General features: G+C 69.1%; 80 protein-coding genes and 1 pseudogene (1 of these 81 cut by a window edge). 46 read left to right on the plus strand and 35 right to left on the minus strand.

Features of this window, described 5'->3' with window-relative positions; genetic code table 11:
- The 3 genes in view from ACWEVR_RS14460 to truB are tightly spaced (at most 47 nt apart) and all read left to right on the plus strand, a layout consistent with a single transcriptional unit that may run on beyond the window.
- Positions 1-322, plus strand: the end of a protein-coding gene (locus tag ACWEVR_RS14460; RefSeq protein ID WP_157104763.1) for a metallophosphoesterase family protein. Its footprint begins 635 nt before the window's first position; 322 of the gene's 957 nt are visible here — the last part of the coding sequence; the start codon falls outside the window, past its left edge; it ends in the stop codon at positions 320-322.
- A 47-nt stretch (positions 323-369) separates the two neighbouring features.
- A complete protein-coding gene (gene npt / locus ACWEVR_RS14465) occupies positions 370-1041 on the plus strand; it encodes a 4'-phosphopantetheinyl transferase Npt (RefSeq protein WP_452467318.1) in 672 nt (223 codons plus the stop codon).
- Entirely contained in the window at positions 1041-1967 is a 927-nt protein-coding gene (gene truB / locus ACWEVR_RS14470; protein WP_067636421.1) for a tRNA pseudouridine(55) synthase TruB, read from the plus strand. Before npt ends, truB begins: the two co-directional genes overlap by 1 nt.
- A 25-nt stretch (positions 1968-1992) precedes the next feature.
- On the opposite strand, the gene ACWEVR_RS14475 is transcribed toward truB, so the two are convergent.
- Positions 1993-2301 carry a nitroreductase/quinone reductase family protein gene (locus tag ACWEVR_RS14475; protein ID WP_452467319.1) on the minus strand — a complete coding sequence of 103 codons (309 nt, stop codon included), beginning with the start codon at positions 2299-2301 and terminating at the stop codon, positions 1993-1995.
- Between the two features lie 141 nt (positions 2302-2442).
- On the opposite strand from ACWEVR_RS14475, the gene ACWEVR_RS14480 reads away from it, so the two are divergent.
- Together ACWEVR_RS14480 and ACWEVR_RS14485 are read left to right on the plus strand one after the other, a co-directional pair.
- The gene (locus ACWEVR_RS14480) at positions 2443-2778 is read left to right on the plus strand and encodes a TetR-like C-terminal domain-containing protein (protein WP_452467388.1); all 336 of its coding nucleotides are present in this window, start codon (positions 2443-2445) and stop codon (positions 2776-2778) included.
- Positions 2779-2947: 169 nt separating this feature from the next.
- Positions 2948-3742 (plus strand): hypothetical protein, encoded by a 795-nt coding sequence (locus ACWEVR_RS14485; protein WP_452467320.1) that lies wholly within the window; start codon positions 2948-2950, stop codon positions 3740-3742.
- On the opposite strand, the gene ACWEVR_RS14490 is transcribed toward ACWEVR_RS14485, so the two are convergent.
- Positions 3743-4471, minus strand: coding sequence for a metal-dependent transcriptional regulator (locus ACWEVR_RS14490; RefSeq protein WP_067636417.1), 729 nt, complete (start codon positions 4469-4471; stop codon positions 3743-3745).
- An 89-nt stretch (positions 4472-4560) separates the two neighbouring features.
- Here ACWEVR_RS14490 and ACWEVR_RS14495 point away from each other — a divergent pair, with 89 nt between their 5' ends.
- The 5 genes from ACWEVR_RS14495 to ACWEVR_RS14515 all read left to right on the plus strand — a co-directional run bounded on the left by ACWEVR_RS14495 (position 4561) and on the right by ACWEVR_RS14515 (position 33633).
- Positions 4561-5529: a bifunctional riboflavin kinase/FAD synthetase gene (locus ACWEVR_RS14495; RefSeq protein ID WP_452467321.1), complete on the plus strand. Its 969-nt coding sequence runs from the start codon at positions 4561-4563 to the stop codon at positions 5527-5529.
- A 160-nt stretch (positions 5530-5689) separates the two neighbouring features.
- Positions 5690-5959 (plus strand): 30S ribosomal protein S15, encoded by a 270-nt coding sequence (gene rpsO / locus ACWEVR_RS14500; protein ID WP_067492627.1) that lies wholly within the window; start codon positions 5690-5692, stop codon positions 5957-5959.
- A gap of 408 nt (positions 5960-6367) precedes the next feature.
- The gene (locus tag ACWEVR_RS14505; RefSeq protein WP_452467322.1) at positions 6368-8641 is read left to right on the plus strand and encodes a polyribonucleotide nucleotidyltransferase; all 2274 of its coding nucleotides are present in this window, start codon (positions 6368-6370) and stop codon (positions 8639-8641) included.
- Positions 8642-9223: 582 nt separating this feature from the next.
- The gene (locus ACWEVR_RS14510; protein ID WP_452467323.1) at positions 9224-32164 is read left to right on the plus strand and encodes a non-ribosomal peptide synthase/polyketide synthase; all 22941 of its coding nucleotides are present in this window, start codon (positions 9224-9226) and stop codon (positions 32162-32164) included.
- A 122-nt stretch (positions 32165-32286) separates the two neighbouring features.
- Positions 32287-33633, plus strand: a complete 1347-nt coding sequence (locus tag ACWEVR_RS14515; RefSeq protein ID WP_452467324.1) for a M16 family metallopeptidase — start codon at positions 32287-32289, stop codon at positions 33631-33633.
- Between the two features lie 86 nt (positions 33634-33719).
- Here the strand turns inward: ACWEVR_RS14515 and ACWEVR_RS14520 are convergent, their stop codons facing one another.
- The 16 genes from ACWEVR_RS14520 to ACWEVR_RS14595 all read right to left on the minus strand — a co-directional run bounded on the left by ACWEVR_RS14520 (position 33720) and on the right by ACWEVR_RS14595 (position 50444).
- Positions 33720-34904: a sensor histidine kinase gene (locus tag ACWEVR_RS14520; protein WP_452467325.1), complete on the minus strand. Its 1185-nt coding sequence runs from the start codon at positions 34902-34904 to the stop codon at positions 33720-33722.
- Positions 34905-34939: 35 nt separating this feature from the next.
- Positions 34940-35779 carry an ABC transporter permease gene (locus ACWEVR_RS14525; RefSeq protein WP_452467326.1) on the minus strand — a complete coding sequence of 280 codons (840 nt, stop codon included), beginning with the start codon at positions 35777-35779 and terminating at the stop codon, positions 34940-34942.
- Positions 35776-36669, minus strand: coding sequence for an ABC transporter ATP-binding protein (locus ACWEVR_RS14530; RefSeq protein ID WP_452467327.1), 894 nt, complete (start codon positions 36667-36669; stop codon positions 35776-35778). The genes ACWEVR_RS14525 and ACWEVR_RS14530 overlap by 4 nt, the downstream gene beginning before the upstream one ends.
- Before the next feature lie 79 nt (positions 36670-36748).
- Positions 36749-37948, minus strand: coding sequence for an FAD-dependent monooxygenase (locus tag ACWEVR_RS14535; protein ID WP_452467328.1), 1200 nt, complete (start codon positions 37946-37948; stop codon positions 36749-36751).
- Positions 37945-39336 (minus strand): acetyl-CoA carboxylase biotin carboxylase subunit, encoded by a 1392-nt coding sequence (gene accC / locus ACWEVR_RS14540; RefSeq protein ID WP_452467329.1) that lies wholly within the window; start codon positions 39334-39336, stop codon positions 37945-37947. Before accC ends, ACWEVR_RS14535 begins: the two co-directional genes overlap by 4 nt.
- The gene (locus ACWEVR_RS14545) at positions 39333-39803 is read right to left on the minus strand and encodes an acetyl-CoA carboxylase biotin carboxyl carrier protein (protein WP_452467330.1); all 471 of its coding nucleotides are present in this window, start codon (positions 39801-39803) and stop codon (positions 39333-39335) included. The genes accC and ACWEVR_RS14545 overlap by 4 nt, the downstream gene beginning before the upstream one ends.
- A 20-nt stretch (positions 39804-39823) precedes the next feature.
- On the minus strand, positions 39824-41494 hold the full coding sequence (locus tag ACWEVR_RS14550; RefSeq protein ID WP_452467331.1) for an acetyl-CoA carboxylase carboxyltransferase subunit alpha: 1671 nt from the start codon (positions 41492-41494) through the stop codon (positions 39824-39826).
- Positions 41491-42267 (minus strand): alpha/beta fold hydrolase, encoded by a 777-nt coding sequence (locus ACWEVR_RS14555; protein WP_452467332.1) that lies wholly within the window; start codon positions 42265-42267, stop codon positions 41491-41493. Before ACWEVR_RS14555 ends, ACWEVR_RS14550 begins: the two co-directional genes overlap by 4 nt.
- Positions 42268-42282: 15 nt before the next feature.
- The gene (locus ACWEVR_RS14560; protein ID WP_452467333.1) at positions 42283-43374 is read right to left on the minus strand and encodes a 3-oxoacyl-ACP synthase III family protein; all 1092 of its coding nucleotides are present in this window, start codon (positions 43372-43374) and stop codon (positions 42283-42285) included.
- A 29-nt stretch (positions 43375-43403) separates the two neighbouring features.
- Positions 43404-45731 carry a beta-ketoacyl synthase N-terminal-like domain-containing protein gene (locus ACWEVR_RS14565; RefSeq protein WP_452467334.1) on the minus strand — a complete coding sequence of 776 codons (2328 nt, stop codon included), beginning with the start codon at positions 45729-45731 and terminating at the stop codon, positions 43404-43406.
- A 31-nt stretch (positions 45732-45762) separates the two neighbouring features.
- Entirely contained in the window at positions 45763-47031 is a 1269-nt protein-coding gene (locus ACWEVR_RS14570; RefSeq protein ID WP_452467335.1) for a beta-ketoacyl-[acyl-carrier-protein] synthase family protein, read from the minus strand.
- Entirely contained in the window at positions 47028-47501 is a 474-nt protein-coding gene (locus ACWEVR_RS14575; RefSeq protein ID WP_084456488.1) for a 3-hydroxyacyl-ACP dehydratase FabZ family protein, read from the minus strand. Before ACWEVR_RS14575 ends, ACWEVR_RS14570 begins: the two co-directional genes overlap by 4 nt.
- Positions 47498-48751, minus strand: a complete 1254-nt coding sequence (locus ACWEVR_RS14580; protein WP_452467336.1) for a beta-ketoacyl-[acyl-carrier-protein] synthase family protein — start codon at positions 48749-48751, stop codon at positions 47498-47500. Before ACWEVR_RS14580 ends, ACWEVR_RS14575 begins: the two co-directional genes overlap by 4 nt.
- Entirely contained in the window at positions 48748-49194 is a 447-nt protein-coding gene (locus ACWEVR_RS14585; protein ID WP_452467337.1) for a hypothetical protein, read from the minus strand. Before ACWEVR_RS14585 ends, ACWEVR_RS14580 begins: the two co-directional genes overlap by 4 nt.
- A gap of 3 nt (positions 49195-49197) precedes the next feature.
- The gene (locus ACWEVR_RS14590; protein ID WP_157104761.1) at positions 49198-49596 is read right to left on the minus strand and encodes an acyl carrier protein; all 399 of its coding nucleotides are present in this window, start codon (positions 49594-49596) and stop codon (positions 49198-49200) included.
- 53 nt (positions 49597-49649) lie between these two features.
- Positions 49650-50444, minus strand: coding sequence for an SDR family NAD(P)-dependent oxidoreductase (locus ACWEVR_RS14595; protein ID WP_067492668.1), 795 nt, complete (start codon positions 50442-50444; stop codon positions 49650-49652).
- 492 nt (positions 50445-50936) lie between these two features.
- Here ACWEVR_RS14595 and fabD point away from each other — a divergent pair, with 492 nt between their 5' ends.
- Entirely contained in the window at positions 50937-51911 is a 975-nt protein-coding gene (gene fabD, locus ACWEVR_RS14600; RefSeq protein ID WP_452467338.1) for an ACP S-malonyltransferase, read from the plus strand.
- Here fabD and ACWEVR_RS14605 read toward each other — a convergent pair.
- From ACWEVR_RS14605 to ACWEVR_RS14620, 4 genes are all read right to left on the minus strand, one after another.
- Positions 51830-52453: a PadR family transcriptional regulator gene (locus ACWEVR_RS14605; protein WP_452467339.1), complete on the minus strand. Its 624-nt coding sequence runs from the start codon at positions 52451-52453 to the stop codon at positions 51830-51832. The genes fabD and ACWEVR_RS14605 overlap by 82 nt on opposite strands.
- Before the next feature lie 170 nt (positions 52454-52623).
- The gene (locus ACWEVR_RS14610; protein ID WP_452467340.1) at positions 52624-53616 is read right to left on the minus strand and encodes a TIGR03560 family F420-dependent LLM class oxidoreductase; all 993 of its coding nucleotides are present in this window, start codon (positions 53614-53616) and stop codon (positions 52624-52626) included.
- Position 53617: 1 nt separating this feature from the next.
- Entirely contained in the window at positions 53618-54424 is an 807-nt protein-coding gene (locus ACWEVR_RS14615) for a hypothetical protein (RefSeq protein ID WP_452467341.1), read from the minus strand.
- Entirely contained in the window at positions 54421-55329 is a 909-nt protein-coding gene (locus tag ACWEVR_RS14620; protein WP_452467342.1) for an ATP-binding cassette domain-containing protein, read from the minus strand. Before ACWEVR_RS14620 ends, ACWEVR_RS14615 begins: the two co-directional genes overlap by 4 nt.
- Positions 55330-55433: 104 nt before the next feature.
- Here ACWEVR_RS14620 and ACWEVR_RS14625 point away from each other — a divergent pair, with 104 nt between their 5' ends.
- Positions 55434-56204 (plus strand): response regulator, encoded by a 771-nt coding sequence (locus tag ACWEVR_RS14625; RefSeq protein WP_245655222.1) that lies wholly within the window; start codon positions 55434-55436, stop codon positions 56202-56204.
- A gap of 165 nt (positions 56205-56369) precedes the next feature.
- Positions 56370-57875: a tetratricopeptide repeat protein gene (locus ACWEVR_RS14630; protein WP_452467343.1), complete on the plus strand. Its 1506-nt coding sequence runs from the start codon at positions 56370-56372 to the stop codon at positions 57873-57875.
- A gap of 89 nt (positions 57876-57964) precedes the next feature.
- Here the strand turns inward: ACWEVR_RS14630 and ACWEVR_RS14635 are convergent, their stop codons facing one another.
- Entirely contained in the window at positions 57965-58297 is a 333-nt protein-coding gene (locus ACWEVR_RS14635) for an ArsR/SmtB family transcription factor (protein ID WP_067492681.1), read from the minus strand.
- Between the two features lie 92 nt (positions 58298-58389).
- On the opposite strand from ACWEVR_RS14635, the gene ACWEVR_RS14640 reads away from it, so the two are divergent.
- Complete coding sequence (locus ACWEVR_RS14640; protein WP_452467344.1) at positions 58390-59589, plus strand: MFS transporter; 1200 nt, start codon at positions 58390-58392, stop codon at positions 59587-59589.
- Between the two features lie 49 nt (positions 59590-59638).
- On the opposite strand, the gene ACWEVR_RS14645 is transcribed toward ACWEVR_RS14640, so the two are convergent.
- Positions 59639-60034 carry a VOC family protein gene (locus tag ACWEVR_RS14645; RefSeq protein ID WP_452467389.1) on the minus strand — a complete coding sequence of 132 codons (396 nt, stop codon included), beginning with the start codon at positions 60032-60034 and terminating at the stop codon, positions 59639-59641.
- Between the two features lie 135 nt (positions 60035-60169).
- On the opposite strand from ACWEVR_RS14645, the gene ACWEVR_RS14650 reads away from it, so the two are divergent.
- The 8 genes from ACWEVR_RS14650 (at position 60170) to ACWEVR_RS14685 (ending at position 67290) form a co-directional block, all read left to right on the plus strand.
- Complete coding sequence (locus tag ACWEVR_RS14650; RefSeq protein ID WP_452467345.1) at positions 60170-61276, plus strand: zinc-binding dehydrogenase; 1107 nt, start codon at positions 60170-60172, stop codon at positions 61274-61276.
- Positions 61277-61346: 70 nt separating this feature from the next.
- Complete coding sequence (dapB, locus tag ACWEVR_RS14655) at positions 61347-62093, plus strand: 4-hydroxy-tetrahydrodipicolinate reductase (protein ID WP_452467346.1); 747 nt, start codon at positions 61347-61349, stop codon at positions 62091-62093.
- Positions 62090-62590 (plus strand): hypothetical protein, encoded by a 501-nt coding sequence (locus ACWEVR_RS14660; RefSeq protein WP_452467347.1) that lies wholly within the window; start codon positions 62090-62092, stop codon positions 62588-62590. The genes dapB and ACWEVR_RS14660 overlap by 4 nt, the downstream gene beginning before the upstream one ends.
- 3 nt (positions 62591-62593) lie before the next feature.
- Positions 62594-63046 carry a flavodoxin family protein gene (locus ACWEVR_RS14665; protein ID WP_452467348.1) on the plus strand — a complete coding sequence of 151 codons (453 nt, stop codon included), beginning with the start codon at positions 62594-62596 and terminating at the stop codon, positions 63044-63046.
- An 86-nt stretch (positions 63047-63132) separates the two neighbouring features.
- Complete coding sequence (locus ACWEVR_RS14670; RefSeq protein WP_067492691.1) at positions 63133-63825, plus strand: response regulator transcription factor; 693 nt, start codon at positions 63133-63135, stop codon at positions 63823-63825.
- A complete protein-coding gene (locus ACWEVR_RS14675; RefSeq protein WP_452467349.1) occupies positions 63822-65036 on the plus strand; it encodes a sensor histidine kinase in 1215 nt (404 codons plus the stop codon). Before ACWEVR_RS14670 ends, ACWEVR_RS14675 begins: the two co-directional genes overlap by 4 nt.
- Positions 65029-66054, plus strand: a complete 1026-nt coding sequence (locus tag ACWEVR_RS14680) for a hypothetical protein (RefSeq protein WP_452467350.1) — start codon at positions 65029-65031, stop codon at positions 66052-66054. Before ACWEVR_RS14675 ends, ACWEVR_RS14680 begins: the two co-directional genes overlap by 8 nt.
- A gap of 36 nt (positions 66055-66090) precedes the next feature.
- Positions 66091-67290, plus strand: a complete 1200-nt coding sequence (locus ACWEVR_RS14685) for a DNA glycosylase AlkZ-like family protein (protein ID WP_439261827.1) — start codon at positions 66091-66093, stop codon at positions 67288-67290.
- A gap of 11 nt (positions 67291-67301) precedes the next feature.
- Here the strand turns inward: ACWEVR_RS14685 and ACWEVR_RS14690 are convergent, their stop codons facing one another.
- Positions 67302-67739 carry a hypothetical protein gene (locus tag ACWEVR_RS14690; RefSeq protein WP_067492704.1) on the minus strand — a complete coding sequence of 146 codons (438 nt, stop codon included), beginning with the start codon at positions 67737-67739 and terminating at the stop codon, positions 67302-67304.
- 114 nt (positions 67740-67853) lie between these two features.
- On the opposite strand from ACWEVR_RS14690, the gene dapA reads away from it, so the two are divergent.
- A complete protein-coding gene (gene dapA / locus ACWEVR_RS14695; RefSeq protein ID WP_067492706.1) occupies positions 67854-68762 on the plus strand; it encodes a 4-hydroxy-tetrahydrodipicolinate synthase in 909 nt (302 codons plus the stop codon).
- The gene (locus ACWEVR_RS14700; protein WP_452467351.1) at positions 68759-70831 is read left to right on the plus strand and encodes a ribonuclease J; all 2073 of its coding nucleotides are present in this window, start codon (positions 68759-68761) and stop codon (positions 70829-70831) included. Before dapA ends, ACWEVR_RS14700 begins: the two co-directional genes overlap by 4 nt.
- Positions 70832-70888: 57 nt before the next feature.
- Here ACWEVR_RS14700 and ACWEVR_RS14705 read toward each other — a convergent pair whose 3' ends face one another.
- Positions 70889-71437 (minus strand): hypothetical protein, encoded by a 549-nt coding sequence (locus tag ACWEVR_RS14705; RefSeq protein WP_067636350.1) that lies wholly within the window; start codon positions 71435-71437, stop codon positions 70889-70891.
- A gap of 34 nt (positions 71438-71471) precedes the next feature.
- A complete protein-coding gene (locus ACWEVR_RS14710; protein WP_067492712.1) occupies positions 71472-71855 on the minus strand; it encodes a DUF4189 domain-containing protein in 384 nt (127 codons plus the stop codon).
- Between the two features lie 293 nt (positions 71856-72148).
- On the opposite strand from ACWEVR_RS14710, the gene ACWEVR_RS14715 reads away from it, so the two are divergent.
- Together ACWEVR_RS14715 and ACWEVR_RS14720 are read left to right on the plus strand one after the other, a co-directional pair.
- The gene (locus tag ACWEVR_RS14715) at positions 72149-74686 is read left to right on the plus strand and encodes a DNA translocase FtsK (protein ID WP_452467352.1); all 2538 of its coding nucleotides are present in this window, start codon (positions 72149-72151) and stop codon (positions 74684-74686) included.
- Positions 74687-75101: 415 nt separating this feature from the next.
- The gene (locus ACWEVR_RS14720) at positions 75102-76079 is read left to right on the plus strand and encodes a TerC family protein (protein ID WP_452467353.1); all 978 of its coding nucleotides are present in this window, start codon (positions 75102-75104) and stop codon (positions 76077-76079) included.
- A 54-nt stretch (positions 76080-76133) separates the two neighbouring features.
- Here ACWEVR_RS14720 and ACWEVR_RS14725 read toward each other — a convergent pair whose 3' ends face one another.
- Both ACWEVR_RS14725 and ACWEVR_RS14730 read right to left on the minus strand, forming a co-directional pair.
- Positions 76134-76418 (minus strand): YciI family protein, encoded by a 285-nt coding sequence (locus tag ACWEVR_RS14725; protein WP_452467354.1) that lies wholly within the window; start codon positions 76416-76418, stop codon positions 76134-76136.
- A 27-nt stretch (positions 76419-76445) separates the two neighbouring features.
- Positions 76446-77012 carry an amino-acid N-acetyltransferase gene (locus tag ACWEVR_RS14730; RefSeq protein ID WP_084456481.1) on the minus strand — a complete coding sequence of 189 codons (567 nt, stop codon included), beginning with the start codon at positions 77010-77012 and terminating at the stop codon, positions 76446-76448.
- 257 nt (positions 77013-77269) lie between these two features.
- On the opposite strand from ACWEVR_RS14730, the gene pgsA reads away from it, so the two are divergent.
- The 5 genes from pgsA to pspM all read left to right on the plus strand — a co-directional run bounded on the left by pgsA (position 77270) and on the right by pspM (position 80946).
- Positions 77270-77908 carry a CDP-diacylglycerol--glycerol-3-phosphate 3-phosphatidyltransferase gene (gene pgsA / locus ACWEVR_RS14735; protein ID WP_452467355.1) on the plus strand — a complete coding sequence of 213 codons (639 nt, stop codon included), beginning with the start codon at positions 77270-77272 and terminating at the stop codon, positions 77906-77908.
- The gene (locus ACWEVR_RS14740) at positions 77905-78414 is read left to right on the plus strand and encodes a CinA family protein (protein WP_452467356.1); all 510 of its coding nucleotides are present in this window, start codon (positions 77905-77907) and stop codon (positions 78412-78414) included. Before pgsA ends, ACWEVR_RS14740 begins: the two co-directional genes overlap by 4 nt.
- A 92-nt stretch (positions 78415-78506) precedes the next feature.
- Positions 78507-78932, plus strand: coding sequence for a helix-turn-helix domain-containing protein (locus ACWEVR_RS14745; protein ID WP_067492978.1), 426 nt, complete (start codon positions 78507-78509; stop codon positions 78930-78932).
- A 183-nt stretch (positions 78933-79115) separates the two neighbouring features.
- On the plus strand, positions 79116-79937 hold the full coding sequence (locus ACWEVR_RS14750; RefSeq protein WP_067980773.1) for a PspA/IM30 family protein: 822 nt from the start codon (positions 79116-79118) through the stop codon (positions 79935-79937).
- Between the two features lie 142 nt (positions 79938-80079).
- Positions 80080-80946: a phage shock envelope stress response protein PspM gene (pspM, locus tag ACWEVR_RS14755; protein ID WP_452467357.1), complete on the plus strand. Its 867-nt coding sequence runs from the start codon at positions 80080-80082 to the stop codon at positions 80944-80946.
- Between the two features lie 87 nt (positions 80947-81033).
- Here pspM and ACWEVR_RS14760 read toward each other — a convergent pair whose 3' ends face one another.
- Together ACWEVR_RS14760 and ACWEVR_RS14765 are read right to left on the minus strand one after the other, a co-directional pair.
- A complete protein-coding gene (locus ACWEVR_RS14760) occupies positions 81034-82524 on the minus strand; it encodes a carboxylesterase/lipase family protein (RefSeq protein ID WP_452467358.1) in 1491 nt (496 codons plus the stop codon).
- A gap of 56 nt (positions 82525-82580) precedes the next feature.
- On the minus strand, positions 82581-83276 hold the full coding sequence (locus ACWEVR_RS14765; RefSeq protein ID WP_452467359.1) for a maleylpyruvate isomerase family mycothiol-dependent enzyme: 696 nt from the start codon (positions 83274-83276) through the stop codon (positions 82581-82583).
- A 154-nt stretch (positions 83277-83430) separates the two neighbouring features.
- Between ACWEVR_RS14765 and ACWEVR_RS14770 the strand changes: the two genes are divergently transcribed.
- The 5 genes from ACWEVR_RS14770 to ACWEVR_RS14790 all read left to right on the plus strand — a co-directional run bounded on the left by ACWEVR_RS14770 (position 83431) and on the right by ACWEVR_RS14790 (position 87154).
- The gene (locus tag ACWEVR_RS14770; protein WP_166655713.1) at positions 83431-83607 is read left to right on the plus strand and encodes a hypothetical protein; all 177 of its coding nucleotides are present in this window, start codon (positions 83431-83433) and stop codon (positions 83605-83607) included.
- A 16-nt stretch (positions 83608-83623) separates the two neighbouring features.
- Positions 83624-84334, plus strand: a complete 711-nt coding sequence (locus ACWEVR_RS14775; RefSeq protein WP_452467360.1) for a PIG-L deacetylase family protein — start codon at positions 83624-83626, stop codon at positions 84332-84334.
- Positions 84335-84465: 131 nt separating this feature from the next.
- Positions 84466-85620 (plus strand): glycosyltransferase, encoded by a 1155-nt coding sequence (locus tag ACWEVR_RS14780; protein WP_452467361.1) that lies wholly within the window; start codon positions 84466-84468, stop codon positions 85618-85620.
- A gap of 108 nt (positions 85621-85728) precedes the next feature.
- Complete coding sequence (locus tag ACWEVR_RS14785) at positions 85729-85920, plus strand: DUF3046 domain-containing protein (protein WP_067492988.1); 192 nt, start codon at positions 85729-85731, stop codon at positions 85918-85920.
- A 7-nt stretch (positions 85921-85927) separates the two neighbouring features.
- Complete coding sequence (locus ACWEVR_RS14790; RefSeq protein WP_452467362.1) at positions 85928-87154, plus strand: tetratricopeptide repeat protein; 1227 nt, start codon at positions 85928-85930, stop codon at positions 87152-87154.
- A 4-nt stretch (positions 87155-87158) separates the two neighbouring features.
- Here the strand turns inward: ACWEVR_RS14790 and ACWEVR_RS14795 are convergent, their stop codons facing one another.
- On the minus strand, positions 87159-87674 hold the full coding sequence (locus ACWEVR_RS14795) for a CGNR zinc finger domain-containing protein (RefSeq protein ID WP_067492733.1): 516 nt from the start codon (positions 87672-87674) through the stop codon (positions 87159-87161).
- A gap of 126 nt (positions 87675-87800) precedes the next feature.
- Between ACWEVR_RS14795 and ACWEVR_RS14800 the strand changes: the two genes are divergently transcribed.
- The 10 genes from ACWEVR_RS14800 to ACWEVR_RS14845 all read left to right on the plus strand — a co-directional run bounded on the left by ACWEVR_RS14800 (position 87801) and on the right by ACWEVR_RS14845 (position 96883).
- Complete coding sequence (locus ACWEVR_RS14800; RefSeq protein ID WP_452467363.1) at positions 87801-88262, plus strand: VOC family protein; 462 nt, start codon at positions 87801-87803, stop codon at positions 88260-88262.
- A 9-nt stretch (positions 88263-88271) separates the two neighbouring features.
- Positions 88272-89150 carry a pyridoxamine 5'-phosphate oxidase family protein gene (locus tag ACWEVR_RS14805; RefSeq protein WP_452467364.1) on the plus strand — a complete coding sequence of 293 codons (879 nt, stop codon included), beginning with the start codon at positions 88272-88274 and terminating at the stop codon, positions 89148-89150.
- A gap of 11 nt (positions 89151-89161) precedes the next feature.
- Positions 89162-89611: a nuclear transport factor 2 family protein gene (locus ACWEVR_RS14810; protein ID WP_452467365.1), complete on the plus strand. Its 450-nt coding sequence runs from the start codon at positions 89162-89164 to the stop codon at positions 89609-89611.
- A 140-nt stretch (positions 89612-89751) separates the two neighbouring features.
- On the plus strand, positions 89752-90789 hold the full coding sequence (gene recA / locus ACWEVR_RS14815; protein WP_452467366.1) for a recombinase RecA: 1038 nt from the start codon (positions 89752-89754) through the stop codon (positions 90787-90789).
- Positions 90790-90793: 4 nt separating this feature from the next.
- Positions 90794-92089, plus strand: a complete 1296-nt coding sequence (locus ACWEVR_RS14820; protein ID WP_452467367.1) for a regulatory protein RecX — start codon at positions 90794-90796, stop codon at positions 92087-92089.
- Between the two features lie 216 nt (positions 92090-92305).
- Positions 92306-92956: an ABC transporter permease gene (locus tag ACWEVR_RS14825; RefSeq protein ID WP_067636695.1), complete on the plus strand. Its 651-nt coding sequence runs from the start codon at positions 92306-92308 to the stop codon at positions 92954-92956.
- Positions 92949-94118: an ABC transporter ATP-binding protein gene (locus tag ACWEVR_RS14830; protein WP_452467368.1), complete on the plus strand. Its 1170-nt coding sequence runs from the start codon at positions 92949-92951 to the stop codon at positions 94116-94118. Before ACWEVR_RS14825 ends, ACWEVR_RS14830 begins: the two co-directional genes overlap by 8 nt.
- Positions 94119-94149: 31 nt before the next feature.
- Complete coding sequence (locus ACWEVR_RS14835) at positions 94150-94953, plus strand: ABC transporter permease (protein WP_452467369.1); 804 nt, start codon at positions 94150-94152, stop codon at positions 94951-94953.
- Positions 94950-95927 carry a glycine betaine ABC transporter substrate-binding protein gene (locus ACWEVR_RS14840; RefSeq protein WP_452467370.1) on the plus strand — a complete coding sequence of 326 codons (978 nt, stop codon included), beginning with the start codon at positions 94950-94952 and terminating at the stop codon, positions 95925-95927. The genes ACWEVR_RS14835 and ACWEVR_RS14840 overlap by 4 nt, the downstream gene beginning before the upstream one ends.
- Positions 95928-96022: 95 nt before the next feature.
- Complete coding sequence (locus ACWEVR_RS14845) at positions 96023-96883, plus strand: 3-hydroxyacyl-CoA dehydrogenase (protein ID WP_452467371.1); 861 nt, start codon at positions 96023-96025, stop codon at positions 96881-96883.
- A gap of 50 nt (positions 96884-96933) precedes the next feature.
- On the opposite strand, the gene ACWEVR_RS14850 is transcribed toward ACWEVR_RS14845, so the two are convergent.
- From ACWEVR_RS14850 to ACWEVR_RS14860, 3 genes and pseudogenes are all read right to left on the minus strand, one after another.
- The gene (locus tag ACWEVR_RS14850; protein WP_452467372.1) at positions 96934-97830 is read right to left on the minus strand and encodes an amino acid ABC transporter permease; all 897 of its coding nucleotides are present in this window, start codon (positions 97828-97830) and stop codon (positions 96934-96936) included.
- Positions 97827-98498, minus strand: coding sequence for an amino acid ABC transporter permease (locus ACWEVR_RS14855; protein WP_181696950.1), 672 nt, complete (start codon positions 98496-98498; stop codon positions 97827-97829). The genes ACWEVR_RS14850 and ACWEVR_RS14855 overlap by 4 nt, the downstream gene beginning before the upstream one ends.
- An 85-nt stretch (positions 98499-98583) precedes the next feature.
- Positions 98584-98964: pseudogene (locus ACWEVR_RS14860) on the minus strand (glutamate-binding protein); the annotation flags it as partial.

Here is a 98964-nt window from a genome sequence, read left to right on the forward strand (position 1 = left end):
CGAGTTCTCCCTGTGGTGCGGCACCGACCTCACCGCCGACTGGCACACCAGCTACAACGTGGTCTGCTCGGTGTACGGCCACCTCCACATCCCGCGCACCACCCATTACGACGGTGTCCGCTTCGAAGAGGTGTCGCTCGGCTACCCGCGCGAATGGAAGCGCCGCGGTATGCCCGACCCCCTGCTGCGCCAGATCCTGCCCGAACCGGTCTACGCCGAAGGCGACCTCAACGCCTGGGGCGGCCACTTCACCGTCACCCCGGAAATGGAAGCGGCGGCGGAGGAGATGCGCGCGAAGGCGGATCGGCGCCGAGGCATCTGAACCAGGCCGGGCGGTCCTCCAGCACGCACCGATTAGGCTGTTCTCCGATGATTGAGAAACTGTTGCCGTCGGGGGTTGCTACCTCGGAACTGCTGGCGTACCCGGAGGACCTGAAGGCGCATCCCGCCGAAGAGCACCTCATCGCGAAGTCGGTGGAGAAGCGCCGTCGAGATTTCATCGGTGCCCGGCACTGCGCACGAGTGGCGCTCGAGGAACTCGGTGAGCCGCCGGTCGCGATCGGCAAGGGTGAACGCGGTATGCCGCTGTTCCCGCGCGGTGTCGTCGGCAGCCTCACCCATTGCGACGGGTACCGTGCCGCCGCCCTCGCGCACGCGCTGCGGTTCCGTTCGGTCGGTATCGACGCCGAGCCGCACGGTCCGCTGCCCGAGGGCGTGCTCGATTCGGTGAGCCTGCCCGCCGAACGTGAGTGGCTCGCGGGCACACCCGATGACGGGCTGCACCTGGACCGGTTGCTGTTCTGCGCCAAGGAGGCGACCTACAAGGCGTGGTTCCCGCTGACCCTGCGCTGGCTCGGTTTCGAGGACGCCCACATCACCTTCGAGATCGATTCCCGGACAGCCGATTCCGCCACCGGGACGTTCCACACCAAGCTGCTCGTCCCCGGTCTCACCACCGACGGCGGAATCCCGCTGACCACGTTCGACGGACGTTGGATGATCGCCGACGGGCTGATCCTGACCGCGATCGCGCACGGCTGATGGCGGCGCGTACTCCGGCCGTCGACCCGCTCGGCGGGTTGGTGATCGTGGACAAGGACGGCGGCTGGACCAGCCACGACGTGGTGGCGCGCAGCCGGAAACTGTTGCGCACCAAGAAGGTCGGCCATGCGGGCACCCTCGACCCGATGGCGACCGGGGTGCTGGTGCTCGGCGTCGAGCGGGCGACGAAACTGCTCGGCCAGCTGATCCTCACCTCCAAGGCGTACACCGCGACGATCCGCCTCGGCCAGTCGACGATCACCGACGACGCCGAAGGCGAGGTGGTCGCGACGACACCCGCACTGCACGTCACCGACGCCGACATCGCCGCGGGGGTCGCCGCGCTCACCGGCGACATCCAGCAGGTGCCGGCGACCGTCAGCGCCATCAAGATCGACGGCGAACGCGCCTACGCCCGCGCCCGTGCGGGCGAGGACGTACAACTGGCCGCCCGCCCGGTGACCGTCTCCCGCTTCGACGTCCTCGCCCGTCGCGAATCCGGCGACTTCGTCGACCTCGACGTGGAGGTCGACTGCTCCTCGGGCACCTACATCCGCGCCCTCGCCCGCGACCTCGGCGCCGCCCTCGGCGTCGGCGGCCACCTCACCGCGTTGCGCCGCACCAGGGTCGGCCCCTTCACCCTCGAACACGCCCGCACCCTGGACGAACTGGCCGCCGCGGCCGAAGCGGAGCAACCATTGCTCAGCCTCGATATCGACACCGCCGTCCGCACCGCCTTCCCGCACCGCGACATCGACGAAGCCCAGGCGAACGACCTGCGCAACGGCCGCTGGCTCGACCCCGTCGGCATCAAGGGCGTCTACGCGGCTATCGACCCCACCGGCCGGGCCATCGCCCTCCTCGAGGAGAGCGGCAAACGCGCCGCCTCGGTCATGGTCGTCCGCCCCCAGGGGATCGGCGACTGACTTCGGCGCTGTCGTCGCAGATGGGTCAGCGATCGGGCTCGCCGGTGGAGTCCAGGTCGATCCGGATGGTGAGCAGGTTCGTACCGAGCAGGCGAACCATCGCACTGTTGATCCGGGGCAATTGCCGCAGCCGGGCGCGCGCGTCGTCGTCGGGGAGCGGTCGAGCTGTCCCCGTGTACCAGCGGGATCGTAGTTGGAGGCGTACACGGGGGTCGGCATCGATATTGCGGACGTAGGCCGAGTCGCGTCCGTGATCACTGACCATCCAGAACGTCGAGCCGGCGATTCTGGATGCCGTGCCTGCTCTGCTTGCCGCCGCCGACGGCACCGACATCACCATGACCGAGATCGCCGCCGCGGCAGGTGTCGGCAAGCAGACGATCTACCGTTGGTGGCCCTCTCGCGGGGTGCTGCTGCTCGACGCACTGAGCGCGTGGGCGGGCGCCGAAGTCCGCGAACCGTCCGGTGAAACCTGCTGGAGAACCTCGACACGTTTCTGCGAGCGACCTTCCTCGCCGCGTCGACGCCACCCGCTCACCATCTGCTGTGCGCGATTCTTGCCGACGCACGACGTGATCCGGAGACGTCCCGGCTGCTCGCGGGCTTCGCCGAGACCCGCCGCGCCGCCTTGCGCCGTATCTTCGACCGTGCCCGCGATCGCGGCGAACTCGCCGACGGTACCGATACGGAACTTCTGATCGATCAGGCATTCGGAGTGCTCTGGTACCGCTTGGGTGTGCGCCGCGCGCCGCTGACGGCTGAACTGGCAGCCCAGCTCGCTGCCACCTTGGCCGAATGCGCCGCTGATTAATTCTGCGGGATCGCACGGTCGTTCGGAGCTCCGACTGCGTCATAGTCTTGCGCCGCAGGGCCTCGGTGACTGATTTCGGCTGTGTCATGGCCTCTGGACGACGGCTAACAGGTCGACGACCTCGCTCGATAGCCTCGGTATATAGCCGACGGCGTCGTAGAGGTGGACCATGGGTGCGGTACGGAAAGCCTGGATCGGCATTGTCGCCGGGGCGATGGTCCTGCTTGCCGGATGTGCGTCCGACGAGCCTCGGGTGGTGAATTCTTCGCGCGTGCCGTCCACTCTGGCCCAACCGCCGGTGGCGACGCCGCCCGATGCGGCGATCACCGTGGGTCCGATCGAGGCGACGACGGGGTTGTCCGCCACGCGTACCACCGCTGCTCGGCCGAGTCCGCCGCCGACACCGGCGACGGGAACCATCGTGCTGCGCACCGAAACAGTGTCGGGTGTCGCGGTTCCTGATGTGCCGGTGCACCTTTCGCGTCAGGAACCGTGTAACCCGGCGGGCCACGACATCCCGGTAGGCGAGACCACCGAGACCCAGCGGCTCGACGCCGTGACCGACGGCGACGGCCGGGCCGTCTTCACCGTGCCCGTCGGCTGCTACTACTTCGGCCTGACCGCCCCCGCCGGGACGAATCCCGTTCCGGAGGGCATGCATTCGGCCTTCCTCACCACCGCCGGCTCAACCGTCGACGGCCTGCTGCGCTTCCAGGACACCGCGGGCCCCTGCCACCCCGACGGCATCTCCGCCGACCTCGGCATGCTCGACAACGCCGCCGTCATCGACTGCGACGGAACCTGGGCCGTCATCCGCTTCGCCACCCCCGGCGACAACCAGCGCATCATCCGCCGCGTCGACGGCACCTGGACAACCTACGTCCTGTTCCCCCACGAAACCTGCTGGGCCACCGCCGAATCCGACGGCGTCCCGGCCCGGCTCCACCCCTACTTCACCTGCTGATCAGGCGGTCAACCAGATGGCTTCGGCCGCAAGGGTTCCTAGTTCGGTGGGGGAGTCGGCGGTGGCGATGCGGACGGCGATGGTGCCGGCGAAGTCGCGGCGTTCGGCTACCTCGATGGGGGTGTCGAGCGCGATGCCGACGGAGTCGAAGTAGCGCAACATCTCGGGGTCGGAGTCGGAGATGCGGGCGACGCGGCCGGATTCGCCCGCGGCGAAGTCGCTGAGGCGGCGGGCCGGGGGTGTGGGGACGGCGCCGTCGACCGAGGGGATGGGGTCGCCGTGCGGATCACGGTCGGGGTGGCCGAGTTTCGCGTCGATGCGCGACACCAGCAGTTCCGACACCGCGTGCTCGAGGACCTCGGCCTCGTCGTGCACCTCGTCCCAGCCGTAGCCGAGCTCGTTCACCAGGAAGGTCTCGATGAGGCGGTGACGGCGCACCATGGCCACGGCGGCGCGACGGCCGTGGTCGGTCAACGTGATCGCGCCGTAGCGGGCGTGCTCGACCAGGCCCTGGTCGGCGAGCTTGCGCACCGCCTCCGACACGGTGGAGGCCGACACGCCGATGCGCTCGGCGAGCAGCTTGGTGGACACCTTCTCCTGCGACCACTCCTGCGCGGTCCAGATGACCTTCAGATAGTCCTGTGCCACCGCCGACAGCTCGGGCGCGATCGTAGCGGTGACCTCGAGTCCGGCCTCTCGTTTACCTGGCACGTTGTCAATGTTAGGCATCCCTGGCCCGAATCACACATCGGCGAACCGGCCACGATCGCATCACACCGGAATTCTGTTCGCGCACCGCTTTGCGTAGGCTTCGCTCTGTGCAGAGATGGCGAAGTCTCGACGACGTGCCCGCGGACTGGGGACGTTGCGTCCTCACGATCGGCGTGTTCGACGGGGTACATCGTGGACACGCGCAGCTCATCAGCCGTGCGGTGGCCGCGGCGAAAAAGCGTGGCGTGCCCGCGGTCCTGATGACGTTCGACCCGCACCCGATGGAAGTGGTGCGCCCCGGTTCGCATCCGGCCCAGCTCACCACCCTCACCCGGCGGGCGGAACTGGCCGAGGAACTCGGCATCGACGTGTTCTGCGTGATGCCGTTCACCCAGGAATTCATGAAGCTCACCCCCTCCGGTTACGTGCACGACCTGCTCGTGGAGCGGTTGCACGTCACCGAGGTCGTGGTCGGCGACAACTTCACTTTCGGCAAGAAGGCCGCGGGCACCGTCGACACCATGCGTGAGCTCGGTGCGCGTTTCGGTTTCGAGGTCGACGGGGTGACCCTGCTCGGTGAGCACGCCGTCACCTTCTCCTCCACCTACATCCGCGCCTGCGTCGACGCGGGCGACATGGCCGCGGCCGCCGAGGCGCTCGGCCGCCCGCACCGCGTGGAGGGCGTGGTCGTGCACGGCGACGGTCGTGGACGTGGACTCGGTTTCCCGACCGCCAACGTCGCCCCGCCGATGCACGCCGCGATTCCCGCCGACGGCGTGTACGCGGGCTGGTTCACCGTGCTCGGTGCCGGTCCGACGATCGGCACGGTCGAGGCGGGCGAGCGGGCGATGGCGGCGATCTCGGTGGGCACCAACCCCACCTTCTCCGGGCGCTCGCGCACGGTCGAGGCCTATGTCCTCGACGGTGAGGCCGATCTGTACGGCCAGCACGTGGCGGTCGACTTCGTCGAACAGTTGCGCGGGATGCGCAAGTTCGAGTCCATCGACGAGCTGGTCGAGGCCATGGGCCGCGACGTCGAGGCTGCCCGCAAGGTGCTCACCGCCGCCGAGGTCTGACCGCGACCAGGCCGCTTCCGCTGGTCAGGTAAAGGCCGGATTTAACATGGCCCGGTCGGTCACGTAAAGTGGCTCCTCGGGTTTGCTGCGGTCCGCGGTGGCGCCCATCCCGGGTGACCGGACATTCGAGCGCGGAACTGAAAAATAGGAGTCGAGCCACATGGCGCTGACCACTGAGCAGAAGTCGGCCATCCTGGCCGAGTACGGCCTGCACGAGAAGGACACCGGTTCGCCGGAGGCGCAGATCGCGCTGCTGTCGAAGCGGATCTCGGACCTGACCGAGCACCTCAAGCAGCACAAGCACGATCACCACACCCGCCACGGCCTGCTGGCCCTGATCGGTCGTCGTCGTCGCCTGTCGAAGTACCTGCAGGCCAAGGACATCAACCGCTACCGTTCGCTCATCGAGCGTCTCGGCCTGCGCCGCTGATCTGCTACGACACGCCTCCACGCTGAGGCGGTCGGCGAGTAGCCAACAGGAAGAAGTACACTTCTTTCTGTTGGCTATTCGTGTATTCGGAGACCATGGGGTTTCCGGGTGCACTACAACATGTGACAGCCGTATGCATCCGTCCACGTGGCGTCGGTCTTCGGTAGTGGCCTTTCGGCAGGCGATGTTCTACCGCCGTCGGGCTTCGATCGATGATCGCCTCCGCGTCGCCCCCTTTGTGGAGTGTTTCAGCCAAGGGGATACGGCCGGGTGCTGCGCGTGACAGCCAGGAGGGTTGTCGCGTGTCCGTGTCCGGTACGGCTGACGAAAAGCTGGCTCGCGCCCATCAGGCGAGTACGCCTGGCATCGGCCGCGCGAACCGGCGAGACGAGAGGTCGAGAGAGAAATATGACGCAGACAACTGAACGTGCATCGACTGCGGTCGAGGTAGAGCCCGGTGTTTTCGAATCGGTCGCGCTGATCGACAACGGTAGCTTCGGCACCCGCACCATCCGCTTCGAGACCGGCCGTCTGGCCAAGCAGGCCGCCGGCTCCGTCGTCGCCTACCTGGACGACGAGACCATGCTGCTGTCGGCGACCACCGCCGGTAAGCACCCCAAGGACCAGTTCGACTTCTTCCCGCTGACGGTGGACGTCGAAGAGCGCATGTACGCCGCGGGCCGCATCCCCGGCTCGTTCTTCCGTCGCGAGGGCCGTCCCTCCACCGACGCGATCCTGACCTGCCGCCTGATCGACCGCCCGCTGCGCCCGACCTTCATCGACGGTCTGCGCAACGAGATCCAGGTCGTGGTCACCGTGCTGAGCCTGGACCCGCAGGATCTCTACGACGTGCTGGCCATCAACGGCGCCTCGGCGTCCACCCAGCTGTCGGGCATCCCGTTCTCGGGTCCGATCGGTGGCGTGCGCGTGGCCCTGATCAGCGGCCAGTGGGTGGCGTTCCCGACCGTCGAGCAGCTCGAGGGCGCCGTGTTCGACATGGTCGTCGCGGGCCGTGTCACCGACACCGGTGATGTCGCCATCATGATGGTCGAGGCCGAGGCCACCGACAAGGTGATCGACCTGATCGCCGACGGTGCCCAGGCGCCGACCGAGGCCGTGGTCGCCGAGGGTCTGGAAGCCGCCAAGCCGTTCATCGCGCGCCTGGTCCGCGCCCAGGCCGACCTGGCCGCGCTGGCCGCCAAGCCCACCCAGGAGTTCCCGCTCTTCCCGCCGTACGGCCCCGACGTGTTCGAGGCGGTCGAGGGCACCTCCAAGGTCGAGCTGAACCAGGCGCTGAGCATCGCCGACAAGCAGGCTCGCGAAGCCAAGATCGATGAGATCAAGGTCGAGGTGCTGTCGCGTCTCGGTGAGGACTTCGCCGGTCGCGAGAAGGAGCTGGGTGCCGCGTTCCGCTCGGTCACCAAGAAGCTGGTCCGCCAGCGCATCCTGACCGACGGCTTCCGCATCGACGGTCGCGGCCTGGCCGACATCCGTGAGCTGTCCGCCGAGGTCGACGTGATCCCGCGCGCCCACGGTTCGGCGCTGTTCGAGCGTGGCGAGACCCAGATCATGGGCGTCACCACCCTCGACATGGTGAAGATGGCTCAGCAGGTCGACTCGCTCGGCCCGGAGACCTCCAAGCGCTACATGCACCACTACAACTTCCCGCCGTTCTCCACCGGCGAGACTGGTCGCGTCGGTTCGCCGAAGCGTCGCGAGATCGGTCACGGCGCCCTGGCCGAGCGCGCGCTGATGCCGGTGCTGCCCTCGCAGGAGGAGTTCCCCTACGCCATCCGTCAGGTCTCGGAGGCACTGGGCTCCAACGGCTCCACCTCGATGGGTTCGGTGTGTGCCTCGACCCTGTCGCTGCTCAACGCCGGTGTGCCGCTGAAGGCGCCGGTCGCGGGTATCGCCATGGGCCTGGTGTCGGACACCATCACCAACGACCAGGGTGTCGACGAGGTCCGCTACGTGGCCCTCACCGACATCCTCGGCGCCGAGGATGCCTTCGGCGACATGGACTTCAAGGTCGCCGGTACCCGTGACTTCGTCACCGCCCTGCAGCTCGACACCAAGCTCGACGGCATCCCCTCGCAGGTGCTGGCCGGTGCGCTGAACCAGGCGCACGACGCCCGCACCACCATCCTGGACGTGATGGCCGAGGCCATCGCCACCCCGGACGAGATGAGCCCGTACGCCCCGCGCGTCACCGCGATCAAGATCCCGGTCGACAAGATCGGTGAGGTCATCGGCCCCAAGGGCAAGATGATCAACCAGATCACCGAGGAAACCGGCGCCAACATCTCCATCGAGGATGACGGCACCGTGTTCGTCGGTGCGACCGACGGGCCGTCGGCCCAGGCCGCGATCGACATGATCAACGCCATCGCCAACCCGCAGCTGCCCAAGGTGGGCGAGCGCTTCCTGGGCACGGTCGTCAAGACCACCGCCTTCGGCGCGTTCGTCTCGCTGCTGCCGGGCCGCGACGGTCTGGTGCACATCTCCAAGCTGGGCAACGGCAAGCGCGTGGCCAAGGTCGAGGACGTGGTCAACGTCGGCGACAAGCTGCGCGTGGAGATCGCCGATATCGACAACCGCGGCAAGATCTCGCTGGTCCCGGTCGAGGACGAGGCCGCCGCGCCCGCCGAGTCGGCCGACACCGAGGACGCCGCCGCCGAGTAACTCTCAGGCACCGCGTAAGCCCCCCGCCGAGCACGATGGCGGGGGGCTTCGTCGTGTTCGAGGTGTAGTGGCGTGAATCACTCGGATGCAACGGTGATGCAACGTTGGCTCACCTAGTGTGTCCTGACACAGTACGACTCTGTGGCGGCAGCAGTGACGTAGCCCGTGGGTGCACCGGGCGGTCGGCTGTCGGTTCGGCGTGTGCGGCCGGGTTGCCCGGCGCCGCCGCATTCCGGTGAATTACTCCCGAGTACGAGATTTTGACGGAATCTGGTCCGGTTTATTATCGAAACGAATACGCTTCAGTCGTCTACGGGCGCGTGTGTCGGGTGTCGGGGTTGACGATGGAGGTCGGGAGATAACCGAGTCATTGCTGGTTGTGTGGCGACGAGCCGGAATGTCGCGATCGTGTCATAGCCGATCGCACTGAATTCCGGTGTGAGCGGGCGGATTTCGGGCAGGGTGCCCGGGGTTGGCCGTCCGCGCGCCGATCCCCGACCCGGTGCGAGCCGGGGGAGTTCCGAGATTTTTTCGCGGCTGCGTGGCGTTACCCGCGGCCGGTAGATGGAAGGCAGTGTTGCGATGACCAACCCCACTCCGGCGTGCGCGCAGATCGATCAGCTGGCGGCGCTGGTGGCGACGGTCGCGGCGATGGAACCGGCACGGACCGCCGTCGGATTCGACGGCACCTCGGTGTCCTACGCGGAGCTGGATGCCCAGCTCACACTGATGGCGGAGCTCACCGGCGGGGCGCTCGATCCCGAGACGCTCGTCCAGGTCGTGCTCGCCGAACTGTTCCCGGGGGTTGTCGACGCGGCCGAGGGCACCTTCGGGCGGTTGCTGAACACGCTGGCCGCCGATGCGATGACCGTGCTCGGGATCGAGACTTCCGTCGCCGGGGCGACGCTGGTCGACCGGTTCGCCGAGCAGCTGGCGCGCACTCCGGATCGGGTGGCGGTGCAGTTCGGTGACCGGACGCTGACCTATGCCGAATTCGATGCCAGGGTCCGGGTGCTGGCAGGTCGGTTGGCCGGGCTCGGCGTCGGCCCGGAGTCGCTGGTCGGGTTGGCGATGCGGCGCAGTGTCGAGTTGATCGTCGCCGTGCACGCGATCGTGCGGGCGGGTGGGGCGTACGTGCCGCTGGACCCGGATCATCCGGTGGACCGGTTGCACTACGTGCTCCAGGTGGCACGGCCCGTGGTGGTGGTGACGCGGGTGTGCGACGAACCGGACCTGGGTGGGGCGACGGTGTTGCGCACCGACGACATCGACTGGTCCGCGATACCGGCCGAGCTCGCGGTGCATGCGCAGGCCGGAAACACGGCGTATGTCATCTTCACCTCCGGGTCGACCGGTCGGCCCAAGGGTGTCGCGGTGACCCACGGTGCGATCGTGGCGAACCTGGACTGGCGTCAGCGCAGTTATGCGATGACCGAAGACGACGTGGTGTTGCAGAAGACCCCGTACACCTTCGACGTATCGGTGTGGGAGCTGTTCTGGCCCTTGCAGATCGGTGCCCGGCTGGTGGTCGCCGAGCCGGGCAGGCACGGTGACCCCGCCTACCTGGCCGACCTGATCGCCCGGCACCGCGTGACGGTGACCCACTTCGTGCCGTCCATGCTGGCCGCCTTCGTCGGTGAGCTCGCCGAGGCCGCGACGGTCGCGGATCTGTCGTCGTTGCGGATGGTGTTCGCCTCCGGTGAGGCATTGCCCGCCGCGACCGCCGCGCGGCTGCGCAAACTGTCGGCGACGGCCCTGCACAACCTGTACGGGCCCACCGAGGCGGCGGTCGATGTCACCGCGCACGAGGTGACCGAGGCCGACGAGGTGTCGGTGCCGATCGGTGGACCGGCCGACGACACCGGGTTGCTCGTGCTCGACGAGAACCTCGACCAGGTGCCCGCCGGGGTGGTGGGCGAGCTGTATCTGTCCGGTGTGCAGCTGGCCCGTGGCTACGTGGCCCGGCCCGGCCTGACTGCCGACCGGTTCGTCGCCAATCCCTACGGCGAGCCCGGTGAACGCATGTATCGCACGGGTGATCTCGTGCGGCAGCTGCCCGGCGGTGCCGAGCTGGAATACCTGGGGCGCACGGACTTCCAGGTGAAGTTGCGTGGGTTGCGGATCGAACTCGGTGAGATCGAGGCCGTGCTCGCGGCGCACCCGCGCGTCGGCAATGCCGCGGTGGTGCTGCACCGGCACGCGGCCGGTGAGGCACTGGTCGGGTATGTGGTGAGTGTCGACGGGGAGCCGCTCGACGAGGCCGAGCTGGTGGCGCACACGAAGGCGTCGATGCCGGAGTACATGGTGCCCTCGCTGCTGGTGCAGTTGCCCGCGATGCCGATCAATGCGAGCGGCAAGCTGGACCGGAAAGCATTGCCGGCGCCCGATTTCCGTGTGGCCGCGGCCGAGTTCCGCGCGCCTGTGACCGCCACCGAGCGGGCGGTGGCGGCGATGTTCGCCGAACTGCTCGATGTGGAGACCGTCGGCCTGGACGACGACTTCTTCCGGCTCGGTGGCAATTCGCTGATCGCGACCCGTGCTATTGCCCGCTTGCACGCGAACTTCGGTGTGCGCGTGGATGTTCGAGACTTCTTCGACAGTCCCACTGTCGCGGTTCTCGCGTCGTTGATCGATGCGGGCTCTGTCGACGAGAGGCCGGCCCTCGTCGCGGGCCCTCGCCCCTCCGTTCTGCCCCTGTCGCCCGCGCAACAACGCATGTGGTTCCTGAACCGCTTCGACCCCACCACCGGCGCCTACAACATCCCGATCGCGGTCCGCCTCTCCGGTGCGCTCGACCATGCGGCCTTGCGTGCGGCCGTCCACGACCTGATCGCCCGCCACGAAGTGCTGCGGACCGTCTACCCCGAGGTGGACGGGGCCGGGACGCAGGTAGTGCTCGACCCCGCCGAGGCTTACAAGCTGCTCGTCGCCGGGGCCAGGGGCGGTGCTGTCGGTGCCGCTGGTGTCGGTGGCGAAGGCGTTGGTGCGGCGCTGTTGGAACCGATTGTTGTTGCGACGGACGAGCTGAGGCAGGTGATCGCCGGGGAGATCCTGCGCGGTTTCGATGTGACGGTGGCGCCGCCGGTGCGGATGCGGTTGTTCGAGGTCGACGGGGATCACGTGCTGGTGCTCGTGGTGCACCACATCGCCGCCGACGGGTGGTCGGCGGGACCGCTCGTGCGAGACACGATGGCCGCCTATCACGCGCGGACCGGCGGGGCGGCGCCCGCGTGGGAACCGCTGGCGGTGCAGTACGCCGATTACACGCTGTGGCAGCGGGCCGTGCTCGGTGAAGAGGACGATCCCGCTTCGCAGGCGGGGCGGGAGATCGCGTTCTGGCGGGCGGCGCTGGCCGGTCTGCCGGACGAGTCGGGGTTGCCGACGGATCGGCCGCGCCCGGCGACCGCCTCGATGCGTGGGCAGCGCGTCGAGTTCAGCCTGGACGCCGAGTTGGTCACGGCACTGAATTCTGTTGCCGCCGAGCGCGGTGCGACGCTGTTCATGGTGCTGCACGCCGCGCTGTCGGTGCTCATCGCCCGCCTGTCGGGCAATGCGGATGTGGCGATCGGCAGCCCGGTCGCCGGGCGCGGTGCCGCCGAACTCGACGACGTGATCGGCATGTTCGTCAACACCGCGGTGCTGCGCACCCAGGTGCGCGCCGGGGAACTGTTCGCCGACCTGCTCGGCCGCGTCCGGGCCGACGACCTGGCCGCCTTCGAGCACACCACCCTGCCCTTCGAGCGGCTCGTCGAAGTGCTGGCACCCGCTCGTTCGGCCGGTCGGCACCCCCTGTTCCAGGTGGCGTTGTCACTGCAGAACCTGCCCGTGACCACCTTCGAATTGCCCGGCCTGCGGGCAAGCGCGGTCGACCTGCCCTACGACATCGAGAAGTTCGACCTGTCGGTGACATTGCGCACCGCCGCAGCCGATGGTCTGTCCGGCGAATTCTCTTACGCCACAGATCTGTTCGACGCGTCGACGGTCACCGCGATGGTGCGCCGTTTCACCGGTCTGCTCGCTGCGATCGCCGCCGCACCGCATACCTCGGTAGCCGATCTGCCGCTGCTGATCGATACCGAACTCACCGAACTCACCATCCGCAGCGGCGGTGTCGCCGAGCCCGCACCCCTGTTGCCCGAAGTGCTGGCCCGCGCCGCCGCCGACCCGGCCGCCGTCGCCATCCGCGACGGCGACCGCACTGTCACCTACGGCGAACTCGACGCCGCCTCCACCCGCATCGCCACCCGGCTGACCGGCAACGGTGTCGGGCCGGGTGATGTTGTCGCCGTGAGCATTCCGCGCTCCGCCGCGTCGGTGACCGCCGTGTGGGCCGTCATCAAGTCGGGCGCCGGCTTCCTCCCGGTCGACCCGAACTACCCGGCCGATCGCATCACCCACATGCTCGCCGACTCCGGCGCCGCCGCGGGCATCACCACCGACGAGCTCCGCGCCGACCTGCCCGCCGCCGTGGACTGGCTGGTTGTCGACGTAGACGCCGTGCACACGGACTCGCACACCGTTCCCGATGTCGCCGCGCCGGCCATCGACGGGTTCGGAGCGTCGGGTGATGCTCGCAGGCCGCATCCGCTCGACCCTGCCTATGTCATCTACACCTCCGGCACCACCGGTCTGCCCAAGGGGGTGGTGATTCCGCACGCCGCGGTGGCCGCGTATCTGCCCGTGCAGGCGCAGCGGTACCGGGCTGCGGCGGACGCGCGGGTCCTGCATGTGGCGTCGCCGTCGTTCGACATCTCGGTGGCCGAGTTGCTGCTCACCGTCAGCTCGGGGGCGACCATGGTCGTCGCGCCGAACGGGGTGTTCGGTGGGGCGGAGCTGGGTGAACTGTTGCGGGTCGAGCGGGTGACCCATGTAGTCATCACGCCGTCGGCGCTCGGGACGGTCGATCCGGTGGGGCTCGACGATCTGCGGGTCGTCGTGGTCGGAGGTGAGGCGTGTCCGGCGGAGCTGGTGGCACGGTGGACGGCGGCGATTCCGGGGCTGGTGTTCCGCAACGGGTACGGGCCGACCGAAACCACGATTGTCACCAACATCAGCGAACCACTCGGCGCCACCACGCCGATCACCCTCGGCGGGCCCGTGGAGGGGACCACCGAACTGGTCCTCGACGAGCGGTTGCACCCGGTGCCTGCCGGTGTCGTCGGTGAGCTCTACATCGCGGGCGCGCAGTTGGCGCGCGGCTACCATCGTCGGCCCGCGTTGACGGCCAGCCGGTTCGTCACCAACCCGTATGGCGCGCCGGGGGAGCGGATGTACCGCACCGGTGACACCGTCCGCTGGGTGCGTCGCGGTGATTCCTACGACCTGGAGTACCTGGGGCGCAACGACTTCCAGGTGAAGGTGCGTGGCTTCCGGATCGAACTCGGTGAGATCGACGCGGTCCTCGCCAAGCACCCGACGGTGCGTTTCGCTGTCACGATCGGGCACCGCACCGAGGCTGGTGTGACCCTGCTGGTGTCCTATGTGGTGCCGGTCCCCGAGGCCGCCGTCGACACCTCGGAGTTGCTCGCGCATTCCGCCGCGCACCTGCCCGCGCACATGGTGCCCGCCACCGTCATGACTCTGGACGAGGTGCCGCTGACTCCGGTCGGCAAGCTGGATCGTTCGGCGCTGCCCGCTCCCGTGTTCGAGGCCGCTGTCTACCGCGCGCCCGTCACCCGTGCCGAACAGGTGGTCGCGGACGCGTTCGCCGAGGTCCTCGGTCTGGAACAGGTCGGTCGCGACGACGACTTCTTCGAGCTCGGCGGCAACTCGCTGCTCGCCACCCGCGTGATGGCCCGCATCGGCACCGATCTCGATATCCGCATCCCGGTGCGGCAACTGTTCGACACCGCCTCGGTCCGCACCCTGGCCGACGCCGCCGACCGGCTGCGCGGCACCGGCGCAGGCCCGGCCCTCGTCGCGGGCGTGCGCCCCGATCCGCTGCCGCTGTCCCCGGCCCAGCAGCGCATGTGGTTCCTGAACCGCTTCGACCCCGGTTCCTCCGCCGACAACATCCCGATGGCCGTGCGTCTCACCGGCGACCTCGACGTGCCCGCCCTCCGCGCAGCCCTCGTCGACGTCCTCGACCGCCACGAGGTCCTGCGCACCCGCTACCCCGAACGCGACGGCCACGCGATCGCCGAAATCCTCCCCACCCCCGGCCTTCTGCCCGACATCCACCCCGAGGTCCTCCCCACCGACGACCTCCCCGACGCGATCCGCGCCTTCGCCACGACCGGCTTCGACCTCACCACCGACGCACCCCTCCGCATCGCCCTGTTCCGCGTGCGCGACACCGGGGAAGCACCGACCACCGGGCACGGTCCGATCGATACGTCAGCGCACTCCGGCGAGGAACCGCTGCTTGTCGATCCCGTGAGTACCGTTGCGGCACTGCGAGGTACGGGTGTATCGACGGGCGTGCCTACGATGCTCGACGGGGACGGGCCCACCGACGACGGCGTGAGGTCCGGTGCGGCGCAGGGCGGTACGGTGGAGTTCACCGCGCAGGTGCTGACTGCGCAAGAGCAGTTCGGCGGAGACGCATCGGCCGGTGTCGGTCAGATCTCCGGAGAAGCACGGGAAGCTGCTGTGTCGGTTGACGGTGCAGCGGAGTATGTGCTGGCTATCGTGCTGCACCACATTGCGGCGGACGGGTTTTCGTTCGGCCCGCTGATCCGCGATGTGCTCGCCGCGTACGGGTCGCGGGCTGTGGGGGAGTCCCCCGCGTGGGAACCGCTGAGCGTGCAATACGCCGATTACGCGGTGTGGCAGCATGCGGTGCTCGGCGCCGCCGCCGACCCCGGATCGGTGGCTGCCCAGCAGCTTTCGTACTGGCGTAAGACGCTGGACGGGCTGCCGGAGCAGTTGGAATTGCCTGCCGACCGGCCGCGGCCTGCGGTCGCCTCGCGTAGAGGAGCGGTGCATGCGGTCGAGTTCGAGGCCGAAACGCACCGTGCGCTGGTCGAATTCGCACGGGCGCACGGGGTGACGGTGTTCATGGCCGTGCACGCGGTATTCGCCGTGTTGTTGGCGCGCTTGTCGGCCACCACCGATATCGCCATCGGTACACCGGTGTCGGGACGTGGGCACCGCGCACTCGATGACCTGGTCGGCATGTTCGTCAACACCTTGGTGCTGCGCACCGAGGTGACGGCCGCGACGCCGTTCGCCGAGCTGGTCGCGCGGGTCCGTGACACCGATCTGGCGGCGTTCGGGCACGCCGATGTGCCGTTCGAACGGCTCGTCGAAGCGCTCGACCCGGTGCGTTCCACGGCCCGCAACCCCCTGTTCCAGGTGATGCTGTCGCTGAACGAGGACACCGCGCGCGAACTCGTCCTGCCCGGCCTGACGGTGGGTGGCGTCGACCTGCCGACCACCGTCGCCAAGTTCGACCTGGAACTCACCCTTACCGAACACCGCGACGAGAACGGCGCTCCCGCAGGACTTTCCGGTGCGTTCATCTATGCCACCGACCTGTTCGACGCGGCAACCGTCGCCGGATTCGCTACCCGCCTGCACCGCGCCCTCGCCGGCGCCTTGAGCCACCCCACGCGCCCTGTCGGCGACATCGACCTCCTCGATGCCACGGAACGCGCGCAACTGCTCGCCACCGGCAACGGCCCCTCCGCCCCTACTTCCGCCCTGGTAGCGCAGCCGGCCGATCCGGTCGAGGCCGACCCCGCTGCTCCGGTCGCTGCCGTCCGGGCAACGCAGTTCGACGACGACAGCGCGGCAGACCGTGCCACCCCCGCAGCCTCCACTTCCGCTGTCACCCTGGCATCGCTGTTCGCCGACCAGGTCGCGGCCCGGCCCGGCGCGACAGCTGTCGTTCTCGATGCCGAGCCCCAGGTGGGCGGCCCGGTGCGGCTGACGTATGCCGAGTTCGGCGCGAGGGTTGCTCGGCTGGCCCGGCACTTGATCGGGCTCGGTGCGGGGCCGGGTTCGCTGGTGGCCGTGGCGATGCGGCGTGGTGTCGAGCAGTTGGTCGCGGTACACGCCGTGCTGGCGGCCGGGGCGGCGTATGTGCCGGTGGATCCGGATCATCCGGCCGAGCGAACCCAGTATGTGCTCGACCGGACGGCGCCGGTGTGTGTGCTTACGGTCGCCGGAAGTGGTGTGCGGGTGGCTGAATCGGTGGTCGAGGTGGACAACCTCGACCTGTCGGTGCTGTCCGGTGATCCGATCGCCGACGAAGAGCGCTGTGCCCCACTGCGTCCCGAGAACCTCGCCTATGTTCTGTTCACCTCCGGCTCGACCGGTCAGCCGAAGGGGGTGGCGGTTCCGCACCGTGCGGTGGTGAACCAGCTGCGGTGGTTGCAGAGTTCCTATCCGCTCGGTGTCGACGATGTGGTGCTGCAGAAGACGCCCTTCACCTTCGACGCCTCGGTGTGGGAACTGTTGTGGCCCTTGCAAGTCGGTGCCCGACTGGTACTTGCCTCGCCCGACGGTCATCGCGATCCGGCATACTTGGCCGCCGCAACGGCCCGGCACCAGGTGAGCGTGGTGCAGTACGTGCCGTCGGTGCTGACAGCTGTGATGGCGGAAACGGCCGGATCGGCAGGCGAACGGGCAGCCCGCTCGCGCTCGACGGTTTCCGGACCGGCCGATCGGGGCAGCCAGGTCACCGATGGGCAGCAGTCGCTGCGTCTGGTGTTCGCCGGTGGTGAGGCGCTCACCATCGAACTGGCGCGCACCGTCCGCGAACGCACCGGCGCCACGGTGGTGAACCTGTACGGGCCGACCGAAACCGCAATCCAGGTGACCACCCACCGGTTCGCCGACGATCAGGGTGCGACCGTGCCCATCGGTTCGCCTGTCGCCGAAACCTCGGTGTACGTGCTCGATTCGCGCCTGCACCCGGTCCCGGCCGGTGTGCCCGGCGAACTGTACGTGGCAGGCGCCCAGCTCGCCGACGGCTACCACAGCCGCGCCGACCTCACCGCCGAGCGTTTCGTCGCGAACCCGTTCGGCACCGGCGAGCGCCTCTACCGCACCGGTGACCTCGTCACCTGGCGCACCACCGCCACCGGCCCCGCCCTGCACTACCTGGGCCGCACCGATTTCCAGGTGAAACTACGTGGCCTGCGCATCGAACCCGCCGAGATCGAAGCCGCCCTCACCACGGTCCCCGGCGTTCGCCGCGCGGTGGTCGTCGTCCGCTCGGACGCCGGCAAGCCGGACCAGCTCGTCGCCTACATCGTCCGCGACAATCTCGAAGCCGAAGCCGTCGCGGATGCCCAATCAGCCTCGACCGAGGCCGGTGTCGGTGTCGGTGGCACAGTCTTGGGCGCACCCAACCGTGACGCCTGCACTCCGGCGGATCTCGACGCCGCAGTCACCGCCACCCTGCCCGCTTACATGGTGCCCGGCGCCTACGTGTTCCTCGACGAACTGCCGCTCACCGCCTCCGGCAAGCTGGACCGCCGCGCACTGCCCGCCCCACAGGTGCGGCGCACCGATTACCGGGAGCCGGCGACCACGACCGAACGCGTCGTCGCCGCCACCTTCGCCGGCGTGCTCGAACTGGACCGGGTCGGCGCCGACGACGACTTCTTCGCGCTCGGCGGCAACTCCCTGCTGGCCACCCAGGTGGCGGCACGCCTCGGAGCCGCGCTCGACGCGCGTGTCGCGGTCCGTGAACTGTTCGAGGCGAGCACCGTCAGTGGCTTGGCGCAGCGTCTGGACACTCTGCGCGGCACCGGGACCAGGCGCGGACCGGTGGGTGGTACACGCCCGCAACGGATTCCGTTGTCGCCCGCGCAGCAGCGGATGTGGTTCCTGCACCGCTTCGACCCGCGGTCCGCCGCTTATCACATCCCCGTGGCCATCCGCCTCAGCGGCGAACTCGACGTCGCCGCCCTGCGCGGCGCCCTCGGCGACCTGGTCGCCCGGCACGAGACCCTGCGCACCACCTACCCCGAATTCGACGGGCAGGCAACGCAACTCGTCGGCGAACCGTTCGTTCCCGAGCTCACGGTCACCGATGTCGCCACCACCGACGTGTCCGGCGCCGTCGCGCAGGTGCTGTCGGGCGGTTTCGACATCACCACCGAGGTGCCGGTGCGCGTCGCACTCCTGCGGGTGACGCCGGCCGAGCACGTGCTGGTGCTCGTCGTGCACCACATCGCCGCCGACGGCTGGTCGATGGGCCCGCTCACCCGTGACCTGGTGGCCGCCTACGCCGCCCGCGCCACCGGCAGCGCACCGCAACTGCCGCCGCTCACCGTGCACTACGCCGATTACGCGCTGTGGCAGACCGAGGGGCTCGGCAGCGTCGACGACCCGGACGCACCGCTGGCCCGCCAGCTCGGCTACTGGCGGAACCGCCTGGCCGCGCTGCCCGATGTCCTCACCCTGCCGACGGACCGTCGCAGGCCGCTGATCGCCTCCAATCGCGGGGCCACCTTCGTCACCGCCTTCGACGCGCACCTGCACCGCGGAATCGAGGAATTGGCTCGGGCGCGCCGGGCGACCACGTTCATGGTGCTGCACGCGGGCCTCGCGGTGCTGCTGGCCAGGCTGTCGGCGGGGTCCGACATCGTGGTCGGTACCCCGGTGGCCGGGCGTGGTCATCGCGAACTCGACGACATCGTCGGCATGTTCGTCAACACGCTCGTCCTGCGGGCCGAGGTACGCGGCGAAATCGGATTCGCCGACCTGCTCGACCAGGTCCGCGCCGGTGACCTCGATGCCTTCGACAACGCCGACGTCCCGTTCGAAACCCTCGTCGACGCGGTGAACCCCGCACGCTCACAGGGCTATTCGCCGCTGTATCAGGTGTCGCTCGCCCTGCAGAATCAGCGGCGCGCCGCGTTCGAACTGCCCGGGCTCACCCTCTCGGGACTCGAACTGCCGGACGCGCCGATCGAAGTCGACCTGGACTTCACCTTCGTCGACCGGTTCGGCGCCGACGGCGAGCCCGACGGCCTCGATCTCGAACTACGCTACGCGACAGATCTTTTCGACCCCGACACCATCGCTGCGATGGCCACCATGCTCGAGCTCGTGCTCCGCGCGGCCGTGCGGGCTCCGGCGACACCTGTTGGAGATCTGGAACTACTCGCCGAACCCGCCCGCGCCGAGCTGGTGGCGGGACCGCACGGCGAGGTGGTTCCGCTCGACGAGGAGCTGACCGAGCTGGGCATCGGCGCGCCGCTGGCCGCGCATCTGCTCGATGCGGCGGCCGCGCGTGATCCGCGCGCGATCGCGGCGGTTTTCGAGGGCACCGAGATCACCTACGGTGTGCTCGCGGCCAGGGCCAATCGGCTGGCGCGCAGGCTGATCGGGTGCGGTGTCGGGCCGGAAACCCCGGTCGCCGTCGCTGTTCCGCGCGGGGTCGAGCTGCTGGTCGTGCTGCACGGTGTGCTCGCCGCCGGTGGCGTGTACGTGCCGATCGACCCGGCCCAGCCCGCCGACCGCATCGGGCATGTACTTGCCACGGCGGCACCACGATTGGTCGTCGCGGCCGAGGCGAGCGACCTCGATCACGTGGACGCGGGCATCCGGTCCGCCACCGCCTCGGTGCATTTCGCGGCCGCCTCGCGGTCCGGGTTCCCGGTGCTCACCGTCGCCCAGCTCGAGGACCCCGCGCAGGTCCCGGTGCCGGGGACCCCGGTCACCGATGCCGAACGCCTCGCACCGCTGATGCCGGACCATCCGGCGTATGCCCTCTTCACCTCCGGTTCCACCGGGCTGCCCAAGGGCGTGCTCATCACCCACTGGGCGGTGGTGAACGAATTGTGCTGGCTGCGTGGCGAATACACCTTGACCGCCGAGGATCGCCTGCTGCAGCGCGCCCCGCTGACCTTCGACGTGTCGCTGTGGGAACTGCTGGCCCCGGCCTTGCTCGGCGCCACGCTGGTGCTGCTGCGCCCCGGCGGTCACCTCGACCTCGCCTATCAGGCGCGAGTACTGCGCGAACAGCGCGTCACCGTGGTCGAGCTGGTGCCGTCGGTGCTGTCGGCGATGCTCGCCGAAGGGCTGGGCGACGCCCTGCGCGGCCTGCGGATGCTGCATGTGGGTGGTGAGGAACTACCCGCCCCGCTCGCGGCGACGGTGCTGGCCACGCTCCCCGTCGAGCTGCACAACACGTACGGGCCGACCGAGGTGGCGATCACCAGCACCTTCCAGCAGATCACGGCACCGGTCGAACAGACCGACATGCCCATCGGCAGGCCCACCTGGAATGTGCGCGCCTACGTCCTCGACGAGCGGCTGCACCCGGTGCCGACCGGTGTGACGGGTGAGCTGTACCTGGCGGGCGCCCAGCTGGCCCGTGGCTACCTGGGGCGGCCGGATCTGACCGCCGACCGTTTCGTCGCCGACCCGTTCGGCGCGAACGGCACCCGCATGTACCGCACCGGCGACCTGGTCCGCCGTGACCGCAACGGCGCCCTGATCTATCTGGGTCGCAACGACTTCCAGGTGAAGATCCGTGGGCTGCGGATCGAACTGGGCGAGATCGAGGCGGCTCTCGGCGACGCGCCCGGTGTCACGCATGCGACGGTTCTGCCCGCCACCGACGACGTGGGCCGCCAGTGCCTGGTCGGTTATGTGGCCGGTGCGGTCGACGCCGCGAATGTGCGCGATCATGTGGCGAGCCGGGTGCCCGCCTATATGGTTCCCACGCATTTCGTCGTGCTGGACACGGTGCCGCTGAACTCGGCGGGCAAGCTCGACCGTGCCGCGCTGCCCGCTGCCGATCTGTCGGTCACCACCTCCTACGTGGCGCCGCGCTCCGGCGCCCAGACCACGCTCGCCGAGGTGATCGCCGACCTGCTCGGCGTGGCCCGCATCGGTGCCGACGACGACTTCTTCGCCGTCGGCGGCAACTCGCTGCTGGCCATGCGGCTGGTCGCCCGCGCCAACGCGGCGCTCGGCAGCGCCCTCGACGTGCGCGACGTGTTCGAAGCACCGACCGTAGCCCGGCTGGCCGAACGCGCCACTGCCGGTGAACAGCTGCCGCGGCTGGTCGCGGTGCACCCACGTCCCGAGCGAATCCCGTTGTCGCTGGCCCAGACTCGCCTCTGGCTGCTGAACCGCATCGACCCCGACTCGGCCGTCTACACCCTGCCCATCGCCCTGCGCCTCACCGGTGACCTCGACATCGCCGCCCTGTGGGCCGCCCTCGCCGACGTCCTCGCCCGCCACGAGGCCCTGCGCACCGTCTTCCCCGAAGACGCGGACGGCCCCACCCAGATGGTCCTTCCGGTCGACCAGGCCCTGCCCGACGCGGTACTCGAAGAGGTCACCGAGTCGGCCCTGACCGCCGCGGTCCGCGCCGTCGTCGGCGCAGGCTTCGACCTCACCACCCAGCCGCCCCTGCGCGCGGCCCTCCTGCGCCCGATCGCGGCGCCGCCGCTCTCGACAGACGGTTCCGCGCGGGACCGTGAGCATGTCTTCGTGCTGGCCGTGCATCACATCGCCGCTGACGGTGTGTCCATCACGCCGTTGGCGCGGGATCTCATCGCCGCCTATGCCGCGCGGACGGCGGGGGTCGCGCCGCGGTGGGAGCCGTTGCCGGTGCAGTACCCGGACTTCACGCTGTGGCAGCGTGAAGTCCTCGGTGAAGCCGACGATCCGCAGTCGCGCCTGGCACGGCAGCTGGCGCACTGGCGTGACGAACTGGCCGGGCTGGCACCGGCTCTGGAGTTGGCGACGGATCGGCCGCGTCCCGCTGTGCGCGCCGGGGAGGGCGCCGCCGTCGGGTTCGATGTGCCAACCGAGGTCGTCGCCGGGATCGAGGCGCTGGCCCGCAGGCACGGGGTGTCCACGTTCATGGTGGTGCACGCGGCGTTCGCGGTGCTGCTGGCCAGGCACGGGGCGGGCGGTGATATCGCGATCGGCACTCCGGTCGCGGGACGAGCCGATGCGGCGCTCGACGACCTCGTCGGCATGTTCGTCAACACCCTGGTCCTGCGCACCCCGGTGGACGCGGGAGCGGCGTTCGCCGACCTGCTCGCCACCGTGCGTGCGGCCGATCTGCGCGCCTTCGCGCACGCGGATCTGCCGTTCGAACGGCTCGTCGACGAACTGAACCCGGTGCGCTCCACCTCGTACGCGCCGATCGTGCAGGTGATGCTCGCGTTCGAGCACCGCGACGACACCACCGTCGAACTGCCGGGCCTGCGGATCGACGAATTCGCGCTGCCCGCGGCGACCACGCAGTTCGACCTGTCGCTCGCCGTCAACGAAATCGCCGACGCGAGTGGCGAACCAGGGATGCGCGGATGGTTGCGATACGCCACCGATCTGTTCGACGCCGAGACCGTCACCGCCTTCGGCGCGCGGTTCGTCCGGGTGCTGCGCGCCGTGGTCGCGGACGACACGGTGATCGTCGGTGAGATCGACCTGCTCGACGACACCGACCAGGCCCAGCTCGCGGCCTGGAACTCCACCCACGCACCCCTGGACACCGACGCCACGCTCGTGTCGATGTTCGCCGAACAGGCCGTTCGCACCCCGGACATCATCGCCCTCGAGTTCGAGGGAAAGCGAATCACATACGGCGAGTTCGCTGTTCGTGTGGCTCGTCTTGCGCGTTGGCTGATCGCGGAAGGGGTGGGCCCCGGCGCCATCGTGGGTGTCGGGCTGCGGCGCGGAATCGATCTGCTCGTCGCGCTCTACGCGGTGCAGGCGGCGGGCGCGGCGTACCTGCCGCTGGACCCCGACCACCCGGCCGACCGGATCGCCGATGTGCTCGCCACCGCGGCACCGGTCTGCGTCCTCGCCGCATTCGGCTTCCCCGAAACCGGCACGCGCACCATCGATCCCGGTGAACTCGACCTCGGCGGTTTCGACGCCCACCCGGTGACCGATGCCGAGCGTCTCCGGCCGTTGCGCGGTGCCGACCTGGCGTACGTGCTGTTCACGTCCGGATCGACCGGGAAGCCGAAGGGTGTGGCGGTGAGCCACACCGCCATCGTCAACCGTCTGGTCTGGATGCAGGACACCTACGGGCTCACTCCGGCCGACACCGTGTTGCAGAAGACGCCGATCACCTTCGATGTGTCGGTGTGGGAACTGTTCTGGCCCTTGCAGATCGGCGCTACCCTAGTGATCGCCCGCCCCGACGGGCACCGTGACCCCGCCTACCTGGCCGAGGTCATCACCCGCACCGGAGTGGGTGTGGCGCACTTCGTTCCGTCGATGCTCGCCGCGTTCCTCGCCGAACCCCGCTCCGCCGACTGTGCGTCGCTGCGTCAGGTCTTCGCCTCCGGTGAGGCACTGCCCGCCGCCGATGCGCAGCGCCTGCGCGCGCTGATTCCCGGTGTGGCCGTGCACAACCTGTACGGCCCGACCGAGGCCGCCGTCGATGTCACCTTCCACGAGGTCACCGACGCCGACACCGTGACCGTGCCGATCGGGGCGCCTGTCGCCAACACCGCCCTGCACGTCCTCGACGCCCGCCTGCGCCCCGTGCCCGTCGGCACACCCGGCGAGCTCTACCTCGCGGGTGTGCAGCTGGCCCGTGGCTACCTCGGCCGCCCGGACCTGTCGGCCGACCGTTTCGTCGCCAACCCCTACGGCGCGCCCGGCGAACGCATGTACCGCACCGGCGACCTCGTCGTACGCACCCGCACCGGCGAACTGGAATACCTGGGCCGCACCGACTTCCAGGTGAAACTGCGCGGCCTGCGCATCGAACTCGGCGAGATCGAGTCCGTGCTCGGGGCCATCGACACTGTCGACCGCGCCGTGGTGACCGTCCGCGACGACGGCACCGGCCCCTACCTCACCGCCTACCTCGTCCCCACGCGCGGACAGTCGGAGCTCGACCGCGACCTCGCGCAGGTGAAAGCCCGGTTGCACGAGGCGCTTCCGGCCTACATGGTGCCGACCGCGTTCGTCGTTCTCGACTCGCTGCCCGTGAACGCCTCGGGCAAACTCGACCGCCGGGCGCTGCCCGCACCGGAGCTGAGCGCACGCGAATTCCGCGCACCCGTCACGGTTACCGAGACGCTCGTCGCCGGGATCATCGGTGACGTGCTCGGGGTCGAGCGCGTCGGTGCCGACGACGACTTCTTCGATCTCGGTGGCAACTCACTGATCGCCACCCGGGTCGCGGCGCGGCTCGGGGCAGCGCTGGACCGGCGGGTGCCGGTGGCCCGCATCTTCGAGGCGCCGGTCGTGGCGGCGCTGGCCACCGCGCTCGATACCGAGGTGGGCCCGGCCCGGCTCGCGCTGACGGCGGGGGAGCGGCCCGCCGTGGTTCCGCTCTCGCCTGCCCAGCAGCGCATGTGGTTCCTCAACCGGTTCGATCCGGATTCGGTGGGGTACAACGTGCCCATCGCCGTCCGTTTGCGCGGTGTGCTCGACACCGACGCACTGGCGGCCGCCGTCGACGACCTGGTCGACCGGCACGAAGTGCTGCGCACCTATTACCCGGAGACTGCCGACGGTCCGGTGCAGAAGATCCTGTCGGCTACGGAAGCCGGTGTCGCACTGGAGATCCGCGACACCACCGCGGACCAGGTGCGCGGTGCGGTGACGAAGCTGGCCGCGACCACCTTCGACGTGACCGCCGGGGTCCCGTGGCGGGTCGTGCTGTACCGCCTCGACGCCGACGACGCCGTGCTGGCACTGGTCGTGCACCACATCAGCGCCGACGGGTCGTCGGTGCCGCCGCTGGTGCGCGACCTGATGACCGCCTACCTCGCCCGCCGCGACGGCACCGCCCCCGCGTGGGCGCCGCTGCCGGTGCAATACGCGGACTACGCGCTGTGGCAGCGGGCGGTGCTCGGCGACGAGACCGACCCTGCCTCGGTGGCCGCCCGCCAGCTCGACTTCTGGCGCACCGAACTCGCCGGTGTGCCCGACGAACTCGCGCTGCCCCTCGACCGGCCGCGCCCGGCCGTGCGAACCCTGGCCGGCGGCACCGTGCCGGTCACCCTCGACGCCGCCACCCACGCCGGGCTCACCGAGCTGGCTCGCGAGTGCGGTGCCACGCTGTTCATGGTGGTGCACACCGCCTTCGCCGCCCTGCTCGGACGGCTGTCGAACAGCACCGACGTGACCGTCGGTACCCCGGTCGCCGGACGCGGCGAGGCCGCGCTCGAAGATCTCGTCGGAATGTTCGTGAACACACTGGTATTCCGCACCCGGCTACGGGCGGGAGAATCGTTCCGCCAGTTGCTGATCCGGCAGCGTGCCACCGACCTCGCGGTGTTCGCCAATGCCGATGTGCCGTTCGAACGGCTCGTGGAGGTGCTCGACCCGGCGCGTTCCACCGCCCGGCACCCGCTGTTCCAGGTGGGCTTCTCCTTCCAGAACTTCGAACGCGCCGAACTCGAACTGCCCGGCATCACCGTGTCGGGCCTGGACACCGACGGGGAGCTGTCGCAGTTCGATCTGCACCTGATCGTCAGCGACGACTACACGAACGACGGTGTCGCAGCCGGTGTTTCGGGCGTACTCACCTATGCCACCGACGTGTTCGACCCCGAAACCGCCGCCGCCGTCGTCCCCCGCCTGGAACGGCTGCTCACCGCCGTCGCTGCCGCACCGCAGACTCCCGTGGACGCCATCGACGTGCTCGATGCCGAGGAGCGCACCCGCATCCTCGACCATTGGAACGACACCGACCACGAGATCGACCGCACGGTAACCCTTCTCACGCCGTACCGTCACCAGGTGGCCACGCGCCCCGACGCGACGGCCCTGATCTTCGAGGGCGAACACATCACCTACGGCGAGCTCGACGCCCGGGTCAACCGCTTGGCCCGACACCTCGTCACCGACGGCGTCGGCCCCGACACCCTGGTCGCCCTGGCCATGCGCCGCTCGATCGACTTGGTCGTCGCCATGTACGCGGTCCTCACCGCAGGCGCCGCCTACGTCCCGATCGACCCCGACCACCCCACCGACCGCATCACCCAGATCCTCACCACCGCCCGCCCCCACATGGTCCTCACGACCAGCCGCGACCGCTTCGAAATCGGCGCCGTGTCCGGTGCCGACCGCTCGGACGTAGTGCCGGGTCCCTCCAATCCCTCAGGGGAAGCGAAGGGTGGTTTCTCAATCGACGGCCACGCCGCATCGTCGGCAGGTGCGGCGGTTCCCGTCGTTCGCATCGACCGGCTCAGCCTGGATCATTACCCGGCACACACGGTCGGCGACACGGAACTACTTGCACCGCTAAGAGATTCGAACCTGGCCTATGTCCTGTTCACCTCCGGCTCGACCGGGCGGCCCAAGGGTGTGGCGATGAGTCGTGCCGGGGTGCGCAATCAGGTGGCGTGGATGATCGAGCAGTACCGGCTCGGGGCAGGGGATGTGTACCTGCAGAAGTCGGCCGCGACCTTCGATCTGTCGGTGTGGGGGTACTTCGTGCCGCTCGCGGCGGGGGCAACACTTGTGCTGGCCGCGCCCGACGGGCAGCGTGACCCGCTGTATCTCGCGGAACTGGTCGCGCGGCAGCGCATCACCGTGGCGGACTTCGTGCCGTCGATGCTGAGTATGTTCGCCGCGCACGCGGAGGCCGGGCAGCTCAGCAGCTTGCGCCTGGTGCTCGCCATCGGTGAGGCGCTCAACCCGGATACGGTCGCCACCTTCCAGGCGAAATCCGTTGCGGCACTGCACAACCTGTACGGACCGACCGAAGCGGCCGTTTCGGTGACCGCCTGGCCCGCCGACGACGCGACCGGGCCGACCGTGCCGATCGGGGTGCCCGAATGGAACACCCGCGTCTACGTGCTCGACGACCGGCTGCGCCCCGTCGCACCGGGTGTGGCGGGCGAGCTCTACCTTGCGGGCGACCAGCTGGCCCGCGGCTACCTCGGCCGCCCGGACCTGACCGCCGACCGGTTCGTCGCCGACCCGTTCACCGCGCCCGGCGAACGCATGTACCGCACGGGCGACCTCGTGCGCTGGACCCGCGACGGTGTGCTCGTCTACCTCGACAGGCGCGACTTCCAGGTGAAATTCCGCGGTCAGCGCATCGAACTCGGTGACATCGAAGCGGCGCTGCGGGCCGTGCCCGGCGTGCGGCAGGCCGCGGCTGTCGTGTCGCCGAGCCCGACGGGCGACCGCCTCGTCGGTTACGCGGTGCCGCAGCCGGGCGCCGAGCTGGACCCGGCGATCCTGCGCACAGCCGTCGGGGGTGCCCTGCCGTCGTACATGGTTCCGTCGGTCGTCGTGGTGCTGGATGCTTTCCCGCTCAACACCTCCGGCAAGCTCGACCGGGCCGCACTGCCGACACCGGAGTTCGTGGCCCGCCCCTTCCGTGCCCCGGTCACCCCGGCGCAGCGGGCCGTGGCCCAGGTATTCGCCGAAGTGCTCGGCCGCGAGCAGGTCGGTCTCGACGACGACTTCTTCGACCTCGGCGGCAACTCGCTCATCGCCACCCGCGTCGCCGCGCGCCTCGGCGCGGCACTCTCCACCCGGGTGCCGGTGCGCACCCTGTTCGAGGCGACCACCGTCGCCGCACTGGCCGAGCTGCTCGCAGGCCACGCGGGCAGCGGCGCGGGCGCCGCATTGGTCGCGGGCCCACGCCCGCAACGGATTCCGCTGTCGGCAGCACAGCAGCGCATGTGGCTGCTCAACCGCCTCGACCCGGAATCGGCCGCCTACAACATCCCGATCGCGGTGCGGCTCACCGGCGATGTCGACGCCGACGCCCTGGCCGCCGCCGTCACCGATGTGCTCGAGCGGCACGAAGTGCTGCGCACCGCCTACCCGGCTGTCGACGGCATCGGCCACCAGGCGGTGTGGGAGTTCGTACCCGCCCCGGTGGTCGAAACCGTCGATCCCATCGCGGTGCCCTCGATCGTGGCCGCCGAGATCGGCAGGGGATTCGACGTCACCGTCGCTCCGCCCGTGCGGGTGCGCGTATTGCGTTGCGCCGCCGACGAAGTGGTGCTGGTCGTGGTGATCCACCACATCAGCGCCGACGGCTTCTCCGCCGGACCGCTGCTGCGCGACACCACCGCCGCCTACCTGGCACGTCGCACGGGCACCGCACCGGACTGGGCGCCGCTGGCGATCCAATACGCCGACTACACCCTGTGGCAGCACTCCGTGCTCGGCGACGAGCACGACCCCGAATCCCCGGCCGCCCGTCAGGTGCGGTTCTGGCGCACCGAACTCGACGGGCTCGCACCGCTGCTCGAACTGCCCACCGACCGGCCCCGCCCCGCCGTCGCTCCCCAGCGTGGCGCGAGCGTGGAAGCGATCGTGCCGCAAGACGTCTGGCAGCGTGTCGCAACAGTGGCGCGGCGGGCGGACGCGAGTGAGTTCATGGTCGCGCACGCGGCACTGGCCGTACTGCTGGCCCGGCTCAGCGGGTCGGCCGACATCGCCATCGGCACCCCCGTCGCCGGACGCGGTGCCGCCGCGCTCGACGACCTGGTCGGCATGTTCGTCAACACCCTCGTCCTGCGCACCGGTGTCGACCCGGCCGCCTCCTTCACCGCGCTGCTGAAGGACGCCAGGCGGGTCGACCTCGACGCGTTCGACAATGCCGATGTGCCCTTCGAACGCCTGGTCGACGTACTCGACCCGGTTCGTTCGGCCGGACACAGCCCCCTGTTCCAGGTGATGCTCGCCTTCCAGAACCTGGGCGCCACACCCACCGAGGTAGTGCTGCCGGATCTCACCGTCACCACCCTCGTCGCCGACGCCGCGGTCGCCAAGTTCGACCTCGACCTCGTCCTGTCGGGCACCGACGACGGCCGCTGCTCGGTGCGGCTCACCTACGCCACCGACCTGTTCGACGCCACCACCGCACACCGGATGGCCGAGGCGTACGTGCGGATCCTCGACGCTGTCACCGCCGACCCGGACATCGCCGTCGGTGATGTCGACCTGCTCACCGACGCCGACCACCGAATGCTCGAAAGCTGGTGCGACACCGACTATCCGCTCGCACCGGAGACAGTGCTCGACGGCTTCTACCGGCAGGTCGCCGCGACCCCCGCGGCCATCGCGTTCGTCGACGACACGACCACCCTCACCTATGGCGAATTCGCGGACCGGGTGAACCGGCTCGCCCGGTACCTCCTCACGCTCGGCGTCGGCCCCGACACCGCCGTGGCGGTGGCGGCCCGCCGTTCGACGGAACTGCTGGTCGGGCTGTACGCGGTGATCGTCGCCGGTGGCACCTATGTGCCGATCGATCCCGACCATCCGGCCGAACGCATCGCCCGCGTCCTCGACATCGCCCGTCCCGCCTGCCTTCTCACCACCTCGCGCGACCGGGCCGACCTGCCGACCTCGGTGGGCCGGGGAATCGACGTGGTCGTGCTCGACGAGATCGACACGGCAGAACTCTCCGGGCTACCCGTCGACGACGCCGAACGCACCCACCCGCTGCGCCCCGAACACACCGCGTACGTGATCTTCACCTCCGGATCCACCGGTCTGCCCAAGGGCGTCGGGGTGCCGCACCGCGCGGTTGTCAACCAACTCGACTGGATGGCACAGGAATTCGGATTCACCGCCGATGACACGGTGCTGCACAAGACGCCGACCACCTTCGACGCCTCGATCTGGGAACTGTTCCTGGGTCCCCGCGTCGGCGCCCGCACCGTCATCGCCCGCCCCGGCGGCCACGGCGACCCGGCCTACCTGGCCGCCCTCATCGCCGAACACCGCATCGACACAGCGCAATTCGCGCCGACACTGTTGGCCGCCTACCTCGCGCACATCGACGGCGGGGTAGAGGTGGGCTCGCTGCGGCGCATCTTCGCCGGTGGTGAAGCGCTGCCCGCGGCGCTCGCCCGGCAGGTGCGGGCGGTGACCGGGGCCGAGGTCGTGAACCTCTACGGACCCACCGAGACCGCCGTGCAGGTGAGCACCCACGTCGTCACCGACGACGACTCCGTCACGGTGCCGATCGGCACACCGGTGTGGAACACCGGGCTGTACGTGCTCGACGCCCGACTGCGTCCCGTGCCGCCCGGTGTGGTCGGCGAGCTGTACGTCGGCGGCGCCCAACTCGCCCACGGCTACGTGGGCGCAGGCGCGCTGACGGCCGAACGGTTCGTCCCCGATCCGTTCGCAGCGGCGGGCTCCCGCATGTACCGCACCGGTGACCTCGTCCGCTTGCGCGGCGAAAGGGCCGCATTGGAATACGTGGGCCGCTCCGATCTGCAGGTGAAGCTCAACGGTCAGCGCATCGAACTCGGCGAGGTCGAAGCCGTGTTTGCACGGCAGCCGGGTGTCGCGCAGGCCGCGGCCGCCGTGGTGCCGGGTACGGGCGCCGACCGGCTCGTCGGGTACGTCGTTCCCGCACGGGGAAGAAGTTCCGTCGGCACGTCCGAGGATGTCACTCCTGGAACGGTTGTCGCGCAGAGCGTCTCGGTGCTCGACACAGCCGCCCTCCGATCGGCGCTGGCCGACGAACTGCCCGGTTACCTCGTGCCGTCGGTGATCGTCGAACTCGACGAGTTCCCGGTGAACACCTCGGGCAAGCTCGATCGCGGCGCCCTCCCGGTCCCGAGCCTGCGCCAGGCCACCTATCGGGCACCCGTGACCGAGACCGAACAGCGGGTCGCCGCCGAATTCGCCAGGGTCCTCGACCTGGACCGAATCGGCATGGACGACAACTTCTTCGACCTCGGCGGCAACTCCCTCACCGCGGTCCAGCTGGCCTCGCGACTGAGCGAAACCCTCGGCACCCCGGTGCCGGTGGCCTGGTTCTTCACCGACCCGACCCCGGCCGTCGTCGTCGAACGCCTGCGTGGCGACGACGCGCAGGGCGACGCCTTCGCCGTCCTGCTGCCGCTGCGCACCGGCGGCACCGGGGCACCGCTGTTCTGCATCCACCCAGTCGGCGGCCTGTCCTGGTCGTTCGCCGGCCTGACCCGCCACCTCGACCCGCAACGCCCCGTCTACGGTCTGCAATCACCCGCGCTGACCGCCGACGAACCGCTGCCCGACAGCATCGACGCCTGGGCGCGGCGCTACATCGACGCCATCCGGTCGGTGCAGCCCGAAGGGCCGTACCACCTGCTCGGCTGGTCGCTCGGCGGCTTGCTCGCGCACGCGGTCGCCACCGGTTTGCGGGCCGAGGGTGAACAGGTCGCGCGACTGGCCATGATGGACAGCTGGCTCGGCGACGGACCCGAGCAGACCCCGGCCCCGACGGTCGGCGACCTGCTCGGCGGCCTGGCGGGCGAGGACCTCGACTTCGGCATCGACGGACTCACCGCCACTGCCGCGAACCTCGGCGGACCGCTCGCCGGACTCGACCGCGCCCGCATCGCCCGCATCATCGACGCCGCACAGGCCTCGATGAGCATGGTCGACGACTACCGTCCCCGCCGCTTCGACGGTGACCTCGTCTACTTCGCGGCCACCGTCGACGACCCGACCGGCACACACGGAGCCGCCACCTGGGCGCCGGTCGTCGACGGCGCCGTGATCTGTCACCGCATCGAGGCCACCCACTGGGCGATGGCGAACGAGCACGCGCTCGCCCGCATCGCGCAGGTCCTCGACGCGCCCGGCCGTGGTGAACCGGCGCCGCGGCCACGGGCGACGACGAGGGTCGATGCACGCGCGGGGGCGGGCGGCGCATAGAATCGCTGAGCCGGCCGTCGTGCCTGCAGCCTGCTCCCGCGGCAGGCATCCGCGCACGTCGCCAGCCCCCGTTTTCGAGAGGTCGAGAAAAGCATGCCAGTACAGCCGTCCGGTGGGATCGGGTGACCGAGCGACAGTTGAGTGAATCCGGAACCGGCACCGCCCAGGACGTGACCACCGATGGTGGAGTGCGGCGCACCGTGCTGCCCGGCGGGCTGCGCGTGGTCACCGAACACGTGCCCGGCGTGCGCTCGGCCTCGGTCGGCGTGTGGGTCGGTGTCGGCTCGCGCGACGAAGGTCCGACCGTGGCCGGTGCGGCGCACTTCCTCGAACACCTGCTGTTCAAGGCGACGCCCACCCGCACCGCGCTCGACATCGCCCAGACCATGGACGCCGTCGGCGGCGAACTCAACGCCTTCACCGCCAAGGAGCAGACCTGCTACTACGCCCACGTCATCGACGAGGACCTGCCGCTGGCGGTCGAACTCGTCTCCGATGTGGTGCTCAACGGGCTGTGCCGGGCCGTCGACGTCGATGTGGAACGTCAGGTGGTGCTCGAGGAGATCGCCATGCGCGACGACGATCCCGAGGACCTCGTCGCCGACTGCTTCCTCACCGCCCTGTTCGGTGACCACCCCATCGGGCGTCCGGTGATCGGCACGGTCGAATCCATCGAAGGCATGCAGGCTGCCCAGTTGCGCGGCTTCCACCAGCGCCGTTACCGGCCCGAACGCATGGTCGTCGCGGTGGCGGGCAATGTCGAACACGAGCGGGTCGTCGAACTGGTCCGCCACGCCTTCGGCCCGCACCTCGACCCCGCCGCCGAACCGGCACCCCGTCGTGAGGGCAAGTTCCGCGCCCAGGGCGCACCGGGACTCGTGCGCATCAACCGTGACAGCGAACAGACCCACCTCACCTTCGGTGTGCGCGCGTTCGGCAGGCACGAGGGGCAGCAGCGCTGGCCGCTGTCGGTGCTCAACACCGTGATCGGCGGCGGACTGAGTTCGCGCCTGTTCCAGCGCATCCGGGAGGAACGCGGCCTGGCGTACTCGGTGTACTCGAGCGTCGACACCTTCGCCGACACCGGCGCGTTCTCCGTGTCACTCGGCTGCCAACCCGAAAACCTCGCCCAGGTAGCCACTTTGGCGCGTTCGGTGCTCGACGAAGTCGCCGCCGAGGGCATCACCGACGCCGAATGCGCCCGCGCCAAGGGCTCGTTGCGCGGTGGCCTGGTGCTCGGACTGGAGGACTCCGCATCACGGATGAACCGCATCGGGCGCAGCGAACTCAGCTACGGCAACCACCGCAGTGTCTCGGCGACCCTGGCCCGCATCGACGCCGTGACCACCGACGAGGTCAACGCGATCGCCCGCACCCTGCTCGCCCGACCCTACGGTGCCGCCGTCGCCGGCCCCTATCAGCGGACTCGTGAGCTACCCGCTTCGGTCCGCAGACTCGTCGAGAACTGAGCGATCCGCCGGCTGCCCGCGAACGCGCCGGGCACATCGCGTCTCCTGCCTGCGCCGTTTCGGTTGAGGTGGCGGTCGTCGGCGGGTCAATCGCGCGCGGTGTCGATACGCCCGTTGTGCAAGGGAAGTGACGCGGCGACAACGTACTTCGCGTCGTTCGCGCCTGCGCTGAAGGTTCCGCCGAGCATCGTCGCGCGTTCGCGCATGCCGAGCAGTCCGTGGCCCGCACCGGCGGCAGGCACCGTCGCACACGGATTGGCGACACGGATGTCGATCGCCTTCCCGGTCACCACAACGGTGACCTCGACCGGTGCGCCCGGTGCGTGGCGGATCGCATTGCTCAGTGCTTCCTGCACGATCCGATAGGACGAAAGGCCGACGGCGTCAGGCACTTTCGTCGTATCCCCGGTCAGTGTCGTCGTGATGTGCGTACCGCCCCCGCGCACCGTCGCCACCAGTTCGGTGAGGTCTCCCAGGGTGGGCTGCGGCAGGAGCGTGGCGTCACCGCTGCGCAGCACTCCGAGGATGTGGCGCATCTCGGACAAAGCGACCGTCGCGCTGTTGCGGATGGTGTCGAGCCGGGCGCTGGTGGCGGGCGCGAGATTCCGGTCGCTGTGCTGGGCGGCCTCGGCCTGGATCGCGATCACCGTCATGTGGTGGGCGACCACATCGTGCAGCTCACGGGCGATGCGGGCACGTTCCTCCCACAGCGAGGTGAGCTGGCGTTGCCGCTCGGTGCTGTCGCGTTCGCGGCGCAGGCTGTTGCTGGTGACGCCGACCGTGCGCACCGCGATCACGGTCGACAGCACCAGTCCCGACACCGCGCTCGCCCCGAGAATCCCGACCAGCCATTCGGCGGGCCGCAACCACAGTGCCAGCCCGATCCCGGTCGCCACCGTCGCCGCCCAGGCCACCGCCGCGGCGCGGGCGCCCGCGCGCACCGCCCCTACACCCAGAACGATGAAATAGCTGGTCAGCATCGGATCGACCCACAACTCCGCCTGCGGTCCGGTGAGCACGGACGCGGCGGCCAGCGCCGCGAGGCCCAGCGCCCACCCCGCCGCCGGAGCCCGCATGGCCAGCGAGACAGCGGTTCCGATGCCGAGCGCGAGCGCGACCACCTGGACCACCGCCAGTTCGGTATCGGCCACCATGGTGGCCAGCACGGCGAGGAACCCCACCACGCCCGCCGCGACGCTCAACGACACCTGTTGCCACCGGCTCAGTCGCGGAGGCCAGGACTCCAGCACGCGGGCGGCGATTGTCTCCATGCGCTCATCCTTGTCGATCGCGGGTGCGAACACCGTCAGACCAGGTCGCGGCGCCGGACGACGACAACCGCACAGGCGAGGAAGACCACCGGGTACACCACCAGTGCGGCAACGGCTTGTGGCCAGTCGAGGAGGTCGAGCACCCCAGGCGTCGCTTCGCCCTGCAGTGTCCGTAGATCACCGGCGAGCGAACCCGCCACCGATCCGGGCAGGTAGTCCGTCACCGCACCGGCACTGCCGAGCATGTCACCGAAGAAGCGAAGCACGTTCTCCAACACCAGTACCCACACCAGGCCGAGCCCGACCGCGAGGGACGGCCCGCGCGCCAGCAGACCGATCAGCGCGCCGAGCAACGTCCACATGGTCAGAATCGCGATGCCACTGCCGATTCCGGCCAGCATCCGGCCTACCGAGGGGAGCACGAGCGGCTGGGATTCGGCCGAGGCGATGACGCACGCGACACCCAGATCGAGCACGAACGCCCCGAGGACGGCCACGACCGCCACCGCGAGCAGCGCGAACACCGTGCCCAGCAGGGCCGTGACGCGCCCCGGTCCCTGGGTGAACACCGTCTTCCAGGTGCCCCAGCCGTACCCGCTGCCGGTGGCGAGCGCACCGAGGATCAACATCAGCGCGCCACCGAAAAGCACGGTGCCGCCGACGAATTCCTCCGGTACGGCCGTGGGCATCATCTGCGCGAGCACGTACTCGCGTGGCTGCCCCTCGGTGGCATCGGCGGCACTGCCCGAGCTGTAGCCGATGTAGTTGAGCAGGTACATGAAGGTGAGGTTCAACGTGAGCCAGACCGCGAGCAGGCTCCACAACACGGGCCAGCGGCGCAGCCGAAGCACTTCCGCGCGAATGCTGTCGATCATGCGACGTTCTCCACATCCGGTGCGGTCATCTCGAAGTACGCTTCTTCCAGGGAGCGTTCCGTCGAACGCAACTCGTGTAGTTCGGCGCCCGCGTCGAGCACCGCGCGGGCGATGAGCGGTGCCGCGTCGGGGCCCGCTTCGACCCGGATGCCGGTCTGGGTCCGGGTGGCATCGCCGACGGCGACCCGGATCGCGTCGACGGCGGTCTGCACCGGTTGGGCCCGTACGAAAAGGGTGCTGCGTCCGCGCATTTCGGCGACGGTCGATTCGGCGATCAGCTTCCCGCCGTTGATCACCCCGACCCGGTCACAGATTTCCTGCACCTCGGCCAGCAGATGACTCGACAGCAGAATCGTGTGCCCGTCGGCGGCGAGATCGGTGATGAGAGTGCGCATCTCGGCCATGCCGCCGGGGTCGAAACCGTTGGTGGGTTCGTCGAGAATCAGCAGTTCGGGGTTGCCGAGCAGGGCGCAGCCGACGCCGAGGCGTTGCTTCATGCCCTGGGAGTAGGTGCGGAATCGGTCGTCGCCCCGGTAGGCGAGGCCGACCCGTGCCAGTGCCTCGTCGACAGCCGAATCCGGGATGCGCCGATAGCGTGCCATGACGCGCAGATTGTCGCGTCCGGACAGATACGGATAGAAGCCGGGACTTTCGATCAGGACCCCGATGTGCGCCAGCGCCTCCGGATCGCCGGGTGCTTTTCCGAGTACCCGTGCGGTTCCGCTGGACGGTTCTATGAGGCCGACCAGCATTCGCAGTGTCGTAGTTTTGCCCGCGCCGTTCGGACCGAGGAAACCATAGATTTCCCCGGCCCGAACGGTGAGGCCGACCTTGTCGACAGCGACTTTGTCGTCGTATCTCTTGGTCAAATTCTCCGTGACCACAATCATGATCCAACCCTAGATTTCAGCTGGTCCGGGCACATCCCGCCGCAGAGTGATCACCGGTGGTAGCTCTCAGGAGTGACGGTCATTCCACCAGGTGGCCGAGCCGTGGCACGGCGACCTCGAATTCGGCGTGCATTTTCGACACCTGCGTTTTTCCGACCACCGTCTTCATCATCAGATCGCGCACCTTGGTCGCCGCGAAACCGTCCCAGGACGAAATCGTGCCGATTTTCCAGGATGCCTTCTGCAACGCCTCCGCTTCGGGCCTGCGTGCCTTTTCGTAGGACGACAGCGCCCGCGCCACCGCCGCGCCGTCACCGACATCGATGGAGCCGAGATGATTCGCCAGGGTGATCGCGTCGACGATGCCTTCGCTGGCGCCGCGGCCGAGATTGGGGGTCACCGCATGCGCCGCGTCGCCGAGGAAGACGATGCGGCCCGAACTCCACGCGGGCATCGGGCCCAGCGCGCGCACATTGTGGTGCAGCATGACCTCCGGTGGCGTGGCCGCGATCAGGTCGCGCACCGCGGCGGGGAAGACCTCGAATCGGCGCAGCAGGTCGTCCTTGACCGTGTCGGCCGGTGTGTCGAGTTCCAGGGTCGGCCTGGCCAGGCCCGCCACCCAGAAGACATTGTTGTTGCCGCAGTCCTTGATGGCGATGCGGTTGCCCCGCCCGAAGAGCAGCGTGAACATATTGCGCCCGAACGGCGGTACGTGATCGGCCACCGCGTGCACCAAACGGTAACTGGCGGTGCGCAGTTCGACTTCGGGGAAGATCTGCTGCCGGGTCGCCGAGTTGATGCCGTCGGCGGCGATGAGCAGATCGGCCCGCTCCCGATGACCGTTGTCGAATGTCACGGTGACACCCGAATCGTCCTGCGTGATGTCGATCGCCTTGTGATCGAAGTTGATCGCGCCGAGATCCGGTGAGCCGGCGAGCGTGTCGATCACCTCCGCGCGCCGGATCATCACCGGCATCGGTGCGTCGTAGCGCTGCGCCATCGCGGCCAGTGGCGCGTGATAGAGCGGGGTGCCGTCCTGGTTGAAGAACTGCTGGCGGTGCACATCGGCCCCGCGCGCCCGGATCTGTTCGGCCAGACCGAGTTCGGCGAAGGCCTTCATGCCCTTCACCCAGATCTGCAACGACGCGCCCACGGTGCCGAACGCGGGCGCCTGCTCGAACAGGGGCGCGTCGATCCCCACCCGGCGTAACGCGATGCTGGTGCTGAGACCACCGATCCCGCCGCCGAGAATGATCACACGACCGTTCGCTGTACTCATGGGTGCTCCGTCCGGGTGCGCTGGGTGGTGGCGACGAGATCGAGATCGAAATCGCCGGAACGGAATTCGGGTCGCGACAGGATGTCGGTGTGGAAGCTCGCGCTGGTGGTGAGGCCGTGGCCCTCCAGTACGAGTTCGTCGAGAGCGCGGATCATGCGGTCGATCGCGGCGGGTCGGTCCGCGGCCCAGACGATGACCTTCGCCAGTAACGCGTCGTAGTACGGCGACACCGTCACCCCCGGTTCGAGGTGGCTGTCGACCCGCACCCAGGGCCCGGCGGGCGGGCGATAGCGGGTGACCTGCCCGGTCGTCGGTGCGAAATCGCGCGCCGGATCCTCGGCGTTGATCCGGCATTCGATCGCGTGCCCACGCACGATTACGTCGGATTGCCCGAAGCTCAGGGGCTGCCCCTGGGCGATCCGCAATTGCTCGGCCACCAGGTCGATTCCGCACACCATTTCGGTGACCGGATGCTCCACCTGCAGGCGCGCGTTCATTTCCATGAACCAGAAGCCACCGTCGCGGTCGAGCAGGAACTCCATCGTCCCGGCCCCTTCGTACCCGACCGAGCGGGCGCCCGCGACGGCCGCGGCACCGATAGCCGCGCGGATGGCGTCGTCGAGCGCGGGCGACGGCGATTCCTCGAGCAGCTTCTGATGACGGCGCTGCACCGAGCAGTCCCGTTCGCCGAGATGCACGATATTGCCGTGGCGGTCGCCGAGGACCTGCACCTCGATATGGCGGGCGCCCTCGAGGTAGCGCTCGATGTAGAGGCTGCCGTCACCGAAGGCGAGGGCGGCCTCGGTCTGGGTGCGGCGGTAGGCGTCCTCGATCTCGGCGCGCTCGCGGACCACCCGCATACCGCGGCCACCACCACCGGCTGCCGCCTTGAGGATCACCGGATAACCGATCTCCTCGGCGACCCGCTCGGCCTCCTCGGCGCCGGTCAGCACCGACGTCGTCCCCGGCAGCATGGGCAGTCCCGCCGCGCTCATCAGCGCCCGGGTCACCGCCTTGTCGGCCAGCGCGGTCATCGTCTCCGGCGACGGCCCGACGAAGATCAGGCCCTCTTCGGCGCACACCGACGCGAAATCGGCGTTCTCCGAGAGGAATCCGTAGCCGGGGTGGACGGCGTCGGCACCGGTGCGCAGGGCCGCGCCGATGACATTCGGGATGTTGAGGTAGCTGCGACCCGGCTCCGGCGGCCCGATGCAGACCGCGTCGTCGGCCAGTTGCATGGCGATCGAATCGGTGTCGGCGGTCGAATACACCACCACGCTGCGCAATCCGAGTTCCCGGCAGGCCCGAACCACGCGCAGCGCGATCTCACCCCGGTTGGCGACCAGAACGGTCTTGATCGGCCGTTCGGGATCGGTCACCGGGCTCATGACGCGATCTCCATCGGGGCGGACTCGTCGGGCTCGAGCAGGATCAGCTGCTGGCCGTACTCGACGACATCACCGTCGTCGGGCAGGATCCGTACCACCCGTCCCGGACCGGGCGCGGTGATGCGGTTCATCAGCTTCATCGCCTCGACGATCGCGACCACCTGACCCTCCGCCACGAAGTCGCCGGGGGAGACGAACGGGTCGGCTCCGGGCTCGGGGCTGCGGAAGAAGTGCCCGACCAGGGGCGACTCGATCGCGACGGCGCTGGATTCCGGCGCCGGGCTCACCGCTTCGACGGTGACGACCGGGACGGGCGCCGCGCTCACGCTCGCCGGACCGTCCGGCCATTCCATCTCCAGGTCGAATTCGCCCGCCCGCACGCGCAGCCGGCGCGGCCGGGGGTTCAGGTCGGCGACCAGGCCCCGTACCTCATCGATCATGTGGCTCAACGATTTGTCTGTGGTCATCGGTGTGTCTCCCAGGTGTGTCACGAGCCGAACTTCCGGAACTTGCGGTACCTGGCCTCGATCAGGTCGGGGCCGGGCACGGTGGACAGCGCGGTGAGCGCGTTCGACAGGGCCGCGCGCAGATCGCCCGCCATCCGCACGATGTCGGGTCCGCCCTCGGCGTCCTCGGGGATGACCCCGTCGACCACGCCGAGCGACAGCAGGTCCGCCGCGGTGAGTTTCAGCGCTTCGGCGGCCGTGTTCGCCGCCGCGCGGTCGCCCCAGAGGATCGCGGCGCACCCCTCCGGGCTGATGACGGAGTAGTAGGAGTTCTCGAACATCAGCACGGTGTCGGCGACGCCGAGCGCAAGCGCGCCACCGCTGCCGCCCTCGCCGGTCACCACGGTGACGATCGGCACCGGGAGCCTGCTCGATTCCATGATGGCGCGCGCGATGGCGCCCGCCTGCCCGCGTTCCTCCGCACCAACGCCGGGATAGGCGCCCGGCGTATCGATCAGGGTGACGATCGGCATCCCGAATTTCGCCGCGTGACGCATCAGCCGCAGTGCCTTGCGGTATCCCTCGGGTTCGGGCATGCCGAAGTTCCTGGCTATGGATTCCCTGGTGTCGCTGCCCTTTTCGTGGCCGATCAGCATGACCGCGCGGCCACCGAGGGTGGCGAGCCCGCCGACGAGGGCCGAGCTGTCGGCGAACATGCGATCACCGCGCAATTCGACGAAGGTGTCGAAGGCGACCGCCGCGAAACTCAGCGTGGTCGGGCGGGCCTGATCACGGGCGACCTTCACCACTGTCGCCGCCGGGCGCGGGGACACCTGCGCGGGGTCGGTGACGGTGACCGGTGGGAGCAGCGGGCCCAGCGGTGTGTCGGGTGCGTGTGCGGTGAGGACTTTCGCCAGATACGCGCGCAGCTGTGCGCGCGGGACCACCGCGTCGATCAGCCCGTGTGCCAGGAGGAATTCGGCGGTCTGGAAGCCGGGCGGCAGATCCTCGCCGATGGTCTGGCTGATCACGCCCGGCCCGGCGAACCCGATCAGCGCGCCGGGCTCGGCGACGAGCACATCGCCGAGCATGGCGAACGAGGCGGTGACACCACCGAAGGTGGGGTCGGTGAGCAGGCACACCACGAGCAGCCCGGCCTCGTGCAGACGGCCGATCGCCTGGCTCGTCTTGGCCATCTGCATCAGCGACAGGCTGCCCTCCTGCATCCGCGCGCCACCCGAGGCGCAGCACAGCAGTAGCGGAAGCCGTTGGGCGAGTGCGAGTTCGGCGGCACGCGTGATGACCTCGCCGACGGTCGAACCCATCGAGCCGCCCATGAAGCCGAATTCCATCGCCGCGACGACCAGACGCCTGCCGTCGAGGGTGCCGATACCGAACACGGCGGCGTCGTATTCGCCGGTCTTGGCGCGGGCCTGCGCGAGCCGTTGCCGGTAGGACTTGTGGTCCCGGAAATCGAGCACGTCGCGCGTTTCGATGTCGTCGTAACTGCCCGGGGTCCAGGAGTTCTCGTCGAGCAGCAGGGCCAGCCGCCGGTGCGCGCCGATGCGCAGGTGGTGGCCGCAGCGGGTGCAGACCCGCAGGTTGCGTTCCAGCTGGGGTTTGTACTGGTATTCGGCGCAGGACGGGCATTTGGTCCAGGTGGTGTCCTGGTCGGTGCCCTGCCTGCCGATGGTGTCGATCACTTCGGTCATCGGAACTCTCCGTTCGGCTCTGACTTGTCGATCTGTTCGGCCAGGAACGCCCGCAGCGCGTCGGCGACGGCGCCGGGCGCTTCCGCGTGCACGGCATGGCCGGTACCGGGGACGAACACGTGCGAGCCGTCGGCAAGCAGCCCGAGCGCGCGCCGCACGTGTTCGTCGGTCATGAGCGCGCCGGTGCGCTCGTCGCCCTGGACGAGCAACACCGGACACCGCAGTCGCGACATCAGCTCGTCGGGGTCTTGTTCGCGCTGGTTGCGCCCCTCCACCCAGCGTTGGTTCAGCTCCGGATCGGCCATGCGCAGCGACACCGCGATCGAACGCATCGCCTGATTGGGGACCGCGTAACCGAGCATCGCCGCGCGTTGGGAATCGTTGAGCCGGTACAGCGCCGAGTCGACGATCACCACCGCCCGCACCAGATCGGGGCGGGCGGCGGCAACCATGGCGGCGATCCAGCCGCCCATCGAATGCCCGAACAGCACCACCGGCGCGCCGATGCGCTCGGTGACGAACTGTTCGACATCGGCGGCGAAGTCGGCCAGCGCGTAATGGCCTGCCACCCAGTCGGATCGGCCGTGCCCGCGCAGATCCGGTGCGTAGACGTCCCAACCGGGGCCGAGCGAGCGGACGAGCGGCCGGAAGGTCTGCCACCGCGCGCCCAACCCGTGCAGCATGCACAGCGACGGCCTGATCTCACCACTGACGTGGGCGTATTCGAGCGTCGCCGCACTCGTGCGAAACCGGCCCGTCTCGATCGGGCCCACGGCAGGGCGCATCCCTCAGCCCGCCCAGACCAGGGTCATCCCGGCGTACTTCCACTTGCTCGTCTCGATGGCAAGCAGCAAGACGTTGTCGCCCGTCCGCAACCGGCCCGCGCGCGCTGCCTCGTCCAGGGCGAGGGGGACAGCGGCCGAACCGGTGGCGCCGACCCGTTCGATGTTCTCGTAGATCTTGTCGCGCAGGACCAGCCACTCGTCGGTGAGCAGACCGGCCGCCTCCAGCTCACTGGTCATGTAGCCGGCGTTGCCCTCGGGGACGACCCACAGGGCGATGTCCTCGGCCTTCACTCCGCTGATCTCGAGCATCTCGCGCAGCGAGCGGGTGATCATGTGCGGGATGAACTTTCCCGACTCCACGACGTCGACCTTCAGCTCCATCAGACGCTTGGCCAGCACCTGCTTGTGCAGTGGGGCGTGGGTCGACCCGCCGATCACCTGCATGCCCGGCTTCTTGGTGCCGCCCATCGTGACGATCGAGGAACCGAGTACCCCGGCCCGGGTCTGCGGGTCGGCCGGCTCGGCGCGTAGCACGAGCGCACCCGCACCGTCGCCGAAGGTGTAGGCCACCAGCCGATCCCGCATGCGGATCCGCTCCGGGTCGATGCCGCGATACATCGGGACGAGCAGGGGCGAGATGGCCTCGCTGCCGATCACCAGGGCGGTCCGGTGCGTGCCGCGCTCGAGATAGCCGCGCGCCACATCGGCGGCCTCCACGAAACCCGCACAGCCGGACCGGACTTCGATGGTGGTGCACTCGGCGATCCCGAGGTGTTCCTGCACGAACGTCACCGCGGGCGGCAGCAGGTATTCGGGGCTGGCCGTCGACATGACGATCAGATCCACCTCACCCGCGTGGATGCCTGCCCGCTCGAGCGCCGCGGTCGCGGCGCCCGCGGCCATCTGGGAGTTGGTCACCAGGTGTTCGCCGGTGTCGGGGTCGATCATCCAGTGCCGCTCCTTGACCTGGATGCCCTCGAGAATGTCCTCGGGTACGGGACCGAGCAGTGCTCCGATCTGCTTGTTGTCGATCGGGTCGCCGTGCAGGTAACTGCCCGTGCCGACCACCTGGGCCGTGAATTCCGGTGTTGCCATAACGCTTGTCGTCCTTTGTGTTCGGATGCTCAGTCGGTCAGCGGCGCGAGCACGATGCTGATGTGGGTACCGCCCAGTGACGAGCTGTTCACCAGGGCCACGCCCCGATCGGGCCGGTCACAGGCGGCCAGTGCGGCGGCGAGCAGTCCGCCCGCGCCGAGTTGTTCGCCGAGCGATCGTTTGGCGGCGATGCGCCGCGGGGCGTTGTCGCCGAAAAGCCGGTGCATGGCCTGGTTCTCGGGCTCGTCGAAGGCAGGCAGCCCGACCTCGTTGGTCCACACCTCGGCGATATCGCCCGGTGTCAGGCCCGCGGCGTCGAGTGCGGCGCGCATGGCGCGTTCCACAGCGGCGCCGGTCGGGTCGGTGCGCCCCACACCGCGCGCGTCCGACGCGGTGGCATGCCCGAGTACCTCGGCGTACACGGTGGCGCCCCGGCGAACGGCGTTGTCGTACCGCTCGAGCATCACCGCGGCACCGCCCTCGGCGAGGGCGAAGGTGTCGTGCGGGCCCATGGGCAGGCCGAGCCTGCGGTAGCCACGCACCACGAGCGGAGTGAGGGTGTCGGCGGCGGTGGCCAGGATCGCGGTCGCGCGGCCGAGCGAGACCATGTCGTAGCCGTAGCAGAGCGCGTTCGCACCCGCCGCGTGCCCGGACGTCACCGTCGAGGTGGGCCCGAGCGCGCCGAGCAGCGTGGCGACACTGCCCGCCGCCGCGTTGTACACGGTGTTGGGGAACACGGCCGGGTTCGCCGCCGCCACCCCTTCCGCGCGCAGCGGGCGCACGAACTGCTCCATCGCCTCCATCGGACCGAGCCCGGTGCCGAAGACCACGCCGACCCGGTCGGGGTCGTCGGCGATCAGGTCGGCACCCGCCTCGGCCAGCGCCCGGCTCGCCGCGAAGGTCGACAGCAGGCCGAGCCGGTCCATCCGCCTGGCCTCCCGCCTGGTCAGATGGTCGCTGGGATCGGTGTCGATCAGACCCAGCCGCACACCGTCGTCGACCTGGGTGCAGTCACGGTCTTCCGTGACCGCGCGCAAGGCCGCCCGCACATCGAGGCCGGCGGCACCGACGGCGCCCGTCCCCGTCACCACCACGCGCGAACGCTCGACGCGGGTCGGCTCGGCGGCGCGTTCGGAGAACACCACACTCGCGTTGGCACCCGCGAAAGCGAAGTTGTTCGAGATCGCGTGGTCGATCTTGCCGACCCGCGGGGACACCGGGATGTGGTCGAGCACGCATTCCGGGTCGGCCCGAACGAGATTCGCGGTCGGCGGCAGCACGCCGTTGCGCAACGCGCCGACGGTGATGATCGCCTCGACCGCACCCGCCGCGCCGAGCAGATGCCCGATCATCGACTTGGAACTGCTCACCGGTACGGAATCGGCGGCGTCGCCGAGCGCGAGCCGGGTGGCCTTGGCCTCGGCGCTGTCGTTGCGTGGTGTGCCGGTGCCGTGGCTGTTGACGTAGCCGATGTCGCTGTCGTGCAACCCGGCCCATTCGATCGCCGAACGGATGGCCCGCGCGGCGCCGGTGCCGTCGGGGCGCGGTGCGGTCGGGTGGTAGCCGTCGGCGGACAGCCCGTAGCCGCGGATCACACACAGCGGCTCCACCTCGGCCGCGGCAGCCAGCTCGGCGCTGGTCAGGACGAGCATGCCGCTGCCCTCACCGAGCGAGAGTCCGGTTCGCTTGTCCTGGTACGGCGCCGCCGGTGTCGGCGACAGCGAACCGAGCGAGTTGAACCCCGCGTAGGCCACGTCGGACAGGGCGTCGGTGCCGCCGGCCAGCACCATGTCGGCCCGCCCGAGCGCGATCAGATCCGCGGCGTAGCCGATCGCGTTCGCCCCCGCCGCGCAGGCGGTGTTCACCGAGAACACCGGACCGGCGCACTGGAAATGCGCCGCCAGCGATTCGGCGATGGCCTGCGGCGGCCCGAACATGGCGAGTTCCGGGGTGCCCGCGCCCACACCGTCGTCACCGAGCCACTCGAGGGTGCTGAGCAGACCCGCGTTGCAGGTGCCGAGCACGATGGCCCGGTCGTGCGGCGCCACCTCGGCGACCAGGGCGCCCGCCGCCTCCATCGCCTCGGTGGCGGCGGCGAACGCGAAATCGAAAGCGCGGTCCCGGAATCCGCCCACTTCGTCGGCGATCGGTGAGGGTGCGACGGGGGAGCGGACCTCACCGCCGATCCGGGTGTTGTAGTCCGACATGGGCAGGTGCTCGACCGGGTCGATCGCGACATGACCGGCGCGCACGCCGTCCCACAGCGCCTTGGCCGTATCGCCCTGCGAGGTGACGGCGCCGACAGCGACGACGACCACCGTTCGCAGGGACATGTGCTGGGTTTCTCTCGTCTTCACCGTGCACTCCTGTTCGTGGTTCCAGCGGGCTCTACAGGCGCCGCAGAGCCAGCGCCGCGGCCTGGCCCGACAGTCCCCGGCCCAGCGCGAGGCTGTAGTCCGCGCGCAGTTCGCGTGCCGTACCGGGCACCCAGTCCAGGTCGCACCGCGGCGCCGCGGCGGACAGATTCAAGGTCGGCGTCACGGTGGCCTCGCGCAGCGCCATCGCCGCCAGCGCCACATTCAAAGGGCCCGCGGCGGAGAGCAATTGGCCGAGCGCGGGCTGCACGCTGCTAGCCGCGACGGTGTCGGCCCCGGCGCCGAGCGCGGCCCGCAAAGCCCGCGCCTCGGCCAGATCGGCCCGGATCACCGCCGCGCCGTCGGTGGCCACATAGCCGATCTCGGTGCCCGCGACACCCGCCTCGCGCATGGCCGACGCCATGGCGTTGCGCAGTCCGGTGCCGTCGCCCCAGATCTCGCCGGGCGTCACCGGATCCGAGCCACCGCCGAAACCGATGATCTCGGCGTACGGTTCGATCCCGCGGGCCACCGCGGTGTCGTAGTCCTCCAGCACGAGCATGCACGCGCCTTCGCCGAGGACGGTTCCGGTGGCGTCGCGGTCGTACGGGCGCACCGCACCCGCCTCGTTGCGGTCGGTGAGCAGGTCGAGCCGGTCCAGTTTCGACATGCACCACCAGGAGACGCCGTCGTCGAAACCACCCGCGACGGCGACCGTGGTCTCCCCGCGTGCGATGGCCCGGTAGGCATTGCCGATCGCGCTGATGCCCGCGTCGCCCGCCCCGGAGAGAAAAGCGCTCGGTCCGGCGAAGCCGAATTCCTCCGAGAGGAAGAACAATTCGGCCGAGGGCAGACCTTCGACGAAGAACAGCGGGTACATCCGGGCCGCCTCGTGCCCCAACCGGGTCGGGTCGATCCGGCCGTCGGGCCCGCACGCCTCGACGGTCGCCTCGAGAATGTGCAGAGGATCGGAGATCTGGTTCTCGCTGGCGAGGAAGACACCGACCGAGTCGTTGCCCGAGGTGGCCGGGTCGATGCGCGCCTCCTCGGTGGCCAGCCGGACCGCGGCATGGGCCAGCTGGTTGGCGCGCGTCATCAGCCGCAGCGACTTGCGGTTGCGGACAAAGGGTTTCGCATCGAAGTCGGTGATCTCGGCGCCGAACCGGGTGCGCAGCGAGGAGGGGTCGTAGGCGGTGATCGGGCGCACCGCGCTGCGCCCGGCCACCAGTTCCTTCCAGGTCTGGGTGAATCCGGTACCCAGGGGCGACACCACACCGATGCCGCTGATGACAACGCGATTCATGAGATTTCCCTCTCTGGACCCGCGTCACGGGTCATGGTGAGCTCCCGCGCGAGGACGACCACCGCGTCGGCCCGGGTGATACGCCCGGTGAGGCGCGCCACCGTGCTGTCGAGTCGGCGGATGTCGACCGCCACGTGCAGCTGGTCGCCGGGGCGCACATAGTGGCGGAACTGCACCCGCCGCGCGCCGGTGAGCCGCCACCGGCCACCGTCCCGGCCGAGCAACACGTCGGCCAGGTTCGCCATGCCGTGCAGCATGAGCACCCCGGGCAGTACCGGGAACCGCTGGAAATGGGTGTCGAATACCGGCAGGGTGTTGGGCACGTTCGCGAGGGCACTGGCACCCGCACCGGGTCGCAACTCGACGACGCGGTCCAGGCGCAGGCCGCCGGCCACGGCCAGGGCGTCGGGCGGCACCGGCGACCCGGCGCCGACATCCGTGCTCGGCACGGTCACCGCTGGGGTACTCATGGCGCCTGCACCACGAGTGAGGCGTTCGTGCCGCCGAATGCGAACGAATTGACCAACGCCACCGAGACATCGGCCCTTCTGGCCTGGTTCGGGACATAGTCCAGGTCGAGCTTCGGGTCCGGGTGCGTGTAGTTGATGGTCGGCGAGACCAGGCCCTCGGTGATCCCCCCGAGCGCGGCGAGCACATTGAGCGCGCCCGCCCCGGCGGTGAGGTGCCCGGTCATCGACTTCGGCGAGGTGACGAGCAATTCGTAGGCGTGCGCACCGAAAACCTGTTTGATGGCGGCGGTTTCGGAGACGTCGTTGCCCGGTGTGCTCGTCCCGTGCGCGTACACACAATCGACCTCGGTGCCCGCCACCCCCGCGTCGGCCAGCGCGTCGGCCATGGCGGTGATCGACCCGCCACCGTCGGGCGGGGAATCGGTGATCCGGTACGCGTTCATCGTCGAGGCGTAACCGGTGAGGCGCGCCAGGATCCGGGCGCCGCGCGCCTCGGCGATGCGCCGCTCCTCCAGCACGAGCAGCACCGAACCCTCACCGAGCACGAAACCGTCGCGTTCGGCGTCGAACGGTTTCGAGGCTTTGGTCGGATTGTCGTTGTAGCGGGTGGTGAGCGCACCGAGCAGCGAGAATCCGGCGACATCGAGCCAGGTGGTGAGCGAATCCTGGCCGCCGGCCACGGCCATGGTGATCTCACCCGCCTGGATCCGGCGCATCGCCTCACCCACGGCATGGGTCGCCGATGTGCACGCGGTGCTGATCCCGCTGATCGGCCCACGGCACCGGCCCACCTCGGCGATGGCCATCAGGTCGACACCCTGATCGCAGCGCCACGTGCTGTCGGTGCTGCGGCGATGGATCACCGCGCCGTCGCTGGTACGCCGGGTGAGCCCGATCTCGGCGAACTCCTGCGGCTCCGGCCTGCCGACGTGGCCGCCGACGAAAACGCCACGGGCGGCCTCGTCGTGCGCGCTGATATTGCCCGCCTGGGCCAGCGCCTGTGCCGCGGCGACGACACCGAAACCGCCGGACCGACTGAGCAGATCCCAGCGCTGGGTGGTCAAGAGCTCGGGCGCGGGGCTGAAGCCACGCACCATCCCGGCGATCTGGACTTCGAAGGTGCTCGGATCGAACGTCTCGATCCGGCCCACTCCGCTGCGCCCGGCGGCCAGCGCCGACCACGTGTCCGGTGCGGTGTTTCCCACGGGGGTGACGGCCCCGATACCGGTGATGACGACCTCGTTGTTCATGATCGGACCCCGCTTCGCAGTAGTTCTTCGCGCATCCGCACCGACGCCGCGTCCTCGAGCATGTCGGCGTCCACCAGGCCGCACATGAGGTCGTCGACCTCGAAGACGACGCTCTCGCCGACCAGCAGCCGGCCCCCGGCCACGATGGTGTCGCCCCTGGACAGGATTTCGACCGAGGCGACGACGTCGTCGCCGGGCACGATGGCGGATCGGGTCGTCATGGCGCCGACCGACAGCAGCACCGCCCGCTGCCGCCGCTCGGTGCTGAGATAGATCAGCCAGGCCAGGCTCTGGGCGAGCACTTCCAGCTGGATCGACAGCGGCATCAGCGAGCCGAAAGTCGTTGTCGACCAGTAACTCTCACTCGAACTCGTCCGCTTGACCGCCTCGACCCGCGCCCAGGGTTCGATGGTGTCGATGCGGTCGACGAGATGGAACCGCACGGGTCAACTCGCCGCGACGGTGTGTTTGGACACCATGTCCGCGAGATTGCGCACGGTGAACAGACCCATCACGTCCTCGGCGCCGAGCTTGCCGCTGAGTTCGGCCGGGTCGATCTGGGGCATCACCTTGTGCAACTGCTCGAGGCCGAGGTCGGAGACCATTCCGTCGTCGGTGCCGAATTGCTCGTCCGGGATGCCGCCCTGGATTCGCTCGCTCAGCTGGGTGGTCGTGATCTTGACGCCGAGGCGGCGTTCGATTCGGAAAAGAATGTCGAGCAGATCGATCGACTCGGCGCCGACCTCACCGAACAGGGTGGCATCGGCTTCGACCTCGTCGATGTCCAAAGCGACTGCCTCGGCGACGATTTCGCGGACGGTATCGATAACGCTGATTTCGGACATGCTGGTTTCCTCCATCTGGAAGTGGTCGGATCGGGGTGGAGCGGGGGTGCCGGCTAGCGGCGCGCGGTCTTCTTGAGCGGTTTGCCGGTCAGTAGCGTCCCGGCGACCATGCCGTCGACCGGGACGAGCGCGCCGGACAGATGCCGGTTGCCGGGCGCGGCGAGGTAGGAGACCAGGTCGGCCACCTCGTCGACGGTGGTCGCACCCGAAATGGGCACTTGCCCGATGACGGAGTCGCCACCGTCACCACTGAGAACGTCGGCGATCATCTCGGTCTCCACGAAGCCGGGCAGCACCGCGTTGACCCGGATGCCGAAGCGGGCGAACTCGAGCGCCGATGCCCGGGTGAAGGAGTTGATCGCCGCCTTGGACGCCGCGTAGCTGGACGCACCGAACCAGGCGCGTTCGCCCATCACCGAGGAGATGTTGACGATGGCCGCGCCGTCGCTCTGGGCGAGTGCGCCGCAGGCTGCCCGCGTGCCGTTGAACACGCCGCCGAAGTTGACCCGCATGACCTCGAGCCAATCGCTCTCCGACATTTTCATGATCAATTCGTTGCGCGTGATACCTGAATTGTTGACGAGGATATCGAGTTTCCCGGCGAATTCCAGAACCTGCTCGACAACCGACTCGGCAGCGCTGTAGGAGGAGATATCTCCCTGAATGGCAACGGCCTTTCCGCCGTTGTTCTCGATTTCGGTGACCACTTCCTTGGCGGCCTGCTCCCCGCGAAAGTAGTTCACGGCGACAATGGCGCCTTCCGCGGCGAGACGATGACAAACCGCCCGCCCGATTCCACCTGATCCGCCGGTCACCAGTGCGACCCGGCCGGTGTGAATTGCTGACATCAAGTACCTCCCCAGGGGTCAGCATGAAAAGCGTGCGATGGTCCGGTTCGGACGATCTCATCCACACTTTCCGAAACCGATGATCCGGCAGTTAAACCCCTGGTGCAACCGGCGTAGATGTGATTTGCGCCATAATAGCTGTACGCTATTACTGACTGGAAGGGCTCTTAGCATGTGCTGTTGCAGCGCGCTAGCTAGTAATTCCATGGGCCGCGAGAGGCTGATCTTCGCGTGGGAAAGACGGAATAGATCTGGCGTTAACGCTGAATTCATCACGACGTGAGCCGATTGCTGAAACCGACCGGTCGGAGATTCGGGCGACATATCCTTCGCGGTATACCAGCAAGGGCAAGTCTTGAACTCTGGACTACCTACGAGCAGAATCGAGCAACGACGCTCGTCGTCGAGCGGAATTCCGTGTATCCGTACCGGCAGATTGTTTTTGACACCTGTCCAGGTTGATACCCGTTCTATATTCAGGGGAAGAAACGCATGACATCCACCGCTTTCCTGTTTCCCGGCCAGGGTTCGCAACGAGTCGGGATGGGGCACGACCTCGCCCAGGCCTACCCAGACCTGGTCGCACCGCTGTTCCGGACCGCCGACGAGGTGCTCGGCTTCGAGCTGTCCCAGCTGTGCTGGAACGGGCCGGAGGACCGGCTCGCACGCACCGACATCACCCAGCCCGCGATCTTCGTCGCCAGCCTGGCCGCCTATCGGGTGCTGGCCGAACTCGTTCCCGCGCCGACGGTCGTCGCCGGCCACAGCCTCGGCGAGTACATCGCCCTGGTCGCGGCGGGCGTGCTCGAGTGGACCGACGCGTTGCGCCTGGTCCGGCGGCGTGGCGAACTCATGGCACGGGTCAACGAATCGAATCCCGGTGCGATGGCGGCCGCTCTCGGGCTGTCGAGTGACACGGTCGAGCGCCTCTGCGCCGAAGTGCGCGAGCAGACCGGGACTGTCGTCGAGGTCGCGAACTACAACGCCGAGGACCAGACCGTGGTGTCGGGCAGTGAGGCCGGTGTGACCGAGTTCACCACCAGGGCAACGCGACTCGGCGTCGAGGGGGCGAAGGTGAAGCGCCTCGCGGTCGGTGCGCCCTTCCACAGCTCGATGATGGCCCCGGTCGAGGCGGAGTTCGCGGCCGATCTCGCAGGCGTTCGGTTCGCTGATCCGGTGATCCCGCTCGTCGCGAATGTCACTGCGGCGCGGGTGTATACGGGGGAGCAGGCGCGTGCGGGGCTACGGGCACAGCTCGCCGGATCGGTGCGCTGGAGTCAGAGTCTGCGCGTTGTCAGGGAATTCGGTGTCGAGGCGTTCGTCGAGGTCGGCCCGGGACGGGTGCTCACGGGATTGTGCAAACGCGCGTACCCCGAGGTGGCGAGCTATTCCGCGGGGGACCGGCGGCGCATCCGCGCCGTGGCCGACGAGGTGGGCGGTGTGTTCCCGGTCGAAGCCGTGGGCTGAACCGCCGCCCTGCGCTGTTCGATCTCGCCCCAGAACTCGACGGACAGAGCTTCGTAGCGGATGCCGAACTCGAGTACGAGCAGCTCGTGGGAATCGCTGGCCGGATCGCCGGAGAGTGAATCATGGGCGGCCAGATAGCGATCGAGCCGTTTCTGATGCGCCTGCTTCTCCCCGGCGGCGACCTCGACCACGTCGTCGGGGGAGGACAAGCTGCCGAAGTACAGCTTGAGCAATCCGCTGTCGCGCAGTTCGTGCGTGCGCTTGTCCTGCCCGGTGGTGAGCCAGTCCTCGAGTTCGGTGCGGCCCGCGTCGGTGATGGTGTAGATCCGGCGGCGGCGACCGGTGGTCTCCTGATAGCCGGACAGCAGCCCCTCTTCGACGAGGCGTTCCGGTTCGGCGTAGATCTGGGAATGGGGGAACGACCAGAAGAATCCGATCGAGCGATCGACCTGCTTCTTGATGTCGAACGGAGTGCAGGGTCCGGTGCGGGCGACCAAGCTGAGGACCAGATAGGACGTCGGGCTGAGCTTCCGGTCGGCCAAGCAGCTCACTCCTCTGGTATCGGGTGACAACATCCTGGTTGAGAAACAGGAATGTTTCATTATTTGAACCGGATATCGCGATCCGCACTATACGTTTCGGACTATGGGCTGTCAAAGGCTGCTCGCAGTCGTCCGCCGTGCGACGACAGCGTCACACGGCGGACGAAGGCTCAGGCGACCAGCGGTTTCAGTGCCTCGCCTGCCATCTCGAGAACGCCGGGATGGTGGCCGTTGGCGACCATATTGATGATGAGGCCGTCGACGCCGTGGACGAGGACGCGGTCGGAGATCTGCTCGGCGACCTGCTTCGGCGTTCCGACGAACAACTTGCCCGCCATCGAGGCACGTACCCGCTCGACCTTCGCCCGTTCGCCCACGCGTGCGGCGAACATGTCGTCGATGAGCTGTTCGGCGCGGTCGGCGTTTTCGTCCATCACGACGAAGGCGAGGTAGCTGACGTCGAGGGTCGACCGGTCGCGCCCGGCCTCGGCGCAGCGCTGGTCGAGGGCGGCCATCTTGCGCGGCAGCTCGTCGGTCTCGCAGCCGATGCTGAGATGGTCGGCGTGCCGCGCAGCCAGGGCGAAGGTCTTCTTCTCGCCCGCACCGCCGAGCATGATCGGCACGTCGTCGCGCATGCGTGGTTCGTTGATGACGTTCGCGACGCGATACCAGGTGCCCTCGAAGCTCGGGCGTTGTCCGCGGAACATCGGTGCGATGATCTGCAGTGCCTCGTCCAGCTTGGTGAACCGGTCGGTGAAGGTGCCGAATTCGTAACCGTAGGCGAGGTGTTCGAGTTCGAACCAGCCCGCGCCGATACCGAGCATCGCCCGGCCCCGGCTGATCACGTCGAGGGTGGTGACGATCTTGGCGAGCAGCGCCGGATTGCGGTAGGTGTTGCCGGTGACCATGGTGGAGAGCCGGATGGTCTCGGTGACGGCGGCGATCGCGCCCAGCGTGGTGTAGGCCTCGAGCGTCGGGCCGTTCGGTGGGCCGAAGCGCTGATAGAAGTGGTCGGTCAAAAACAGGGTGTCGAATCCGGCCTGCTCCGCCGCCTGCGCCTGCGCGACGACGGCGGGGAACAGTTCGTCGACCGGTGCGCCGAAATTGAAGTCGGGCATCTGGAAACCGAGGCGGACAATGCCCCGGCCGGTGGGTACGGACATGTCAGACATCCCTTCGGAGCAGGGCGCGGCGGGCGAGGGCCGACACCCCGAGTGTCACGGTTGTCACGATCGCCAGCCGGGGCCAGCCGCCGAGCGCGCCGATGAGTTCGGCCGAGGCGTCGGCACTTTGGGAGAGCTTGCCGACCACGGCGCTCGGTGCCTGCAGGGTCGCCAGCTTGTGCAGCTCGCCGAACGCCGTCGCCGACGCAGCCTCGGGCAGCACCACGTGCGCGGCGGCAGCGGCGACCGCCCCGGCCGAGCTGCGCATCAGGATGCCGAGCGCCGCCCCGAACAGGGCCACCGCCGGGAAGACGCAGACGATGCCGAGCAATCCCGGGAACGCGTCACCCGCGGCGTATTTCGAGCTGTCGATGGCGAAGACGCCGACCAGGTAGGTGAGTGTGGTGGCCGCGATGCCAAGGGTCGTGCTCACCGCGGTGGCGGTGAGCATCTTCGCCCCGAACACGACATCGCGTTGCGGCGTCGCCGCCAGGACCGAACGGATGGTTCCCGAGGTGTACTCGGTGGAGGTGACCAGCGCACCCCAGGCGCCGATGAGGGCGATGGGCAGGGTCATGGCGGTGAAGGCGCCGCCGATCACGGTGTCGGTGGTCTCCAGGCTGTCGGACAGGCCGACCAGTGCCGCCGACACCGGGCCGATCAGCAACGCCAGGATGGGCAGCAGGAACAGCGCCCTCGACGACCGGATCTTGATCAACTCCGAGATCACCTGGTACCGCATCACCTCCCAGGGCGGCGCCGAGCGGTTCGGGGTGGCGGTGGTGCTGGTCACGATCGTGGTACTCATGCCGACTCCTGCAGTGTTTCGCTGTCCTGGAAGGTGTGCCGACCGGAGACCAGCCGGGTGAAGACCTCTTCGACCGTCGCGGTGACCGGCGTCAGCTCGTCGAGGACGATGTCGTGGGCGGCCGCGAGGCGCCAGATCTCGCGTGCGGTCACCCCGCGCACGGTGCCGGTGTCGCCCCGGATCTCGATGCGGTCGCCGAGCACGGCGGCCAGCCGGGTCAGCTCGTCCCCGCGCACCCGTACCCGTGGTTCGGCATTGGCGACGAAGTCGGCGGTCGGCTCGTCGGCGACGATCTTGCCGCGGCTGATCACCAGCAGGTGATCGGCGACCAGTTCGGTCTCGCTCATCATGTGGCTCGACAGCAGCACCGTGCGGCCCTCGTCGGCCATGGCCCGCAGGGTCTGGCGAATCCAGCGGATGCCCTCGGTGTCCAAACCGTTGACGGGTTCGTCGAGGATCAGTACGGCGGGGTCGCCGAGCAGGGCGGCGGCCACGCCGAGGCGCTGGCGCATGCCGAGCGAGAAACCCTTCACCCGCATCCCGGCCACGTCGGCGAGCCCGACCCGCTCGAGCACCTCGTCGACCCGCGTGCGTGGGATGCCGTTGCTCGCCGCGAGAAAGGCCAGATGATAAGCGGCGGTGCGTGATCCGAGCACATCGCTCGCATCCAGCAGGGCGCCGACGGTGTGCAGCGGGAATCGTAGGTCGCGATAGTCCTGGCCGAGCACCGTCGCCGTACCGGAGGTGGGAGTGTCGAGCCCGAGTATGCAGCGCATCGCGGTCGACTTGCCCGAACCGTTGGGGCCGAGGAACCCCGTGACCCGACCTGGTTCGACGGTGAAGCTCAGGTTGTCGACGGCGCGAGTCCTGCCGTAGAACTTGGTCAAGTTACGTGCTTGGATCATGCTTTCGAGCGTATTGAGCAGGCATTTCGGCCACATCCATCCCGGGAGCCAACTGCGCGGGTAGTCCTCGAGAGGGATGCGGCGCTGCCCGGTGCGTTCGCGCGGTGGCGATTACGCTGATGTCGCAGGGTGGTTCGGATCGGTTCGGCGCCTACCGCGCCGTCCGCACAGAGGGGCGAATTCCGTTGTCGGACAATCACTATCAGGCGCACGATGCGGCGAAGGCGAATATCCGGGTGCTGATCGCCGACGACCAGGAGCTGGTGCGTGAGGGCTTGAGCGTGTTGCTGGACTCCCAGCCGGATATCGACGTCGTCGGCCAGGTCGCCGACGGTGAGCAGGCGGTGCGCGAGACCGAGCGGCTGGCCCCCGATGTGGTGCTGATGGATGTGCGGATGCCGGTGTGCGATGGAATCGAGGCCACCCGTCGCATCACCGCCGCCGGGCCGGCCAAGGTGATCGTGCTGACCACCTTCGACCTCGACGCCTACGTGTACTCGGCGCTGCGCGCGGGCGCCTCGGGGTTCCTGCTGAAGGAGTCCTCGGCCCGTTCGCTCGGTGAGGCGGTGCGCGTGGTCGCCACCGGTGAGGCACTGCTCGCCCCCTCGGTCACCAGGCGCCTGCTGTCCGAGTTCGCCCGGCAGGGGCAGGCGGTGCGGTCGGCGGAGAAGGCGGCGGGGCTCACCGCGCGGGAGACCGAGGTGCTGGTACTCATCGCGCGGGGCTTGTCGAATGCCGAGATCGCCGGGGAGATGGTGATTTCCGAGCAGACGGTGAAAACCCATGTCGGCCGGATACTGGACAAACTGCAATTGCGCGACCGGACCCAAGCGGCGATCTACGCCTACGAGACTCGGTTGGTCAGTCCGTTGTAATCCCGGTGTTGTGCGGCTTGTCCCCAACGAGGCGTCTTCGTTCGTACTGCGAAAGCGTCGGGTGTTCTCGGCGTCCTGACCTGAGTTTTGATCGGCAGGCAGGTCGTCCTGGATACCGCGACGGCGGTAATGTGCGCCGGAGGAATCCAGGGGAGGGGAAGAGCCGTGCCGGTGCAGGCGGCGCTCGAGCGGGCGCGGATGGCTTTGGAGATCGGGCGGGCCGAAGAGGCTCGGGGGATTCTGGGGGCCGTGCTGGCGCAGGCGCCGGACGACCCGGAATTGCTTGTGGCGCTGGGAAACACGGCCTTCGCGCTCGACGATCCACAAGAGGCGTTGCGGTGGGCGGGGCGCGCCATCGGTGCCGACCCGGAACTGCCCGAAGCGCAGATGCTGGCCGCCACGTGCGCGGCGATGCTGGGGGAGTGGGGGCGGGCGCGCGAGCACAGCGAGACCGTCCTGCGGTTGTTGCCCCACGAACCCGCGTCGCTGTTGCTCGCGGCGTGGATGATCGCGTTCGGGCCGGCGGGCGACAGCGGCCGGGCCGCCGTGCTCGTCGGCGAGGCCGTCGAACTCGCGCCCGACGACGCCGGTGTGCACTGCTCCGCCGCCGAGATCTACCAGCGTCTCGGCGACTTCGACGGGATCCGGCGCCATGTCGGCGCGGGACTCCAGCTCGACCCGACCCACACAGACCTGCTCCGCATGCAGGCGCAGCGCGAGTTCGGCGGCGTCGAAGGCGGCAGGCAGTCGGCGGTGGCGACGCTGCGCGGTGTCCTCGCGCAGGCGCCGACCGACCGCAAAGCCAAACGGTTGCTCGCCGAAGTGCACTGGCGAGCGCTGATGCGACTCGCCGCGTGGGTGTGGTTCTTCGCGGGTTGCTACGCGGCCGTGGCGATGTGGGCGCCGACGATACTGCTCCGAATCGTGTCGCCGGTGCTGTTGGCGGCGATTCCGCTCGCCTGGTTCGGCGTGTCCCACAAGTTGCGCAAACAACTGCCACCCGGGTATCTGCGGACTCGCGTATTGCGCCCGCGCGTGGTGTTCGCGCTGCTCGTGGTGGTCGGTTCGGCGTTCGGTGTCGTACTCGGCGCGGTGGTGATGCGGTCGGAGTACGTGGCACTCATCCGGATCGGGAGCTGGCTGCTGGTGCTCGGCGCGCTCGGGGCCGCGCTCGCGCATCTGCTGCTGTACGCGGCGTGGTTGCGGCCGGGCCGCGACGACCCCGATCCCGAAGACGGCTTCGACTTCGCGGCCATGCAGATCATGGTGCTCGGCGTCTGTGTGGTGCCGCTGGTCGTCGTCGCCGGTCTCGCACGCGGATTCGCGCGTCAGCCTGCCGTATTCGGTGCGTTTCTCGCCGTGGTCGGTGCGGTGTCGTTCACCCTCGTCCTGGAAGCCGGAATCGGGATCTGGCGCGATCGGGCGGGATACCGCAGGCTGCCCGTGATCGCGGCGATCGTGTGCGCCCTGCTGGCCGGGGCGGGTACGGCTGTGTGGTGGGGTGGCGGCGAGATCGTCGACGGTGAGATGCGCGGGCGTGAGTTCGTGAATGTGCCCGCACCACCGACGATCTCACCGCGCGAGTTCCCGACGATCCCGACCCTGCGGGTTCCGACTCTCGTCGTACCACCGACTGTCACGGGGGTACCGGCCATGACCCCGACCCGGTGACAGCGGCAACCGGCCCGCGGGGCCGCGCGGCAGCAGGTGTCGGCTCCGGCGCCCAGTGACCGTTAGGCGCGAGGGCAGACTGATGCTCGTCAGTCGTCGGCAGCGCTGTTGGCGGCGGCGACAACCGCGGGGAGCAATCCGGGGACCGCCGATTCGACATCTTCGGTGCGCAGGCGCTGATAGGTCTGGCCGTCCAGGGTGAGGCGCTCGATGAGACCCGCTTCGCGCAGGATCTTGAAGTGGTGTGTCGCGGTGGACTTGTTGATCGCGTCGTAGAGCGCCGAGCAGCGCAGCGGGCCGCCCGCGTTGCTCAGGCGGCGCACCATTTCCAGGCGCACGGGATCGTGCAGCGCGCCGAGTACGGCGGGCAACTCCGCCACGGGCAGGGTGGGCGCCGCGGGGAGATCTTTAGCCTGCGTCATGATCTACCTCACTCCCGGGTTTGATAGTCATCATACCCGGCGTAGGGTCGGGTTCGTTCGATGGTTATCAAACTCACCTGATGGGGGCTGCGATGGCAGCGACAACGATGGTGCCGACCGAAACCGGTCAGCGGTGGGCCTACGGGCTGGTCCTCGCCGCCACCGGTGTGGCACTCGGTGTCTCCGGGGCGCCCGCCCCGCTGTACGGAATCTACGAAACCGAATGGCACCTGTCGCCGTTCACCACGACGATGGTCTTCGCCGTGTACGCGGTGGCCGCGCTCGGCGCGGTGCTGGTGTCGGGTCGCGTCTCCGACGTGGTCGGGCGCAAGCCGGTGATCGTCGGCGCGTTCGCCACCATGATCCTCGGGCTGCTGGCCTTCCTGCTCGCCGACTCGGTGCCGATGCTGCTGCTGGCGCGAGCCCTGCACGGCGCGGCGGTCGGGGCGACCGTGGTGGCGGGTGCCGCCGCGCTGCTGGATCTGCGACCCGAGCGGGGCGCGCGGTCCGGTCAGCTCAGCGGGGTGGCGTTCAATGTGGGCATCGCGATCGCGGTGCTCGGCACCGCTGTGCTCGCCCAGTACGCGCCGTCGCCGCTGCGCACGCCGTACGTGGTGATCGCCGTGATCTGCCTGGCCGCCGCGGCCGGGATCCTCGCGTTGCGCGAACCGCACGTCGCGCGCGTGAAGGGTCGCATCACGATCGCCAAACCCGCTGTTCCCCAGGAGATCAGGGCGGATTTCTGGTTCTCCGCGATCGGAGTCATGGCCGCCTGGTCGGTGCTCGGTGTGCTGCTGTCGCTGTATCCGTCGCTGGCAGCCGCGAAAACCGGCGTGCACAACCTGGTGTTCGGTGGGGCGGTGGTGGCCTCGACCGCCCTGGCCGGTGCGCTCGCGCAACTGTTCGCCACCCGCATTCCGGCGCGCAAGGCCGCGATCATCGGTGACCTCGGGATGGCCGCCGCGTTGCTGGCCACGATTCCGGCGCTGGCCACCAGGCAACCGGCTGCCGTGCTGATCGCGGGGCTGGTGCTCGGCGCGACGTTCGGGCTCGGCTTCGGTGGTTCGCTGCGCCATCTGTCGGAAGTGGTGCCGCCGCATCGGCGCGGAGAAACGATGTCGGCCTATTACCTGCTCGCCTATTCGGCAATGGCTCTGCCGACGCTCGCGGCGGGCTGGGCGGCGACCACCTGGGGAATCGCGACGGTATTCCCGTGGTTCATCGCAATCGTCGCCGTGGCCTGTGTGCTCGCCGCACTGCTCGGTGTGCGCGGTAGCCGAGCGAGGGTTTGAGGACGCACCCCGTCCGGCCGGTGTGAAGCGGCCGGACGGGGTCGCGGCTTTATACGGGCCAGCCTCCGTAGGGAACGGTGATCAGTTCCAGGAAATGGCCGTTGGGGTCGAGGAAGTACACGCCTCGGCCCCCGTCGTTGTGATTGATCTCGTTGACGCCGTGCTGCTGCGGATCGGCCCAATGGTCCAGCTTGTAGCGCTGGATCTTGGCATAGGCCGCGTCGAACTCGGCTTCGGAGACCAGGAACGCGTAGTGCTGCGGCTGGATCTCGGAAACGAACGGCGGCACCTTCGCGAAATCGAACGTGACACCGTTGTCGAGCGGGATGGGAATGAACGGACCCCACTCTTTTCCTATGTCCAACCCGAGGATGTCCGCCCAGAATTCGGCGGTTTCCCTATTGTCCCGACATCCGACAATGGTGTGATTGAACTGTATTGACAGGGGATTTCTCCTTGGTTCGTGACGGCGCCGACCCTGGGCTCGGTACAAGGCGGCCGACAGGAGCACCGTCACCGGGAACGAGATTAACGCCGAATCCCGGGTCCGGCAATGCCGATGGCGCGGTAGGTTCGCGCCATGAGGATTCGTGGAGCCGTTCTCGAACGTGTCGCCGATCCGGCGCCGTTCGCGCAGTCGCGGCCGATCACCGTGTGCGAACTGGAGCTGGCCGAGCCGGGTGACGGCGAGTTGCTGGTGCGGATCGAGGCGGCCGGGTTGTGCCATTCGGACCTGTCGGTGGTCGACGGCAACCGGGTGCGCCCGGTGCCGATGCTGCTCGGCCACGAGGCGGCGGGCATCGTCGAAGCGATCGGCGCCGGTGTCGACGATGTGACGGTGGGGCAGCGCGTGGTGATGACGTTCCTACCCCGCTGCGGCGACTGCGCGGGCTGTGCCAGCAACGGCCGCACACCCTGCGGGCCCGGCAGTGTGGCCAACAACGCGGGTGAGCTGCTCGGTGGTGGGCGGCGGCTGCGTCGCGACGGCGAGGATGTGCACCACCACCTGGGGGTATCCGGGTTCGCCACGCACGCTGTTGTGGATCGGCGGTCGGTGGTCCCGGTCGACGACGACGTACCACCGGAGGTGGCCGCGGTCCTGGGCTGCGCGGTCCTCACCGGCGGCGGCGCGCTGCTCAACGCCGCGAAACCCGATGCGGGAGACCGGATCATGGTGGTCGGGCTCGGTGGTGTCGGGATGGCAGCGGTGCTGGTCGCGGTGTCGCTCGGGCTGGGCGAGGTGATCGCCGTCGACACCGTGCCCGAAAAGCTGGCGCTGGCCAGAGAATTCGGCGCTACCGCCGCCTTCACGCCCGCCGAGATCGTCGACAAGGGGGTGAACGCCGACGTGGTGATCGAGGCGGCGGGCAATGTCCGTGCCTTCGAAACAGCCGTCGCCGCGACGGCTCCCGGTGGTGTCACCGTGACGGTCGGCCTGCCCGCACCCGATGCCACCGCCACGATCTCCCCGCTCGCACTGGTCGCCCAGGGCCGAACCATCATCGGCAGCTACCTCGGCTCGGCCGTGCCCGCCCGCGACATCCCCGAATACGTGCGGATGTGGCGCGCCGGGAAACTGCCGCTGGAACGGCTCGTATCGGCGCGCATCGGACTCGACGCGGTGAACGAGGCCATGGACGAACTCGCCGCGGGCGCCGCGCTGCGGCAGGTGATCGTTTTCGGCTGACCTCGGCGTCCCCGGCCGGTGCCTGCTCGATAGGCTTGCGGACAAGCGGAAACGACGACGAGGAGATGCGGTGACCATTCGGGTCGGAGTGCTCGGAGCACGCGGCAAGGTCGGGCAGGCCATCTGCGCGGCGGCGGAGGCGGCGGCCGATCTGGAGCTGGTGGCCCAGGTCGACAAGGGTGACGCGCTGGAGGCGTTCACCGAGACCGGCACCCAGGTCGTCGTCGACTTCACCCACCCCGATGTGGTGATGGGCAACCTGAAGTTCCTGATCGAGAACGGCATCCACGCCGTGGTCGGTACCACCGGCTTCGACGAGTCGCGGTTGGCCGAGGTGCGCGGCTGGTTGGCGCAGCGTCCCGAGGTCGGTGTGCTGATCGCGCCGAACTTCGCCATCGGGGCGGTGCTGTCGATGCGGTTCGCCGAGCAGGCGGCGCGGTTCTTCGAGTCGGTCGAGGTCATCGAACTGCACCACCCGAACAAGGCCGACGCGCCCTCGGGCACCGCCTACCGCACCGCCGCGCTCATCGCCGCCGCCCGCGACGAAGCCGGGGTCGGGCGCAGTCCCGACGCGACGACCGCCGAACTCGAGGGTGCGCGCGGCGCCGATGTCGACGGTGTACGCGTGCACTCGGTGCGCCTGGCCGGGCTCGTGGCCCACCAGGAGGTGCTCTTCGGCACCCAGGGCGAGACGCTGACCATCCGTCACGACTCCATCGACCGCAGCTCCTTCGCCCCCGGTGTGCTGCTCGGGGTTCGTGAGATCGCCGGACGGCCGGGCCTGACCGTCGGGCTCGACCCGTTCCTCGGCTTGTGAGCGCCGATCCGGTGACCCAGGCCGAGCCGAACCGTCAGGTCGTGAAAACCGTTGCGCTCGTTGCCTTCCTGGTGCTGGCGCTGGCGTTCTACTTCGTCCGCCTCGGTGGGCTTGCCATCGCCTACATCGCCGACGGCAAGCCGGCGGGCATCGCCATCGGCATCGGCATGCTTTTGCTGCCGATCGTCGGCGTGTGGATCGTGTGGACCACCTTGCAGGCGGCCCTCGATCATCAGCGCCTGGCCCGGCGCATCCACGAGGAGGGCCGCGAGGTCGACACCTCGCACCTGGCGCGCCGCCCGTCCGGCCGCATCGAGCGTGACGCGGCCGATGCCCTGTTCGCCGAGATCAAGGCCGAATGGGAGGCCGATCCGGACAACTGGCGCAGTTCCTACCGTCTGGCCCGCGCCTACGACTACGCCGGTGACCGCACCCGTGCCCGCGAAACCATGCGCCGCGCGGTGGCACTGGAGAAACTGGAACGCGACGGAAAGTAGCTCATGGCCCGGTTGCTGATCGTCCACCACACCCCCTCGCCGCACACGCAGGCGATGTTCGAATCGGTCCTGTCCGGTGCCACCGACCCGGAGATCGAGGGCGTGGAAGTGGTGCGCCGAGCCGCGCTGGCCGTCACCGCCGTCGACGTGCTGGAGGCCGACGGCTACCTGCTCGGCACCCCGGCCAACCTCGGCTACATGAGCGGCGCCCTCAAGCACGCCTTCGACACCATCTACTACCCGTGCCTGGACTCCACGCGCGGTCGTCCCTACGGGCTGTACCTGCACGGCAACGAGGGCACCGAGGGCGCCGAGGCGAGCGTCGAGCGGATCACCACCGGGCTCGGGTGGACGCGCGCGGCCGCGCCGGTGGTGGTGTCGGGGCCGCCGGGCAAGGCCGAACTGGAGCGTTGCTGGGAGCTCGGGGCCACCGTCGCCGCAGGTCTGATGGGGTGAGCGGGGTTCGCCCCGAATTCTGGTGGCTGACGTCCGCGTCGGCGATACGGTAGAACTCGACCCGACGTGTTGCGGGCTGGCCGCGGATGGGTGTTCGAGATGGGGAGTGGTCGGTGACCGAGGTGCAGACGGTGCGACGGATCGGGTTGGTCGAGGACCACGAATCGGTGGCGATCGGGTTGGCCGCCATGCTCGGCCCCGAACCCGACCTGGAACTGGTCGCCACCGCCGAGACCGTCGCGGGCTTGCTCGCCGACGCCGACGACCTGGACCTGGTGGTGCTCGACCTGCGCCTGCCCGACGGATCGAGCCCCGAGGACAACGTCACCGCGCTGCGCGAGCGCGGCATCGAGGTGCTGGTGTTCACCGGCGCCGACAACGCCTTCCTCGTCCGCTCGGCCGCCAAGGCGGGCGTGCTCGGCGTGCTGCGCAAATCCGAGGGCGCGGCCACCGTGGTCGATGCCGTGCGCCGCGCCGCCTCCGGCGAACAGGTGGTCACCACCGACTGGGCCGCCGCCATCGACGGCGACCCGCAGCTGTCCGACGTGGGTCTGAGCCCGCGCCAGGAGGAAGTGCTCATGCTCTACGCCTCGGGCGAGAAGGCCTCGCGTGTGGCCCGCCTGACGGGGCTGTCGGAGCAGACCGTCAACGACTACCTCGGCCGCATCCGGCAGAAATACGCCGACGCGGGCAGGCCCGCGCCCACCAAGACCGACCTGTACAAACGGGCCGTCGAGGACGGGTGGCTGCCCGTGCCGGAGAGGCAGCAGCGCACGTGAGCACCGCGGTCGCCGCCGCGCCCGCACCTGTCGCCGAGATCGACCTGTCGCACGCGGCGACCGATCAGATCCTGCGCAGGCTCGGAGTGGTCATCGGGATCGGTGCGCTGATCGTGATGATGCTCGAATTGCCGGCGGTGCTGGTGCAACCGGTCTACCTCGCCCGCTGGCCCGAGATCCACCTCGTGTCGGCCTATGTGCTGTTCGCGGTGCTGGCGATCGTGTCGGCGCGCGGCCCGGTGCGCGCCATCCGGCGTGCGGCCGGGGCCGCCGCGGTGGTCTATCTCGCGGCAGCGGCGGTGACGCCGCTGCTGTACTCGGTGACCTACATCGGCTCGTTCGCGTCCTGGCCCTACCGGGGACTGGCCGTCGGTGCGCTGGCGGCCGGTCTGGCATGGCCACGGCGGGTGGCTGCGGTCTTCGTGGCGCTGCTGGCGACGGTGGCCGCGATATCGAATGTGCTGGTGATCCCGGGCAGTTCGATGTGGACGCTGGTCGGTGACATCACCCGGGCGCTCGGTGTGGCCGCGCTGTTCCTCTGGTGCGTGGTGTACGCGCGGGCCGCCGCCGAACGCGTCGACCGGGAGGCCATCCGGCAGCGGGTGCGTGCCGCGACGGTCGCGGCGACCACCGCCCGCGAACGCGAAGGCGCCCGCTTCGCCGCACTCATCCACGACGCGGTGCTGTCGACTCTGCTGGAGGCCTCACGCAGTGCCGGGTCGACGCCGGTGCTGCGCCGCCAGGCCGCGCGCACCCTCGAACAGCTCGAACAGTCGCGCAACGCCCCCGAGATCGACCACTTCGACGCCGCCGCCACGGTCGAGTTCCTGCGCGACGCGGTGCGCGAAGTGGATCCCGAACTGCCCGTTCAGGTTTCCTCACGCGGTGCCGACCTGCGGCTGCCGGTGGAATCGGCGCGGGTACTCGGCGCGGCACTCATGGAGGCGGTGCGCAACAGCTTGCGCCATGCGGGTACACCCGGTCGCATCGTCCGGCGTGGCTTGTCGGTGACGATCGCGACCGGTGGCATCCGGGTCGTGCTCACCGACGACGGCGTCGGCTTCGACCCAGCCCGCGTCCCGGCCGACCGGATGGGCATCACCGGCAGCATCCTCGGCCGTATGCGCACCCTCGCGGGCGGCGCGGCGTTCGTCGAGTCCTCGCCCGGCGCGGGCACCGTGGTCACCCTGGTGTGGGCCAGCGATGGCTGAACGCGACCTGCCCTTCGGGATGCGTGACCTGTTCGGCCTCAGCGACGGAACCGCCTGGCTGTTCGTCGTCATCTTCGAAGCGACCATCGTGATGCACCTGCGGGTGAACTTCGGCATCGCCCCACTGCTGCCCGCCACGGCCGCGCTGCTGCTGATGGCGGCGGCCGCGCTGGTGGTGCTGGTGTTCCCGATGGATCCGCTGCCCTGGCCGCCCACGGTGTTCGTCGCGGCCGCCGGACCGATGGCGATGGCGCTCACCGTGCCGTGGGTGCAGAACCCTTCGGGCTTCTCCAATCAGCTGTGGACGGCCTATCCCACTTCGTACCTGCTGGCCATGCTCGTCCTGCGCGGGCGGGTCGGTGCGGCCTGGCTCGGCGTGGCCGCGGCCGCCTCGGTGCTCATGACACTCGGGGTCTTCACCGACTGGCACGCGGAAACCGTGGTGCGCGCGCTCACCCCGATCGCGACCGTCGGCGCGGTGACGGTGTTCATGGCCATCGTGCGGCCCACCCAGCGCTCACTGCGCGAGCTGGGATCGCAGGCGAATCTGCGCGCCGCCACCGAGGCGGCCCTGCACGCGGCGACCGCCGAGCGGGACCGTCAGCTGGTCCGGCTCGATCAGGTGGCCGGCCCGATCCTGACCCGCATCGCCGAAGGCCGCGAACTCACCGACGACGAACGCGAACAGTGCAGATTGCTGGAAGCCGAACTGCGCGACGGATTGCGCGCCCCCGAACTGGTCACCGAACGGCTGAGCGCCGCCGCACGGGGGGCGCGGGCGCGCGGCGTGGAGGTGACACTGCTCGACGACGGTGGCTTCCGTGGTGTCCCGGAATGGGTGCGGCGCAACGTGATCGAGGCCGCCGTCGAGGCACTGGACGCGGCCCGGGCGGGCACCGTGACCGTGCGGGTGCTGCCTATCGGCAGGCGCTGGGTGGCGACGGTGCTGGCCACCGGACCCGACGGTGACCGGCGCACCGAGATCGATACCGCCGGTGACGTGCGGGTTTCCACCTGACCCGAACCTGTCGTACCCCTGTGCCAGGGTGGTGGCATGCAGCGGATGAATGCGGCGGCGGCCCGGCGGATCGCGCTGGCCGCCCAGGGTTTCGGCAAACGCCGCCCGGCCAACCCCAAACGGCGGGCGATTCTCGATGTGGTGGCCAGAACCCGCCTGCTGCAACTGGATTCGGTCTCGGCGGTGGTGCGCGCCCACTACGCGCCGGTGTTCAGCCGGATCGGCCCCTACGATCGCACCCTGCTCGACGGCGCCGCCTGGAGCGACAGCCCACGCGCCAGGCGCGGCCTCGTCGAGTACTGGGCACACGAGGCCGCGCTCATCCCGGTCGCCGACTGGCCGCTGATGCGGTGGCGCATGGCCGAATACGAACACGGCCGGTGGGCGGGCATGCGCAAGGCGGCCGAACGCAACCCGACGCTCGGCAAGGACATCCTCGACGTGGTCACCGAGGTCGGTGCGGCCAGCGCCCGGGAGATCGAACGGCACCTCGAACTCGACAAGCCGCGCCCCAAGGGCACCTGGTGGAACCTCAGCGACACCAAACTGATCTGCGAACAACTGTTCGCCGCGGGCGAGCTGTCCACCGCGCGCCGGGTCGGGTTCACCCGCCACTACGACCTCACCGAGCGCGTCGTCCCCGCCGACATCCGCGAGCGCGAGATCGCCGAAGCCGACGCGGTTCGGGAACTGGTTCGTCGCGCGAGCCGGGCGCTCGGCATCGCCACCGAACCCGACCTGCGCGACTACTACCGGCTACACCGGCGCCAGAGCGCCCCGGCCATCGCCGAACTCGTCGACGCGGGCGAACTCGTGCCCGTCGATGTCGACGGCTGGGACGCACCGGCCTACCTGCACCCGGAGGCGAGCATCCCGCGCCGGATCACGGGTGCGGCCCTGCTGTGCCCGTTCGACCCGCTCATCTTCTTCCGGCCGCGCACGCAGCGGATCTTCGACTTCCACTACCGCATCGAGATCTACACCCCCGAACCCCAACGGGTGCACGGGTATTACGTCTTCCCGTTCCTGCTCGACGGCAAGCTCGTCGGCCGGGTAGACCTGCGCGCCGAACGCGCGACGGGGCGGCTGCTCGCGCCCGCCGCGTTCGCCGAGCCCGGCCACGCCACCGCCGAGACCGCCCACGCGCTGCGCGGCGCGCTCCGGGAGATGGCGGACTGGCTCGAACTCGACGAGGTGGTGATCGGCGAACGCGGCGACCTGGCCCCGCTGTTATGACCGGGTGCGCGTCACCACTTCTGTCCGCGCATCTGATCGCGCAACGCGCCGGTGACCGCACCCGAGAGCCACGAGTTCAGTGACTGCCCGTTCTGCTGGGCGGCTTCCTCGGCGCGGGACTTGAGCTGTTCGACCAGACGCAGCGTGACGCGGCTGATGTCACCGGTCATCTCCTCGAAGGTCGGGGGTTCGGCGTCGTCGCCGGACGTGTTCTTGCGCACGTCGGCCACGACGTCGGTGCCGTCGAGACGCACGTGCACGGTGCGGTCACCGAGCTCGGTGCTGATCTCGGCGGCCAGTTCCGACAGTGCCGACAGCAGCACCAGCCGGTGCGAGCTCTCCACCGCTGCGGCCAGTGCGGCGGCGGTGGCCTGCGTTTTCTCGTCGCCGAGAGCCGCGGCGGCGAGCAGTTCCTCGCGCAGCCGCGCGGTGTGAGCGTTCAGATCCATGACATCAGCATGACGTCACATATGACATCACGCAAGGAAGGCGACCCCTACCGGCCGCGACTTCGGCCGCTAGGGTGTCGAGGCTCTCGAGCCGACCGGGTAGCCTTTCTGACCATGACGAACGGTGAATCGACGCCCACGGAGCTGCACGCATCCGGCACGGTAGGTGTCGCGATGGTGACCCCCTTCAGCGCTGCGGGCAAGCTCGACGTGGACGCCGGGGTGGCACTCGCCGCTCGCCTGGTCGATCGCGGCGTCGATCTGCTCGTCGTCTCGGGCACCACCGGCGAGTCGCCGACCACCACCGAATCGGAGAAGGTCGACCTGCTGCGTGCCGTCGTCGACGCCGTCGGCGACCGCGCCACCATCATGGCCGGTGCCGGAACCTACGACACCGCGCACTCCATCGAGCTCTCGCGCGCTGCCGAGAACGCGGGCGCGCACGGTCTGCTCGTGGTGACCCCCTATTACTCCCGGCCGACGCAGGAGGGGCTGATCGCGCACTTCACCGCGGTCGCCGACGCCACGTCGCTGCCGGTGACGCTCTACGACATTCCACCGCGGTCGGTGGTGCCGATCGCCATCGACACGATCCGATATCTGTCCGAGCATCCGAACATCGTCGCCGTGAAGGACGCCAAGGGCGACCTCGTCTCCGGTGCCGATCTCATCTCGAGCACCGGACTGGCGTTCTACTCCGGTGACGACGGGCTCAATCTGCCCTGGCTCTCGGTGGGTGCTGTCGGATTCATCAGTGTGATCGGGCATCTGGTGCCCGAACGCCTGCGCGAGATCCACCAGGCCTACACGGCCGGTGAGGTGGCTCGGGCCAGGGAGCTCAACGCGACACTGCTGCCGCTGTACGCGGCCATGACCCGCCTGGGAGGTGTGGCGATGTGTAAGGGAGGACTGCAATTGCTCGGGATCGACGTGGGTGAACCACGGTTGCCCCAACTGATGCCGACGCCGGCTCAGCTCGACGAGCTGGCGCTGGATCTGCAAGCCGCGGGGGTGACCGCGTGACCGAACCCACTGGTCGTAAGCCTCGCCGCCGGGCCGCGTCGCGTCCCGCGGGCGCGCCGGAACCCACCCCGGCCGAAACCGTGCGCGAGACCCAGCCGGTCGCCGCGCCGCCCGCGGCCGAGCAGCCCGCTGCCGCACCCGCCGCGGTCGAGCCGGTCGCCGAGATCGTCGCCGAGGCGGAACTGACGGCCGAGGCCGAGTCGGTTCCCGAGGCGCTCGAGATCGCGCAGGACCGCGCCCCCGCGAAGAAGGCGGCGTCGCGTCGCGCCAAGGCCAAGCCCGCCGAACAGGCCGCCCAGCAGCCGAACCGTCGCGGTGGCGGCGGTGGCCGGGGCAGGCAGGGTGGCCGGGGTCGCGGTGACGCGCAGGCCGAGCCGCGCGAGAAGGCGGCTCAGGACAAACTGGGACTGCCGCCCAAGCTGCCCAAGAACGGGCTGCGCGTGTTCGCGCTCGGCGGCATCGGCGAAATCGGCCGCAACATGACCGTTTTCGAATACAACGGCAAGCTGCTGATCGTCGACTGCGGTGTGCTGTTCCCCGAGGACCAGCAGCCCGGCGTGGACCTGATCCTGCCCGACTTCCGGCCCATCGAGGACCGGATGGACGACATCGAGGCGATCGTGCTCACGCACGGTCACGAGGACCACATCGGCGCGGTGCCGTTCCTGCTGCGCATGCGCCCCGACATCCCGGTGATCGGCGCCAAGTTCACCCTCGCCCTGGTCGCGGCCAAGGCTCGTGAGCACCGCCTGCAGCCGCGGCTGCGCGAGGTCGCCGAGGGCGAGACCACCGTGCACGGGCCGTTCGAGCTCGAGTACTTCGCGGTCAACCACTCCATCCCCGACGCGCTGGCCGTGGCCATCCGCACCCCGGCGGGCGTGGTGCTGCACACCGGCGACATCAAGCTCGACCAGCTGCCCCTGGACGGCCGCCTCACCGACCTCGCCGGTTTCTCCCGCCTGGGCGACGAGGGCGTCGACCTGTTCCTGGTCGACTCGACCAACGCCGAGGTCCCCGGCTTCGTCACGCCCGAACGCGAGATCGGCGGAGTGCTCGACAATGTGATCGGCAAGGCCCGCAACCGGGTGATCGTCGCGTCGTTCGCCAGCCACGTGCACCGCATCCAGCAGGTGGTCGACGTGGCCCAGAAGCACAACCGCAAGGTGTGTTTCGTCGGCCGCTCGATGGTGCGCAACATGCAGATCGCCCAGGATCTCGGCTACCTGTCGGTGCCCGACAACGTCGTGGTCGAAATGGATCAGGCGGCGAACCTGCCCGGCAACCGCCTGGTGCTGATCTCGACCGGTTCCCAGGGTGAACCGCTCTCGGCGCTGGCGCGGATGGCCCGCGGCGACCACCGCCAGATCAACATCCGCGCCGACGACCTGATCGTGCTCGCGTCCTCGCTGATCCCCGGCAACGAGAACTCGGTGTTCGCCGTGGTCAACGGCCTGGCCCGGCTCGGCGCCACCGTCATCACCCAGCAGAGCGCCAAGGTGCACGTCTCCGGGCACGCCTCGGCCGGTGAGCTGCTGTACCTGTACAACGCGGTGCGCCCGACCAACGCGATGCCGGTGCACGGCGAATGGCGTCACCTGCGCGCCAACGCCGCGCTCGCGGTGGCCACCGGTGTGCCGGAGGAGCGGGTCGTGCTCGCCGAGGACGGCGTCGTGGTCGACCTGGTCGACGGCATCGCCTCCATCGTCGGCCGGGTCCCGGTCGGGCACGTCTACGTCGACGGACTCTCCGTCGGTGACGTCGGCGAGTCGACGCTGTCGGACCGCCTGGTCCTCGGTGAGGGTGGCTTCATCTCGATCGCCATCGTCATCGACGCCACCACCGGCAAGGCGGTGAGCACCCCCGAGATCAACGGGCGTGGCTTCTCCGACGACCCCACCGCCCTCGACGGCGCGAACGAGCTGGTCGAGGCGGAGCTGCTCCGCCTGGCGGGCGAGGGCATCACCGACACCCACCGCATCGCCCAGGGCGTGCGCCGGGTGGTCGGCCGCTGGGTCGCCGACACCTACCGTCGCCGCCCGATGATCGTGCCGACGGTCATCGGCGTCTGACCTCACGGAAACGAAAACCGCCGGGTGACGTTGTCGCCCGGCGGTTTTCGTCGTTTCTCAGGCCTGGCAGGCCGCGGAGTCGAGCTTGGCCGACTTCACGATGTTGCAGGCGAAGGTGTGCGACACCTTCCACGACTCGTCCTCGGCGACGAAGTCGATGAAGGCGTCCTGCACGGGCTGGCCGTCGATGGTGACATCGGCGTCGGCCTTGAGCTTGCCGTCGGCGGGCTCACCCACATTGGTGATGGAGACCTTCACGTTGTTCTTCTTCGCGGCGTCGACGAACTTGTCGACCAGCATCGGGTCCTGATCGGCGTCCTCGATGTAGGTCTTCTTCTCGTCGGCGGTGAGCTGGCCGCTCATCGCCTTGGTGAGCCGCGCGTTGAGTTCCTCGACGGTCGGCTTGGGCAGGTTCGGCGGGGTGGTCTCGGCGACGTCGCCGCCTTCCTCCTTGTCCTGCTTGGCCGTACCGGACTCGAAGGCGGCCGCGGTGGTGGTGGCGCCCGCGCTGCTCGACTCGGTGTCCGAGGAACCGCACGCGCTCAGCCCCAGCGACGCGACGAGCGCGACGAGGACGGCGGCGGTCTTGATCGGTCGGTTGTTCACTACAACTCCCATGATGGTGGTCGAAACGGTCGGGCTAGAGCTGGTAACCGCTGGTGCAGTTCCAGTGCTTGATCGAGGCATTGCCCGGATTACGGTTCAGCGCTTCGCGTTTGGCGCCACCGATGGTCGAGGCCGAGCCGTAGCTCCACCAGCCACGCGAGATCGCGATGGCTCCGCAGCCGTTTCGATAGGAGACCTTCACGTCGCAACCGCCGCCGCCACCGCCGCGCCGGCAGGCGGCCATGGCACCCGCTTCGGCGTCGGCGTAGCTGCCGTAGTCGGTCGCGTACCCGTACACCCCCGATTTGACCGACGCCGCGATGGCGCCGTAGTAGCCCGACTGCGCCTGGGCCGGTGCGATGTGCCCCGCGAACATGGTCGCGACGGTGGCACCAAGCACGGCCGCGCTGGTGAGCATTCTCTTCACTTGTTCCCCTTCATACGCATGGGTCGACGACCCGATAGAGCGCAGTCAAAGTACCGAGCGGTGTGCTGCCCGCGCCACCGCTGGCCGCCCAGATCGGCCGAAATGCTGGAAATCGGCAAGGATTCGGTAAGCGACGGGCCGCGAAACGCCCTCGATCCGGGATTTCCGCGCGTTGACCGGCGGGCCCGCGACCTGCGGGTCCGGCGCGTATCGGCGGTCACATCACCCGTGGGACCAGTGTTGCGGATGGTCTCGATGGTGTGCGAGCGGCTAGCCTGATCGTCATGGCAGGTAAGTCCCGCAGCACCACGACCTCTCGTGCGCGGGCGGGATCGAGCAGGGGGCAGACGCCGTCGGCGCGGTCTCGTTCGACGACACCGCGAGCGTCGTCGGCCGCGCGTGGGCGAACCACTCCCGCCCGCAGACCCGCCAAACGCGCCTCGAACACCGCACCGCTGGCCGTCATCGGCCGGGGCGTCACCAGCGGCTGGACGATGCTCGCGCGCGGCCTCGGCGCCACCACCCGCACGCTGAGCCGTGCGGGCGAACTCGAGCACGGGCATCGTCGCGACGGAATCGGACTGGCGCTCATCGCGTTGAGCGTGATCATCGCCGCCGCGGTGTGGTTGTCGGCCGGTGGCCCGGTGGGGCGTTTCCTCGAGGACATCGTGCGCGCGATCGCCGGGTCGGCGGCCGCGGTGGCGCCGCTGCTGTTCGTGGCGATCGCGGTGGTGCTGATGCGCACCGAACCGCATCCGGAGATCCGGCCACGGCTGGTCCTCGGCGGGCTGCTGGTGATCCTGCCCGCGCTCGGCATCTGGCATCTGGCGGCGGGGTCACCCACCGACGCGCACGGACGTTCGCGTGCCGCGGGCGCGCTCGGCTACGCCATCGGCGGCCCGCTCGGCCAGGGGCTCACCCCGTGGCTGGCGATGCCGATTCTGTTGCTGGCCATGGTCTTCGGTGTGCTGTTGCTCACGGGGACCACGGTGCGCGAGGTGCCGTCGCGGCTGCGCGAATACTTCGGCCTCGGCGAATACGCCGACGACAGCGACCCTTACGACCCGGCCAACTACGACGCCGACGGATTCCCGGTGCACCGCAACCGGTCCCGTCGTGGCGCCGCTTCGGCGGCCGACGATTTCGCCGGATCCGACGCGGTCACCGAGTCGCTGGGGGAGCCGCCGCTGCGCGATGCCAAACCCATCGTCGACGAGCCGCCCGCCCCCGCGCCGAAACCGGCCCGCAAGCGCCCGGCTCCCGCACCCGTCGACCAGACGCCGCCGCCACCACCGGAACCGGAGTTCGTCACCGACCGTGTGGTCGACGGCGACTACTCGCTGCCGCCGCTGAGCCTGCTGCTCGACGGTGACCCGCCCAAGAAGCGTTCGGCCGCCAACGAATCGATGATCGAGGCGATCACCGAGGTCCTGGTGCAGTTCAAGATCGATGCCGCGGTCACCGGATTCGTGCGCGGCCCGACCGTCACCCGGTACGAGGTGGAGCTCGGCCCCGGCGTGAAGGTCGAGAAGATCACCGCACTGGCCCGCAACCTCGCCTACGCCGTGGCGACGGAGAACGTGCGCCTGCTCGCACCCATCCCGGGCAAGTCGGCGGTGGGTATCGAGGTGCCCAATGCCGACCGCGAGCTGGTCCGCCTGGCCGACGTGCTCAAGTCGCCGCACACCCGCAACGACCACCATCCGCTGGTGATCGGCCTCGGCAAGAACATCGAGGGCGAGTTCGTCTCGGCGAACCTGGCCAAGATGCCGCACCTGCTGGTGGCGGGTTCCACCGGTTCGGGTAAGTCCAGCTTCGTCAACTCGATGCTGATCTCCTTGCTGCACCGGGCCACTCCCGAAGAGGTCAGGATGATCCTGATCGACCCGAAGATGGTGGAACTCACGCCCTACGAGGGCATTCCGCACCTGATCACGCCCATCATCACCCAGCCCAAGAAGGCCGCCGCCGCCCTGGCCTGGCTGGTGGAGGAGATGGAACAGCGCTACCAGGACATGCAGGCCAACAAGGTCCGCCACATCGACGACTTCAACAAGAACGTGCGCTCGGGCAAGATCACCGCCCCGCTCGGCAGCGAACGGGTCTACCGGCCCTACCCGTACATCCTCGCCATCGTCGACGAGCTGGCCGACCTGATGATGACCGCCCCACGTGACGTCGAGGACGCGATCGTGCGGATCACCCAGAAGGCGCGTGCGGCGGGCATCCACCTGGTGCTGGCCACCCAGCGGCCCTCGGTCGACGTGGTGACCGGCCTGATCAAGACCAATGTGCCCTCACGGCTGGCGTTCGCCACCTCCTCGCTCACCGACTCGCGCGTCATCCTCGATCAGCCGGGCGCGGAGAAGCTGATCGGCATGGGCGACGGCCTGTTCCTGCCGATGGGCGCCGGTAAGCCGACCCGTCTGCAGGGCGCTTTCATCTCCGACGAGGAGATCCAGGCGGTCGTCGAGTTCAGCAAGACCCAGGCCGAACCGGAGTACCAGGAGGGCGTCACCGCCGCCAAGGCGGGCGAGACCAAGGATGTCGACCCCGATATCGGCGACGACATGGACGTGTTGCTCCAGGCGGTGGAACTGGTCGTCACCTCACAGTTCGGCTCCACCTCCATGCTGCAGCGCAAACTGCGTGTCGGTTTCGCCAAGGCGGGCAGGCTGATGGACCTCATGGAGACCCGAGGTGTCGTCGGTCCGAGCGAGGGCTCCAAGGCACGCGACGTGCTGGTGAAGCCCGACGAACTCGATGGTCTGCTGTGGTCGATCCGTGGCGGTGATCCGGCGGATTCCGGGGACGGCGAATAGCGCACTGCTGGTTTGCTCTGACCGTGCCGTCAGCGAGCGGCGACGAACGAGGAGGGACCGGGGCGCGGGGTGCCGATCGCGGGGAGCGGCCGGAGGCGGGTTCGGGTCAGCTGCCGATGCCCGCGCGCGACACGCGCTGCGGTCGCGCGGCATCCTCGGACAGCCGTGGCATCGCGGCGAAATGGTCGTACTCGGCGGTCACGGCTGACTCCTCTCGCGGTGCCGGTGGGTGGTCGATGTGTCGACGGTAGCAGCGGCCGTGACGAGGCGAAACGGGTTTTCGGCTCGGCTACCGGCGCGGACGGGTTCGCACGGCTGTGTGTGGAATCATGGCGGGCAATCGCTCCGCAAAGTTGGCTGAAACGGACATATTGGACATGATGGACGGCATGAACCTCATCGATCGGACCACTTCATGGATGTGACCACGCTCGAATGGGTGATCACCGGCTTGGTGATCCTCGGACTGTTCGTCTTCGACTTCTTCGCCCACGTGCGCACGCCGCACGAACCGACCTTCAAGGAATCGGGCATCTGGTCGGCTGTTTACATCGGCCTCGCCCTGCTGTTCGGCGGGTACGTCGCCTGGAAATGGGGCGGCACCTTCGCCGGCGAGTACTACGCCGGTTTCGTCACCGAGAAGGCGCTCTCGGTGGACAACCTGTTCATCTTCCTCATCATCATGACCACCTTCGCGGTGCCGCGGATGTACCAGCAGAAGGTGCTGCTCATCGGCATCGTGCTCGCCCTGGTGATGCGCGGTGTGTTCATCGCGGTCGGTGCGGCCGCGATCAGCGCGTTCAGCTGGGTGTTCTACCTGTTCGGCGCGTTCCTGATCTACACCGCGATCAAGCTGCTGCGCGAGAGCGGGCACGAGGCCGAACACGAGGAGCAGCGCGACAGCCGCATCGTCGCGCTGGCCAAGCGGGTGCTGCCGACCACCGACCAGTACGACGGCGACAAGCTGATCACCAAGATCGACGGCAAACGAGTGGTCACCCCGCTGCTGATGGCGTTGCTCGCCATCGGTTTCGCCGACCTGCTCTTCGCGCTCGACTCGATTCCGGCCATCTACGGCCTCACCGAGCAGCCGTACCTGGTGTTCACCGCCAACGCCTTCGCCCTGATGGGTCTGCGACAGCTGTACTTCCTCATCGGTGGGCTGCTGGACCGGCTGGTGTACCTGTCCTACGGTCTGGCCGCCATCCTGGCGTTCATCGGTGTGAAGCTGGTGCTGCACGCGCTGCACGAGAACACCCTCGGCTTCATCAACGGCGGCGAGCACGTGAGCGTGCCGGAGATCTCCACGCCGGTGTCGCTGAGCGTGATCCTCGGGATTCTCGTGATCGCGACGGTGGCGAGCCTGCTGAAGACCCGGCGCGCGTCTGTCTGATCGACGAGGAACAGCCCGGAACCCGTGGGGTTCCGGGCTGTTCGCGTGTGCGCGCTATTCGGAGAAGGCGCCCATCACGGGCAGCCACTCCACCACGCGCACGTCCTCGATCAGGCCGAGCTTCGCGAACGGGTCCTCGGTGAGCAGTTGCTCGAGCGAGGCCTTGTCCTCGGCCCGGAACAGCAGCAGGGCGCCCGAACCGTCCGCGTACGGGCCGCTGGTGAGCACGGTGCCCGCGTCGACCAGGGCGTTGAGCCAGCCTCGGTGCTCGGGCCGATTGGTGGTCCGCGCGGCGGCGGTGGCCTCGGTGTAGGTGTAGTGGACGGCGAAGATCGGCACGTCGATCAACTTTCTCGCGGTGGGTATCTACAGGGTGAGCAGCATGCGGGTGTTGCCGAGGGTGTTCGGCTTCACGAAACTCAGGTCGAGGAACTCGGCCACACCGGTGTCGTAGGAACGGCACATCTCCGCGTACACCTCGGCCGTCACCGGCGTGCCGTCGATCTCGACGAAACCGTGCCTGCCGAAGAAGTCGACCTCGAAGGTGAGCACGAACACCCGCTGCAACTGCAGCTCCCGTGCCACCTCGACCAGCTGACGCACCACCGCGCCGCCCACCCCGCGACCCTTGACAACCGGATCGACCGCGACCGTGCGCACCTCGCCCAGATCGGCCCACAGCACGTGCAGCGCGCCGCACCCCACGACCCGGCCCTCGACCTCGGCAACCCAGAACTCCTGCACCGACTCGTACAGGGTGACCAGGTTCTTCTCCAGCAGGATCCGGCCGGCGTACTCGTCGACCAGACGCTTGATCTCGGGGACATCCGAGGTTCGCGCTCGTCGCACGGTGACGTCTCGAACTGGCGCCACGGTAGGCGCGGACGGGTGCGCGTCGCTGGTCGGACCACCTGCTGGTCCCCGTGAAGTCATGGGGTGCACAGTAGTCGGCCCTGTTACCGATAGTCTGAACATGTGCCGCACATCCTGTCGTTCCGCTCATCGCATCGCGCCGGGCCCGGCGACCGGGGAATACGGCACTGCACGCGTGAGCAAACATCGCGCGACACACCCGATATTCGGCGCAGTGCCGGTGAGTGCCGAGAGGGCGGGGGCATGAGAGGTCAGCACCTGGCGGCGGAAGCGTGCGTGACCACGGAGGGCGCCCGCTCATGCCGAGAAGACGCAGCATGAGCGTGCGACCCGAGGAGATCGAACGCGGGGCGGCTCGACTGCCGGGGATGTCCGAACATCAGGTCCCGGTGGTCAATATCGCGAACGTGCTGACGGTGGCGCGCATCGTCCTGGTGCCGCTGTTCGTGCTCGCGCTGTTCGCCGACGGCGGGCACGACACCCGCTGGCGCGTGATCGCGGCGGCCGTCTTCGGCCTCGCCGCCATCACCGACCGATTCGACGGGCAACTCGCCCGCAAATACGGTCTTGTCACCGATTTCGGCAAGCTCGCCGACCCCATCGCCGACAAAGCCCTGATCGGCGCCGCCCTGATCGGGCTCTCGATCCTCGGCGATCTGCCCTGGTGGATCACCCTGGTCATCTGCGGCCGCGAACTCGGCATCACCCTGCTGCGGCTGGTCGTGGTGCGGCGCGGGGTGATCCCGGCCGGGCGCGGCGGCAAGCTCAAGACACTCGTGCAATCGGTGGCCGTCGCCCTGCTGGTGCTGCCGCTGTCCGGTGCGTTCGCCACCGGGGGCATGGTGCTGATGTACCTGGCCGTGGCGCTCACCGTGATCACCGGCCTCGACTATGTCGGCCAGGCCGCGCGGGTGTGGGTGGCGGGTGGTCGCGCGCGCAACGAGTCGCGCGGGTGAGCGACCCCCTGGTCGCCGGTGCGCAGGCCGCCGAGCTGGTCGCGGCACTCACGGCCGCGGGCCAGACCGTCGCCACCGCCGAATCGCTCACCGCGGGCCTGCTGGCCGCGACGATCGCCGGGGTGCCCGGCGCGAGTGCGGTGCTGCGCGGCGGGCTCGTCGTCTACGCCACCGACCTCAAGCACCGGCTCGCGGGAGTGGACGAGGAGGTGCTGCGCGTCGAGGGCGCGGTCGCGGCGTCCACCGCCGAACAACTCGCCGTCGGCGCGCGCGAACGCTGCGCGGCGGACTGGGGGATCGGTCTCACCGGGGTCGCTGGACCCGATTCCCAGGACGGGCATCCGGTCGGCACGGTATACCTCGGAGTGGCCGGACCCGATCACAGCGCGGTGAGCCGGTTGAAACTGCACGGTGACCGGTGGAACATCAGGATCGGTGCGGTGCAGGACGCGATCGGGGAGTTACTGCGCTGTGTCGGTGGGTACGGCGATGTGACGACGGACTAGCCGCGTCCGGGAACCCCCGGCCGCTGCTCGACGTTGTGCCAGAAAGAGGTGAGCACCGCCCGAGGCGGTGACCCGAGGTGGAGGAGAACGAGATGACGCTGCTGCGGGAGGCAATCGGGGACAGTCTGCGGCGTGCGCGTCTGGCCCAGCATCGGACGCTGCGCGAGGTGTCGACCTCGGCGCGTGTGAGCCTCGGCTATCTGTCGGAAGTGGAGCGCGGCCGCAAGGAAGCCTCCAGTGAACTGCTCGCCGCCATCTGCGAGGCACTGGACGTGCCGTTGTCGCGGGTGCTGTGGGACGTGAGCACCATCATGGCCGGAGCCGACGGCTCCGCGCCCCGCGAACCCGCGCTCACCGAGCCCGTGGCCGAACCCGTCGCCGAACCGGTGCCCGCCGAGCCGTCGGCCACCGCGAGCGCGCAGGCCGACGTGGACGCGCGCATCGGGATCGCCGAGGACACCCGCATCGTCATCCCGGCCCCGCGGGCCGAGATGCTGGTATTGGTGAAAGGGATGTGACGCGGCGAACCCGCGTGACGCTGCGCACTACTGGTGAGAGCGGATAGATTCTCATCAGGCGTCGAGTGGGCCGGTCATATCGGTCCGGGTGCCGCATGGTGAAGGATAAGCACATATCTGGTGCGTGACGGTCGCGCACCACCAGTCGCACGAGCGACGCACAGATGGAGGCGGGATCAATCGATGGCTAATCCGTTCGTGAAGGCCTGGAAGTACATGATGGCCCTTTTCGACTCCAAGATCGAAGAGCATGCGGATCCGAAGGTCCAGATCCAGCAGGCGATCGAGGAGGCGCAGCGTCAGCATCAGGCGCTGTCGCAGCAGGCGGCGTCGGTGATCGGCAACCAGCGTCAGCTGGAGATGAAGCTGAACCGCCAGCTCGACGAGGTCGAGAAGCTCAATGCCAACGCCCGGCAGGCCGTCACCCTCGCCGACCAGGCACAGGCCGCGGGCGACACCGAGAAGGCGATCCAGTACACCAACGCCGCCGAGGCGTTCGCCGCCCAGCTGGTCACCGCCGAGCAGTCGGTGGAAGACCTCAAGGTGCTGCACGACCAGTCCCTGCAGGCCGCCGCACAGGCCAAGAAGGCGGTCGAGCAGAACGCGATGATGCTGCAGCAGAAGGTCGCCGAGCGCACCAAGCTGCTCAGCCAGCTCGAGCAGGCCAAGATGCAGGAGCAGGTCTCGGCCTCGCTGCAGCAGATGGACTCCACCCTGTCCGCGCCCGGTTCCACCCCCAGCCTCGACGCCGTGCGCGACAAGATCGAACGCCGCTACGCCAATGCGCTCGGTGCCGCCGAGCTGGCGCAGAACACGGTGCAGGGCCGGATGATGGAGGTGCAGCAGGCCAGCATCCAGATGGCCGGGCACAGCAAGCTCGAGCAGATCCGTGCCTCCATGCGCGGCGACGCCCTGCCCACCGGCAACAACGCGGCCATCGATCCCGCCAAGCAGCAGCCCGCGGCGCCGCAGATCAACAAGGGTGGCCAGGCGGCTCAGCAGTAACAGCCACGCCACCACGGGCCGCCGGTCCACGTTCGATTCTCGCGCTCGGCGCGCGTTTCGAACGCCGACCGGCGGCCCTTGCCCTGTTCTCAGGTGAGGTTGTCGGACCGGCGTGGCACTCTGGGGAGGTGGAAGGATCACGATGAGCGGGAGAATGCGGCGCGACCGAATCGAGGTCGCCGACCCGATGGCCGTTGTGCAGTCGACGATGAGCGGTGGCATGCCCGCGACTCTGCGCGGCGTGGGGGAGCAGGCGCTGGTCGCGGTGCGCCGCTGGGCCGATCCGCGCGAGCGTGAGTTACGGCGCCGGCGCCGCATGCGCAGACGCAGCTTTCAGCTGGGCACAGCGTCGGGAATCACCACCGTCGGGGCCGTCGGCCTGGCCGTGGTGTCGGCGCCGGCGTGGGCGGTGGTCGTCATCGGCGGCGGCGCAGTGGCTTTCGTGACCGGCGCCGCGGTGAACGCGCGCCGCTATCTGCAGACCCGCCATCAGCCGTTGCCGCAGGCGACGTTCGTGCCGCGCAAGTCGCCGGGACTGCGCTCGGCGGCCCGCGCGCCGATTCAGCGATTGATCCGGGCCGAACGCGCGTTGCACGGGCTGGGCGCCCAGATCGCGCGCACCCGGCGGTTACCCGAGGACGAATTGCGCGACCTGCTCGCCACCGCGAGCTCCGGGGCGGCCGCACTGCACGCCCTGGCCGCCGACGTGGTCGCCATGGAACAGGCCGTCGACACGGTGGGCCGGGCGAACCCGGAAACGGTGTCGGCATTGAAGACCACGGTCGCCGCCGTGCTCGCGCGACTGGAAACCGGTGTCGTCGAATACGAACAGCTCGTCGCGGCGGCTGCTCGCATCCTGGCCGTCCCGGAGGACACCGTGGTGGCCTACCAGTTCAACGGCATCGTGGCCGATCTGCGGGAAGCCGCCGACCGTCTCGACGGCTGGGCCCAGGCCCTCACCGAGATGGCCGACGGACCCGGCCTGTCGTCGCCCGATCTTCCCCGCTGAAATCTCGCCCGCACGGATCCCGTACTCGCGCAGCGGGTATCCCGGGTCGGGCGGCCGACTCGACAGACCTGCCGAGCAGTCCGGTTCTCAAAAGCGAATCGCCTGACGGAGGGCGGCCAGCTCCTCGGCGCGCGGATTGTCGACCGTGGACGACGCGGGGTGGTCGAAGATGCGGACGTTCTTCTCTGCCGGCGTGAACGCCGCCCAGCCCGTGCTGCCATGTGTGGCGAAAGAGACCCAGGCTGCGTGGATTTCGTCGGCCAGCGGCTGCGGCGGGGTCGGCCCGGTGAGGGTGTGGGCGTCGTCCACGGTGTCGAAGACGAACGGGACTTCCAGCACATGGCAGGCGCCGAGGCCGGGCAGTGCTGTGGGCCAAGCGAATTCGTAGACGTAGGTCGTCGCGGTGGCGGCATTGGTTTCGGCGAGGTCCATGGTGCCCGCGCGGAAACACCAGTCGGTGAGGATCGCGTTGAAGATCTCGGCCGGTGCGGCATCGGGGGGTTGCCGCGAATAGGTGTGTGCCACCGACGGATCGATGCCGTAGCGGGCCAGCACGAACGGCAAGCTGTCGGCATCGACGCCCGCGGTGATCCCGGTGGGCACCGTGAAAAAGCGGAATTCGTCGGCGGTGGTGCCCGCGACGAGCGGAACCCGGCGCTGCGGGTTGGCCGCGAGTACCTCGGTGGGGGTGCCCTCGACGACCTCCCCGTCGACCACCGGGAACAGGCTCATGATGCCGAGGCCGCGCTCGACCACCGAGGTGCCCCACCGCTGGGGGTCGGGGTCGGTCATCAGCGCCAGCGCGACGGCGTTCTGCGCCGAGCACAAGTCGGCCGGACCGAGTGCACCGAAATCCGCCGCGGTGGGTGTGATTCCGAGGTGTTCGGCCAGCGCGGCCGAAACCAGGCGCGCGTCGTCGGCCTCGGCGGCGACGGAGCCGTTGCCGCTCTGCACGATCGCCCGGCGGAACAGCCCCGCCGACTGCGGCGCCGCCATCAGCGCTGCCACGCTCATACCGCCTGCGGACTCCCCGAAGATCGTCACATTGTCCGGGTCACCACCGAACGCGGCGATGTTGTCCCGCACCCAGCGCAGCGCGCAGAGCTGGTCGTGCAGACCACGATTCGACGGTGCGCCGTCGAGCACCGCGAACCCGGAGATCCCCAGGCGGTAGTTGATCGACACCATGACCACACCGTCGCGTGCGAACGCGGTGCCGTCGTAGATCCGGCGCGCGTTGGACCCGCGCACGAACGCGCCGCCATGAATCCACACCAGCACCGGCAGGCCCGCACCACCCACCTCGGGTGTCCAGACGTTCACATTGAGGTAGTCGTCGCCGGGGATGCCGTCGCTGCCGATCAGGGCGTGGATCGGCGCGGGATACGGCGACTGCGCGCACGTCGGGCCCATCCTCGTCGCCTCGCGCACCCCCTCCCAGCGCTGCACCGGTTCGGGCAACCGGAACCGTCGCGCCCCCACCGGCGCCGCCGCGTATGGCACCCCGAGGAACCGGGTGACGCCGCCTTCGGTCGTGCCCCGAATCGCGCCGCCGGTGATCGTGACGATCGGTTCCATCGGTCCTCCTCGCAGTCGAACCCGATTATGGACGCTTGTCCGGTTCGGTGGGGTGCTTATGGAACCAAGGGTCCGGCGAGGACGCGCAGCCCGGCGGCGCGGTCGCCGTCCCAGCGCAGACCCTGGTTTTCGGGCGGGATGCGGGCCCACAACGCGAGCAGCAGATCCGATGCCGTACCCGCCAGCTCGGCCACCGGTTCGCCGGGACCGTAGGTCCAGCGGCGATCGGTGTCGGTGGTGCGGACGCGCAGCGCCACCTCCGGTTCGGTCGCCAGGCCGCGGTGGATCATCCGGGGCGCGAACAGCTCGAAGACCTCATCGATGCCGTCCTCGGCGATCGCGCGGTCGAACGGCTCGGCCTTCCCTAGCGCATGCTGACCGTCCCACCGGTGCATCAGCGTCTCGTGGGCGCGGCGACGGCGCCAGAAGCCGACCGTGCGCGGCATGGCACGGGTGAAGGTCCACGCTTCCTGTTCGGGATCGGCCGACAAAGTCGCGGCGAGGGCGTCGGCGGACTCGTCGTACCACTTGCGCAGGGCCGCGGGATCTTTCGGCGCGGGCCGACCGTCGTCGTCGCCACGGAGCTCGGTGACGGCGGTGACCACCCACTGATTACCCCGGCCCAGGTGATCGACCAGATCGTAGAAGGTCCAGTCGCCGCAGGTGGTGACGGGTGCGGCGAGATCGACGTCGTCGGTGATCAGCTCGCCGAACGTGGTGAGTTCGGTACGCAGCAGAGCCAGGTAGTTCATGGATTCACGGTAGATGTCGACGGAGCCAGTCTCGGGGTGAACCCTGATCTCTACCCGGATATCCGTGCTGACCTGGTGATTTACCACGGTTGCGGTGGCAGCATCGAAGGTGTCGATCGCGGCTGCGCGGTCACGGACACCGAGGAGTCACATCATGGTTTTCAAGGTCATCGGCATCGTCGTCGTAGCGGTTATCGCGTTCTGGATCATCGGGGCGATCCTCGAGGCGGTGCTGCCGATTCTGGTACTCGCCGCGATCGGCACCGGGCTGTACCTGCTGTACAAGGCGGTGACGGGGTCGGGCGACAAGACGCCGGTCAGCAAGATCTAGCCCTAGCATGGGCGGGGTGGAACAGCTACCCGAGGGTTGGCAGCGCGGACTCGTGATCGTCGCGCATCCGGACGACATCGAATACGGTGCGGCGGCGGCCGTCGCGCGATGGACGAAGCAGGGCAAGGACATTCGCTATCTGCTCGTCACCCGAGGGGAAGCCGGGATCGCGGGCGTTCCCCCCGCGCAGGCCGCGCCGTTGCGGGAGGCCGAGGAGATCGCGGGCGCGCGCGAAGTGGGCGTGCACACCGTCGAATTCCTCGACTACCCCGACGGGCGCATCGAGGAGGGCCTGCCGCTGCGGCGGGATCTGGCCGCCGCGATCCGCAGGCACCGCCCCGAGATGGTCGTGCTGTTCAATTTCGGCGACACCTGGGCGCCCGGCTTCGTGAACAGCGCCGATCACCGGGCCGTCGGCCGCTCGGCGATGGACGCGGTCTCCGACGCGGGCAACGAATGGATCTTCCCCGAGATCGCCGATCTGGCACCGTGGTCCGCGCGCTGGGCCGCTGTCGTCGGCCCGGTCGCCACCCACGCGGTGGACGTGAGTGATCAGCTGGACAGGGCACGGGCCAGCCTGGCCGCGCATCGGCGCTATCTGCAGGCGCTGAGCACGGTCCCGGTGGAAGAACAGGTGGACGAGATCGTGGCGATGGCAACGGGCCCCAAGGACGGATTCCCCGCCGCGCACGCGGTCGGTTTCGAGTTGTTCACCTTCGCGGGCTGAGCGCGCGCCGGAATCGGTGACGCGGCCCGATTGTCTTGGGCGCGTGGGCGGGTCGGCCAGGCATCGTCCGATCTGAGCCGTGTCGACGGGGTCGCGACCGTGCGTCCTGCGGATATGGCATGGTGAGGCGCATGCGAGTAGCTGTGGTAGCCGGGCCCGACCCAGGGCATGCGTTTCCCGCGATCGCGTTGTGTCTGCGGTTGCTGGACGCCGGAGACGAGCCGGTGTTGTTCACCGGTCCCCGGTGGCTCGACGCGGCACGGGCCGCGGGCATCGGTGTGCGCAAACTCAAAGGGCTCGCGCCGCGCTCGGTTGACGACGACACCGACGCGGGCGCCCGGATCCACGAACGCGCCGCCTACATCGCCACGGAGAACCTGCCCGAACTCGGTGCCATGCTGCCCGACCTGGTCGTCTCCGATGTGCTCACCGCCGGGGGCGGTCTCGCTGCCGAACGCCTCGGCGTGCCATGGGTGGAGCTCTCACCGCACCCGCTGTACCTGCCGTCGAGAGGTCTGCCGCCGATCGGCAGTGGGCTGGCACCAGGCGAGGGAGTGCGTGGCCGGTTGCGCGACACCGTGCTGCGCACCATGACCGACCGCGCGGTGCGGGCCGGTGAGCGGCAGCGTTCGGCGGCACGGGTGAGCATCGGGCTGCCCGCCGAGGACCCTGGCCCCGCCGCCCGCCTCATCGCCACCCTGCCCGCGCTCGAGCTCCCGCGACCCGATTGGCCCGCCGACACCTATGTGGTCGGCCCGCTGCTCTGGGAACCCACCGATGCCGTGCTCGAACTGCCACCCGGCGACGAACCAGTGGTGATGGTTGCCCCGTCCACCGCCCACACCGGGGTGGCCGGCATGGCCGAGACCGTGCTCGACGGCCTGTCCGGACTCGGTGTGCGCGCGGCGGTTTCGATGCTCGACACCCCACCGGCGCACCTGCCCGCCTGGGCGACGGCAGGTCTGGGCCGCCAGGACGAACTGCTCACCCACGCCGCGGTGGTCGTCGGTGGGGGCGGGCACGGGTTGCTCGCGAAGTCCCTCTCCGCCGGGGTGCCGGTGGTGACCGTGCCCGGCGGCGGCGACCAGTGGGAATTGGCCAATCGTGCGGTGCGCCAGGGCAGTTCGCTGCTGATCCGGCCGCTCACCCCGGACGCTGTCGCCGCGGCCGTGCGGCAGGTCCTCGACGACAAGGCGTTCGCCGCCGCCGCGCGCCGGGCCGCGGACGGCCTCGACGAGGTCGCCGACCCGGTCGAGATCTGTCATCGCGTCGGGGCCACGGTCTGAGGAACCGGCCGGGCTCGCAACGACCGAACCCTTGGTGACCCGTCGAACGCAGGCGGCACTGGACCGGCGTCCTGACGGGTGCGCGACAGCGCGAGTATCTTGGGCAAGGTGCGGTTGACCGAATTCCAGGAGCTGATGCACACCGAGTTCGGCGTTGCGCGCGCCGACGCCATGCTGGCCGATCACGTCATTCCGGCCTTCGGGATGACCGGTGCGGCCGCGATCGAGGCGGGAATCGACCCGCGCGAGGTATGGCGGGCGCTGTGTGCCGACTTCGACGTCCCCAGAAACCGGTGGTGACCAGACCATGTCCGTGACAGCGCAGAACTCGTCGGCACGTCCCTACCGGTTCGACGAACGATTGCGGATGATCCCGGTCGACGCCGAATCCCTCGCCGCCCGTGTCGCCGCCGCCGATCCGCACGACTTCGGTGGTCTGCGCAGGCTCGGCATCGCGCTGATGCTGCTCGGGCGCCATGACGAGGCGCTCGACCGCCTGGATCAGGCCCTCGAACTGGCAGATACCGAGCGCCGCCGCATCACCGTGTGGATCAATCTGGCCGATGTGTACCGCTATCAGGGTGAACCCGGCCGCGCCGAGATCCTGTACCGCCGCGCGCTGGACGCCAGCCGCGCCCTCGACCCCGAACTCGTCTCCTTCGCCGCCCATCACCTGGGCAAATCGCTGGCCGAACAGCATCGGCCCGCCGAGGCGCGCGAGCTGCTCAACGAGGCGATGCGGTTGCGGGTGGCCGACGGCGACTCCGAGCTGATCGAGTCGACCAGGGCGGCGCTCGACCACCTCGACGAGCTGGCTCTGCCCTTGCCGCCCGAGGTGATCGCCTTGGTCGGACCGCTGGCCGACTGGTCCGATGAGCACGAGGGCCGCGGCGGCAATGTGCTGCGGGCAGGGGAGTACTGGATCAAACGCGGCCCGCGCGCCGTCGCCGAACACGAGCGCCTGATCTGGTTGCGCGACAAGGGCATCGCCGTTCCCGAAGTGGTGGCGTTCGCCGAGGATGTACTGGTTCTCGCGGACGTGGGCGGTGGTTCGGTGTCGTCGCAGGCACCCGACCCGGCCGCCGCCGGCACGCTGCTCGGTTCGCGGCTGCGGGCCCTGCACGACCTACCGGTAGCGGACTGCCCGTTCGACGCCGGACTCGACGTCACCCTCGCACGGGCGCACCGCAATGTCGTCGAGGGGTTCGTCGACGCCGACGATTTCGACCCCGATCACCGCGATCGGACACCGGCCGAGCTGCTCGCGGAACTGGTGCGCCGTCGTCCCGCGAGCGAGGACCTCGTCGTCGCGCACGGCGATTTCACCCCGGGCAATGTGCTGGCCGGTGGCGTGCTGATCGACGTCGCCGAGCTCGGCCGCGCCGACCGCTACCGCGACCTCGCTCTGGCCGAACGCGACCTCGGGGAGGATTTCGGCGCCGAAGCGGTGACGGCGTTCCGTGCGGCCTACGGCCTGACCGAACCCGATGCGGACAAACTCGACTACTACCGCCTGCTCGACGAATTGTTCTGAACGCTCACCCGCTCTTGGCGTAATGGCGGGCGGCCTTGGCGCGGTTGCCGCAGGTCGCCATGGAATGCCAGCGGCGGGTGCCGTTCTTGGACGTGTCGTAGAAGAAGAGCACGCAGTCGGGGTGGGCGCACTGGCGGATCCGGTGCGGCGCTTCGGCGATCAGCCGCAGCAGGTTGTCGGCGGCCAGCCAACCGGGTAGCCAGGCGGGGTCGGCCACCTCCGGGATGTCGCGTGGGCCGTCGTCGGTGAGTTCGCGGCGGATGCGTCCCTGGTCGAGCACCCGGTTGAGTGCGGTGTGGTCGGCGCGGGTGACCGTGTCGTAGACGGCGTCACGTGCGGTGTGCAGCGCGGTGAGGGTGTGCTCGTCGGCGGGCACCCGGTCGGTCAGGTCGAGCAGCGCCAGCCAGGTGCGCAACCCGTCGAGATCGGCCAGCAGATCGCCGGGTTCGGCGCCTGCCCATCGGGTGTTGAGCAGGTCGAGAGCAGGTGGTTCGCCGGTGTGCGGACGGGGATCGCGCATGTCTGAGGCTATCAACTCGCGCTCCTAACCATCAAAAAGTATTTCAAGGGTTGACGGCAGTGGTTTGTCGTCTTATGTTCTAACCATCAAAACGTTCATAGATAGTTTCCCATTCCTGGAGGACTCATGACCGCCGTCACCGCTCCCGTGCTCACCACCGGCCACATCGGGCTCAATGTCACCGACCTGGACCGCTCTGCGGAGTTCTATCGCCGTGGTCTCGGCTTCGAGGAACTCGGCAGCGGCGCCGACGGTGCGCGCCGCTGGGCCTTCCTCGGTATCGACGGCGTGCTGATGCTCACGCTGTGGCAGCAGAGCACCGGCGAATTCGACACCGGCGCACCGGGACTGCATCATCTCGCCTTCCAGGTCGCCGACCTCGACTCGGTGCGCGCCGTCGAGTCGGCGCTGCGGGAACTGGCCACCGAGTTCTTCCACGAAGGAGTGGTCGCCCACGGTGAGGGCGCGTCCTCGGGCGGGATCTTCTTCGCCGACCCCGACGGCATCCGGCTCGAGGTGTACGCCCCGGCCGGCGCCGAATCCGCCCCCGCTCCCGCGGGTAGCGCACCGACCTGTGGATTCTTCTGAGGAGTCGTCATGTTCCATCCGGGTGAGCTGGCCGTGCAGCAACGCCTCGGCCAGGCCGCGATCGCCGATCGCGTCGGGCGTTCGATCCGCACCGGGATCCCGGCCGTCGCCGCGGACTTCCTCGCCGAGCAGCCGATGGTCGTCCTCGCGGCGGCCGACGCGGCGGGGCGGCTGTGGGCGAGCCCGCTCACCGGACCCGCCGGATTCGTCCACGCGATCGACGACACCACCATCGACATCGCCGCGCTACCCGGTGACGACGACCCCCTGTCCGACGCGTTGACCGGCGATATCGCGGTCGGGATGATCGCCGTGCAGGCGCAGCGGCGGCGCCGGATGCGCGTCAACGGGACCGCGCGGCCGCGGCCCGGTGGAGTGCGGATCAGCACCGAACAGGTGTACGCGAACTGCCCGAAATACATCTCACGCCGAGAGATCCGCGCTGTGTCGGCCGGGCAGGCCGGTCCGGCGCGGCACGGCACGGAACTCACCGCCGGGCAGGGGACGATGATCACCGCCGCCGACACCTTCTTCGTCGCCACCGCCGACGCCGACGGGCACGCCGATGCCTCCCATCGCGGCGGCAACCCCGGCTTCCTCGAGCTGCTGTCGCCGACCCGGCTGCGCTGGCCGGACTATCGCGGCAACTCGATGTTCATGACCCTGGGCAACCTCGCCGCGCACCCGCGGTGCGGATTGCTGATCGCCGACTGGTCGACCGGTACGCTGTTGCAGCTCACCGGTCGGGCCGAAATCATCTGGGACACCGCCGATCTCACCACCGGTGCGCAATGCGCCGTCGAGTACACCGTCGAGCGGGTGATCGAACGTCCCGGCGCGCTACCGCTGCGCTTCGGCGCACCCGAACTGTCACCGCACAACCCTTGAAAGGCGACACCGTGCGACCACCGCTGCCTCCCTTCGACCTCGACTCCGCCCGCGCCAAGGTGCGGGCCGCCGAAAACGCCTGGAACACCCGTGATCCCGAGCGGGTCGCCGCCGCCTACACCGAGGATTCGGTGTGGCGCAACCGCGACGAGTTCTTCACCGGCCACGCCGCGATCGTCGAGTTCCTCACCCGCAAATGGGCCACCGAGAACGGCTACGCACTGCGCAAGGATCTGTGGGCCTTCCACGACAACCGCATCGCCGTGCGCTTCCAGTACGAATGGCACGACGAGACCGGGCAGTGGTGGCGCAGCTACGGCAACGAACAGTGGGAGTTCGCGCCCGACGGGCGGATGGCCCGGCGTGAGGCGAGCATCAACGATGTGCGCATCGAACAGTCGCAACGACGGATCCTCGGGCCGCGTGCCGAGGGCGACGAATCGGTGCTGCCGCAGCACTGACGACGGTCGTGGCGTGTTTGCGGGCGCGTCGCTTGACTCGAAAGAGTGTTCGACTAATCTTGGCGACAGAACTTGTCGGTGCCGCCCTCTACTGTGGGCGCCAACCAGAGAGACACTCACCTCGAGAAGGGGACCACATCATGGCACCGCAGGCCTACGATCGCGACAAAGCGCTGGAACTGGCGCTGGCTCAGGTGGAGAAGAGCTTCGGCAAGGGCGCGGTCATGCGCCTGGGCGAAGAGGCCCGCCAGCCCATCTCCGTCATCCCGACCGGCTCCATCGCCCTCGACGTCGCGCTCGGGATCGGCGGGTTGCCGCGCGGTCGCGTCGTCGAGATCTACGGCCCGGAATCCTCGGGTAAGACCACCGTCGCGCTGCACGCGGTGGCCAATGCCCAGGCCGCGGGCGGTGTCGCCGCCTTCATCGACGCCGAGCACGCGCTCGATCCCGAATACGCCCGCAAGCTCGGCGTCGATACCGACGCACTGCTCGTCTCCCAGCCCGACACCGGTGAGCAGGCCCTCGAGATCGCCGACATGCTCGTGCGCTCGGGTGCCATCGACATCATCGTCATCGACTCGGTCGCGGCCCTGGTGCCGCGTGCCGAGATCGAGGGCGAGATGGGCGACAGCCACGTCGGCCTGCAGGCCCGCCTGATGAGCCAGGCGCTGCGCAAGATGACCGGCGCGCTGAGCACCTCGGGTACCACCGCCATCTTCATCAACCAGCTGCGCGAGAAGATCGGCGTGATGTTCGGTTCGCCCGAGACCACCACCGGTGGTAAGGCGCTCAAGTTCTACGCCTCGGTGCGCCTGGACGTGCGCCGCATCGAAACCCTCAAGGACGGCAGCGACGCGGTCGGTAACCGCACCCGCGTGAAGGTCGTCAAGAACAAGGTGAGCCCGCCGTTCAAGCAGGCCGAGTTCGACATCCTCTACGGGCAGGGCATCTCCAAGGAGGGCTCGCTCATCGACATGGGTGTCGAGCACGGCTTCATCCGCAAGTCCGGCTCCTGGTACACCTACGAGGGCGACCAGCTGGGCCAGGGCAAGGAGAACGCCCGCAAGTTCCTGCTGGAGAACACCGATGTGCGCGACGAGATCGAGAAGAAGATCAAGGAAAAGCTCGGCATCGGCGCGGATCTGACCGCCGAGGCCGACGCGCCCGCCGACTTCTGAGCCGATGCGCACGCCGAACCCCGGCCGCGCGCGCCGCGACTCGGCCGATCCGGTCGAGGACATGCGACGTCAGCTGGCTCGCCTCGGGATCGAGGTGCAACCACAGTCGCTGACGTCCGAGGCGACGCGCGAACCGGGGTCGGCCACCGAACTCGCCCCGGCGGCTCGTGCCAAACGAGCCGCCTCGGGCGCGAAGGGAATTCGGTCGGGTGCGGGCGATCCGCAGCGCGCGCACCCGACCGGATTCACCGAAGAACACAATTGGACCGATTCCGCCCCGCGAACCGGTGTTGATCATGAAGAGTGGGGGAGCGGGGCGGCGACGCCCCGCCGCGCCCGGCGTTCTCGCCGATCCACGCGGCGCGACACAGACTCCCTGTCGCCCGTCGTCGGTGGTGACGACGGGCGACAGGTGGATCCGGTGGCGGCCGGATCCCCACCGGGAGAGCCCGAGAGGCGGGCCGGCACACGCCGGCTCGCCCCGGGTGACCGGCCCGACGCCACCGTCGAACAAGCCAAGGACGCCTGCCTGCGGTTGCTGGCCGTGCGGGCCCGCAGCCGCGCCGAACTGGAGAAACGGCTCGGCGAGAAGGGTTTCCGGCTCGAAGTCACCGCAGCGGCACTCGAGCGGCTCACAGAGGTGGGTCTCATCGACGACAGCTCCTTCGCCGAACAGTGGGTCCACGCCCGCCACACCTACTCCGGCAAAGGAAAGAAAGCCCTCCAGCGCGAACTGCGCGACAAGGGAGTAGCCCCCACCGACGCCGAACAGGCTTTGTCGATGGTCTCCGACGACGCCGAACGCGACCGCGCCACCGACCTGGTTCGCCGCAAGCTGCGCACCCTGCCCCGAGAACTCGACCGGGACAAGGCGGTTCGCCGCCTGGTCGGCATGCTGGCCCGTCGGGGCTACGACCAGTCCACCGCCTTCGCTGTCGTCACCACGGAACTCGATGCCGCAGGTTTCGCCCGAACCTCGGCCACCGGCGCCGATCACAGCGCGAACCACGACAGCGCCGAGCAACCAGACACCGACGACGGCCGCGCCCGGCAGGCCCGGGCAGGCACTGCCCGAGAACCCTCCCGTGACACCGCCGCCCCCGCACACCGCACCCGTCCGGAGCCCGGCGACGACGAGGCAGCCGCCGACCTGGTCCGCCGCAAACTCCGCACCACACCCCCCGACCTCGACCGAACCAAACTCACCCGCCGCCTCGTCGACATGCTCGCCCGCCGCGGCTACCACCCCTCCACCGCCTACGCCGTGGTGAAAGCGGAACTGGCCGAAGCGGGTCGATGATTCGGTCGTCCTCGTGATCCGGGGTCGGGGAACCGGAACGGCCACGGGGGTCGGGGTGGGGCGTTAGCATGAGGCGGAAGTGAAACGCGGGTCCGCGCAGGTGGATTCGGGTGCTCGGTGGGCCGAGGGTGTGGGACGGGTTGTTTCGCCCGGGTTGTGGGTGGGCATCTTGGGGCAGGGCCCGTTGGGCCGCCGGACGATGGGGAGGTGGGGATCCTGGACGCACTGTGGTCGTTCGTGGTGAACCGGCGTGAGCAGTTGCTGGTCGATTCGTATCTGCATGTGTCGGCGGTGGTGCAGTCCCTGCTGCTGGCGACGGTGATCGCTGTGCTCGTGGGCATCCTGGTCTACCGGAGTCCGCTCGGATCGGCGGCGGCGACCGCGACGGCGGGCGCGATTCTCACCGTGCCGTCGTTCGCGCTGCTGGGACTGCTGATCCCGTTCCTCGGGCTCGGCGTGGCACCGACCATCGTCGCGCTGGTCCTCTACGCGCTGCTGCCGATTCTGCGCAACACCGTGCTCGGGTTGTCCACCGTCGACCCGGCCGCCGTCGATGCCGCACGCGGCGTCGGGATGGGCCGGTGGCAGTTGCTCACAAGGATCGAACTGCCGCTGGCGTGGCCGTCGATCCTCACCGGGATGCGGGTGAGCGCCCAGATGATCATGGGCATCCTCGCGCTCGCGGCCTACGCGAAAGGCCCGGGGCTCGGCAACCTGATCTTCTCCGGGCTCGCGCGCCTCGGCAGTCCCAATGCGGTGCCGCAGGCGCTCACCGGCACCATCCTCATCGTCGTGCTCGCGCTCGCGCTCGACGGCGTCCTGGTTCTGCTCGGACGGTTCACCATCTCGAGGGGTATTCGTGACTGACACCAGCACCGCCGAAACCGCCGCCGGCGCCGCCGTTTCCGGGGTGGAGATCGTCCTGGACCGGGTGACAAAACGGTATCCGGAGCAGCCGGACCCCGCGGTCGAAGAGGTGAGCATGACGATCCCCGCCGGGGAGATCGTCGTGCTGGTCGGCCCGTCCGGCTGTGGCAAGACCACAACCATGCGGATGATCAACCGCCTCATCGAACCGACCTCGGGCACCATCACCATCGGTGGCCGCGACGCGCTCGCCATCGATGCCGACGAATTGCGCCGTGGCATAGGCTATTCCATCCAGCAGGCCGGGCTGTTCCCGCACATGACGGTCGCCAAGAACATCGCAACGGTGCCGGGCCTGCTCGGCTGGGATCGGCGCCGCGTCGCCGCCCGCACCGACGAAATGCTCGAGCTCGTGGGCCTCGATCCCGACACCTATCGCGACCGCTACCCGCGCCAACTCTCCGGCGGCCAGCAGCAGCGCGTCGGAGTCGCCCGAGCACTGGCGGCCGACCCACCGGTACTGCTGATGGACGAACCGTTCGGCGCCGTCGACCCCATCACCCGCGCCCTGCTGCAGGACGAATTGCTGCGCCTGCAGGGCGAACTCGGCAAGACCATCGTGTTCGTCACCCACGATTTCGGTGAGGCGGTGAAACTGGGTGACCGCATCGCGGTGCTCGGCGACCGCTCCCGCATCCTGCAGTACGACACCCCCGCCGCGATCCTGGCCGCCCCCGCCGACGACACGGTCGCCGGCTTCGTCGGCGCCACCGCGACCATCGACCGCCTCGGTCTCGCGGTCCTCGCCGACCTCGATCTCGACCAGGGCGTCGCCGTCACCGAGGACACCGACCCCTCAGTACTGACCACCGCACTGCGCGAGGCGGACCGCCACTGGGGAGTCGTCCTCGACTCCCAACGGCGACCGCTTCGCCGGGTCTCCAGAGACGAACTGGCACAAGCGGACTCGCTGACCACCGCAGGAACTCCTGTCGGTGCGATCCTCCCCGCCGACGCCAGCCTCCAAGACGCCCTCGCCGCCCTGCTCACCGAACGCACCGCCTCGGCGATCGTCCTCGACGCGAGCGGCGGATATGCCGGGGTCGTCACCGTCGACACCCTCATCGACCACCTGGCCACCTCGGAAAAGGCGCCGTCATGATGCGGGCTCTCGTCGCGGAACGGGTGCGCTCATGGTGACCGCTACTTCCTCCACGCGTCCGGTCGTCGACCTCCCCGCCGCCGCGTCCGCGCCCGCGACCCAGCGGCGCGCCGAACTCCTGCGGCTGCTCGCCCAACCGGTGATCGTGCTGATCCTCACCGTCGGTGTGCTGGTGTGGGCGTTCCGGCGTGAGCTCACCACCATTCAGCAGGCCAGTATCAGTGCGGGCAATATCGCCCAGGTCACCTGGCAGCACGTGCTCATCACGGCGGCCGTGGTCGCGATCGTCGTCGTGATCGCGGTGCCGCTGGGCACGCTGCTCACCCGTCGCCGATTCCGCAGTCTCGCACCGTTTTTCGTTGGGATCGCCAATATCGGGGCGGCGGCGCCCGCGATCGGTTTGATCGTGCTGTGCTACCTGCTCACCCGGACCACCGGGTTCTGGGTGGGTGTCGCGCCGATCGCGTTCTGCTCGTTGCTGCCGGTGTTGCGCAACACGATCCTCGGCTATCAGCAGGTGGACCCGGCTGTCATCGATGCCGGTCGCGGCCAGGGGATGTCGGCCGTGCAGGTGTTGCGGCGCATCGAGTTCCCGCTCGCCATTCCCTACATCCTCGCCGGATTGCGCACGTCGCTGGTACTCGCCGTCGGCACCGCGACGCTGTCGTTCATGGTGAGCGCGGGCGGTCTCGGCATCCTCATCGACACCGGCTACAAACTGCGCGACACCGTCACCCTGACGGTCGGCGCGGTGCTCGCGGTGGCACTTGCCCTGTTCGTCGACTGGCTCGGCGCGCTGGCCGAACAGTTTCTCGGGCCGAGGGGGCTGCGGTGAGAAAGAGCAGATGGTTGCGTGGGCTGATCCCGGTCCTCGCGGTGGTGCTCGCCGGCTGCGGTCTGCAATCGGGCGGCTCGGTGCCGCTGCCGGTGGGGCCGGGCAGTATCACCCCGGTTCCGGAACTCGACGGTGTCGCGGTGACGGTGGGGTCCAAGGACTTCACCGAGGCCAATATCCTCGGCTACCTCATCGAATTCGCCCTCACCGCCGCAGGCGCGAACGTGCGTGACCTGACCAATATCCAGGGCTCCAACAGCCTGCGCGACGCGCAACTCAACGGCCAGATCGATATCGCCTACGACTACACCGGCACCGGCTGGATCAACTACCTCGGCAACCAGACCCCCGAACCCGACGAACGCAAACAGTTCGACCTCGTCCGCAACGCCGACCGCGCACAGCACGACATGGTGTGGGCGGCCATGGCACCGATGAACAACACCTACGCCCTGGTCACCAGCAGGCGCACCGCCGAGGAGACCGGGGTGCGCACCCTGTCGGACTACGCGAAACTGCTCGCCGCCAACCCGGCCGCGGCCGCCACCTGCGTGGGCACCGAGTTCAACGTCCGCCCCGACGGCTACCCGGGCCTGGCCCAGAAATACGGCATCGACGCGGGCAGAGCGCAGAAACAGATCGTGCAGGACGCCCTGGTCTACCAGGCCACCGCCGACGCGAAACAGTGCCGCTTCGGCTCCGTCGCCGCCACCGACGGTCGCATCCCCGCCCTGGACCTGGTGCTGCTCGAAGACGACAAGGGATTCTTCCCCAAGTACAACGCGGCCCTGGTGATGTACGGCCCGTTCGCCGACGCCAATCCCCGCGTGGTCGACATCATGGCGCCGATCTCGGCCCGGCTCACCAACGAGGTCATCACCGAACTCAACCGCCAGGTCGACATCGACGGCCGCGAACCCGCCGACGTCGCCCGAGACTGGATGATCGCCGAAGGCCTCGTCACAGCCGGCTGACCCGCCCCGGACCACCTCCCCACGATGTCGACCGGCCGGGCCATGATGGACGGTGGCTACACACCGGCACACCGACATCGCTGGGAGGAACACGCATGACCATCGCATTCCGCAAGGTGACAGTTCTCGGGACCGGCGTCCTCGGTTCCCAGATCGCGTTCCAGACCGCTTTCCACGGCTTCGACGTGACGTCCTACGACATCGACGACAAGGCGATCGCCGCCGCCCGCACCCGGTTCGACGAACTGGCGAAGACCTACCAGGCCGAGGTGGACGGAGCCGACACCGCCAAGACCGAGGCGACGGCCGCGGGCATCACGCTGACCACCGATCTGGCCGCCGCGGTCGCCGACGCCGACCTCGTCGTCGAGGCGGTGCCGGAGGTGCTGTCCATCAAACGCGACCTGTACACGAAGCTGGGCACCCTCGCGCCGGAACGCACGGTCTTCGCGACGAACTCCTCGACGCTGTTGCCCAGCGACATGGCCGGTTTCACCGGGCGCGCCGACCGCTTCCTCGCCCTGCATTTCGCCAACCACGTGTGGAAGTTCAACACCGCCGAGGTGATGGGCACACCGGAGACCGACCCGGAGGTATTCGCCTCGGTCGTGAAGTTCGCCTCCGACATCGGCATGGTGCCCATCGAATTGCACAAGGAGAAGGCGGGTTACGTGCTCAACTCGCTGCTCGTCCCGTTCCTGAACGCCGGCATGGGGCTGGTAGCGGGCGGCTACGCCGAACCGAAGGCCGTCGACGAGACGTGGCGCATCGGTACCGGCGCACCGATGGGACCGATGCAGATCCTCGACATCGTCGGGCTCACCACGCCCTACAACATCCTGGCCAACGGTGGCCCGGAGGAGCAGAAGCTCGCCGACTGGCTGAAGCAGAACTACATCGACAAGGGCAAGCTCGGCCTGTCGACCGGTGAGGGCTTCTACCGCTACGACAACTGACACGAACGGGGCCCGGTCCGACGTACGGACCGGGCCCCGACGGTCGGAACCTACTTCTTGGTGATGTCCACGCCGGGTGCGGCATCGGTGACGATCGAGTCGGCGGCCAGCACCGCACCGCCACCCTTCTTGCGCCGCGACCGCAGCCGCTTCTCCAAGCGGGTCGCCAGGAACGACAGCGCGATATTGAGCGAGATCATGATGACCGCGATCACCATCAGGGCGGGGATCGTGTTCTGCTCCGCCGCACCTACCTGCTGACCCGAGCGCACCAGTTCCACATAGGTGATCTGGTAGCCCAGCGCGGTGTCCTTGAGCACGACCACCATCTGCGAGACCAGCGCGGGCAGCATCGCGGTGATCGCCTGCGGCAACAGCACCAGGCGCATCAGCTGGGTCTTGCGCATACCGAGCGCGACGGCGGCCTCGCTCTGGCCCTTGGGCAGCGATCGGATACCGGCCCGCACGATCTCGGCGATGACCGCCGCGTTGTAGACAGTGAGGGCGATGACCACCGCGGCCAGCGCCAGCTGATCGGTGGGGAACACCTTGTAGTCGCCGAACACGGCGAACAGGAAGATCATCAGGATCAGCACCGGGATGGCCCGGGCCAGCTCGACGATCGCGCCCGCCACCCAGCGCACCCAGGTGTGATCCGAGAGGCGCAGGATGCCGAAGATCATGCCGAAGATCAGCGCACCGATGATCGAGAGCACCGCGGCCGTGAGCGTGCCCTCGAGACCGGGCAGCAGGTAGGTCTCCCAGACCTCGGCCTCGAGGAACGGCTTCCACTTCTCGGCGGTGAACTGGCCTTCGCGCTGGAAGGCCAGGAACATCCACACCGCGATCGCGACGAGCACCGCCGCTACCAGGACCGAGTAGATCCAGTGCCGCACCCGGGCCTTGGGGCCGGGAGCGTCGAACAGAACCGAAGCGCCTGAACTCACCGGACAACCTCGAATCGCTTGGCCAGCCAGCCGAAGAACAAGCCGGTCGGCAGGGTGAGCACGACGAAGCCGAGCGCGAAGATCGCACCGATGGCGAGCACCGCGGCCTCGTTCTCGTTCATCTCGCTCATCAGGAACGCGGCCTCACCGACGCCGATCACCGAGGCGATCGTCGAGTTCTTGGTCAGCGCGATCAGCACGCTGCCCAGCGGGGCGATGACGGCCCGGAAAGCCTGTGGCAGCACGATCAGGCGCAGATTCTGGGCGAACCCGAAGCCCAGCGAGCGGCCCGCCTCGGACTGCCCGATGTGGACGGTGTTGATGCCCGACCGCAGCGATTCACACACGAAAGCCGCGGTGTAGACGCTCAATCCGATGATCGCCCACCAGTAGTTGTTGTCCTTGATCGAATCACCGGCCAGCTCCCACTGCAGCGTGGTGTAAAGGCCGAGCGAGCAGAACACGATGATCAGCGTCAGGGGGGTGTTGCGGAAGATCGACACGTAGGCGGTGCCGACCCAGCGCGCGACGGGGATGGGAGACACACGCATTCCGGCGACGATGGTGCCGAGAATCAGGGCGCCGATCGCCGAGAAGAACGTCAGCTTGATGGTCACCCAGAAGGCAGCGAGGATTCGGGAGTCATACTCCGAGATCAGGTCGAACACGGACGCGCGTCCTCCGATCGATGAGAAAGGCCAGCAGGACAAAGACCGTCGCGGTGGCGCAGGGCCACCGCGACGGTGTTCGGGATCAGTAGCGGTCGACCTTCGGCGGCTCCGGGACCTTGAAGCCGGTGCCGGGGAAGGACTTCTCCAGCGCGGCCTTCCACGAACCGTCGGCGATCATCGCCTCGATCGCGTCGTTGATCTTGGTGCGGGCTTCGGTGTCGTCCTTCTTCAGGCCGATGCCGTAGTTCTCGGTGGTGAAGGTCTTGCCGACCAGCTTGTAGGTGCCGGGTGCCTGCGCGGCGTAACCGGCCAGGATCACGTCGTCGGTGGTCATCGCGTCGATGGCACCGCCACGCAGGCCCTCGAGGCACAGCGAGTACGTGTCGTAGGTCTGCAGCTGGGCCTGCGGGTAGTTCTTCTCGATGTTCTGGGCCGGGGTGGAGCCCTTCACCGAGCAGACCTT

The sequence above is a fragment of the Nocardia sp. NPDC003979 genome (genome assembly GCF_053605015.1).

Coding starts and splice junctions, on each gene's coding strand:
- ACWEVR_RS14615 (WP_452467341.1), bottom strand. CDS start 54,424: ATGAGTACCACGATCGTGACCAGCACCACCGCCACCCCGAACCGCTCG.
- ACWEVR_RS14835 (WP_452467369.1), top strand. CDS start 94,150: ATGGTGACCGCTACTTCCTCCACGCGTCCGGTCGTCGACCTCCCCGCC.
- ACWEVR_RS14550 (WP_452467331.1), bottom strand. CDS start 41,494: ATGACCGAAGTGATCGACACCATCGGCAGGCAGGGCACCGACCAGGAC.
- ACWEVR_RS14760 (WP_452467358.1), bottom strand. CDS start 82,524: ATGGAACCGATCGTCACGATCACCGGCGGCGCGATTCGGGGCACGACC.
- ACWEVR_RS14575 (WP_084456488.1), bottom strand. CDS start 47,501: ATGAGTACCCCAGCGGTGACCGTGCCGAGCACGGATGTCGGCGCCGGG.
- fabD (WP_452467338.1), top strand. CDS start 50,937: ATGACATCCACCGCTTTCCTGTTTCCCGGCCAGGGTTCGCAACGAGTC.
- ACWEVR_RS14710 (WP_067492712.1), bottom strand. CDS start 71,855: ATGCTCACCAGCGCGGCCGTGCTTGGTGCCACCGTCGCGACCATGTTC.
- ACWEVR_RS14765 (WP_452467359.1), bottom strand. CDS start 83,276: ATGAACTACCTGGCTCTGCTGCGTACCGAACTCACCACGTTCGGCGAG.
- ACWEVR_RS14545 (WP_452467330.1), bottom strand. CDS start 39,803: ATGACCACAGACAAATCGTTGAGCCACATGATCGATGAGGTACGGGGC.
- ACWEVR_RS14800 (WP_452467363.1), top strand. CDS start 87,801: ATGACCGCCGTCACCGCTCCCGTGCTCACCACCGGCCACATCGGGCTC.
- ACWEVR_RS14715 (WP_452467352.1), top strand. CDS start 72,149: ATGGCAGGTAAGTCCCGCAGCACCACGACCTCTCGTGCGCGGGCGGGA.
- ACWEVR_RS14730 (WP_084456481.1), bottom strand. CDS start 77,012: ATGACTTCACGGGGACCAGCAGGTGGTCCGACCAGCGACGCGCACCCG.
- ACWEVR_RS14640 (WP_452467344.1), top strand. CDS start 58,390: ATGGCAGCGACAACGATGGTGCCGACCGAAACCGGTCAGCGGTGGGCC.
- ACWEVR_RS14680 (WP_452467350.1), top strand. CDS start 65,029: ATGGCTGAACGCGACCTGCCCTTCGGGATGCGTGACCTGTTCGGCCTC.
- ACWEVR_RS14685 (WP_439261827.1), top strand. CDS start 66,091: ATGCAGCGGATGAATGCGGCGGCGGCCCGGCGGATCGCGCTGGCCGCC.
- ACWEVR_RS14665 (WP_452467348.1), top strand. CDS start 62,594: ATGGCCCGGTTGCTGATCGTCCACCACACCCCCTCGCCGCACACGCAG.
- ACWEVR_RS14590 (WP_157104761.1), bottom strand. CDS start 49,596: ATGTCCGAAATCAGCGTTATCGATACCGTCCGCGAAATCGTCGCCGAG.
- ACWEVR_RS14670 (WP_067492691.1), top strand. CDS start 63,133: ATGGGTGTTCGAGATGGGGAGTGGTCGGTGACCGAGGTGCAGACGGTG.
- ACWEVR_RS14720 (WP_452467353.1), top strand. CDS start 75,102: ATGGATGTGACCACGCTCGAATGGGTGATCACCGGCTTGGTGATCCTC.
- ACWEVR_RS14750 (WP_067980773.1), top strand. CDS start 79,116: ATGGCTAATCCGTTCGTGAAGGCCTGGAAGTACATGATGGCCCTTTTC.
- pgsA (WP_452467355.1), top strand. CDS start 77,270: ATGAGCGTGCGACCCGAGGAGATCGAACGCGGGGCGGCTCGACTGCCG.
- ACWEVR_RS14745 (WP_067492978.1), top strand. CDS start 78,507: ATGACGCTGCTGCGGGAGGCAATCGGGGACAGTCTGCGGCGTGCGCGT.
- ACWEVR_RS14610 (WP_452467340.1), bottom strand. CDS start 53,616: ATGTCCGTACCCACCGGCCGGGGCATTGTCCGCCTCGGTTTCCAGATG.
- ACWEVR_RS14820 (WP_452467367.1), top strand. CDS start 90,794: ATGCGCACGCCGAACCCCGGCCGCGCGCGCCGCGACTCGGCCGATCCG.
- ACWEVR_RS14635 (WP_067492681.1), bottom strand. CDS start 58,297: ATGACGCAGGCTAAAGATCTCCCCGCGGCGCCCACCCTGCCCGTGGCG.
- pspM (WP_452467357.1), top strand. CDS start 80,080: ATGAGCGGGAGAATGCGGCGCGACCGAATCGAGGTCGCCGACCCGATG.
- ACWEVR_RS14595 (WP_067492668.1), bottom strand. CDS start 50,444: ATGTCAGCAATTCACACCGGCCGGGTCGCACTGGTGACCGGCGGATCA.
- ACWEVR_RS14560 (WP_452467333.1), bottom strand. CDS start 43,374: ATGGCAACACCGGAATTCACGGCCCAGGTGGTCGGCACGGGCAGTTAC.
- ACWEVR_RS14475 (WP_452467319.1), bottom strand. CDS start 2,301: ATGTCGGTGCCGTCGGCGGCGGCAAGCAGAGCAGGCACGGCATCCAGA.
- ACWEVR_RS14570 (WP_452467335.1), bottom strand. CDS start 47,031: ATGAATCGCGTTGTCATCAGCGGCATCGGTGTGGTGTCGCCCCTGGGT.
- ACWEVR_RS14485 (WP_452467320.1), top strand. CDS start 2,948: ATGGGTGCGGTACGGAAAGCCTGGATCGGCATTGTCGCCGGGGCGATG.
- ACWEVR_RS14690 (WP_067492704.1), bottom strand. CDS start 67,739: ATGGATCTGAACGCTCACACCGCGCGGCTGCGCGAGGAACTGCTCGCC.
- ACWEVR_RS14845 (WP_452467371.1), top strand. CDS start 96,023: ATGACCATCGCATTCCGCAAGGTGACAGTTCTCGGGACCGGCGTCCTC.
- ACWEVR_RS14490 (WP_067636417.1), bottom strand. CDS start 4,471: ATGCCTAACATTGACAACGTGCCAGGTAAACGAGAGGCCGGACTCGAG.
- ACWEVR_RS14780 (WP_452467361.1), top strand. CDS start 84,466: ATGCGAGTAGCTGTGGTAGCCGGGCCCGACCCAGGGCATGCGTTTCCC.
- ACWEVR_RS14520 (WP_452467325.1), bottom strand. CDS start 34,904: ATGGAGACAATCGCCGCCCGCGTGCTGGAGTCCTGGCCTCCGCGACTG.
- ACWEVR_RS14790 (WP_452467362.1), top strand. CDS start 85,928: ATGTCCGTGACAGCGCAGAACTCGTCGGCACGTCCCTACCGGTTCGAC.
- ACWEVR_RS14530 (WP_452467327.1), bottom strand. CDS start 36,669: ATGATTGTGGTCACGGAGAATTTGACCAAGAGATACGACGACAAAGTC.
- ACWEVR_RS14795 (WP_067492733.1), bottom strand. CDS start 87,674: ATGCGCGATCCCCGTCCGCACACCGGCGAACCACCTGCTCTCGACCTG.
- ACWEVR_RS14510 (WP_452467323.1), top strand. CDS start 9,224: ATGACCAACCCCACTCCGGCGTGCGCGCAGATCGATCAGCTGGCGGCG.
- ACWEVR_RS14525 (WP_452467326.1), bottom strand. CDS start 35,779: ATGATCGACAGCATTCGCGCGGAAGTGCTTCGGCTGCGCCGCTGGCCC.
- ACWEVR_RS14505 (WP_452467322.1), top strand. CDS start 6,368: ATGACGCAGACAACTGAACGTGCATCGACTGCGGTCGAGGTAGAGCCC.
- npt (WP_452467318.1), top strand. CDS start 370: ATGATTGAGAAACTGTTGCCGTCGGGGGTTGCTACCTCGGAACTGCTG.
- ACWEVR_RS14580 (WP_452467336.1), bottom strand. CDS start 48,751: ATGAACAACGAGGTCGTCATCACCGGTATCGGGGCCGTCACCCCCGTG.
- recA (WP_452467366.1), top strand. CDS start 89,752: ATGGCACCGCAGGCCTACGATCGCGACAAAGCGCTGGAACTGGCGCTG.
- ACWEVR_RS14650 (WP_452467345.1), top strand. CDS start 60,170: ATGAGGATTCGTGGAGCCGTTCTCGAACGTGTCGCCGATCCGGCGCCG.
- dapA (WP_067492706.1), top strand. CDS start 67,854: ATGACGAACGGTGAATCGACGCCCACGGAGCTGCACGCATCCGGCACG.
- ACWEVR_RS14770 (WP_166655713.1), top strand. CDS start 83,431: ATGGTTTTCAAGGTCATCGGCATCGTCGTCGTAGCGGTTATCGCGTTC.
- truB (WP_067636421.1), top strand. CDS start 1,041: ATGGCGGCGCGTACTCCGGCCGTCGACCCGCTCGGCGGGTTGGTGATC.
- ACWEVR_RS14805 (WP_452467364.1), top strand. CDS start 88,272: ATGTTCCATCCGGGTGAGCTGGCCGTGCAGCAACGCCTCGGCCAGGCC.
- ACWEVR_RS14535 (WP_452467328.1), bottom strand. CDS start 37,948: ATGAGTACAGCGAACGGTCGTGTGATCATTCTCGGCGGCGGGATCGGT.
- accC (WP_452467329.1), bottom strand. CDS start 39,336: ATGAGCCCGGTGACCGATCCCGAACGGCCGATCAAGACCGTTCTGGTC.
- rpsO (WP_067492627.1), top strand. CDS start 5,690: ATGGCGCTGACCACTGAGCAGAAGTCGGCCATCCTGGCCGAGTACGGC.
- ACWEVR_RS14620 (WP_452467342.1), bottom strand. CDS start 55,329: ATGATCCAAGCACGTAACTTGACCAAGTTCTACGGCAGGACTCGCGCC.